109 protein-coding genes, 1 tRNA gene and 1 riboswitch (1 of these 111 cut by a window edge) are annotated in these 112,234 nt (G+C 64.8%); of the genes, 54 read left to right on the forward strand and 56 right to left on the reverse strand.

Going from position 1 to position 112,234, the window contains the following annotated elements; genetic code table 11:
* Positions 1–171 precede the first annotated feature (171 nt).
* The gene (locus tag FCS99_RS14370; protein WP_138513784.1) at positions 172–573 is read right to left on the reverse strand and encodes a hypothetical protein; all 402 of its coding nucleotides are present in this window, start codon (positions 571–573) and stop codon (positions 172–174) included.
* 240 nt (positions 574–813) lie between these two features.
* Between FCS99_RS14370 and FCS99_RS16340 the strand changes: the two genes are divergently transcribed.
* Positions 814–936 (forward strand): hypothetical protein, encoded by a 123-nt coding sequence (locus FCS99_RS16340; protein WP_267899625.1) that lies wholly within the window; start codon positions 814–816, stop codon positions 934–936.
* A gap of 390 nt (positions 937–1,326) precedes the next feature.
* Here the strand turns inward: FCS99_RS16340 and FCS99_RS14375 are convergent, their stop codons facing one another.
* Positions 1,327–2,154, reverse strand: a complete 828-nt coding sequence (locus FCS99_RS14375) for a hypothetical protein (RefSeq protein ID WP_138513786.1) — start codon at positions 2,152–2,154, stop codon at positions 1,327–1,329.
* A gap of 313 nt (positions 2,155–2,467) precedes the next feature.
* Between FCS99_RS14375 and FCS99_RS14380 the strand changes: the two genes are divergently transcribed.
* Complete coding sequence (locus FCS99_RS14380; protein WP_138513788.1) at positions 2,468–2,656, forward strand: hypothetical protein; 189 nt, start codon at positions 2,468–2,470, stop codon at positions 2,654–2,656.
* A gap of 44 nt (positions 2,657–2,700) precedes the next feature.
* Here FCS99_RS14380 and thiC read toward each other — a convergent pair whose 3' ends face one another.
* Positions 2,701–4,590: a phosphomethylpyrimidine synthase ThiC gene (gene thiC, locus FCS99_RS14385; protein ID WP_138513790.1), complete on the reverse strand. Its 1,890-nt coding sequence runs from the start codon at positions 4,588–4,590 to the stop codon at positions 2,701–2,703.
* Positions 4,591–4,656: 66 nt separating this feature from the next.
* A riboswitch (TPP riboswitch) is annotated at positions 4,657–4,760 on the reverse strand.
* A 113-nt stretch (positions 4,761–4,873) separates the two neighbouring features.
* Between thiC and FCS99_RS14390 the strand changes: the two genes are divergently transcribed.
* The 3 genes from FCS99_RS14390 to FCS99_RS14400 all read left to right on the forward strand — a co-directional run bounded on the left by FCS99_RS14390 (position 4,874) and on the right by FCS99_RS14400 (position 7,646).
* On the forward strand, positions 4,874–5,422 hold the full coding sequence (locus FCS99_RS14390) for a hypothetical protein (RefSeq protein ID WP_138513792.1): 549 nt from the start codon (positions 4,874–4,876) through the stop codon (positions 5,420–5,422).
* A 94-nt stretch (positions 5,423–5,516) separates the two neighbouring features.
* The gene (locus FCS99_RS14395; protein ID WP_138513794.1) at positions 5,517–5,882 is read left to right on the forward strand and encodes a hypothetical protein; all 366 of its coding nucleotides are present in this window, start codon (positions 5,517–5,519) and stop codon (positions 5,880–5,882) included.
* 27 nt (positions 5,883–5,909) lie between these two features.
* Positions 5,910–7,646 (forward strand): peptidoglycan-binding domain-containing protein, encoded by a 1,737-nt coding sequence (locus FCS99_RS14400; RefSeq protein ID WP_138513796.1) that lies wholly within the window; start codon positions 5,910–5,912, stop codon positions 7,644–7,646.
* Between the two features lie 77 nt (positions 7,647–7,723).
* Here the strand turns inward: FCS99_RS14400 and FCS99_RS14405 are convergent, their stop codons facing one another.
* Positions 7,724–8,251, reverse strand: a complete 528-nt coding sequence (locus FCS99_RS14405; protein ID WP_138513798.1) for a hypothetical protein — start codon at positions 8,249–8,251, stop codon at positions 7,724–7,726.
* Positions 8,252–8,386: 135 nt separating this feature from the next.
* On the reverse strand, positions 8,387–9,655 hold the full coding sequence (locus FCS99_RS14410) for a dipeptidase (RefSeq protein ID WP_138513800.1): 1,269 nt from the start codon (positions 9,653–9,655) through the stop codon (positions 8,387–8,389).
* Between the two features lie 220 nt (positions 9,656–9,875).
* Here FCS99_RS14410 and FCS99_RS14415 point away from each other — a divergent pair, with 220 nt between their 5' ends.
* From FCS99_RS14415 to FCS99_RS14425, 3 genes are all read left to right on the forward strand, one after another.
* Positions 9,876–10,985 carry an acyltransferase family protein gene (locus FCS99_RS14415; RefSeq protein WP_138513802.1) on the forward strand — a complete coding sequence of 370 codons (1,110 nt, stop codon included), beginning with the start codon at positions 9,876–9,878 and terminating at the stop codon, positions 10,983–10,985.
* A gap of 98 nt (positions 10,986–11,083) precedes the next feature.
* A complete protein-coding gene (locus tag FCS99_RS14420; RefSeq protein WP_138513804.1) occupies positions 11,084–11,548 on the forward strand; it encodes a hypothetical protein in 465 nt (154 codons plus the stop codon).
* Positions 11,545–12,075 (forward strand): hypothetical protein, encoded by a 531-nt coding sequence (locus FCS99_RS14425; protein ID WP_138513806.1) that lies wholly within the window; start codon positions 11,545–11,547, stop codon positions 12,073–12,075. Before FCS99_RS14420 ends, FCS99_RS14425 begins: the two co-directional genes overlap by 4 nt.
* On the opposite strand, the gene FCS99_RS14430 is transcribed toward FCS99_RS14425, so the two are convergent.
* The 3 genes from FCS99_RS14430 to FCS99_RS14440 all read right to left on the reverse strand — a co-directional run bounded on the left by FCS99_RS14430 (position 12,065) and on the right by FCS99_RS14440 (position 15,902).
* A complete protein-coding gene (locus FCS99_RS14430) occupies positions 12,065–13,354 on the reverse strand; it encodes an adenylosuccinate synthase (protein WP_138513808.1) in 1,290 nt (429 codons plus the stop codon). The two genes, FCS99_RS14425 and FCS99_RS14430, sit on opposite strands and share 11 nt — an antisense overlap.
* A gap of 155 nt (positions 13,355–13,509) precedes the next feature.
* Positions 13,510–15,042 carry a serine hydrolase domain-containing protein gene (locus FCS99_RS14435; RefSeq protein ID WP_138513810.1) on the reverse strand — a complete coding sequence of 511 codons (1,533 nt, stop codon included), beginning with the start codon at positions 15,040–15,042 and terminating at the stop codon, positions 13,510–13,512.
* A 92-nt stretch (positions 15,043–15,134) separates the two neighbouring features.
* Positions 15,135–15,902 carry an AraC family transcriptional regulator gene (locus FCS99_RS14440; protein ID WP_171036397.1) on the reverse strand — a complete coding sequence of 256 codons (768 nt, stop codon included), beginning with the start codon at positions 15,900–15,902 and terminating at the stop codon, positions 15,135–15,137.
* A 186-nt stretch (positions 15,903–16,088) separates the two neighbouring features.
* Here FCS99_RS14440 and FCS99_RS14445 point away from each other — a divergent pair, with 186 nt between their 5' ends.
* The gene (locus tag FCS99_RS14445; RefSeq protein WP_138513813.1) at positions 16,089–16,658 is read left to right on the forward strand and encodes a hypothetical protein; all 570 of its coding nucleotides are present in this window, start codon (positions 16,089–16,091) and stop codon (positions 16,656–16,658) included.
* Positions 16,659–16,732: 74 nt separating this feature from the next.
* On the opposite strand, the gene FCS99_RS14450 is transcribed toward FCS99_RS14445, so the two are convergent.
* Both FCS99_RS14450 and FCS99_RS14455 read right to left on the reverse strand, forming a co-directional pair.
* Positions 16,733–17,305 (reverse strand): acyloxyacyl hydrolase, encoded by a 573-nt coding sequence (locus tag FCS99_RS14450; RefSeq protein ID WP_138513815.1) that lies wholly within the window; start codon positions 17,303–17,305, stop codon positions 16,733–16,735.
* Positions 17,306–17,373: 68 nt separating this feature from the next.
* Complete coding sequence (locus FCS99_RS14455; protein WP_233352850.1) at positions 17,374–18,564, reverse strand: phosphoserine transaminase; 1,191 nt, start codon at positions 18,562–18,564, stop codon at positions 17,374–17,376.
* Between the two features lie 88 nt (positions 18,565–18,652).
* Here FCS99_RS14455 and FCS99_RS14460 point away from each other — a divergent pair, with 88 nt between their 5' ends.
* Positions 18,653–19,786, forward strand: a complete 1,134-nt coding sequence (locus FCS99_RS14460; protein WP_233352851.1) for an aminotransferase class V-fold PLP-dependent enzyme — start codon at positions 18,653–18,655, stop codon at positions 19,784–19,786.
* Positions 19,783–20,688, forward strand: coding sequence for a DMT family transporter (locus FCS99_RS14465; protein ID WP_233352852.1), 906 nt, complete (start codon positions 19,783–19,785; stop codon positions 20,686–20,688). The genes FCS99_RS14460 and FCS99_RS14465 overlap by 4 nt, the downstream gene beginning before the upstream one ends.
* Here the strand turns inward: FCS99_RS14465 and thiD are convergent.
* The 4 genes from thiD to FCS99_RS14485 all read right to left on the reverse strand — a co-directional run bounded on the left by thiD (position 20,685) and on the right by FCS99_RS14485 (position 24,412).
* Positions 20,685–21,494, reverse strand: a complete 810-nt coding sequence (thiD, locus tag FCS99_RS14470) for a bifunctional hydroxymethylpyrimidine kinase/phosphomethylpyrimidine kinase (RefSeq protein ID WP_138513817.1) — start codon at positions 21,492–21,494, stop codon at positions 20,685–20,687. The two genes, FCS99_RS14465 and thiD, sit on opposite strands and share 4 nt — an antisense overlap.
* A gap of 68 nt (positions 21,495–21,562) precedes the next feature.
* Positions 21,563–22,537: a tetratricopeptide repeat protein gene (locus FCS99_RS14475; RefSeq protein ID WP_138513819.1), complete on the reverse strand. Its 975-nt coding sequence runs from the start codon at positions 22,535–22,537 to the stop codon at positions 21,563–21,565.
* A 42-nt stretch (positions 22,538–22,579) separates the two neighbouring features.
* Complete coding sequence (locus FCS99_RS14480) at positions 22,580–23,425, reverse strand: hypothetical protein (protein ID WP_138513821.1); 846 nt, start codon at positions 23,423–23,425, stop codon at positions 22,580–22,582.
* Positions 23,426–23,521: 96 nt separating this feature from the next.
* A complete protein-coding gene (locus tag FCS99_RS14485) occupies positions 23,522–24,412 on the reverse strand; it encodes a LysR family transcriptional regulator (protein ID WP_138513823.1) in 891 nt (296 codons plus the stop codon).
* A 96-nt stretch (positions 24,413–24,508) separates the two neighbouring features.
* Here FCS99_RS14485 and FCS99_RS14490 point away from each other — a divergent pair, with 96 nt between their 5' ends.
* Complete coding sequence (locus tag FCS99_RS14490; protein ID WP_138513825.1) at positions 24,509–25,270, forward strand: DODA-type extradiol aromatic ring-opening family dioxygenase; 762 nt, start codon at positions 24,509–24,511, stop codon at positions 25,268–25,270.
* A 1-nt stretch (position 25,271) separates the two neighbouring features.
* Here the strand turns inward: FCS99_RS14490 and FCS99_RS14495 are convergent, their stop codons facing one another.
* The 12 genes from FCS99_RS14495 to FCS99_RS14540 all read right to left on the reverse strand — a co-directional run bounded on the left by FCS99_RS14495 (position 25,272) and on the right by FCS99_RS14540 (position 37,521).
* Entirely contained in the window at positions 25,272–26,387 is a 1,116-nt protein-coding gene (locus FCS99_RS14495) for a glutathione S-transferase family protein (protein ID WP_138513827.1), read from the reverse strand.
* A 91-nt stretch (positions 26,388–26,478) separates the two neighbouring features.
* Positions 26,479–27,315 carry a class I SAM-dependent methyltransferase gene (locus FCS99_RS14500; protein ID WP_138513829.1) on the reverse strand — a complete coding sequence of 279 codons (837 nt, stop codon included), beginning with the start codon at positions 27,313–27,315 and terminating at the stop codon, positions 26,479–26,481.
* Positions 27,316–27,398: 83 nt separating this feature from the next.
* On the reverse strand, positions 27,399–27,536 hold the full coding sequence (locus FCS99_RS16160; protein WP_171036398.1) for a hypothetical protein: 138 nt from the start codon (positions 27,534–27,536) through the stop codon (positions 27,399–27,401).
* Positions 27,537–27,770: 234 nt separating this feature from the next.
* Positions 27,771–27,905 (reverse strand): hypothetical protein, encoded by a 135-nt coding sequence (locus tag FCS99_RS16345; protein ID WP_267899626.1) that lies wholly within the window; start codon positions 27,903–27,905, stop codon positions 27,771–27,773.
* A gap of 789 nt (positions 27,906–28,694) precedes the next feature.
* Positions 28,695–30,899 (reverse strand): 3-hydroxyacyl-CoA dehydrogenase NAD-binding domain-containing protein, encoded by a 2,205-nt coding sequence (locus FCS99_RS14505; RefSeq protein ID WP_138513831.1) that lies wholly within the window; start codon positions 30,897–30,899, stop codon positions 28,695–28,697.
* Between the two features lie 223 nt (positions 30,900–31,122).
* Positions 31,123–32,328, reverse strand: coding sequence for an acetyl-CoA C-acetyltransferase (locus tag FCS99_RS14510; protein ID WP_138513833.1), 1,206 nt, complete (start codon positions 32,326–32,328; stop codon positions 31,123–31,125).
* A gap of 41 nt (positions 32,329–32,369) precedes the next feature.
* Positions 32,370–32,951, reverse strand: coding sequence for an endonuclease domain-containing protein (locus FCS99_RS14515; protein ID WP_138513835.1), 582 nt, complete (start codon positions 32,949–32,951; stop codon positions 32,370–32,372).
* Entirely contained in the window at positions 32,951–33,553 is a 603-nt protein-coding gene (locus tag FCS99_RS14520; protein ID WP_138513838.1) for an FMN-binding negative transcriptional regulator, read from the reverse strand. Before FCS99_RS14520 ends, FCS99_RS14515 begins: the two co-directional genes overlap by 1 nt.
* Positions 33,553–33,918: a hypothetical protein gene (locus tag FCS99_RS14525; protein ID WP_138513840.1), complete on the reverse strand. Its 366-nt coding sequence runs from the start codon at positions 33,916–33,918 to the stop codon at positions 33,553–33,555. The genes FCS99_RS14520 and FCS99_RS14525 overlap by 1 nt, the downstream gene beginning before the upstream one ends.
* Positions 33,919–33,920: 2 nt before the next feature.
* Positions 33,921–35,087 carry an acyl-CoA dehydrogenase family protein gene (locus tag FCS99_RS14530; protein ID WP_138513842.1) on the reverse strand — a complete coding sequence of 389 codons (1,167 nt, stop codon included), beginning with the start codon at positions 35,085–35,087 and terminating at the stop codon, positions 33,921–33,923.
* A 104-nt stretch (positions 35,088–35,191) separates the two neighbouring features.
* The gene (locus FCS99_RS14535) at positions 35,192–36,982 is read right to left on the reverse strand and encodes an acyl-CoA dehydrogenase C-terminal domain-containing protein (RefSeq protein WP_138513844.1); all 1,791 of its coding nucleotides are present in this window, start codon (positions 36,980–36,982) and stop codon (positions 35,192–35,194) included.
* A 53-nt stretch (positions 36,983–37,035) separates the two neighbouring features.
* A complete protein-coding gene (locus FCS99_RS14540; protein ID WP_138513846.1) occupies positions 37,036–37,521 on the reverse strand; it encodes a MerR family transcriptional regulator in 486 nt (161 codons plus the stop codon).
* A 121-nt stretch (positions 37,522–37,642) separates the two neighbouring features.
* On the opposite strand from FCS99_RS14540, the gene FCS99_RS14545 reads away from it, so the two are divergent.
* From FCS99_RS14545 to FCS99_RS14570, 6 genes are all read left to right on the forward strand, one after another.
* Positions 37,643–39,247 carry a hypothetical protein gene (locus tag FCS99_RS14545; protein WP_138513848.1) on the forward strand — a complete coding sequence of 535 codons (1,605 nt, stop codon included), beginning with the start codon at positions 37,643–37,645 and terminating at the stop codon, positions 39,245–39,247.
* A gap of 273 nt (positions 39,248–39,520) precedes the next feature.
* Complete coding sequence (locus FCS99_RS14550; RefSeq protein WP_138513850.1) at positions 39,521–42,679, forward strand: peptidoglycan-binding protein; 3,159 nt, start codon at positions 39,521–39,523, stop codon at positions 42,677–42,679.
* Between the two features lie 7 nt (positions 42,680–42,686).
* Positions 42,687–43,619 (forward strand): sulfite exporter TauE/SafE family protein, encoded by a 933-nt coding sequence (locus tag FCS99_RS14555; RefSeq protein WP_138513852.1) that lies wholly within the window; start codon positions 42,687–42,689, stop codon positions 43,617–43,619.
* Positions 43,619–44,431: a TIGR02186 family protein gene (locus FCS99_RS14560; RefSeq protein WP_138513854.1), complete on the forward strand. Its 813-nt coding sequence runs from the start codon at positions 43,619–43,621 to the stop codon at positions 44,429–44,431. Before FCS99_RS14555 ends, FCS99_RS14560 begins: the two co-directional genes overlap by 1 nt.
* Before the next feature lie 20 nt (positions 44,432–44,451).
* A complete protein-coding gene (locus FCS99_RS14565) occupies positions 44,452–44,721 on the forward strand; it encodes a hypothetical protein (RefSeq protein WP_138513856.1) in 270 nt (89 codons plus the stop codon).
* 49 nt (positions 44,722–44,770) lie between these two features.
* A complete protein-coding gene (locus FCS99_RS14570) occupies positions 44,771–45,235 on the forward strand; it encodes a DUF3429 domain-containing protein (RefSeq protein WP_171036399.1) in 465 nt (154 codons plus the stop codon).
* Here FCS99_RS14570 and pdeM read toward each other — a convergent pair.
* Both pdeM and FCS99_RS14580 read right to left on the reverse strand, forming a co-directional pair.
* Entirely contained in the window at positions 45,232–45,942 is a 711-nt protein-coding gene (gene pdeM / locus FCS99_RS14575; RefSeq protein ID WP_138513860.1) for a ligase-associated DNA damage response endonuclease PdeM, read from the reverse strand. The genes FCS99_RS14570 and pdeM overlap by 4 nt on opposite strands.
* Positions 45,935–48,418: a ligase-associated DNA damage response DEXH box helicase gene (locus FCS99_RS14580; protein WP_138513862.1), complete on the reverse strand. Its 2,484-nt coding sequence runs from the start codon at positions 48,416–48,418 to the stop codon at positions 45,935–45,937. Before FCS99_RS14580 ends, pdeM begins: the two co-directional genes overlap by 8 nt.
* A gap of 145 nt (positions 48,419–48,563) precedes the next feature.
* On the opposite strand from FCS99_RS14580, the gene FCS99_RS14585 reads away from it, so the two are divergent.
* From FCS99_RS14585 to FCS99_RS14635, 11 genes are all read left to right on the forward strand, one after another.
* Positions 48,564–49,520 (forward strand): hypothetical protein, encoded by a 957-nt coding sequence (locus FCS99_RS14585; RefSeq protein WP_138513864.1) that lies wholly within the window; start codon positions 48,564–48,566, stop codon positions 49,518–49,520.
* 34 nt (positions 49,521–49,554) lie between these two features.
* Positions 49,555–50,286 (forward strand): hypothetical protein, encoded by a 732-nt coding sequence (locus FCS99_RS14590; RefSeq protein ID WP_138513866.1) that lies wholly within the window; start codon positions 49,555–49,557, stop codon positions 50,284–50,286.
* A 64-nt stretch (positions 50,287–50,350) separates the two neighbouring features.
* Positions 50,351–51,181, forward strand: coding sequence for a mechanosensitive ion channel family protein (locus tag FCS99_RS14595; RefSeq protein WP_138513868.1), 831 nt, complete (start codon positions 50,351–50,353; stop codon positions 51,179–51,181).
* A gap of 65 nt (positions 51,182–51,246) precedes the next feature.
* Positions 51,247–51,570, forward strand: coding sequence for a DUF6460 domain-containing protein (locus FCS99_RS14600; protein ID WP_138513870.1), 324 nt, complete (start codon positions 51,247–51,249; stop codon positions 51,568–51,570).
* Positions 51,571–51,656: 86 nt separating this feature from the next.
* Positions 51,657–52,490 carry a response regulator gene (locus FCS99_RS14605; protein ID WP_138513872.1) on the forward strand — a complete coding sequence of 278 codons (834 nt, stop codon included), beginning with the start codon at positions 51,657–51,659 and terminating at the stop codon, positions 52,488–52,490.
* A 67-nt stretch (positions 52,491–52,557) separates the two neighbouring features.
* A complete protein-coding gene (locus tag FCS99_RS14610; RefSeq protein ID WP_138513874.1) occupies positions 52,558–53,064 on the forward strand; it encodes a PaaI family thioesterase in 507 nt (168 codons plus the stop codon).
* The gene (locus tag FCS99_RS14615; RefSeq protein WP_138513876.1) at positions 53,061–53,483 is read left to right on the forward strand and encodes a PaaI family thioesterase; all 423 of its coding nucleotides are present in this window, start codon (positions 53,061–53,063) and stop codon (positions 53,481–53,483) included. Before FCS99_RS14610 ends, FCS99_RS14615 begins: the two co-directional genes overlap by 4 nt.
* 150 nt (positions 53,484–53,633) lie before the next feature.
* Entirely contained in the window at positions 53,634–53,966 is a 333-nt protein-coding gene (locus tag FCS99_RS14620; RefSeq protein ID WP_138513878.1) for a UrcA family protein, read from the forward strand.
* Positions 53,967–54,066: 100 nt separating this feature from the next.
* The gene (locus FCS99_RS14625) at positions 54,067–54,429 is read left to right on the forward strand and encodes a thiol-disulfide oxidoreductase DCC family protein (protein ID WP_138513880.1); all 363 of its coding nucleotides are present in this window, start codon (positions 54,067–54,069) and stop codon (positions 54,427–54,429) included.
* A gap of 192 nt (positions 54,430–54,621) precedes the next feature.
* Positions 54,622–54,942, forward strand: coding sequence for a UrcA family protein (locus FCS99_RS14630; protein ID WP_138513882.1), 321 nt, complete (start codon positions 54,622–54,624; stop codon positions 54,940–54,942).
* A gap of 63 nt (positions 54,943–55,005) precedes the next feature.
* The gene (locus FCS99_RS14635) at positions 55,006–56,331 is read left to right on the forward strand and encodes an MATE family efflux transporter (RefSeq protein ID WP_138513884.1); all 1,326 of its coding nucleotides are present in this window, start codon (positions 55,006–55,008) and stop codon (positions 56,329–56,331) included.
* On the opposite strand, the gene FCS99_RS14640 is transcribed toward FCS99_RS14635, so the two are convergent.
* Positions 56,328–57,359, reverse strand: coding sequence for a quinone-dependent dihydroorotate dehydrogenase (locus FCS99_RS14640; RefSeq protein ID WP_138513886.1), 1,032 nt, complete (start codon positions 57,357–57,359; stop codon positions 56,328–56,330). The two genes, FCS99_RS14635 and FCS99_RS14640, sit on opposite strands and share 4 nt — an antisense overlap.
* 1 nt (position 57,360) lies before the next feature.
* Positions 57,361–57,717: a DUF952 domain-containing protein gene (locus tag FCS99_RS14645; RefSeq protein WP_138513888.1), complete on the reverse strand. Its 357-nt coding sequence runs from the start codon at positions 57,715–57,717 to the stop codon at positions 57,361–57,363.
* Positions 57,718–57,811: 94 nt separating this feature from the next.
* Here FCS99_RS14645 and FCS99_RS14650 point away from each other — a divergent pair, with 94 nt between their 5' ends.
* Complete coding sequence (locus FCS99_RS14650) at positions 57,812–58,435, forward strand: S24 family peptidase (protein WP_138513890.1); 624 nt, start codon at positions 57,812–57,814, stop codon at positions 58,433–58,435.
* A 72-nt stretch (positions 58,436–58,507) separates the two neighbouring features.
* Positions 58,508–59,896: a cytochrome P450 gene (locus FCS99_RS14655; protein WP_138513892.1), complete on the forward strand. Its 1,389-nt coding sequence runs from the start codon at positions 58,508–58,510 to the stop codon at positions 59,894–59,896.
* Positions 59,897–60,143: 247 nt separating this feature from the next.
* On the opposite strand, the gene FCS99_RS14660 is transcribed toward FCS99_RS14655, so the two are convergent.
* The 3 genes from FCS99_RS14660 to FCS99_RS14670 all read right to left on the reverse strand — a co-directional run bounded on the left by FCS99_RS14660 (position 60,144) and on the right by FCS99_RS14670 (position 62,527).
* A complete protein-coding gene (locus FCS99_RS14660) occupies positions 60,144–60,362 on the reverse strand; it encodes a helix-turn-helix transcriptional regulator (protein ID WP_138513894.1) in 219 nt (72 codons plus the stop codon).
* 3 nt (positions 60,363–60,365) lie between these two features.
* Positions 60,366–60,797, reverse strand: coding sequence for a hypothetical protein (locus FCS99_RS14665; protein WP_138513896.1), 432 nt, complete (start codon positions 60,795–60,797; stop codon positions 60,366–60,368).
* A 140-nt stretch (positions 60,798–60,937) separates the two neighbouring features.
* Positions 60,938–62,527 carry a lysine--tRNA ligase gene (locus FCS99_RS14670; protein WP_138513898.1) on the reverse strand — a complete coding sequence of 530 codons (1,590 nt, stop codon included), beginning with the start codon at positions 62,525–62,527 and terminating at the stop codon, positions 60,938–60,940.
* 555 nt (positions 62,528–63,082) lie between these two features.
* Between FCS99_RS14670 and FCS99_RS14675 the strand changes: the two genes are divergently transcribed.
* Both FCS99_RS14675 and FCS99_RS14680 read left to right on the forward strand, forming a co-directional pair.
* Positions 63,083–64,294, forward strand: a complete 1,212-nt coding sequence (locus FCS99_RS14675) for an RtcB family protein (protein ID WP_138513900.1) — start codon at positions 63,083–63,085, stop codon at positions 64,292–64,294.
* 39 nt (positions 64,295–64,333) lie between these two features.
* Positions 64,334–64,819, forward strand: coding sequence for a hypothetical protein (locus FCS99_RS14680; RefSeq protein ID WP_138513903.1), 486 nt, complete (start codon positions 64,334–64,336; stop codon positions 64,817–64,819).
* Here the strand turns inward: FCS99_RS14680 and FCS99_RS14685 are convergent.
* Positions 64,816–65,268, reverse strand: a complete 453-nt coding sequence (locus tag FCS99_RS14685; protein WP_138513905.1) for an ABA4-like family protein — start codon at positions 65,266–65,268, stop codon at positions 64,816–64,818. The genes FCS99_RS14680 and FCS99_RS14685 overlap by 4 nt on opposite strands.
* 108 nt (positions 65,269–65,376) lie before the next feature.
* Here FCS99_RS14685 and FCS99_RS14690 point away from each other — a divergent pair, with 108 nt between their 5' ends.
* Genes FCS99_RS14690 through FCS99_RS14710 form a run of 5 tightly spaced genes read left to right on the forward strand, consistent with a single transcriptional unit; the run spans position 65,377 to position 69,579 of the window.
* On the forward strand, positions 65,377–66,012 hold the full coding sequence (locus FCS99_RS14690) for a TetR/AcrR family transcriptional regulator (RefSeq protein ID WP_138513906.1): 636 nt from the start codon (positions 65,377–65,379) through the stop codon (positions 66,010–66,012).
* On the forward strand, positions 66,012–66,962 hold the full coding sequence (locus FCS99_RS14695) for an HlyD family secretion protein (RefSeq protein ID WP_138513908.1): 951 nt from the start codon (positions 66,012–66,014) through the stop codon (positions 66,960–66,962). Before FCS99_RS14690 ends, FCS99_RS14695 begins: the two co-directional genes overlap by 1 nt.
* A complete protein-coding gene (locus FCS99_RS14700; protein WP_138513910.1) occupies positions 66,959–67,885 on the forward strand; it encodes an ABC transporter ATP-binding protein in 927 nt (308 codons plus the stop codon). The genes FCS99_RS14695 and FCS99_RS14700 overlap by 4 nt, the downstream gene beginning before the upstream one ends.
* Positions 67,882–68,988, forward strand: coding sequence for an ABC transporter permease (locus tag FCS99_RS14705; protein WP_138513912.1), 1,107 nt, complete (start codon positions 67,882–67,884; stop codon positions 68,986–68,988). The genes FCS99_RS14700 and FCS99_RS14705 overlap by 4 nt, the downstream gene beginning before the upstream one ends.
* Positions 68,989–69,009: 21 nt before the next feature.
* Positions 69,010–69,579: a hypothetical protein gene (locus tag FCS99_RS14710; protein ID WP_138513914.1), complete on the forward strand. Its 570-nt coding sequence runs from the start codon at positions 69,010–69,012 to the stop codon at positions 69,577–69,579.
* On the opposite strand, the gene FCS99_RS14715 is transcribed toward FCS99_RS14710, so the two are convergent.
* From FCS99_RS14715 to FCS99_RS14730, 4 genes are all read right to left on the reverse strand, one after another.
* Entirely contained in the window at positions 69,576–69,773 is a 198-nt protein-coding gene (locus tag FCS99_RS14715; RefSeq protein WP_138513916.1) for a helix-turn-helix transcriptional regulator, read from the reverse strand. The two genes, FCS99_RS14710 and FCS99_RS14715, sit on opposite strands and share 4 nt — an antisense overlap.
* Positions 69,770–70,180 (reverse strand): hypothetical protein, encoded by a 411-nt coding sequence (locus tag FCS99_RS14720; RefSeq protein WP_138513918.1) that lies wholly within the window; start codon positions 70,178–70,180, stop codon positions 69,770–69,772. Before FCS99_RS14720 ends, FCS99_RS14715 begins: the two co-directional genes overlap by 4 nt.
* Complete coding sequence (locus FCS99_RS14725; RefSeq protein WP_138513920.1) at positions 70,177–70,443, reverse strand: hypothetical protein; 267 nt, start codon at positions 70,441–70,443, stop codon at positions 70,177–70,179. The genes FCS99_RS14720 and FCS99_RS14725 overlap by 4 nt, the downstream gene beginning before the upstream one ends.
* Positions 70,444–70,584: 141 nt before the next feature.
* Complete coding sequence (locus tag FCS99_RS14730) at positions 70,585–71,220, reverse strand: peroxiredoxin (RefSeq protein WP_138513922.1); 636 nt, start codon at positions 71,218–71,220, stop codon at positions 70,585–70,587.
* Positions 71,221–71,354: 134 nt separating this feature from the next.
* Here FCS99_RS14730 and FCS99_RS14735 point away from each other — a divergent pair, with 134 nt between their 5' ends.
* Positions 71,355–71,846 (forward strand): SixA phosphatase family protein, encoded by a 492-nt coding sequence (locus FCS99_RS14735; protein WP_138513924.1) that lies wholly within the window; start codon positions 71,355–71,357, stop codon positions 71,844–71,846.
* A 69-nt stretch (positions 71,847–71,915) separates the two neighbouring features.
* Positions 71,916–73,472, forward strand: a complete 1,557-nt coding sequence (locus tag FCS99_RS14740) for a glycosyltransferase (RefSeq protein ID WP_171036400.1) — start codon at positions 71,916–71,918, stop codon at positions 73,470–73,472.
* Positions 73,473–73,639: 167 nt separating this feature from the next.
* On the opposite strand, the gene FCS99_RS14745 is transcribed toward FCS99_RS14740, so the two are convergent.
* The 4 genes from FCS99_RS14745 to FCS99_RS14760 all read right to left on the reverse strand — a co-directional run bounded on the left by FCS99_RS14745 (position 73,640) and on the right by FCS99_RS14760 (position 78,974).
* The gene (locus FCS99_RS14745) at positions 73,640–75,604 is read right to left on the reverse strand and encodes an alpha/beta fold hydrolase (protein WP_138513928.1); all 1,965 of its coding nucleotides are present in this window, start codon (positions 75,602–75,604) and stop codon (positions 73,640–73,642) included.
* 108 nt (positions 75,605–75,712) lie between these two features.
* Complete coding sequence (locus FCS99_RS14750) at positions 75,713–77,749, reverse strand: hypothetical protein (RefSeq protein ID WP_138513930.1); 2,037 nt, start codon at positions 77,747–77,749, stop codon at positions 75,713–75,715.
* A 69-nt stretch (positions 77,750–77,818) separates the two neighbouring features.
* Positions 77,819–77,892, reverse strand: a tRNA-Gly gene (locus FCS99_RS14755).
* 68 nt (positions 77,893–77,960) lie between these two features.
* Positions 77,961–78,974 (reverse strand): 2'-deoxycytidine 5'-triphosphate deaminase, encoded by a 1,014-nt coding sequence (locus FCS99_RS14760; RefSeq protein ID WP_138513932.1) that lies wholly within the window; start codon positions 78,972–78,974, stop codon positions 77,961–77,963.
* A gap of 159 nt (positions 78,975–79,133) precedes the next feature.
* Between FCS99_RS14760 and apaG the strand changes: the two genes are divergently transcribed.
* Both apaG and FCS99_RS14770 read left to right on the forward strand, forming a co-directional pair.
* Positions 79,134–79,526 (forward strand): Co2+/Mg2+ efflux protein ApaG, encoded by a 393-nt coding sequence (gene apaG, locus FCS99_RS14765; protein ID WP_138513934.1) that lies wholly within the window; start codon positions 79,134–79,136, stop codon positions 79,524–79,526.
* Between the two features lie 38 nt (positions 79,527–79,564).
* Positions 79,565–81,019: a TrkH family potassium uptake protein gene (locus FCS99_RS14770; RefSeq protein ID WP_138513936.1), complete on the forward strand. Its 1,455-nt coding sequence runs from the start codon at positions 79,565–79,567 to the stop codon at positions 81,017–81,019.
* Positions 81,020–81,027: 8 nt separating this feature from the next.
* Here FCS99_RS14770 and FCS99_RS14775 read toward each other — a convergent pair whose 3' ends face one another.
* The 4 genes from FCS99_RS14775 to FCS99_RS14790 all read right to left on the reverse strand — a co-directional run bounded on the left by FCS99_RS14775 (position 81,028) and on the right by FCS99_RS14790 (position 85,306).
* Positions 81,028–82,185, reverse strand: a complete 1,158-nt coding sequence (locus FCS99_RS14775; protein ID WP_138513938.1) for a GGDEF domain-containing protein — start codon at positions 82,183–82,185, stop codon at positions 81,028–81,030.
* A 113-nt stretch (positions 82,186–82,298) separates the two neighbouring features.
* Positions 82,299–83,222: an Hsp33 family molecular chaperone gene (locus FCS99_RS14780; RefSeq protein ID WP_138513940.1), complete on the reverse strand. Its 924-nt coding sequence runs from the start codon at positions 83,220–83,222 to the stop codon at positions 82,299–82,301.
* 15 nt (positions 83,223–83,237) lie between these two features.
* Positions 83,238–84,422 carry an aspartate aminotransferase family protein gene (locus tag FCS99_RS14785; RefSeq protein WP_138513942.1) on the reverse strand — a complete coding sequence of 395 codons (1,185 nt, stop codon included), beginning with the start codon at positions 84,420–84,422 and terminating at the stop codon, positions 83,238–83,240.
* 71 nt (positions 84,423–84,493) lie between these two features.
* Complete coding sequence (locus FCS99_RS14790; RefSeq protein WP_138513944.1) at positions 84,494–85,306, reverse strand: ABC transporter permease; 813 nt, start codon at positions 85,304–85,306, stop codon at positions 84,494–84,496.
* A 204-nt stretch (positions 85,307–85,510) separates the two neighbouring features.
* Here FCS99_RS14790 and FCS99_RS14795 point away from each other — a divergent pair, with 204 nt between their 5' ends.
* Together FCS99_RS14795 and FCS99_RS14800 are read left to right on the forward strand one after the other, a co-directional pair.
* Positions 85,511–86,047 (forward strand): GcrA family cell cycle regulator, encoded by a 537-nt coding sequence (locus FCS99_RS14795; RefSeq protein WP_138513946.1) that lies wholly within the window; start codon positions 85,511–85,513, stop codon positions 86,045–86,047.
* Between the two features lie 159 nt (positions 86,048–86,206).
* On the forward strand, positions 86,207–86,596 hold the full coding sequence (locus FCS99_RS14800) for a TM2 domain-containing protein (RefSeq protein WP_138513948.1): 390 nt from the start codon (positions 86,207–86,209) through the stop codon (positions 86,594–86,596).
* A 4-nt stretch (positions 86,597–86,600) separates the two neighbouring features.
* Here FCS99_RS14800 and FCS99_RS14805 read toward each other — a convergent pair whose 3' ends face one another.
* Complete coding sequence (locus tag FCS99_RS14805; protein WP_138513950.1) at positions 86,601–87,629, reverse strand: glycoside hydrolase family 5 protein; 1,029 nt, start codon at positions 87,627–87,629, stop codon at positions 86,601–86,603.
* Positions 87,630–87,797: 168 nt separating this feature from the next.
* Here FCS99_RS14805 and FCS99_RS14810 point away from each other — a divergent pair, with 168 nt between their 5' ends.
* A complete protein-coding gene (locus FCS99_RS14810; protein WP_138513952.1) occupies positions 87,798–88,529 on the forward strand; it encodes a carbonic anhydrase in 732 nt (243 codons plus the stop codon).
* 87 nt (positions 88,530–88,616) lie between these two features.
* Here FCS99_RS14810 and FCS99_RS14815 read toward each other — a convergent pair whose 3' ends face one another.
* Positions 88,617–88,922 (reverse strand): hypothetical protein, encoded by a 306-nt coding sequence (locus FCS99_RS14815; RefSeq protein ID WP_138513954.1) that lies wholly within the window; start codon positions 88,920–88,922, stop codon positions 88,617–88,619.
* Positions 88,922–89,917 (reverse strand): sodium-dependent bicarbonate transport family permease, encoded by a 996-nt coding sequence (locus FCS99_RS14820; RefSeq protein WP_138513956.1) that lies wholly within the window; start codon positions 89,915–89,917, stop codon positions 88,922–88,924. Before FCS99_RS14820 ends, FCS99_RS14815 begins: the two co-directional genes overlap by 1 nt.
* Positions 89,918–90,121: 204 nt before the next feature.
* On the opposite strand from FCS99_RS14820, the gene FCS99_RS14825 reads away from it, so the two are divergent.
* Entirely contained in the window at positions 90,122–91,111 is a 990-nt protein-coding gene (locus FCS99_RS14825) for a hydrogen peroxide-inducible genes activator (protein WP_138513957.1), read from the forward strand.
* Here FCS99_RS14825 and phoB read toward each other — a convergent pair.
* The 6 genes from phoB to FCS99_RS14855 form a co-directional block, all read right to left on the reverse strand.
* Positions 91,087–91,776 (reverse strand): phosphate regulon transcriptional regulator PhoB, encoded by a 690-nt coding sequence (gene phoB, locus FCS99_RS14830; protein ID WP_138513959.1) that lies wholly within the window; start codon positions 91,774–91,776, stop codon positions 91,087–91,089. The two genes, FCS99_RS14825 and phoB, sit on opposite strands and share 25 nt — an antisense overlap.
* Positions 91,777–91,801: 25 nt before the next feature.
* Complete coding sequence (gene phoU / locus FCS99_RS14835; RefSeq protein WP_138513961.1) at positions 91,802–92,491, reverse strand: phosphate signaling complex protein PhoU; 690 nt, start codon at positions 92,489–92,491, stop codon at positions 91,802–91,804.
* Between the two features lie 29 nt (positions 92,492–92,520).
* Positions 92,521–93,333, reverse strand: coding sequence for a phosphate ABC transporter ATP-binding protein PstB (pstB, locus tag FCS99_RS14840; protein WP_233352854.1), 813 nt, complete (start codon positions 93,331–93,333; stop codon positions 92,521–92,523).
* A gap of 5 nt (positions 93,334–93,338) precedes the next feature.
* Positions 93,339–95,081 carry a phosphate ABC transporter permease PstA gene (gene pstA, locus FCS99_RS14845; protein ID WP_138513965.1) on the reverse strand — a complete coding sequence of 581 codons (1,743 nt, stop codon included), beginning with the start codon at positions 95,079–95,081 and terminating at the stop codon, positions 93,339–93,341.
* A complete protein-coding gene (gene pstC / locus FCS99_RS14850; RefSeq protein ID WP_138513967.1) occupies positions 95,074–96,774 on the reverse strand; it encodes a phosphate ABC transporter permease subunit PstC in 1,701 nt (566 codons plus the stop codon). Before pstC ends, pstA begins: the two co-directional genes overlap by 8 nt.
* 171 nt (positions 96,775–96,945) lie before the next feature.
* Positions 96,946–98,322: a sensor histidine kinase gene (locus FCS99_RS14855; protein ID WP_138513969.1), complete on the reverse strand. Its 1,377-nt coding sequence runs from the start codon at positions 98,320–98,322 to the stop codon at positions 96,946–96,948.
* 272 nt (positions 98,323–98,594) lie between these two features.
* Between FCS99_RS14855 and FCS99_RS14860 the strand changes: the two genes are divergently transcribed.
* The 8 genes from FCS99_RS14860 (at position 98,595) to FCS99_RS14895 (ending at position 112,082) form a co-directional block, all read left to right on the forward strand.
* On the forward strand, positions 98,595–99,995 hold the full coding sequence (locus FCS99_RS14860; RefSeq protein WP_138513971.1) for an efflux transporter outer membrane subunit: 1,401 nt from the start codon (positions 98,595–98,597) through the stop codon (positions 99,993–99,995).
* 2 nt (positions 99,996–99,997) lie between these two features.
* Entirely contained in the window at positions 99,998–101,275 is a 1,278-nt protein-coding gene (locus tag FCS99_RS14865; protein WP_138513973.1) for an efflux RND transporter periplasmic adaptor subunit, read from the forward strand.
* Between the two features lie 24 nt (positions 101,276–101,299).
* Positions 101,300–104,518 carry an efflux RND transporter permease subunit gene (locus FCS99_RS14870; protein ID WP_138513976.1) on the forward strand — a complete coding sequence of 1,073 codons (3,219 nt, stop codon included), beginning with the start codon at positions 101,300–101,302 and terminating at the stop codon, positions 104,516–104,518.
* 90 nt (positions 104,519–104,608) lie between these two features.
* Entirely contained in the window at positions 104,609–106,672 is a 2,064-nt protein-coding gene (locus FCS99_RS14875; protein ID WP_138513978.1) for a M13 family metallopeptidase, read from the forward strand.
* Between the two features lie 154 nt (positions 106,673–106,826).
* Positions 106,827–108,923, forward strand: coding sequence for a M13 family metallopeptidase (locus FCS99_RS14880; protein WP_138513980.1), 2,097 nt, complete (start codon positions 106,827–106,829; stop codon positions 108,921–108,923).
* A 177-nt stretch (positions 108,924–109,100) separates the two neighbouring features.
* Positions 109,101–110,225 carry a pentapeptide repeat-containing protein gene (locus tag FCS99_RS14885; protein ID WP_171036401.1) on the forward strand — a complete coding sequence of 375 codons (1,125 nt, stop codon included), beginning with the start codon at positions 109,101–109,103 and terminating at the stop codon, positions 110,223–110,225.
* A 193-nt stretch (positions 110,226–110,418) separates the two neighbouring features.
* Positions 110,419–111,396: a hypothetical protein gene (locus tag FCS99_RS14890; RefSeq protein WP_138513984.1), complete on the forward strand. Its 978-nt coding sequence runs from the start codon at positions 110,419–110,421 to the stop codon at positions 111,394–111,396.
* Positions 111,397–111,476: 80 nt separating this feature from the next.
* Complete coding sequence (locus FCS99_RS14895) at positions 111,477–112,082, forward strand: hypothetical protein (RefSeq protein WP_138513986.1); 606 nt, start codon at positions 111,477–111,479, stop codon at positions 112,080–112,082.
* Here the strand turns inward: FCS99_RS14895 and FCS99_RS14900 are convergent.
* A protein-coding gene (locus FCS99_RS14900) for an aminotransferase class V-fold PLP-dependent enzyme (RefSeq protein WP_233352855.1) crosses the window boundary here: on the reverse strand, positions 112,066–112,234 show its end. The gene runs 1,457 nt beyond the window's last position; the window shows 169 of its 1,626 coding nt (coding positions 1,458–1,626); its start codon lies off the right edge, out of view; it ends in the stop codon at positions 112,066–112,068. The two genes, FCS99_RS14895 and FCS99_RS14900, sit on opposite strands and share 17 nt — an antisense overlap.

Here is a 112,234-nt window from a genome sequence, read left to right on the forward strand (position 1 = left end):
CCAAACTCGTCAACGTCGCCGTCATGCGAAAGCTCATCGAGGCTGCAAACCTCGTCCTGAAACGCCAAACACCATGGCAATCAGAAATGCAAACGACATAGTTGCTTCTCCCCGGGGAGAAGGAGGTATGGAGCCTGTCATGAACGCTGCCGCTCCGCAGAGGCCAAAAGCCTACTGCAAGCGCTCGATCACCAAGTTCACACCCTGCCCGAAACCGGGACGCAGCCAGCAGACATGCGCACCGCGCTGTCCGACCGACCAGTCCGGCCAGCCCTCCCGGCAGCCAGAGCCATCCAACACGTCGTCTTCGCCCGACAGGGAGAGCTCAGGCTGGCCATTGATCAGCTCGATGTGCCAGCTGACCATCTCCCCCGCACCGCCGCAATCATAGGTGCCGGAGCCCATCCATTCCCCCTCCGTCAGGTCCTGGACCCCGTCCAAACGCAGCTCGCACGCCCCCTCCCCGAGCTCGATCCGCCAGATCTGGTCGGCCGGCAACAAGGGCGTGTCCTCGGCCAGGGTCGCCGGCGTGGCCGCAAAAGCGAGTGCAATGAGTGAAAGCGGAATGCGCATGATGTCCCCCGGTTTGTGTGGGAGGGAGGCTGCACGAAGGCGGATGAAGACGGGGTGAATGGGTGTCCCCGGTCGGGATGAAACCGGCGCGTCCGCTCCCCGGGCAAAGGTATGCGCGCAACCGGGCCCGCAAGAGCGATTGTCTCCTCTCCAGAAGCGCGCCGTATCCAAACCCCGCAATCAGGCGTATGACCGGGGCGTGCGCGTCCGCCGGATGCGCCTCGTGCGAAGGAGCACACCATGGCCAAAGGCCAGAAACGATCCAACAAGGAACACAAGAAACCCAAGGCGGCGAAAAAACCGGCCGTCGCCCCGGCTGCCGTCGGCAGCGTCGCCGGCGTCGTCGACCGCCTGCGCAAATAGCGCCAGCCCGTCTCTCCTGTCCGGGTTCACAAGCCCGGACAGGGCGGCCGGGAGGCGGTGGGGATGGGTGTGTCCGAGTTTTTCCGGTGCCCGGTTTTCCCTGTCGCATCAAACCCGTCATCCCCCGGCCGCAGCGAAGCGAAGGTCCGGGGGACCTCAGCCATCCTGCCGACCGGTGAGCCCAGCTCCCCCGGATGCCGGCTCAGCCGTCACCGTGGGATGACGGTGTGTGGTTTGGGCCGAAGGGCCGGAAGGGGTGAAAGCGCGCAGCGCTTTCAGGTCCTCATGAAGGTCACCCACTCCACCGCTTCGCGGTCTCCCTCGCCCATCAAGGGCGAGGACCTGTACGGCGCGGACTGGGTGAAATCGATGTGTGCCCCCGGCTTTCCCTCAATCATCAGCCCCATCATCCGCCAAAATCTCTTTGTCGATGTTTAGCTTAGCAATCAGCTTGTCAATCTCGGAAGCGCCAACAGGCCCGCTCACAATCAACCGAAATTTCGCCTTCTTCGACAGCATGCCGGAAATCAGCTCTCGCTCTTCGTCACCCAGCTTTGACTGAGACTGCTGAACCGGCCGCACAACCATCTCAGCATTGGATGCATCACTACCAAGCCGATCGTCTGCTGCTGCGCTCCGAACACTTGATGCCCTATTGGTCTCGAAAGATGCATCATCTGGATCGGCTTCGGCATCCCTCGACGTAGCGGCACCAAAATCTACTCCAATCCGCTTGAGGTCCTTCACGGTATCATCATACACACGTAAAAATTTTGCTGCGCCATCCTCGGTAAAGCCACTCTCAAACTTTAGCTGGCTCAGTGCATAGTTGTCTTCCGGACGCCCGTCGCCCCACTTCGATATATACGATCCAAGCACCGCCGGCTTGCTTGCAGACTCTTCGATAAGCGCTTCGCTCACGCCCGGTCGACGGTCCTCCAAAATTCGCCAACCTGAATCGCTGACTTTAATTCGGCGCTGCTTTCCAGACCCGCTTTCGTCAATAAGACCATAAGAAGCGAGAGCGGCAGCGACGCGCAAGGTGGAGCTGCTCGTCGGACGGAACCCCCAAGAATGAGCGGCGTCGGCAAGCAGCACCTCATGCCGTTTTGCGTCCGAAAACAACAAAGACACGTAGTCAATCGCCTTCGCAATACCTACATATGGAAACGCGGGGCTGCGCTCACGCTTTCCAAACGATTGAAAATCATCATTCATTTCCCACCTCCGAGCCGAGCACCGACGGGGGCACCCGAAAACTGCTTGGAAATTGTTAGCATTTGCTTGGGAAATTGACAAGGACCGCGAGCGCGCGTAACTTCTCGCCATCAGCTCAAGGAAGATCACTAATGTTGAGAATTATCTAGCCACGGCACGCGCGCTTACCCGTGCAAGTGGCCGGAACCAAAAGGGTCGTCCCTGAACCCGTCGCAAGGAAAGGACGACCCATGGTGAGCAGCAAGCTTGGCAGCTCCCCTCTTCTTTAGAGCGGAGCTGCCATTTTGTCAACGGAATCAGAAGGATTCTGAAAATGGCCAGTAAGAAGAAACTGACGCCGAAAGATGTCCTGGACATCAAACGCCGCTTGAAGCGCGGCGAACATCAGCATGATATTGCGGCCGCATACGGCCTCAATCAGGGGCGCATTTCGGAAATCAATACCGGCAAGCGCTTTGCGGATATTCCGCCGCCTGATGGTGATCAGCCCGGCTTGCTCTAGGCAAGCCGATAGCGGCGCGGCTACAGCCGCGCCGCATTCTTCTCCTAATCAATCGCCTCCCTAACCGACCCATCCTCACTCAAATAAATCTCCCCACCCTTCTCCCGGAACTCCGCCGCCTTCTCCGCCATCCCGGCCTCGGCTTGCGCCGATGCCGCCACATCATTCGGCGCCCGCGCACTCCCGAACGTGTCCCGGATCTCCTGAGTGATCTGCATCGAGCAGAACTTGGGCCCGCACATCGAACAGAAGTGGGCCACCTTGTGGGCCTCTTTCGGGAGGGTCTGGTCGTGGAAGTCGCGGGCGGTCTCGGGGTCAAGCGCCAAATTGAACTGGTCTTCCCAGCGGAACTCGAACCTTGCGCGTGACAGGGCGTCGTCGCGGATCTTGGCGGCGGGGTGGCCCTTGGCGAGGTCGCCGGCGTGGGCGGCGATCTTGTAGGTGACGACGCCGACCTTGACGTCATCGCGGTCGGGCAGGCCGAGATGTTCCTTGGGCGTGACATAGCAGAGCATGGCACAGCCGAACCAGCCGATCATGGCGGCGCCGATGCCGCTGGTGATGTGGTCATAGCCCGGCGCGATGTCCGTGGTGAGCGGGCCGAGCGTGTAGAAGGGGGCCTCGTGGCAGCACTCCAGCTGCTTGTCCATGTTCTCCTTGATCTTGTGCATGGCGACATGGCCGGGGCCTTCGATCATGACCTGGCAGCCCTTGTCCCAGGCGATTTTGGTCAGCTCGCCCAGGGTTTCCAGCTCGGCGAACTGGGCGCGGTCATTGGCGTCCGCGATGGAGCCGGGGCGCAGGCCGTCGCCCAGGGAGAAGCTCACATCATAGGCGCGCATGATGTCGCAGATTTCCTCGAAATGCGTGTAGAGGAAGCTCTCCTTGTGATGCGCCAGGCACCATTTGGCCATGATCGACCCGCCGCGCGAGACGATGCCCGTGACGCGGTCGGCGGTGAGCGGCACATAGGCCAGGCGCACGCCGGCATGGATGGTGAAATAGTCCACGCCCTGTTCGGCCTGCTCGATCAGCGTGTCGCGGAACACCTCCCAGGTCAGGTCCTCGGCGACGCCATTGACCTTCTCCAGCGCCTGGTAGATCGGCACGGTGCCGATCGGGACCGGGGAATTGCGCAGTATCCATTCGCGCGTGTTGTGGATATTCTTGCCGGTGGAGAGGTCCATCACCGTGTCGCCGCCCCAGCGGATCGCCCAGACCATTTTCTCCACCTCTTCCTCGACCGAGGAGGCGACGGCGGAATTGCCGATATTGGCATTGATCTTGGTCAGGAAATTGCGGCCGATGATCATCGGCTCGAGTTCCGGGTGGTTGATATTGGCCGGGATGATGGCGCGGCCGCGGGCGATCTCGTCGCGCACGAATTCCGGGGTGACATGTTCCGGGATGGAGGCGCCGAAGGACTGGCCGTCCGCAATGCGCTCGGCGGCGCCCTCGACGGCCACTTTGCGGCCCAGATTTTCCCGCTCGGCGACATAGACCATTTCCGGCGTGATGATGCCGGCCTTGGCGAATTCATACTGGGTGATCGGTTGGCCCTCGACGCCCTTGAGCGGCTTGTGCTGGGCCGGGAATTCGCGGGCGAGATATTTGCCGGTGGCGCCGCCATTATCGAGCGGGGAGAGCGGGCGGCCCTCATATTCCACCGTCTGGCGGTCCTGGTACCAGTCCAACCGGTGACGCGGCAGGCCGTGCTCGACATCCAGTTTGTGGTCGGGATCGCTGTAGGGACCGGACGTGTCATAGACGCGCACCGGCGGCTCGTTCGCCGTGGGGTGAAGATCGATCTCGCGATGCGGCACTTTCAGCGAGGGCGCCGTGGTCGGCGAGGTATAGACGCGGCGCGAGCCCGGCAGCGGCCCGGTGGTGACTTTCGGCGTCTCGAACTCGGATTGGGAGGTGGGCTTGTTCATGGCGGCGCGCCTTTCCTTTGCGAGGCGGGCGCCGGCGGCCAGATGAGTCCCGTCATCCTGCCCCTGGCAGGAAAAGTGCTCCATCCCGACGCCGGCATGACCCGGATCCGGTCCTAAGGGTGAAGTCTCAGCCCCGCCACAACATCAGCGGGACACCCCTTGGAACTGTTGGCGCGCAGCGTGGACGTCATGCACTGATTTGGCAAGCCGTTGCGGGCGGTGGCGATGTATTCATCGCGGGTTCAATGACAGGCTTCCAACCTGACACCCGGGAGGATTTCACATGTTGCTCAGTCTCTTTGCCAGCCTCGCCCTGATCCAGGCCGGGCCCGTGAAGCCGGTGATGGAGATCGACTTCACCGCTGCCAACGGCCATTGGGCGGAAGGTCAGGCGGGCGGTGTGTCCGGGTGCGAAGCGGGCGGGGCGGCGCGCAGGCTGGACATCCGCATCCTGACGGAACCACCGCATGAGCGCTCCGACAATATCGGTGAATTCACGGCCGATCTGGGCGACGGGACGGCTGTGTCCTTTGTCGTCAACGCGATCAATGTTCTGATGGACGAAGCGGGCGGCCAGGACATCCAGATCGGCGGCGGACAGGTCAATACGGTGGGCCGCTATATCGACGGGATCACCGACGGCCAGTTGCGCGGCCAGGCCGATCTGGACCTGCGCCTCGATGCGGACGGTCGCCTGCACCTGCTTGCGTTGCGCCAGGCGGAGGGGCGCGACCCCCGGTCCGCCGAAAACCTGGTTGTGGACGGCGCGCTGCCGGACGGGACAGAGCTGCGCGCCTTCGAGCGCTGCGGGAACTCGACCCAATCCCGCTGAGCGCCCGGCCGAGCCCCGATTTCGATTGCCTGCAATTCTGGCTTGTTGCAAACTTTCCGCTCGCCTGAGGCGATTATCGGGAGGAGGATCAATCATGTTGAAAAATGCTCTGGAAAGCGTGCGGGACGGGATCGAGGATCTGACGGAAGTGCGGGTCACCACCTTCACCGGGACGGCGGAACAGGTCCTGGGCGCGACGCGCAAGGAGGACGGGAGCTTCAAGTCGATGGACGAGATCCTGACCGATTTCGCCCCCGAGGGCGGCACGGTGCAGCTGGCCTGTATGAGCGTGCTGGATATCGACGGCGATGCCTTGTTTTTTCGCGCTGACGACGTCTCCGACGACCTGGTTACAGCGCATCAAGAGGCTGTCAGTGCGGGCATTGAGAGCCGTGCGGCGATTATCAGCCTGTTCCAGAACGTCATCAAATGGGGCGCGGACCAGGTCGCGGGCGATTAAGGCCGGCCCCCGGACCAGGACAGGGCCATGCCCACCCCGAAGAAAGACGAGACGGACCCGGAAATTGCCACCTATCGGCAGCCGGCGGACGGGCTGACACGGCTGGAAGCGCATCTGCATGGCCGCGAGGCCGGGCAGATCGCGCCGGCCCTGCCCCGTGATGCCGCCGAGACCCGCGGCGTGCCGGACACGCCGGCCCAGAAACGCTTTGCCGACGCCTTGGTCGAGCGCCTGCACCGGCTCGGCTATATCCGCTCGGGCGAGGCCGCCCATGTCCGGGCCCTGGCCGAGCAATCAGCGGGACGCGCGCTCAACAGCGATGCCTGCCGCGCCGCCGTCCACCTCTTCCAGCGCGAGGCCGGACTGGCCGTGGATGGCTGGCCGGGGCCGCAGACCTGGGATGCGCTGCAGGCCTATTTCGCCTTTGAAGGCGCCCGCGCCGAGCTGGGCCGCCGCCTGCGGCCGGGCGCGGATGACTGGCGGGCGAGACTGCGCGGCGCGCTGCTGCGGCTGGACATTCTCGGTCTCACCCATGAGGCGATCGGCGCGGCGCCGCTCTGGTCGGTCTCGCGGCTCAATCTGGATGCGTCCTGCCTGCCGCCGGCCGACACGCCCGCCTCCCGCGACACCACGCTCCGCACCCTGAACCAGGCACTGGAGGGTCCGCTCAGCCTCTTCAACTACAGCCTGGACCAGCTCGGCCTGCCCGGTGCGGGAGGCACGCGCCGGGAGCTGGTCGATCGGGTCCTGGCCTATGACAGCCTCGTCACGGCCCTGACCCGGCCGCTGGAGACCGCCCTGCCCGAACCGCGCATGGACCGGCCCGCGCAGGAGGATCCAGGCCAGATCCTGCACGGTTTCATCGCCCGCATCCTGCACGTGGAAATGTGGCTCAACGACTTCCTGCCCAGCCCCGGCGCCGCCCGCTCCGCCCTGCAGGACCACCAACAGCAATCGGACCTGGTGGCGGCGCTGACCGCCTTCCTCAGACAATTCCGCAAGGGCGAGACGCGCAAGCAGGCCAGCCGCGCCATCCTGACGGCCGGCGGGGAGGCCATCCGCCCGGACGTGATGGCCCGGCATTATGACTATCTCTTCCCCAACATCCTCTCCGCGGTGAGCTATCTGCTGAACCAGAGCGCCGGCCATGAACGGATCAATGAGGAATTGGCGCAGATCGCCGAGGAGGACCCGAAATTCGTCGAGACCATCCATGAGGAATCCCGCAGCCTGCGCTCCAAGCTCTGGGACGGCATCCGGCGGGTGATCGGCTGGGTCGGCGGTTTCATCAACCGTATCCGCAAACTGGTGCGCACCCTCGTGCAGCGCCTGGCCCGCATCGTCTTCGCCTTCTCGGTCGAGGCCATCAACATGGCCCGCGACGCCCTGCGCGTGATCGGGATGGGGATCACGCATTTCACCCAGCGCCAGGGCGGTGATGACCAGGGCGCGCTCAGCTATGTCCGGGACATGGATTTCGACTATCGCATCTGTCTCGACCCGGCCCAGTCCGGACGCGCCCGCCACTATGCCCGCTGGCTGACCCTGCGGGCGCGGGCCTTCAATCATACCGCCCAATTCCTGGCCGGTGTGGTGGGCGAGATCATCACCATTCTCAGGAATGGCGTGCTGACCGGCTGGATCGCGGTCGGCCTGGCCCTGCTGCGCCTGTCACGCCGGGCCCGGGAACTGGCCCGCTGGCTGGGCGAGGCCCGCGACCTGGCCGCCGAGGCCCGCTTCCAGCAGGAACGCGCAGCAGGCTGACCCCTCCACAAAAAAGACCGGGCCCCGAAAAGGGCCCGGCCAGCGTGGATCCGGCGAGGGAAAACCGGACTGGAGGACTAGCGCATCGCCATGCGGCGGCCATGACAGGCGTCGAACAGGGCGAGGAAAGCCTGCGCTTCCGGCCGTCCTTCGCGGGCAATCTCGGCGAGATAGGCCCGCGCGCGGATCGGGTCGGCCTCGCCGTCCTGTCCCGACAGGGCCAGACCGGCCAGCAGCCCGGCCCGCAGATTGCGGTCCTCGGCATAGAGACGTTCCAGCGCCTGATAGGCCCGCTGGCTCTGTCCCGGCCAGACACTCGAGGCCAGGGTCAGGTCCGCCAGCGTGTTGCGGCTGCCCGCATCATCCGCCTGGATCAGCGCGCCGGCCCAGTAGAAGGTCGCCACTTCCGGTGCGATATCGCGCTGGATGGCCATGGCATGAACATGCGGCGTGATCCCGTTGATGGCCGTGGCGACATACTGGGCGCGCTCCGCTTCATAACGGGCACAATCGCGGCTCTGGGCCGAGGCGGCCCCGATCAGTGCCGCGCCGAGCCCCCAGGCAATGGCAATCATGAAAAGAGCGGTCTTGGGCTTGCGAAACATGTCGCCTCTCCTCGTTCGATGAGGAGAATATGCGCGCCAGGCTTTAAACCGCTCTCAAGTCAGGCCCGCAATTTTGCCGCAAATTCAATTGGTTATATGCGAGGCAGAGCAAGATTCGATTAACCGTAAACCGGCCTAGTCGGTCACCGCCGCCGCTTCCGCCGCGCGCAGCACCCGCAACACATTGCCCGACCAGAGCATCTCGATCTCTTCCGGCGTGTAGCCCCGGGCGACCAGCTCGGCCGTCACAGCCGGGGTCTCGCTGGCATCTTCCCAGCCGCCGACACCGCCGCCGCCATCAAAATCTGACGCAATGCCGACATGCTCGATCCCGGCAACCTCGACGGCATGGTCGATATGGTCCGCCAGGATGGCGATATCGACATCGCCATGCTCGGCCCGCAACGCGGCCATCCCGTCCTGATAGGCCTGGATGATGTCCGGCGTGGCGGCCGCCCGGCCTTCCGGCGTGTGCAGGTTCAACTCGACCGCCAGGGCCCGTTGACCGTCCGTCACCGCCTGCGGCATCTCACCGATATAGCGGCGGAAGGCGACCATCTGGGCGACACCGCCATTGTCGCGGATCGCGCGCAGCTGCTCATCATCCAGATTGCGGGCATTGTCATAGACGCCACGGGCGCCCGAATGCGACGCCATGACCGGCGCGCGGGACAGTTCGATGGCTTCCAGCATGGTGGTCTTGCCGACATGGGAGACATCCACAACGATGCCATGATCATTCAGTGACGCGACCAGTTCGCGCCCCAGATCGCTCAGTCCCGGGTCTTCTTCGGGGTCACCGGCATCCGTATTCGGGTTGGATGAGCCCCCGAACTGGTTGTTCCCGAAATGCGTGATGGAGGCGTAGCGCACACCGCGCTCGGCCCACATGGGCACGTCCTCAACACTCTCGCCCAGCGGATAGGCGTTCTCCATGCCGATCAGCGCCACCAGGCGCCCGGACGCAGCGATCTCCTCGACCTCGTCCGCCGTGGTCGCCAGCGCGATCCGGTCGGGATAGGCCGCCAGCATGCGGCTGATCCCGGCATATTTCTCCTCGGCTGCCGCGCGGGCCGCCTCATAGCCCTCCGGCGTGGTCTCGCCCTGGCCGACATAGACGATGAAGAAGGCCGCATCGAGCCCGCCCTCGACCATTTTGGGCAGGTCGACCTGGGCATGGGTATGCTCGTCCGGATCCAGGGACGGTGTGCCATAGTCCGGCCCGATATCGACATGCGTGTCCAACGTCAGCGTCTCGAAGTGGAGAGCATGGGCGTCCAGTTCGGCCGGCGCACCGGCTTCCTCCACCCCGGCGCTTTCAACCGGGGCCTGCTCGGGGGCCGAACAGGCTGACAGCGCGAACAAAAGGGCCGCAGCGGAGACGGATGCGAGACGCTTGGACATAATTTCCCCCAGAAAAAGAAGCGCGGCCACTCTATCCGCAACACCTTGAGAAACAAGGCACTCACCCGTCCCGGAACGGTACGACCCCGTGGCTCTTTTCGGGAAAAGCTTGGCGGGACCTCAACACAAAAGGCGCGATCCTACGGATTTCATTAGGGTTTCATTAATCCCTGAAAGCCGCACGAAACTTGCGCCACTCCCCCTGATCCGAGGAGGGTGAATGATGACAGTGCGTGATTTCTGGCTGCGGGACGGGATGGGCCGTCTGGAAGACAAGTCCAATAATTTCACGGCCATGCGCATCCTGTTTGCGCTGATGGTGCTCTACGCCCATGCCCTCATCATTCCCCAGGGCCTGCCCTATGTCGGGGCCTGGCAGGTCACGGCGGACTTCCTGGTCAATTGCGCCCTGGACGGTTTCTTCATCCTGTCCGGCTACATGATCACCGCCTCGGCCATGAAATCGACCAGCCTCACCGGCTACGCCGCCTCGCGCATTTTCCGCATCTATCCCGGCCTGATCGCCTCGGTCATCGTCGTGATGGTGGCCACCATGTTTTTCACCAGCCTGCCGGCGGCGGAGTACTGGACCCATCGCGAGACCTGGCTCTTCCCGGTCAAACTCCTCACCCAGGCGGATCCGCTGGCCGGCCTGCCGGGTGCCTTTGAAGGCCTGCCGACCGCCTATCGGGCCAATGCGCCGCTGTGGACGATCCGGTTTGAACTCCTGGCCTATCTGGGTGTCGGCCTTCTGCTCGCCGCCGGCCTCTACAAGCACAAGCTCCTGGTCCTGTTCTGGGCCCTGGCCGCCTGTGCCGGTGGCGCGCTGGTCATCCAGTTCGGCTATTCCGGACCGGGCGATGACACGATCCAGACCCTGTCGCGCTTCGCCCCGGCCTTCATGATCGGCGCCGCCTTCCATGCCGGCCGCGCGCATCTGCGCCTGAGCCCGGCCCTCATCGTCCTGACGCTGGCGGCCGCCCTGGCCTCCTCCCACCTCGCCATCGGCGGCATCATGAAAGATGTCTTCCTGGCCGCCCTCTTCATCTGGATGGGCCACCGGCACATTCCCGGCCGCACCGGCGAAGCCGTGCGCAATGTCGAGGACATCTCCTACGGCATCTACATCCTGCACTGGCCGCTGGGCCAGATGCTGGCCGTGAGCCTGCCGACGATGAACACGACACTGCTGGCCCTGGCCATGTTCCTCGCCGTCCTGCCCGTCGCCTGGCTGATGCGGGTCCTCGTGGAAAGCCCGTCCCTGGTGCTGAAGTCGAAACTGTTTCCGCGCAAACGCGTTGACGTCACCAAGGCCGCGGTGCCCGCCTAGGTCGCATCAGGCGACTATCCACAACTCGCACATTGAACTGGCTTGGCAGGTCCACCCTGTCAGGCCAGTTTCCACATGGGGACAAGAGGGGGATCTTCATGACCGACGCTGCGGCCAAGCCGATTGATATCGATAATGAAACCTACGACCTGCTGAGCCGGGCACGCCAGAATGCCTATGTGGGCTTCTGGGTGGCCGCGTCCAATCTGCTCGTTGGCATGCTGACCTTCAACGGCATCGAGATATTCGGACCCGCCGCAACGGATTCAGCCCAGCGGCTGTTCGAACTGGTCTTCACCATCGTCTACGCCCTGACCGTGTTCGGTTTCGCCTTCTGGTCCTGGACCGGGTCGCGTATCGGCGCGCTTCTTGTCCTGGGCTTTATCGCCATGGAAATCCTCGGGACGGTCCTGGTCATTCTGTCCGGCCGGATGATCATTCCCTGGATGCTCGTCATCCTGACCATCTTTGCCGTCAACGGCTTCCTCGGCAGCCTCGCCTACCAGGCTGAACGCAAACGCCTCAAGGACCTGATCGCATCGGGCGAGGCGGTTGCGGCATGACCAAACGCGGAACCTATGTCGGCGTCGACATCATGAAGCCGGTCGCGCCAACGTCGGAAAAGCAGGCGGAACTGCAGGCTGAAGCGGAGGCCGATGCTTTCGCGGGTTTCGACCTGAATACGCTGGAAGGCGCTCGCAATGCCGTGCGCCCGGCCGCCGTGCTGCTAGGCCTCCAAGCCTTGTTCAGCCTGGTCTTTGCGGCCCTGTATGCGGGTCAGGATGTCACCCTGGCCCTCACTCACACCCTTGGGCTCGTACTGTTGGGCAGTCTGGCCGGCTTCGTCTTCGTCGGAAGCCGAATTGCCACAATCCTGGCGGCGCTTTGGGTGGCGCTCGAATGGCTCACCAAGGTGATCAATATCCTCAATGGCGAACTGGGCTATATCCTGTCCGGAACCATATATCTGGTTTTCCTGACCGGGGCTGTGGCATGGGCCGTGCCTGCGAGTTTTGCCTATGTCCGGCATGCGCGAAAGGCCAAGACGGAGCCCGCCGAGCCGAATACGCCGGACTCCCCTACCCCTTGAACGGGTCCTGCATCAGGATCACGTCCTCGCGTTCCGGCGAGGTGGAGACCAGGGCGATCGGGCATTCGATCAGTTCTTCCAGGCGGCGGACATATTTGACGGCTTCGGCCGGCAGGTCGGCCCAGGATCGGGCGCCTGCGGTGGAGCCTTCCCAGCCCTGCAGCTCTTCATAGACCGGTTTGACGCGCGCCTGGGCTTCCTTGCCGGCCGGCAGGTAGTCGAGGCGTTCACCGTCGAGGTCATAGGCCACGCAGACCTTGATCGTCTTGAACCCGTCCAGCACGTCCAGCTTGGTCAGGGCGACGCCGTGCACACCGCCGACCTGCAGGGTCTGGCGGGTGATGACAGCGTCGAACCAGCCGCAGCGGCGCTTGCGTCCGGTGACCACGCCGAATTCACGGCCGCGCTCGCCCAGGGACTGGCCGTCTTCGTCGAACAGCTCGGTCGGGAAGGGGCCTTCACCGACGCGGGTCATGTAAGCCTTGGCGATGCCCAGCACATAACCGACATCCTTGGGACCGACGCCGGTGCCGGCCGAGGCCTGGCCGGAGACGGTGTTGGACGAGGTCACGAAAGGATAGGTGCCGTGGTCCACGTCCAGCAGGGCGCCCTGGGCGCCTTCGAACAGGACTTTCTGGTCGGAATCGATGACGGATTTCAGCACGCGCCAGACCGGCGCGGCATAGGGCAGGATTTTCGGCGCGATCTCGAGCAGTTCGGCGACGAGCTGGTCCGCGGAATATTCCGGCTGGTTCATGCCGCGGCGCAGGGCGTTGTGGTGGTGCAGGATTTCGGCGACGCGGGCGCGCAGAGCCTTTTCGTCGGCCAGGTCGACCACGCGGACGGCGCGGCGTCCGACCTTGTCTTCATAGGCCGGACCGATACCGCGGCGGGTCGTGCCGATGGCCTCGCCGTCATCGCGGTTCTCGCGCATGGCGTCGAGTTCGCGATGGATCGGCAGGATCAGCGAGGCTGTCTCGGAAATCTTCACGACTTCCGGGGTGATGGCGACGCCCTGTTCGGCGATGCGGTCGACCTCGGCCACGAAGGCCCAGGGATCAACGACCACACCATTGCCGATCACGGAGAGCTTGCCGCGGACCACGCCGGAGGGCAGCAGGGAAAGCTTGTAGACATTCTCGCCGACGACGAGCGTATGGCCGGCATTGTGACCGCCCTGGAAGCGGGCCACCACATCGGCGCGGTGCGACAGCCAGTCAACCAGCTTGCCCTTGCCTTCATCGCCCCATTGAGCGCCGACGACTGTCACATTGGCCATTTCAGCCTCCCGTTTTGAGCCCCGGCCATCCGGCTGACACCCGGCCCGGCCCGACAATGGGCAGGGGCGGAAAGTCAGTCATCTGAGGATCAGGAATGGCCGGTCCGAACGGGCCGCAGGCTTAGAACAGATCGGGGGCGCTCACAAGAGACGGATCAGCGGTCCGCACCCCCCGTTCGCGCAAAGCGGATGCCCTCATATGTCAGGGCCTGCACCTGCCCGCTCGCATCGCGCTCGAATTCGATCGGATCGGGAACGGAACCGGGATTGTTCCAGCCGGCAAACAGGTCCGGACGCCCCGGCTCGAGAGTGAGGCGGTAATCGCCCAGGTGCGCCACCAATGCCCGGTCTTCCAGGCCCACCCGGAACGCCACCCCGTCGAGACCGGCGGAATAGACGCCCTCATAAGCAGCCAGCGCATCGGCCGGCGGGGTCCAGGCCCAGCCGTCCCAGCGGGCCTCCGCTCGGAATTCGTCCAGCGCCTCGCGGCGACGGTTGAGCAGCCAGTCGATCCGCGGCGGATATTGCTCGACCCGGATATCCGCCCAGCGCTCGGCATCCTCATGCTCGATCAGGAATTGCAGATACATGATCACCGTGCGGCTGGTCAGCCAGCCGGTCATGTTGTCGGAATTGGAGAAGCTGGCGATACCGACACCCAGATCCGGCGAGAAGGCCATCATGGTGCGCGCGCCGGTATAGCCCCCGCCATGGACATAGAGGGCATGGCCCTCGAAATCACAGACATTCCAGCCCAGCGCATAGCCCGAACAGGGCAGTTCGATCGCATTGCGGCCGTCTTCCTGGTGCGTGTCGACGAAAGAGGTCTGGGCGGTGGTGACCATGTCGGCGGTCAGGCCGGATCCGGCCGGGCCTTCACCGCGCAATTGCAGCTGCAGCCAGTGCGCCATGTCGGTCGTGGAGGTCACCATGCCGCCGGCGGATTGCATCATCCCGTCCGTCTTCGGCGGCACATCGGCCCAGCCGGTCTCCCCGCCGGTCCAGATATGGTTCCAGGACAGGGTATCGAGGCTGAAATCGGAGGTCCTTGCCGAGGTGTGGTCGAGCCCCAGCGGCTGGAAAATGTCCTCGGCCAGCCAGTCCTGCCAGGCCCGGCCGGTCGCGCTCTCCAGGATCGCGCCATAAATGTTGTAACCCAGATTGTCATAGTCGAAACCAGGCTCGCGAGCGGATCCGAAATTCGAGATCAGGACCGGATAGAGGTCCGGCTCCACCCGCATCGCATAGGCTTCCAGAAAGGTCAGGACATCGACACTGATCGGCACCTGGTGGGTGATCAGGTCGCGCAGCGTCCAGTCCGCTGCGTCCAGCCCGCCGGGCAGCTCCAGGCCGGGCCAGTGATCGGCGATCGTGCTGTCCAGGGACAGAATGCCCTGGGCATCCAGCCGCGCCGCCAGCAAGCCCATGAAGGCCTTGGTCTGCGAGGCGATATAGATCGGCGTGTCCGGCGTGAAAGGCGCGCCCGTCGCCGTATGGCGGATGCCATCGGTCCGGTTGAGGAGGACCTCGTCCGCCGTCACCACGACCACGCCATAGCCCGGATCGATACCCTCAAAACGGTCCAGCCAGGCGTCCAGAGACTGGACGGCACCTTGCGGGGTTTCCGCGTGCGCCAGAGGGGCGAGGCAGGTCAGGGCCAGGGCGGCGAGACAGGTTGTAACACGCATGGTCAACTCCGGTTGGACTTCAGTTGGCAACCTGTCTAGGCGAACCCCGCCAACCTGGCTTGAACGGATGTAACGCGGTGCAGGATCGTCCGTCAGGCGGCCTGCATCAGGCGTCGCAACCGGCTCGGGGCATGCCCGGTCTGGCGCTTGATCGCCCGGCACAGATGCGCCTGGTCGGCAAAGCCGGCCTCGGCCGCAACCCGGGCGAGACTGTCCCGCGCCCCCATCAATCCCAGCGCCCGGGAAACACGGCAGCGGGTCCGGTAAACGCTCGGCGGGATGGTGAAATGGCGGACGAATTCCCGCGAGGCCTGAACACGGTGCACGCCCGCCTCGACGGCCATCACCGCAAAATCCGCCTCATCCTCCGGATCGCCCAGGCGCTGCCGGATCGTCAGCAGCCAGTCGGGGACGGGTCCGCATGTCCGCTCGGCCGGGCCGGACAGGGCCAGAAGATCGGTGAGGATCGCACCGGCATCGGCCTCCGGCTCATCCAGCAGCCCGATCAGGTCGGACAGCGCCCGGTCCGGACGGCAGGACCGCCACGACCAGTCCTCACCGACCACAGCGGACAGATCGCTCGCCGGATCGATGTTCACCGACAGGATGACCGCGCCATCCCGGCCGTAATCATTGGCGTGATCCAGTCCGGCCGGCTTGATGCAGAGGCTGGGCAGGTCCGTCTCCACTTCCCGCCCGTCATGACGCTCGCGGATGGCGCCGGCCAGAAGGAAGGAAATCTGGTGATGGTCATGATTGTGGGTCGCCATCCCGCTGGCGGCACCATAGCCGGTCAGGCGCACATGCGTGCCCTGGTGCCGGATCAGCTCTGTCTGCCGGTATTTCATCAAATTGCGCATCCCATGCTTCTCATCGTCAGATGCCTGAGAGCCCATGATCGGATGATGAAAGCTTGGTCATTTGACCGCGAACCCCTGCGACGAACCGCCGGGAAAGTGCGATGAAGCGTCCCGGCTTCGCCTTGCCGCCCATTGCGCCCCATGCCAGCGTGATGAAACGCTGATGCTGTATCGGGAGGGATCGTGATGAAATTGACCAAGCTTGCCGCGATGGCGGCACTCTTCAGCCTCGCCGCCAGCCCGGCGCTCGCCCAAGCGGGCGCGCCGGCTTGCACGGCTGACGTCCATGATGATTTCGACTTCTGGGTCGGCGAATGGAATGTCTATGCCCCGGGAAATGAAGAGGGTTTGGGCCCCTATGTCGGCCATAACACGGTCGAGAAAATCCACGGTGGATGCCTGATCACCGAACATTGGGTCAACACGGCGGGCGCCGGCGGGGAAAGCATGAACATGTATGACCCGCTGATCGGCGCCTGGCGCCAGGTCTGGATGAGCAATGGCTGGTTCATCGACTATACCGGCGGTCTCGATGAGGACGGCGCCATGGTGCTGACCGGAAACTCCCATACCGCCCAGACCGGCGTGACATCCCCCATCCGCGGCACCTGGACCCTGCAGGATGACGGCACGGTCCGTCAGGTCTTCGAACAACCCGATGCGGAAGGTGAGTGGCAGATCGTCTTCACCGGCGTCTATGTCCGCGAGGAAAACGACCCGCGCGCCGAAGAAGCCGAGGCGGCCCGGGCGGGCTGACATTCCCCGGCGTTGAACAAAAATAGGCCCCGCAGATCACTGCGGGGCCTATTTTTTGATCCGGATGCGTCGGCCTACTGACCGAAGCGATAGCCGAAGCGGATGCCGACATTGTCGAGGGCCTGGTTGCGGCCCGAGGCCAGGATCTGGCCGTGAGAGATATGCTCGTAATAGGCACCGACCGACCAGGTCTCGGTCAGGTCATAGTCCAGGCCCAGGGCCGTGTGGAACAGGATTTCATTGCCCATCAGCGCCCGGGTCGTGGCCAGGCGGATACGGGTCGGATCGCCGGGAGGGGAATTCGGGTCAATGTCGACGACGCCGTCATTGTAGGACAGGCCTTCACGGATCTCGAGATTCCAGCCCTCGGCGAATTCCCAATTCCAGGCCAGACCGGCCGCCCCGAAATTCGTCAGGCCATTCGTGTTGAAGGAGCCGTACACATAGGGGCGCGGCGACCAGATGATGGCGAGGAAATCCGGCGACGGAAACAGGATGTCGGCGGTGATGTTGGGACCGTCTTCGACATGGTCGGACAGGTCATGCGCCGTGGCACCGAGACGGAATTCGAAGCCGCGATCATCATCGGCCATGGCCGTGGCCGACAGACAAGAGACAGCCAGAACGGCCAAACCGGTACGAAGCATGAGCATTTCCCCTCTACCCGCCCGGTCGGGCGGTCAGTTCAGATTCGTTATGAGCGATACCGCTTTGATCACATCGCGTCCAGCGCTTCGCGATAGGCCCAGTCAAGCCAGGGCCCCAGCGCGGCGATGTCATCCGCCTCGATCGTCGGACCGCACCAGATGCGGATCCCCGGTACGGAAGACCGGTGCATGTTGACGTCCAGGGCCGCATTCTCCCGCTCCAGCAGGGAACACAGCTTCTTGGTCAGCGCCCATTGCGCTTCGGTATCCATCGCCAGCACCGCCGGTTCGGTGAATTTGAACGCCACCGACAGGGGCGAGCGCACAGCTTCGTCCTCGCACAGATAGCTCGCCCAGTCGCAAGTCTGCGCCCAGGCATCGAGCGCCTCGAAATTGGCTTCGCGCCGCTTGATCAGGGCGTCCAGCCCGCCGATCCGGCTCGCCCATTTCAGTGCGGCGACATAGTCCTCGACCGCCATCAGGGAGGGTGTGTTGAGGGTGGAGCCCTCATAGATCGCCATATTGGCCTGATCGCCCTTGTGCAGCTGCAGGATGGCCGGGACCGGCCAATCCGGCTTGTAGCTGTTGAGGCGTTCGATGGCGCGCGGCCCCATCACCAGCATGCCGTGCTGGGCTTCGCCGCCCATGCATTTCTGCCAGGAGAAGGTCAGCACATCGATCTTGGACCAGTCGATATCCACGGCGAAGGCGCCGGAGGTCGCATCACACAGGGTCAGGCCCGCGCGGTCCGCATCGATCCAGTCATAATCGGGGATGCAGACACCGGCCGCCGTGCCGTTGAGCGTGAACACCGCATCGCGCTGGCCGTCATATTCCGACAGGTCCGGCAATTGACCGGCCGGGGTCTGGAAGATGCGCAGATCATCCAGCGGCAATTCCTCGCGGGCATCCGTCGCCCAGCGATTGCCGAACACATCCCAGGCGAACACATCGACGCCCCGCGGGCCCAGCAGGGACCACATCGCCGCTTCCATCGCGCCGGTGTCGGACCCCGGCATGACAGCAACGTGATAGCCTTCAGGCAGGCCGAGCAGGACATGGGTCCGCTCGATCGCTTCCTTGATGCGCGCCAGACCCGGTCCGCCACGGTGGGTGCGCGAGAGCGGCGCATCGGCGATCGCCTCCCAAGACCAGCCCGGATATTTCTTCACGGGACCGCAGGAGAAACGCGGATCCGACGGTCGCAGGACGGGTTTGGGATTATTCGTGTGGGTCGGGGCGGTCATCGTATCGTCCACGGCGGGTCTCCGGCAGGTGGCAGCAGGCAAGTCGGTACAGCGGTTTGCACGTTGACGCCCTGAGTGCGTCGGGGCAAGAGGCTGGGTCATGATCCCGAGCCAACGCGCCCTCTTCGACCTGCCACGCGACCGGGTCTATCTCAATGCCGCCTATATGGGCCCGATGCCCAAGGCTGCCGTTGAAGCCGGCGAGGCGAGCTATCGCGCCAAGGGCCAGCCGTGGCGCTATAACGTCCAGCAGGACTTCTTCGATACGCCCGACACGCTGCGCGCCCAGGCGGCCCGCCTGTTCGGCGCACCGGCGGATGATATCGCCCTGGTTCCGGCGGCCTCCTACGGTCTGGCCACGGCAGCGCGGAACCTGGCACCGCAAAAGCGCACCGAAATCCTGGTCCTGGACGAGCAATTCCCCTCCCATGTCTATGTCTGGCGCAAGCTGGCAAAAGAACATGGCTGCCGCGTCCGCACGGTGAAGCGCTCGGCCAACCAGTCCTGGAGCGAGGCCATGCTGGGCGCGATCGGTCCGGCCACCTCGATCGTCGCCTGCCCGCAAGTGCACTGGGCCGATGGGGGGCAGCTCGACCTGCCGGCCATCAATGAAGCCGCCCGGCGCCAGGGTGCGGCCCTGGTCCTGGACCTGACCCAGTCGCTGGGCGCCCTGCCCTTCGACCTCAAGGCCATCCAGCCCGACTTTGCGGTCGCAGCCGGATACAAATGGCTGCTGGGCCCCTATTCACTGGGATATCTCTATGTCGCCGACCATCATCAGGACGGCGAGGCGCTGGAAGAGAACTGGATCGTCCGCGATCGCGCCGAGGATTTTGCCCGCCTGGTCGACTATGCCGACGACTACGCGCCGGGCGCCAAGCGCTTCGACATGGGCGAACGCTCCGGCTTCCAGCTGGTGCCGGCGGCCTCGGCGGCCCTGGCACAGATCCTCGACTGGGGTGTCGACGCGCTGTGCGGGACCCTGAAAGCGCGCACCGCCGAGATCGCGGCCGCCACAGCGCCGCTCGGCCTGACTGATGATACGCCGGACCGGGCTCCGCACTATCTGGCCTTGACCCTGCCCGCTGGCAGCCCGCCCGATCTCGTGGCGCGCCTCGCCGCACGCGACATCAATGTCTCCCAGCGCGGCGACCGGCTGCGGGTGACGCCCCATCTCTACAATGATGCCGACGATATCGCGGCCTTCATTGATGGTCTGAAGGCGGTTTTGTGAGCCTCGCCCCCAGCCACCCGACCCTGCGCGACTGGGCTGCCCTGATCCTGCTCACCGTGCTGTGGGGGTCGGCCTTCGCCTTCATCAAGCACACTGTGGTGACCCTGCCGCCCGCCGCGCTGATCTTCGTGCGGATCGGCGGCGCTGCGATCCTGCTGACACTCTGGGCGCATCTGCGCGGCCGGCGTCTGCCCGGCCTGCGGGATCCGCGCTGGCTGTGGTTTGCCGGTCTGGGTTTTTTCGGGAACACGCTGCCCTTCTTCCTGGTCAGCTGGGGACAGCAGCATATCGACAGTGCCCTGGCCGGCATCCTGGTCGCGACCATGCCACTGGCCACCGTGGCCATGGCGCATGTCTTCGTGCCCGGCGAACGACTCAATTCGCGCCGGCTGGTCGGGATTGTGGTCGGTTTCGCCGGCGTAGTGTTGCTGCTGGGACCCGCTGCCCTGTCCCAACTGGGCGGACCGGATGCCTGGGCCCAGCTGGGCGTGGTGGGCGCGGCCATCTGCTATGGCATCAATGCGGTGCTGGCGCGCCTCATTCCCGCGACCCCGCCATCGGTTTCCAGCGCCGGCATGCTGATCTGCGGCGCCGTATTCGCCCTACCTTTCGGCGCCTTTGACCTGGTGCAGCATGCGGCAGAGGTCGAGCCCGAAGCCTGGGCCTCCGTGGTCTGGCTGGCCCTCGGCCCCACCGCCCTCGCCTCGGTCGTCCTGATGCAGGTGGCCGGCTCGGCAGGCCCGAACTTCCTCGCCATCGCCAATTATCTCACCCCGATCGCCGCCATGCTGACCGGGCTTTTGATCGGGGAGATGATCGGCTGGAACGCCGTGGCCGCCCTGGCCATCATCCTGCTGGGTGTCTGGCTGGCCCGGAAACGGCCGGGTGAGGCGGCCGGCTAGGGCCGCAACACCCACATATGGTCGATCGGGCCATGCCCCTCGCCGAAACCGGGCGCGCGCTTGATCGCCTCGTGGAGATAGTCCCCGGAGGTGCGTACCGCATCGGACAGGGCCTCGCCATTGGCCAGGCGCGCCGCAATGGCCGAGGCCAGCGTGCAGCCGGTTCCATGCGTGTGCCGGGTCTGGATGCGCGGGCGCTCCATGATTTCCATGCCGCGCGTGGAGACCAGGACATCGGTCACGACTTGTCCCTTGAGATGCCCGCCCTTGATCAGGGCCGCCTTGGCCCCGAGCTCCATCAGGGCTTCCGCCGCCGCGATCTGGTCGCCCAGATTTTCCACCGTTCCACCGGTCAGCCGCTCGGCTTCCGGAATATTGGGTGTGACCAGGCTTGCCAGCGGGACCAGCCGGTCCCGGATCAGCTCTTCCGTCTCGGCATCCACCAGACGGTCCCCGGAGGTCGCGATCATCACCGGGTCCAAAACCAGCGGAATGGGCGGGTCCTGGGCTTCCAGGAGGTCGGCGACCAGTTCCACGACCCCGGTCGTGGCGAGCATGCCGGTCTTGATGACATCGGCCCCGATATCCTCCAGCACCGCCTTGATCTGTCCGGCAATGATGGCGTCGGGCACCGGATGAATGGCGCTGACCCCTTTTGTGTTCTGGACCGTGATCGCGGTGATGGCCGTCGCCGCATAGCCACCCATGGCGGAAACCGCCTTGATATCAGCCTGCACGCCGGCCCCGCCGCCACTGTCTGAGCCGGCAATGATGAGGACGCGGCCGGCCGGTTCTGTTTCGCTCATGGGAAGTCCTGTCGGGTGACGAATGGGTTTCGCCTCCCTCTCGCACAGATGACCCGGTCGGGTGAAGCCTAGTTTTCCCGCAGCTCGCGCAGGCGGGCCCGTGCCCGGGCGGCCTCGGCATCACTGATCGCATGGGACGCGGCCTGGCTGTAGAGGTCCCGGGCTCCGGCATCATTGCCCTGTTCGGCACGCAATTCGGCCAGCGCGATCAGGGCGCGGAAATTCTCCGGCTCGAAGGCCAGCATCTGCTCATAGATCCCGGCGGCCCGCCCCAGATCACCCGCCGTGCTCAGGCAGGCGGCATGGGCAAACAGGCGCTCATCATCCCAGGGGCTTTCCTCGACAGCTGCCGCCTGGGCCGCACACTCCGCCGGAGGCGGGGTCTGGCTCGGCGCGGCGGAAGCCGGTGCCTGCGATGCCGGGGCGCTGGCCACGGGTGTCGAGGCCGGTGCGTCCGGTTCGGGTTGGGCCGTGTGGTCACTGGCCGACGCAGCCGGGCCCGCATCGGTCGCCATATGGTCCACCGGGGTGGCGTCGGCATCGGGCGTCGTCGAGTCCGCCTGCGCCGGTGCGCGATCCGCGAAATCGCCGCCGGGCGCCGTCCGGCTGATGACACCGGCATCGGGGGCCGCCGGTGACGGGCTCGCCGCAGCGGATGCGACAGGCGCGCTGTCCGCGACCAGGTTCATGCGAACAAGGACACCGCCGGAATAGACATCCGCGCGGGCGCCGGACCAGGCCCGCTGGGCGGTCAGCGTGACGACAAGGCCGGCATCGCCCTGTGGCGCGACCTGCAGCTGGGACACCAGATCCGTGCGGTAGGGCGCAATCGTGCGGGACCGCGCCGAAACGCCGGTAATCGCCAGCTCCACACCGGTCTGGGTGGTCACCATCGTGACCGCCTGCGGCTGTTCGTCGAAGCTGAGCCAGACAAGGCCTTCGCCCCCCTGCGTGCCATAAGAGACATCCCGCAGCTCCGCACCAGCGGAGGCCGCACAAAGGCTGGCCAGGACAAGACCGGAAAGAAGCGCTTTGATCTGCATCAGACCTGCCTCGTCCTGTTCGCGTAAAAACCGGGTTAAAGCCTAGCCGACCCCGGGCTCCCGGGCGGACACCATTGTGGCATTGCACGTGTCATAGCCGAAGGAGCCGATCAGGCTGCCATCGGCAAACCGGACCGTCTCGTAGACGTAACAGCCTTCACCGAAATCGGGATAGGTGCCGCGCACGAAGATGGGACTGCCCTCACCGTGCATGATGTCGACACTGTCCAGCTCGCGCAGTGAATTCACCGCCTCGCCCTCGTCCCGGGTCGCGCATTCCCAGGTCTGGGCCTGCCCGTCGACCAGCCGGATCGCGCTGTGCCCGCCCGGCAGGGTGTAGGCCACGGAGACATGACGGGCGCGGTCTCCCATCTCGTCCAGACAGGTGTCGATCGCGGGGAGATAGGCCATCAGATAGTTGGACCAGTTATCGTCGCGCGCCACTTCGCGGCCGCATCCGGACAGGGTCTCACCCCGATAGAAAACATCCGCGAAATAGGTGTGCCCGTCGCCGGGTGCGGCCTCGCAGGGGCCGGCCTGAAGCTCGACCGCGACGCGTTCACCGTCCGGTGTCGTGCCGTAAAAACGGCGGACGCCCTCGGCGAGATAGGGCATGGCGATATCCAGATCGACATAGTCGGCCTCGCCTTCGCCCTGACGCAGGCGCAGCGAAACCCGCGCCTGACCATCCTCTTCCAGGTAGGACATGTGGCCATCCCAGCCGCCATGGCTGGACAATTGATAGCCATAGGCCGTGACCTGACTCTCATCGCTCTGGCTGCGATCAAACGCGCCGGTGGCCAGTCCGCCGCCTGCCGGACCGGACGCGGTGGTGGCACAGGCCGTCATGCCAAGGCAGGCCAGGGCCAGTGTGAGAAACCGTTTCATGTGCATCCCCTCAGTGCGCATCGTGCGCGTGCTTTGCCGCGCCTGATAACAAGTTAGCACATGAATGGAGGATGAGCGCGCCCGATCTGGAGACCGTCAGATCACCCCGTCGAACCGCTCCGACAGATAGTCGACGAAGAGGCGGACCCGGTGGGTCATGTAGCGGTTGGACGGGAAAACCGCCCAGAGATGGCGCGTTTCCGGAATCCAGTCCGGCATGACTTCCACGACACGACCGGCGTCCAGCGCATCGCGGGCCGCCCAGCGTGGGGAGCAGGCAATGCCCAGTCCGGCTTCGGAGGCTGCCACCGCCGCCACGGCGCCGTTGAGCGTGATCCGTCCATTGATCCGGGCCTCGGCGACGACGCCGTCGCGCTCGAACTTCAGCAATTGCGGGGCCGGCTTGTTGCGGTCGACGATGCATTCATGCCGGCTGAGATCTGCCGGTTCCTCCGGCGTCCCGGCGCGGGCGATGTAGTCGGGGGCCGCCATGGTCACCATGTCGGCCCGCGCAAGCCGGCGGGCGATCAGGGCACTGTCGGCCAGATTGCCGATCCGCACGCCCAGGTCGAAGCCTTCATTGACCAGATCCACCATGCGGTCGGCAAAGGACAGGCGGACCTCCACCTGAGGCCAGGCCTTCATGAAATCCGCCACGATCGGCACCAGGGCCCGGGCGCCGAAATCCACCGGCGCGGCAATCCGCAGCGTGCCCGCAGGCGCCGACCGGGCCTCGGCGACGCCTTCAGCCAGAGCGTCGTATTCCGATAGCCAGGGCAGGACGCGTTCCAGCAGGGCCGAACCGGCATCGGTGAGACGGACCGAGCGGGTCGTCCGCTCGAAGAGACGGGCCTGAAGCCGCTGCTCCAAGGCCGTGATCTGTTTGGAGGCGGCCCCCGGCGTCATCGCTTCGCGTTCCGCCGCCTTGGTGAAACTGCCCAGCTCCGCCACCGAGCAGAACAGGCGCAGCGCATCAATCCGGTCCATTTATTCCTCACAAGAAATAGAAAGTCTCGAACCTGTATACTTATCTCCGCGCAGGAAAGACAGCACATTGTCGCTTGCAACGAATGAGACCCCGCCATGATTGCTCCGCTTTTCATCTCCCACGGCGCGCCGGATGTGCTGGTTACTCCGTCGGCGGCCCACAAGGCGCTGAGTGGACTGGTTCTGCCGGACAGGGTTCGGGCTGTCCTGATGGTTTCGGCGCATTGGGAAGCGGAGCCGGTCCGGGTCCAGACCATGGACCGGCCGGCAACGATCCATGATTTCCGGGGCTTCGGCACGGACCTGGAACGCGCCGTCTATCCCGCGCCGGGCGCGCCGGACATCGCCGAACTTGTTCTCTCAGCGCTGGCTGATGCCGGCATTCCGGCGGTCGCCGAACCGGTTCGCGGGCGCGATCATGGTGCCTGGATACCGATGGCGCTGGTGCGGCCGGAGGCGGACATTCCGGTGTTCCAGGTCAGCCTGCCCGACAGTGACGCGGCCGCCCTGGCCCTGGGCCGGGCCCTCGCCCCGCTGGCCGGTCAGGGTGTTCAGATCATCGGCTCAGGGTCCCTCACCCATTCCCTGCGTCTGGCCTTCAGCCTGGGCGAGTATGATCCGCCGCACCCGGCCGCGCTGGCCTTCCGGGATGCTCTGGTGCCCTTGATCGAAAGCGGAGACGCCGAGGCCCTGCTGGACTGGCCCTCTGCCCCGCATGCGGCGCTCAATCACCCGACCCCGGAGCATTTCCGGCCGCTGCTGGTGGCGATGGCCGCTGGTGGCGGACGGGCCGACTGCCTGCACCAATCCTGGAGCCGGGGCTCCCTGGCCATGGACATCTGGCGGTTTGCTGCCTGACCTATCCGCCGCGGCAAAGTTTGAAATTCGTCCGCGCGAGCCGGAAGGGTAGCTGGTAGCCGATCAGTTTTTGCGCCCCCATGCTGCGCAGCAATTCCTCGGCCGCCTCGCGATCTGCACCGGTCAGACTGTCCAGATAGTCCGTCACCCTTTGGAGCATCCAGAGCGGATAGGGAATGATCGCCCGGTCGGTCTCGACCACGCTGTCACCCCGTCCGATTTTTGCCTTGTGAAACCCGAGGATACGCGGAATTTCCTGATCATCCGGATGGCCCTCGCCCCAGGCGGTCAGCGCGTCAGCCGTATCCAGGAGGACCGGCAATTGCTGCGCAGCAAACATGCGCAGGATCGGCAGCACACCGGCGGGGATTTCATCGTCCGGCAGGAAGTCCCCGGTCAGGCCATGCTGCGGGGCATGACAGCGCTCGGTCCAGGCGGCGACGCGGGGGGCGAGGCGGCGCATGAGAGCGCCGGATTCCGGATCGCGCAGGAGGTGGGCGTAGAGCGGGCCGAGCAGACCGTAATCCGCGATGGAGGGGCGTGAGCCGAACAGGAAATCCTGCTCCGCCAGATGGGCGTCAAAGGCGGCCAGGAAGGCCTCATAGGCCTGCTCGATGGCCGCGTAACTGTCCGGATTCACACCCAGACCCTTGATACTGCCGGAAAAGAAGGCGACGGCCTTCTCGGCGGCGGTCCATTGCTCCTCGGGCGACAAGTGCGGATTCTGCATCGCGCCGAATTCACGGTGGGCGAAATCGCGATTGTAGATCCAGCGATAGTGCATGGCCGGGATCACCAACCATTCATCGCCGAAAAGCTCGAGAATAAGGGCGGCCAGTCTCTGCCGGACCGTGTCAGGATAGACCGAGGGCCCGGGCTCTGCCTGTTCAACATGATCGATGATCTCGGTCGTGTCCTGCAGCGTGATGCCGTCCGGCGTTCCGTCATGATGGATGACCACCGGAATAACCGACCAGCCGACCCGCGGCAGGATCACCTGCTTGTAGACCTCTCGCGTCGCCAATTCCTCGCGGAAGGGCACATTCTTCCAGCGCAGATAGCCGCGGACCTTGCCGGTATACAGGGATACCGGAGCGCCGATCAGGGTATAGCTCATCTCATCCTCCCGCTTGCCGGGGCAGAGTATCGGGATTTGGTCGCGAGCAAACCGGGAATTCAGTTTTCCTCAGACCCGTATCGGACGGAAGTCAGGCGGGGCCCGGCTTGCGGGCGCTGAATTCCAGCACCATGGGCGTGATCAGGAGACTGGCCGGATCCGCGGTCCGCCGCGCGATGAAATCGCGGAAGGGTTCGACATCGCCGGCGTCCAGGAAGCCCAGCTCGCTGAGCCGGTTGGGCGATTGCTCCAGCCAGGCCGTCGGCCAGGTCCACATCCATTCGCCGGGCCGGGTGGCGTGAATGACCGGACGCATGTCCTCGACCTGCCAGCCCAGATCCGCTGCCAGGCCGGGCAGGCGCCGGCCAATGTCCGGATCGCCGCCAAAATGCACCCAGCTCTCGCGCACCGCCTTGAGAAAGCGCTCGAAGACGGGCTCGGCCGGTTCGATGCGGAAACTGCGATAATCGACATATTCCTGCGCCAGGAACCGACCGCCCGGACGCAGGGCCCGGTTGATACCGGCCAGAACCGTGTCCACGCCCGGCACAAAGCACAGGCACCAGCGGGTCCAGGCGAGATCGCAGGACAGGCTCGCCCAGTCGATATCGGCGAGATCCGCCTCGACGCAGGAGATATTGTCCAGCCCGCGCTCGCGCGCGCCAGCCTTGAGGGCCGCCAGGAAATGGGCGGATTGATCAATGGCGATGACCCGGCCCTGCGGCCCGACCATGCGCGCCAAGTCGAAACTGGCATAGCCGGGACCGGCCCCGACATCCATCACGGTCATGCCCGGCCGGATACCGGCCCGGCGCCAGGCGGCCAAGGCCGTCTCTTGCCAGATCGCATGTTGCTGGCCGAGGCGCTGCACCTCGATATCATCGGTCCCGATGATGTAGTCATCGTCGTCCAGACGCGCCTGAGCCATGACGTCCCCTCGCTGTGTCGCGAGAGAGTAACGTCCGGCAGGCCCGGCGGACCAGCGTCAGAGTCATGAATTCGGGGACAGGCCTATTGGCGCGCGACCGGACCGATCGGCTTGGAGACCACACCGAGGTCCTGGGACATCCGGGCCTGGACATGGCGCGTGCTTTCGCCCGCATTGTCGTAGGCCTGCCAGGCAGACCAGCCCAGCGCCGCTGTCATCATGACAGCCAGACTCCAACAGATGAGCGCTACGGTGCGCACCTGTGAGGGCCATCGGCTTTGGATCTGGTTCATCGTCGTCTGCTCTAAGTCTGCTCTGCCTGCCCAAATGACAGATGGGCGCATATTCGCCAGAGAGAAGGTTAACGCAGCTCATATTTGATTAAACTTGTGTTTACCGTATGCATGCGCGCCCAGTTTGCCTTGAGATTCAACACACTCGCCGCGCGAATATTTTCAGGACATGCCGCGAAAAATCGCCTGAAACGCGAAAACGAGCGCGAGCGCGATCACTCCGGCAAGGGTGAAGCGGGCCAGCCGGGCGAGGCGCCAGGCCCATGGCCGGGCGATATCCCGCACCTCGTTCAGCATGTCCGCCCCCTGCTTGTCCGGCCGATAAGCCAGTGTGAAGGGGCACAGTGCGGACTGTCATCTCAGACTGGATAACATTGGTGTGAGGCGGTGGACACGCGGCGCAATACCCATGTGCCACAGCGCCTCACACGCCCGGCCAGTCGGCGCGCAAAGCTCGCGCATTTTAATGAATCGGTTTGCAACAGGGCCCAAAAGCACCAACCGCCCGTCCCATCTCCCCGGGGGGATCTGGAGGCGGGCGGCCGTGTTGCTTCCGGTAGCGGTTTTGAGACCGCCTCCTTCTGCGCACCCCGGTCCGGGGACCGAGGCCAGTGCAAACCCGGGTCTGCACTGTAATCGTCGCTTCCTCTTCCCCACCTCCAGGGAGGTGGTTCGGTCTCGCCAGAAGGTCTGACTGTCCGGTTCGGAACCCTTGCGGGTCCTTCCCTTGAGCCTGGCTTTCCGATCCCGCCCCTTGCGGCTTGGTCTCGTCCGGCCTGCCCGTCTCTGGTTCTGCCTCCCGGGGGAGCCAGCCCGTCCGGGCTTTCCTTCCGTCGCGCCCTGGGCCTGAGGCCCGCTTCGGTCGCTGTCGATGATTGAAGTAAAGCAGTCGGAAGCCGGGTCAGCAATGCACTGAACTTGCCGTTTCGTGGACAAGTTCGCGCCTTTGGTGGAAAACTTTCCGGATTCTGTGGATATCCTGGTGAAAACTTCCAACACCCTGATTTCCCGCCCGGAATAGCGACAAAGAAAAGCCGGCGCAAGCTGAATTGCGCCGGCTTTCCGGTTCAATGGCAGTCGGCTGACCTAGGCGGCTGCGGCCTGGGTGCCGAAGCGGCCGTAGAAGGTTTCACCCTTCGACGCCATCTCCTCGAGGAGACCCGGAACCGCGAACTGGTCGCCAAACTTGGCTTCGAGTTCCTTGGCCCGTGCGACGAAGGCCTTGGCCCCCACCGTGTCGATGAAGGAGAGCGTGCCGCCGGTATAGGGCGCGAAGCCCCAGCCGAGGATGGAGCCGACATCGGCCTCGCGCGGATCCTGGACAATGCCCTCCGCCATGCAGCGGGCGGCTTCCAGGGCCTGGGCATAGAGGATGCGATCCTTCACCTCGTCAGCGCTCGGCTGCTCGGCGGCGTAGGACCCGCCCGGTGCGAACTGTTCCAGTTCCGGCCATAGGCGTTTCGGCTGGCCCTTCTCGGCCGGGTAGTCGTAGAAGCCCTTGCCGTTCTTGCGGCCGAAGCGCTCATACTCTTCCACCATCTTGAACAGGATCGGCTCCGTGCCGTTCGGCTGATAGGCATCGCCCAGATCGGACTGGGTCTGCTTGATCAGCTTCACGCCGAGATCCAGGGCGACCTCGTCCTGCAGGGAGAGCGGGCCGACCGGCATGCCGGCCATCTTGGCGGCATTCTCGATCAGGGCCGGCTCAACGCCTTCGGCCAGCATTCTCAGACCCTCGCCCACAAAGCGCATGACGCAGCGATTGGCGTAGAAGCCGCGCGTGTCGGAGACAACGATCGGCGTCTTCTTGATCTTGGTGACGAAATCGATGGCACGCGACAGGGCGTAATCGCCGGTTTCGCCGCCCATGATGATCTCGACCAGATTCATCTTCTCGACCGGCGAGAAGAAGTGGATGCCGATGAAGTTCTTCGGACGGGCCGAAGCCTTGGCCAGGTCGGTGATCGGAATGGAGGAGGTGTTGGAGCCGAACACGGCGTCTTCGCCGATCTGCTCTTCCGCCATCTTGGTGATCTTGGCCTTCAGCTCGGAATTCTCGAACACGGCCTCGACAACCAGGTCGACATCCTTGATCAGGGTGTAGTCCGTGGTCGGCGTGATCAGCGCACCGAGGGCATCAGCCTTGTCCTGGCTCAGCTTGCCACGGGCAACGCCCTTGGCGAAGTGATCCGTGCAATGCTTCTTGCCCTTGTCGGCGCCTTCCTGGGTGGCGTCGATCAGCACGATCTCGATCCCCGCCTGGGCGGACACCGTGGCGATACCGGCCCCCATGAAGCCGGCCCCGATGATGGCGATCTTCTTGACCTCACCCTTGGATTGGCTGGCCGGACGGCGGCCGCCCTTGTCCAGGTCCTGCTTGGACAGGAAGAGCGAGCGGATCATGTTGCGGCTTTCCGGACGCAGGAGCAGCTTGGTGAAATAGCGGCTCTCGATGCGGATGGCCTGGTCCATCGTGACCTGGGCGCCTTCATAGACGCAGGACAGGATGTAGCGCTGGGCCGGGTAGTTGCCATAGGTGTTCTTGCGCAGCATCGGCGAGGCGGCCGAGAACATCTGGGCACCGGCGGGGTGGTAGGGACCACCGCCCGGGAATTTGAACTTGTCGCCATCCCAGGGCTGCTTGCCGCCCTTGGGGTCGTCCTTGACCAGCTGTTTGGCCGTCGCGACCAGGTCAGCCAGCGGCACGACCGCATCGGCAATGCCCAGACCCTGGGCCTTCTCCGCGTCCAGTTGCTGACCCTGGAGCAGGATCGGCGCAGCATTCATGACACCGACGAGACGCGGCAGGCGCTGGGTGCCGCCGCCGCCCGGCAGAACGCCGACCAGGGCTTCCGGCAGGCCCAGCTTGGCCTTGGGATTGTCCGACGGCATGACGCGGTAATGGCAGGCCAGGGCAATCTCGAACCCGCCGCCCAGGGCGAGACCGTTGATCGCCGCGGCGATCGGCTTGCCGCAGGTTTCCAGGGCGCGGAAGGTCTTGTTGAGACGGAAGCATTGCTCGAACAGCTTCGCCTTCATCTCGTCTTCCGGAAGCTTGGCCGCTTGGGAGGACGACCCGCCCAACTCGGACAGGTCGGCGCCGGCACAGAAGGCATCCTTGCCGGAGGTGATGACGACACCCTTGATGGCGTCATCATCGATCACCTTGGCCGTCAGCGCGTCGAAGTCATCCATGACTTCGGCAGAGATGACATTCATCGACTTGCCCGGGCTGTCAAAGGTGACCAGGGCAATGCCGTCATTGTCGATTTCGAGTGTGAAGTTTTTCATTTCTATCTCCCAGTCGCCGCCGAACTCGATGCGGCGCGACACGTTGAGAAGTCATCCTTCCCCTTGATGGGGAAGGTGCCCCGAAGGGGCGGAAGGGGTGGGGGCGAGGTCTTCGCCCAATGGCCTGCACCGGGATTCACCCCCTCCGCCCGGCATGCGCCGGGCACCTCCCCCATCAAGGCGGAGGATGGGTGTGTATCGTCGAAGCAGAGCGCCATCAGACCTAGACCCGCTCGATGATGGTCGCGGTGCCCATGCCGCCGCCGACGCAGAGCGTGGTCAGGGCAGTTTCCTTGCCCGAGCGTTCCAGCTCGTCGAGGACGGTGCCCAGGATCATCGCACCGGTTGCGCCCAGCGGGTGTCCCATGGCGATGGCGCCACCGTTCACATTCATGATGTCGTGGTCGATGTCATAGGCCTGCATCAGGCGCAGGACGACGGCCGCGAAGGCTTCGTTCAGCTCCCACAGATCAATGTCGGAGGCGGACATGCCGGCCTTCTTGAGAACCTTTTCCGTCACCGGAACCGGACCGGTCAGCATGATGGTCGGCTCGGACCCGATCGAGGCCATGGCGCGGATGCGGGCGCGGGGCTTGAGACCGGCTTTCTCGCCGGCTTCCTTGGAACCGACCAGGACCATGCCCGACCCGTCCACAATGCCGGAGGAATTGCCGCCCGTGTGGACCCAGTTGAGATATTCCACTTCCGGATAGCGCTGGGTGGCGACGGCTTCGAAGCCGACGAAATCGGAGAGATCCTTGAAGGCCGATTTCAGCGAGCCCAGGCCCTGCATGTCGGTGTCCGGACGCATGTGTTCGTCATGGTCCAGGATGTTGAGGCCCAGCTGGTCCTTCACCGGCACGATGGATTTGGCGAAGCGCTTTTCCTGCCAGGCCTTGGCGGCGCGCTTCTGGCTTTCCACGGCATAGCTGTCGACATCATCGCGCGAGAAACCGTACTTGGTCGCGATCAGGTCGGCAGAGACGCCCTGCGGCACGATGTAATGGTCGAAGGAGATTTCCGGGTCGGCGCCCATGGCCCCGCCATCGGAGCCCATCGGCACGCGCGACATGGCTTCCACACCGCCGCCAATGGCGAAATCGGCTTCACCGGACATGACTTTCGCGGCGGCCACGTTCACGGCTTCCAGACCGGAGGCGCAGAAACGGTTGAGCTGATAGCCCGCCGTCGTCTCGGCATAGTTCGCATTGATCACGGCGGAGCGGGAAATGTTCGCGCCCTGCTCACCCACCGGCGAGACCACGCCCATGATGACGTCGTCCACAAGCGAGGTGTCGAGATTGTTGCGGTCCCGGATCGCCTCGAGCTGCTGGGTGGCCAGCTGCAGCGCGGTGATCTCGTTGAGCGCTCCGTTCTTCTTTTTGCCGCGCGGGGTTCGCGTGGCGTCGTAAATATAGGCTTCGGTCATGTTGGGTTCCTTTCCCTTGACGGGCTGGTTTCCTTTATCGACTAAGACTTTCTGCCCCCGCTTGCGGGGGAAGCGGCCCGCCTGCGCGAAGGCGAAGGCGGGTCGAAGGGGGCGTCGCGCAGCGACGTGTCAGTCATTGAGTGCTGACACAATTCGTGCACGACATCTCCTATCCGGGTGAGGACGCCGTCCAGGTTCGTGTAGACGTCCACATTGAAGCAGCGAATGACCGTCCATCCGCGCTGTTCGAGATACGCCGTCCGACGGGCGTCATAGGCGCGCTCGGCCTCGCTACCGTGCGTATCGCCGTCGACTTCGATGATGAGTTTGAGGGCGACACACGCGAAATCGGCGATGAAGGGGCCGACCGGATGCTGGCGTCGAAAATGCTGCCCCTGCATCTGCCGTTTCCGCAATCGCGACCACAGGATCATCTCGGCATTTGTAAGCGATTGGCGCAGCTTTACCGACCGTCGGCGGGCCCGCCGACGGCCCCCTTCGGTTTCGCTGACGCTCAACCACTTCCCCCGCAAGCGGGGGCAGAAAACAATCCCCTCCGTCTCGCCCTCCGGGCGATCCACCTCCCCATGGAATGGGGAGGAAAATGGCTGCTGCGTCTCCATCAGCCTTCCTCCTCCTGGTCTTCCACCATGTGGAAGGCGACGGCGTGTTCGCCGCGTTCGTTGAGGGCGTGGGCGATGCGCAGGCGTTCCTCGATGGACTTGTTCTGGGAGAGCTTGGCCTTGCCTTCGAGGCGATGGATCTCGAATTCGAAACACTGGATGGCGGATTCCAGCTTGGCGCGGCGCTTCAGCTCGATATCGGTGATGCGCCATTCCGCCTCGAAATCGGCGATCTGGGAGGACAGGGCACGCTCGGCCTCGCTGCCTTCCAGCGGCACCAGCACGCCGAAGGCATGCACGGCGACATAATTCCAGGTCGGGACATTCTTGGCCGGGTCTTCATACCAGGTCGGCGAGACATAGGCGTGCGGGCCGGAGAAGACCGCGATGGCTTCCTTGCCGGCCTGGATCGCCTCGGCCATCGGATTGGCCATGGCGACATGCCCGATCAGGACCTGGCGCTCATCCGCCAGTTTGAGCGGGATGTGCGTGGCCGCCAGATCCGGCGCACCCGGCACCAGCATGAGCGCGAAATCATAGGTGCGCATCAGCGAGCGCATTTCGCTTTCATCATCCATGCGGAAGGCGGGGGGTATGTACATCAGTCCTCCGGGACCTCGCAGCGCCAGGCCACGGTTTCGAAGCCGGCGACGGTGTCGCCGAGTTTCAGCTGGCCGTCCTCGACGATCCAGACGGCGATATCGCCGCGCTCGCCCGCTTCGGTCTCGCCGCAGAGCGAGCCGATCCGGAACCCGCCCGTATGCGGATCGCGGATGGCATAGTCGATCGTGCAGGCCTCACCCTCGGCATTCTCATAGCCGGAATGTTGGATCGTGCGGCCGGAGGCACAACCCTCCTCGCCCCATTCCCCGGCCAGGCACTGGTCGAACTGCTCTTCCAGCGTGCCGTCGGCGCCATAGCCGATGCACTGGGTGAGCAGGAGGGATGAGGCGATGAGGGTCAGCATGGTCAAAGCGTCCTTGCGATCAGGAGTTTCATGATCTCGTTGGTCCCGCCATAGATCCGCTGGACGCGGCTGTCGGTCCACATTTTCGCGATCGGATATTCGCGCATGTAACCATAGCCGCCGTGCAGCTGCACGCATTCATCGATCACTTCATTCTGGGCTTCGGAGACCCAGTATTTCGCCATCGAGGCTGTGGCCGGATCGAGCTCGCCCTTCATCAGGCGTTCGGAGCAGTGGTGGACGAAGACTTCCGCCATGGTCGCCTTGGTCTTGCACTCGGCCAGTTTGAACTGGGTGTTCTGGAACTTCATGACCGGACGGCCGAAAGCTTCGCGTTCCTTGACGTATTTCACCGTCTCGAACAGGGCGCGCTTCATGGCGCCGACGCCCTGGACGGCGATCTGCAGGCGTTCCTGGGGCAATTGCTGCATCAGCTGGATGAAGCCCTGGCCCTCTTCCGCGCCGAGCAGCGCATCGGCGGGCACCCACATGTCCTCGAAGAAGAGCTCGGCCGTGTCTTGGGCCTTCATGCCGACCTTGTCCAGGAGGCGGCCGCGCTTGAAGCCTTCCACTTTTTCCGTCTCGACCAGGAAAAGGGAGACGCCGTCGAACCCCTTGGTCGGGTCGGTCTTGGCGACCACGATCACGAAATTGGCGGAACCGCCATTGGTGATGAAGGTCTTCTGGCCATTGATGCGATAGCCATTGCCGTCCTTGACGGCGGTCGTCTTCACGGCCTGCAGGTCGGAGCCGGTGCCCGGCTCGCTCATCGCGATGGCACCGATCAGCTCGCCGGAGATCATCCGTGGCAGGATCGACTTTTTCTGCTCCTCGGAGCCGTAATGGGTGACGTAGGGGGCGATGATGGAATTGTGCAGGCCGACGCCCCAGCCCGCCGCGCCAATCTCGGCTCCCGCGGTGTGGAAGACGTATTCATGGCCCCAATCGCCGCCGGCGCCGCCATATTCCTCGGGCACGGAGGGACACAGGATCCCGGCCTCACCGGCCTTGGTCCAGACCTCGCGGTCGACCATGCCGTTCTCTTCCCATTTTTCCGCGTTGGGCACGCATTCCTTCGCCATGAAGGCGCGGACACTGTCCTCGAACATCCGCACATCCTCGCGTTCGAGAAAGGCGGGCTTTGGTACGTTGAGCGGGTCCTGAAACATCAATCATCCTCCCCAGGATTTGACTGTCCTTGACGATATCGACCGTAAGAGAAAGGGCGGGCCGAGCTCTTCTCCGGCCCGGTCCCGCCCTGTCCTGATCGGCTTTAGAAGGCCTCTTCTTCGAGGGCCATCATGCTGTCGGCACCGGCCTCGACCTTGGCCAGGTGCATGCCGGCTTCCGGGACCCAGCGGTCCAGGAAATAGCGGCCGGTCTTGAGCTTGGTGGCGTAGACCGGATCGGTCTCGCCCTCGGCGATCTTGGCCGAGGCGACCTTGGCCATCTTGGCCCACATATAGGTCAGGCAGGTCAGGCCGAAGAGGTTGAGATAGTCGTGGCTGCCCGCGCCGGCATGGTCGAAATTGTTCAGCGCATTGTTCATCAGCCAGTCGGTCGCCTGCTTCAGCTTGGCCTTGGTGTCGGCGACGGCCTTGATGAAGGGCTGGGTCTCGTCATTGCCGCCCTCGGCGACAAAGGCGTCCAGCTCGGCAAAGAAGGTGGTGATCGGGCGCATGCCATTCATGGCCAGCTTGCGGCCGACCAGGTCGAGCGCCTGCACACCGTTCGTGCCTTCATAGATCAGGGTGATGCGGGCATCGCGCAGGAGCTGGGACGCACCCCACTCCTCGGTGAAGCCGGAACCGCCATGCACCTGCAGGCCGTTGGAGACCATGTCATAGCCCTTGCCGGTCAGGTAGGACTTCACGATCGGGGTCAGCAGCGCCATGTAGTCGCCGCCCTTCTCGCGCTGGGCCGGATCGTCGGACTTCTCTTCCAGATCGCCGTGCAGCGCGGTCCAAAGGGCAAAGCAGCGGGCCGCTTCGACGAAGGATTTCTGGTCCATCAGCATGCGCCGGACATCCGGGTGCACGATGATCGGATCGGCCGGGCCGTCCTGGTTCTTCGGACCGGTCAGGGAGCGGCCCTGGAGACGGTCTTTCGCGAAGGCCAGGGATTGCTGATAGGCGGCGTCAGCGAGGGCATAGCCCTGCAGGCCGACACCGAGACGGGCTTCATTCATCATGACGAACATGATCTTGAGGCCCTTGTTCTCCTCGCCGACGAGCCAGCCGGTGGCCTCGTCATAATCCATCACGCAAGTGGCATTGCCGTGGATACCCATCTTGTGTTCCAGGCCGCCGCACTTGAGCGAGTTGCGCTCGCCCGGATTGCCGTCGGCATCGGGAATGAATTTGGGCACGACGAAGAGGGAGATGCCCTTCACGCCTTCCGGGGCACCTTCGATGCGGGCCAGGACGAGGTGGACGATATTCTCCGCCATGTCGTGTTCGCCGGAGGAGATCCAGATCTTCTGGCCGGTGATCTTGTAGGACCCGTCCGCCTGCGGCACGGCCTTGGTGCGCAAGAGGCCCAGATCGGTACCGCAATGCGGCTCGGTCAGATTCATCGTCCCGCCCCACTGGCAGGAGATCATCTTGGGCAGGTAAAGCTCTTTTTGCTCGTCCGAACCGCCCGTGTGAAGGGCCGCCGCGGCGCCGAGCGTCAGGCCCGGATACATGCCGAAGGCCATGTTCGAGGCCGACACCATTTCATTGAAGGCCAGGTTCAGCACGTGCGGCAGGCCCTGACCGCCATAGGTCGGGTCGGAGGACAGTGCCGTCCAGCCGCCTTCGGACATCTGGTGGAAGGCATCCTTGAAGCCCGTCGGGGTCTTCACATTGCCGTCCTCGTCCCGGGTGCAGCCCTCCACATCGCCGACCTTGGAAAGCGGGGCGAGCACGCCTTCGCAGAATTTGGCGCCTTCCTCGAGGATGGCGTCAATCGTGTCCGCATCGGCATCGGCGAAGCCGGGCAGATTGGAATACTGGGTGATGTTGAGCACGTCGTGCAGCACAAAGCGCTGGTCACGAACCGGGGCGCGATACGAGGCGGTCATCTGGGTTTCTCCGGAATAGGCGGTGTGGTTCGGTCGGGGTTGCTAGGTCGGGTTCAGCCGGTGCTGGGCGCACCGGACCAGGGATCGAGACGGGCCTGGGCCAGCGCTTCGAACGCGCGGGCGCGGCGGCGGACATCATCGGACGGGGTACGGTCTTCCAGGCGCTCGCGCATCCAGGCGAGACCGGCCTGCAGCTCGGCAATGGCGCGCTCGACATCCTCGCGCTGCTGTTCCAGCACGATGATGCGCGCGGTGAAGCGCTCGATCGCCGGTTCCAGCCGCTCGCGGCCGCCGCGGTCGATCGCTTCCAGATCGAGGATTTCCTTGATTTCGTCGAGCGCGAAGCCGACGCGCTTTCCGCGCAGGATCAGTTCGATCCGGGCCCGGTCGGCGGCGGAATAGATCCGCGCCGCGCCCCGGCGGGTCGGCGTGATCATGCCTTTTTGCTCATAGAAGCGCAGCGTGCGCGGCGTCACATCGAACTCCTGGGCGAGCTCGCGGATGGTGAATTCGGAATCGGGAGCAACCGGCTTGATCATAAGTGAACTGTGTTCACACACTTACGCGAACGTCAACGTCAAAGATGCGGCAAGCAGGGATTTTCAGTGGCCATCGGCCTTTCCCCTTTCAATGCCGCAGCCGCCACGGCAAGCTGGCCGCATGTCTGAATTCGTCCCGTTCCCCGCCCGTTCTGCCGGCCTGTCTGCGCTGGCCCTGATCCTGCTCGCCCTGACGCCGGCCACTCAGGCCCAGGATCCCGATCCGGGCTTCTCCATCCTGGCCCCGCAAGCCGAGGAAGAGACTGACGAGACGGAGGACAATGCAAACGACACCGCCCCGGCCGCGACGCCGGACAGTCCGGCGGGGGCCTGGCTGGACCGGGCGCACTATCTGGAACGGCGCGGCGAACGCAGTGACGACGTGCTGCGCACCCGCTGGCAAATCGAGACCACCGCCCTGGACGGCAGGACGCTGGGCACGGAACAGCGCGAGATCGTGATCGGCGACGGCTATGTTGCGGAACCGGCCAGTGACGGTCGCACCGTGTTCGATTTCGCCCTGAACCGCATCCTGACCCGCATCGCCCTGCTGGACGGCCCGGCCGTGCGCAATGAACCCATCGTGGCCCATGTCCACCGCCAGGTCAGCACATTCACCTATTTCACCCAGGGCGGGGAGCTGGACGAAGTCACCGGCCCCGGCGGCAGCCAGTTCGAGCGCTTCTGGATCGAGGCCGCCATGGGCGTGCGCCTGTCCGAAGTCGACCTGCTGCAAAGCGAGAACGAGGACGGGCATATCGCCCTGCGCCGCTCCGAGATGGGCAGCGAGGTTTTCGGCTTTGATCCGGGCGAAGACGGCACCGCCGGGGCGGCCGCCCTGTTCCGCGCCTGGATGCGCCATGCGCTGCCGATTCATCCCGATGCGCTGACCGCCGTGCCCGGCGAAGGCGGCATCCCGACACGCTTCACCTTCCTGGTTTTCAGCCCGTCCAGCCCCGATGGCCGGCGCGAGACCTGGACCCAGTTGAGCCTCAATCCGGGCGAAGGCGCCTTTCCCTGGCCGGAAAACATCCCGCCAGCCCCCGCCGACGCCTATGAGGTCACCGATCCGGATATCACCCGCCTGCTGACCGCCGGCTTCGGGGCGCTGCAGGCACCGGTCGCTGCCGCCACGACGGATGCCACCCTGGTCGCTGCGTCCGAAGCCGCCCAGAGACGGGCCGACTATGCCGGCGCCTATCTGGCGCTTTACCAGATCGCCCAGCATGCCGGCCCCTGCCGTCCCGGATCCGACACGCCCGCCTGCAACCGGATGAGCCAGGTCACGGCCGCCGGCCTGGGCAATGCGGATTTCGAGAGCCTGATGAATGCGCTCTCCAACATGCAGTCGGCCCGGCTCGATGCGCTGTCCTATCTGCGCAGCCAGACCCACCGGACCGGATTTGCCGGCGCCGCCGTGAACATGCTGGCCGCCCAGTCAATTGCCGCCCAGCAGGCCGCCGAGCCCGACAGCCTGCCGGACCTGTCCCCGATGACCTATTTCGCGGCCAGTGCCGAGAATGATCCCTACGCCCCGCTCACCTACTGGCATGCCGGGCGCTATGCCGCAGCACAGGACGATATCGAAGCGGCCTGGATGCTGTTCGAGATCGCCCGCGGGTTGCCGGACGCACACCGTTTACCCCCCTTGGGCGAAGCCTCGGCAATGATCGAAAGATTGCAGGCGCTTGCCCCGGATTACTTCGGGCCGGCTGCAGCGGATTAACCGCGTTTGTCCACAGATTTAAGCCGGCATTAACCGAGTCAGAGCCTTGTGTTGACTCAGGAAATTCGTGCGCAACGCCTAGGCTGTGATTCGGTGTGGAAACACTACATCTTGGGCCCGCGCGCTTGGTTTACACAATATTAACCGCAGAATAGCGTTGAGCGGTTAAGTCGAGCGAGCGATTCGGATATGTCGTCCAGTGGGCCATGGAGCGTGAAAGGGATTGATCCCCGCGCCCGGGCGCGGGCTAAAACAGCAGCGCGCCGGGAAGGCGTGACTCTGGGCGAATGGATCAATCGCGTCATCCTGGAAGACTCCGATCCCGCCAAGGCCGAGTGGGATGATGCCCTGGAATCCTTCCCGGGTTTTGGCGGCAGCTCCCCGCTCAACGAGGAAGACGACCGGCTCCTGCGGGCCATGGTCAACCGCCTCACCGAGCGCGTCGAAAACACCGAACAACGCTCGGCCCGCACCCTGTCGGGCCTCGACAAGGCAATCAGCCAGCTCGCTGACAAGATCTCGCGCTCCAGTGAACGCCAGAACTCGGAATTGCAGGCCACCCAGTCCTCGCTCGACCGGGTCCGCAAATCCCATGAAGACCTGGCCGACCGGCTGCGCCGGATCGAGGCGGCCGGACCGGCCTCCTCCTCGCCGGAAGACAAGGCCGCCTTCGAAACCACGATCATGAAGCTGGCCCGACGGCTTTACGAACACGAGAACGAGACCGCGGCCCGCCTGCACGAGGTGGACGAGGATTCCCGCTCCGTCTCGGAGTCACTGGAAGCCCGTCTGGCCCGGCTGGAAGCCCGCGCGGACGACTATGCCGAGCTGGAGCGCAAGCGCCAGGACCGCACCACCGACACGCTGGGCCAGCTGAACGCGACCACCGAAGCCCTGAAGGCCCGGGTGGAGGGTGCCGAGCGCGTCACCAATGACGCCGCCCGCGCCCTGGAAGGCTCGGTCTCCCGGCTCGATGACCGGCTGCGCCATCTGGAAGCCCGCAATTCCAGCGACACGGTTGAACTGGAACGCCGCTTCGAGCGTCTCTCCGAGGATGTGGCCCGCGTCATCGCCGATACGCGCAGCCAGATGGCCAACGCGATGAGCAGCGCCACGGCGGAGCCGCGCATCGACCGGCTCGAGGATGCGCTGACCCGGGCCCTGTCCCGGATGGACGAGGCCGAGCGCCGCCAGGGCGACAGCATGTCCCGGCTGGGCCAGGAGATCACCAAGCTGGCCGGTGCCATCGACCGCCGCCTGACCGAGAGCGAACGCCGCTCCAGTGATGCGCTGCGCGAAGCCCAGAACGAGAGCAAGCTGGACCGTCGCCTGGATGAGGTCCGCGCCGAAAACCGCGATGCCATCCGCCGCATGGGAGAGGATGTCACGCGCCTGGGCCGTTCCCTCGCCGACCGGATCGACCTATCCGAAACCCATGCCAGCCAGGTCGTGGAGACTGCGACCGACCGGATGGCGCAAATGCTCGACAAGATCGAGTCCCGCCGTACCAGTGAAGAAGACCTGGAAGACCGGCTGCGCCAATCCGAAGAACGCACCGCCAAGCGGATCGAGGAGGCCTTGGGCGGTGTCCAGGAGCGCCTGTCCTCCGTGCGCGGCGAGACCGAGGAAGCCCTGTCTCCGGTACAGCGCGCCATGTCGGCCCTGGCCGACCGTCTGGAGGCGATCGAGGCCCGCCAGGCCCCCGCTCCTGCGGACACCCCGCCCGAACCGGAAAAAGCCCACGAGCCGGACGCCGAGCTCGAGCCGGAAGAAGATATCGACTTCGACACGCCCCTGTCGCCGCCGCCCCAGGCGGAAACGCCCTTGGGCGCGGATGATGACGACGATGATCCTTTCCTGGCCGAGGCCGCCCCGGCCCCGAGCAGCAAATCCCGCGCGGAAACGCCGGTCGCCGCCGAAAAACCGGCCCCGCATCCGGCCGCGCCGCAAGCCGCCGCCCAGGCTCCTGCAGCCTCGGCCACCATGGTGCTGCAGCCGGGTCCGGTCCATGACACGCCGGCTCCCGCCCCGCAGGCCCGTGATACCCGCCCGCAGACTCCATCCGGCCGGATGGGCGCCACGGCCGATTCCGATTTCCTGGCCGCCGCCCGTGAGCGCACCCGCCAGACCGGTGGCTCGCACAGCAAGGGCAAGCCGGCGAAACCGTCACGTCTGGGCCGCTCCCTGCTCTACGCCCTGCCCGTCTTTGCGCTGGCCATGCTGTCCGGCGCCGGCGCCCTGCTGGTCTGGGAAGCCTGGAGAGGCGATGCCGAACGCATCGCCGTGGAAGCCCAGGCCGAACGTGACTTCATCGCCCAGGTTGAAGCCGGCCTGTCGGAAAGCCCGGCCGCCGCGCCGGTTGAAGCCTCGCCGGCCGGCGCTGCCGAGCCCATGGCCGAAACCGGCTCCGAAACGCCGGCTGACACCGCGTCCGCCGAGCCGGCTGACACCACGACTGTTCCTGCCGCCGAAACATCCACCGCCGCAGCGCCACAAACCTCGGCCCCGTCCAATGTGATGGCCGACGCCTCCGGCAGCATGCTGCCGGCCAATACCGAGCCTGTGACCCCGGCACCCGCCCCCGCACCGTCCAGCGCTTCGGCCGCCGCTTCGGCCCGGTCCGGCCTGACGCTGGCCAGCGCCGCCTCGGACGGAAATCCGGTGGCCCGCTATCAGCTGGGCATGCAAACGCTGGAAAACGGCAATCCGGACAGCGCCGCCATCCTGCTGCGCCGCGCCGCCGAACAGGGCGTTCCGGCGGCCCAGTACCGCTATGCCAAACTGCTGGAAACCGGTGAAGGCGTGCCTCAGGACCTGGAAGCCGCACGCCGCTGGACCGAACGCGCCGCCAATGCCGGCCATCGCCGCGCCATGCACAATCTGGGCGTGATGTATTATTATGGAACCGGGACTGCGGAGAACATGGAGACCGCGGCCCGCTGGTTCCAGGAGGCCGCCTTGCTCGGCTTGCGCGACAGTCAGTTCAATCTGGCCCTGCTCTACGAGACCGGAGACGGTGTGCCGCAGAGCCTGCCCGACGCCTATGCCTGGTTCTCGATTGCCGCCAATGGCGCCGATGACCCGACCGCCCGCGAACGCGCCCTCGCCCTGGAAGGGGCGATGGAGCCGGAAGCGCTGAATGCGGCCCGTTCCACGGCCGCCGGCTTCACGCCGCGTCCGATCGACGCCGAGGCCAATGGCATCTACCAGGACCTGCCCTGGGAGCGGACTGCCACGACCGATATCGCCGCCGTCCGCCGGGCCCAGGGCTTCCTGTCCGTGCTGGGCTATTCGCCCGGCCCGATCGATGGCGAAATGGGCACGCGGACGCGTGAGGCCATCATGCAGTTCGAGGCCGATCTGGGCCTGCCCCGCACCGGACATGTCGACAGCGTTCTGATCGAGCGCCTCGAACGTGCCGCGGCGGGCTAGTCGGCCGGTGCAGATCTACCTCCCCATCGCGGAAATCTCGGTCAACATCTTCCTATTGCTCGGACTGGGCGGCGGGATCGGATTCCTGTCGGGCCTGTTCGGTGTCGGGGGCGGTTTCCTGATGACGCCGATACTGATGTTCATCGGCATCCCGCCGACCGTCGCCGTGTCGACACAGGCCCCCCAGATCGTCGCCTCCTCCTTCTCCGGAGCCCTGGCCCACTGGAAGCGCAAGACGCTGGACGTGAAGATGGGCGGCCTGCTGCTCAGCGGCGGTGTGGTCGGCTCCTTCTTCGGGGTACAGCTCTTCGCCTACCTGCGCAGCCTGGGCCAGATCGACCTCTTCATCAGCCTGTCCTATGTCGGCTTTCTTGGCGTGATTGGCGGACTGATGTTCCTGGAAAGCGTGCGCAGCATACTGCGCGCCCGCAGCGGCCAGCCGGCCACGGCGCCACGCCGCCGCCGGCGAAGCTGGGTCGAGCAATTGCCGGTGAAGATGCGCTTCCCAAGCTCGGGGCTCTACATCTCGATCTTCCCGCCCATCGCGATCGGTTTCCTGGTCGGTGTCCTGGCCGCGATCATGGGCGTGGGTGGCGGCTTCGTCATGGTTCCGGCGATGATCTACATCCTGCGCATGCCGACCAATGTCGTCGTCGGCACCTCGCTGTTCCAGATCCTGTTCGTGACCGCCCTGACCACCGTGCTGCAGGCCGGCCAGAACCAGACCGTGGACATTGTCCTGGCCATGCTGCTCATCACTGGCGGTGTCGTCGGCGCCCAGTTCGGCGCCCGGGCCGGCCGCCATATCAAGGCCGAGGAATTGCGGGCCCTGCTCGCCTTCATGGTGCTGGCCGTCTGCTTCAAGATCGGCCTCGATCTCGTCGTGACCCCGTCCGACCTTTTTGTCGTGACGCCGGTTGAACCGCAGGGAGGCCCCTGATGCTCGGCGCCCTTCTCCTCGCCCTGTCCCTGCAGGGACAGCAGACCATCATCCAGACCGAGGCCCCCAGCATCGTGGCGGCCCTGACGCATGAAACCGTGGAGATCCGCGAGGATTTCGTCGGCCAGGAACTGGTGCTCTACGGCGCCACGCGCGGCCTGACGATCCAGGACGAGATCGTCGTCGTCCTGCGCGGGCCGGAATATGATCTGCGCGTCATGCGCAAGGAGCGCAATTTCGGAATCTGGGTGAACTCCGATCCGCTCGTCTTCGCCGATGTGCCGTCCTACTACGCGATCGCCACCTCGCTGCCGCTGGAGAATATCGCCTCCGATGACGAGCTGGCGGAAAGCCGAATCGGCCTGCCCTCCCTGTTCGCCCGCCAGCCGGTCAACATGCCGCTGACATCAACGGCTCCGGACGAAACGCCGGGCTTCGAGACAGCCGCCCCGCCCGCACCAGCGGATCCGGACATCCTGCCCTATCTCCAGGCGATTGCCCGGGCCGGCGAGCGCCAGGCGCTCTATGCCGAGGCGCAACGGGGTGTGGAAGTGCTCGATGGCGGCCTGTTCCGGGCCACAATCTCGCTGCCCCCCCTGACCCCGGTCGGGGATTATGTCGCGGACGTCTACCTGTTCCGGGCCGGACGCGTCGTGGCCAGCCGGTCCGCTGCCCTGCGCGTTGAGAAGGCTGGCCTGGAGCGCTTCATCTTCGATTTCGCCCAGACCCTGCCCTGGCTCTACGGCCTGGTCTGCGTGATGCTCGCCGTGCTCGCCGGCTATATCGCGGACGTGCTCTTCAACCGCCGCTGATTTGGCGCTAAAATGCCCGCATGGGTTTCATCAAGGATATCTCCGACAGCGCGCTGAGCTGGTGGCGGGAAATCGGGTCCGGATCGCTGGACCGCAGCCGCAAGACGCGGCTGATGGAAATGCTGGAGGACAAGCGCTTCACCTGGCGGCGTCTGCAGACCCTGGCGGACGGGATCGGCGCCACGCCGGAGGAAACCCGCAAACTCCTGGTGCAATTGAAGGCCCGGCCGCAAGAGACCGATCCCGACAAATGGGGGCTGATTGCCCGCAATCCACGCCCCGGTGGCTAGCGCCGCATCACGGCTTTTCTTTCCCGGGCCCCGGCCTATGTCCGAGCTCATGAGCGAAACGAACCGCATCCCGACCCGCGCCCTTCTGGGCGGACTGGCCGGCTGGATTCCCTTCTGGGCGCCCGTGGCCCTGACCGTGCAGGCGAGCCTGACCGGCCGCAGCCCGGCACCGGAGCTGGCCCTTTACACCCTGTATGGCGCGCTGATCCTGTCCTTCCTGGGCGGGGTACGTTGGGGCCGGGCCCTGGCCTCGGACCGGCCGGACACGGCAGGCCCCTGGGTGCTTTCCCTGCTGCCGACCTGTTTCGGCCTCGCGGCAATCCTCGCGCATTGGGCCTTCGGTCCAGTCAGCGGGATTGCCCTGATCATCGCCGGTCTGATCGCCCAGCTGGCCTGGGACCGTCACGCCCTGCGGGTCGGGGACTTGCCGGCCTGGTACGGTCAATTGCGCCTGATCCTCAGCCTCGGAGCCATTCTGGCCGGACTGGTCTGCCTGGCGCTGCTCTTCGCCTAGTAGCGATCGGGCACGCAGGTGGCGGAGGCCACCGGCCAGACCCGATCCCGCCCCATGACCAGGGCGTCGGGCGTGCGACCGAAACAGCGCACAAATGCCTCGTCGCGCACATTCAGACCGCCCGTGAACGCCCCGAAGGCGGGCAGGACGAGACGCGAACCGTCCGTGGCGAAGCAGCGATTGCGCACGCTGCGCCCCTTGCGACGCACCTTGGCACAGGGGTGGAGATGGCCGGCCACTTCGCCCGGCGCAGGGCCCTCGGTGGGTTCATGCCGGAAGACCAGACCGGCCAGTTCGATCTCGTGCCGAACTTCGCCTCCGAATTGCGGCGGCGGGGCCGGATCATGATTGCCCTCGATCCAGATCCAGCGCTCCGCACGGCGGACCAGATCGGCCAGCCTGTCGGCATCCGCGCCATGCATGCGCTGATCCGCGCGCAGATCATGGAAACTGTCCCCCAGCGCCATCACGGTCTGCGGTGCGTGCCGGTCGATCGCCTCGCCCAGGCGGCGCAGCGTGGTGCGCGTGTCATAGGGCGGCAGCATCTGGCCCTTGGCGGCAAAGGAGGACCCCTTCTCAAAATGCAGGTCCGACACCACGAGCAGCCCCGCCTCCGGTACGACCAGCACCCCGTCGGGCTCGGCCAGGACCGGCGTGTCGAGCACGCGGAAACGGCATTCCGTCCGGGTGGGCCAGGTGTCAGTCAAGCCGCATGGCCTCCGCGATCAGATCCTCCGAGGACACATCCTCCAGGATGCTCTCATGGCCTTCGCCATAGACGGGTTCCTTGCCGATCTCCAGCATGACGGGCACGGCGAGCGGGGAGATGCGGTCGAGGTCAATATGCTCGATCTGGCCCCTGATCCGGGCCAGGGCGTCGCCGAGCCGGTGAATGTCCAGCAGGCCGCTGCCGGCATCCGCCCAGGCGGCCTTGAGCAGGACATGGTCCGGCTCGTGCTCGCGCAGGACATTGTAGATCAGGTCGGTCGACATGGTGACCTGGCGGCCGGTCTTCTCCTGACCGGGAAAACGGCGCTCGATCAGGCCGGCAATGACGGCGCAATTGCGGAAGGTCCGCATCATGAGCTGGCTCTCCGCCAGCCAGGCATCGAGATCATCGCCCATCATGTCCTCGTCGAACAGGGCGTCGAAATCCACACCCGACAAATCGCGCAGCCCCCAGACCGACAGCGCATACTCATTGGCAACAAAACCCATGGGCCGCATGCGCATGCGCTCCAGACGCCGGGTGAGCAGCATGCCCAGCGTCTGGTGTGCCAGCCGACCCTCGAACGGGTAGCAGACGAGATAGAAACGCGCCGAACGCGGAAAGGTCTCGACCAGCAATCCGTCCGAGCGCGGCAGGCGGGAGCGTTTCTGCTGGAGTTCCAGCCAGTCACGAACCTGGCCGGGCAGCTGGTGCCAGCTGTCCGGCGACTGGACCAGATCGCGGACCCGGGCCGCCAGATAGGTGGAGAGCGGAAACTTGCCGCCATTATAGGTGGGAATGCGCGGCTCGGTGTCGGAGGAGCGGGTCACGCGGACGGCCATCTCCTCGATCCCCTCAAAGCGCAGGACCTGTCCGGCGAACAGGAATGTGTCGCCCGGCACCAGCTGGTCGACGAACCATTCCTCGATCTGGCCGAGCCGGTGGCCGCCGCGACCGCGCGAGGACACGACCACATCCAGCATGGGCGATTCCACGATCGTGCCGACATTGAGCCGGTGACGCTGGGCGATCTGCGGGGTGCGCGCCACCCAGAGCCCGTCCCGGCGTTTGATCAGGCGGCGGAACCGGTCATAGGTCTGCAGCGCATAGCCGCCGGTCGCCGTGAAATCGAGCACCTTGTCGAAGGTCGCACGGTCCAGCGCGGCGTAGGGGGCGGCACTGCGGATCTCGGTGAACAAGGCGTCTGCCTCAAATCCCTCGCCGCAGCCGCGCCCCATGATGTGCTGGGCCAGCACGTCCAGGGCACCGGCCTTGAGCGGCTCACCATCCAAGGCATTGTCGGCCACGGCATCCCGGGCCGCCTGGCATTCCAGATGCTCGAACCGGTTGGTCGGCGCGAGCAGGGCACGGGAGGGGTTGTCGAGCTGGTGATTGGATCGGCCCAACCGCTGGATCAGTCGCGAGGAACCCTTCGGCGCGCCCATCTGGACGACGAGATCGACATCGCCCCAGTCGATGCCGAGGTCGAGCGTAGAGGTACACACCACCGCCTTGAGCTTGCCCGCCGCCATCGCGGCTTCCACCTTCCGCCGCTGTTCCGGGGCCAGTGAGCCATGGTGCAGGGCGATCGGCAGGTTCTCGTCATTGATATTCCAGAGTTCCTGGAAAGTCAGTTCGGCCTGGGAGCGTGTATTGACGAAGACCAGCGCCATTTTCGACGCCTTGATACGCGCATAGACGTCCGCCAGCGCATGCCGTCCGGAATGTCCGGCCCAGGGAATGCGGGTCTCCGGATCCAGGATATCCACCTGCGGCCGGGCCCCGGCGGCACCGCGGACAATGCGGGCGAAATGCGGTTCGCCATCGGCCGGCTGTGCCGTCAGCCAGCGGGCCAGTCCGCCTTCATCCGCGACGGTTGCGGACAGGCCCGCGCGGCGGGCGTCCGGCGCCCAGCGGGCAATGGCGGCCAGGCCCAGCGCCAAGAGGTCGCCGCGCTTCTGCGGTGCGATGGCGTGGATTTCATCAATCACGATGCGGCGCAGATCCCGGAAGAAGGCCTCGGCATTGGCCGTGGCACAGAACAGCGCGAGCTGTTCCGGCGTGGTCAGGAGAATGTCCGGCGGATGCGCCCGCTGGCGTTGGCGCTTGGACGGGGACGTATCCCCGGTCCGGGTCTCGATGCGCAGGTCCAGTCCCATTTCGCTGACCGGTGCCATCAGGTTCCGCGCGACGTCGACCGACAGGGCCTTGAGCGGGGAAATGTAGAGTGTGTGCAGGGCGTGCGGCCGGTCCCGGCTTGGCCGATCCCCCACACGGTCCGACAGCTCGATCAGGCTGGGAAGGAAACCGCCCAGCGTCTTGCCGCCCCCCGTGGGCGCGATCAGGAGGGCATCCTCGCCCGCCCGCGCCGCCTCGATCATCTCGACCTGGTGCGGGCGTACCGACCAGCCCCGGCTGGCGAACCAGTCGGCGAAACGGGCCGGCAAGGGCGAAAGCGACTGCGTGTCGGGCATACGGCAAGACTAGTGCGCGGACACGGCCGGGGCGAGAGGGCGGATGGGATTGGCGGGGGACAAATGCACGGAGCGTCCCCCTGCCATCACCGCCCCGTTTTCGCCATGCTTGCCGGCGAAACTTTGTAGCGTGAGGGACGTGGGAATGACTGGGACCGCCATCGAACGGTACAAGGCGCTGGATCGCGCCTTTGTGGAACGCGCCGGACGCGGCATGAAGCTTTATGCCCAGTTTTCGGCGCTCGCCAGCCTGTCCACCGACACCGATGCAGCTCTGCAAGCCGAACGGGCCTTCGCCATCCGGGACCAGCTGAATGAAGGCCTGGGCGCTTGGCGCTCGCCGGCCAAGTCCATGCGTCTGGTCTTTGCCGCCGCCCTGGCCGCCAGCGGCCGGACTTCCGAACACTTCTTTGCCGCCCGTGCTGCGCTGGCCGAACGTCGCAAGGCGCGGGGCGGCCGGCATCTCATGCATGGCGGGGCCTGCGCGGCTCTGGCACTGGTCTCTTCCGGCGGACAAGGCCATCAGGCCGACAGTTTCTACGACATCCTGGAAGCGATCGCGGCCCCCTGGTGGCGGCGCGATGCCGGCCGGGAGGAAGTCGTCGCCGCGATCTTCGCCGGCCTGGGCGAAACCCCGGATGATGCGCTGCGCTATCTCAGCTCGGCCCGCCAATCCCTGCGTGAGGCCGGGATTCCCAAGGCGGCTGCGGAAGCCGCCGCCTGCGAGATCGCCTTCCAGAAATACGATCCGGAAGCCATCGGCCCGGCCTGGGAGTCCCTGACCAAGGGATTGCGCAAGCATGGCGCCCTGCGCAGCGGGATCGGCAAGACCGGGCTGGCCGTTGCGGCTGCGCACGGCAATGGGCCGGACATCGGCAAGGCGCTGGTCCAGACCTATCAGGCGCTCAAGGCCGACAAGTCCCTGCGCCTGTCCAGTGATGTGGCGGCCAAGCTGGCCTTGCGCCTGACCCTGGCAGACCGCGGCGATGTCGCACCGATTGCCGCCGCGCGCGACCTTGCCGCCATTCTGGCCGCCCAGACCGCCATGATCGTGGCGGCCACATCGGCCACAGTTGCGGCCACGACAGTCGCAACGACATGAGGTAGAAACGGACCAATTGGCATGGGGGGATTATTTGCCATTCAGCTCATTGAACTCGGAGCATATCGTTGAAACCCTGGAACGGCTGGCCGCGCGCGTGCGCGAACGCTTTCCCGAGGCCAGCCTGAACAATGTCATTCTCGAGCTCATCGAGCTGGGCAAGCGCGACCGGCGCCGGAGCGAACGGCTCGCACGTCCCTATTTCTTCCTGCGAAGCGGTACGATTCTCGCCGTCCTTCTGGCCATCACCGCCCTCGTCCTGGTCGGCCGGGGCCTGTTCAACTGGGTCGATGTCGATGGCACCCAGGCCGATATCTACACCGTGTTCGAAGGCGTCGAGGCCGGTCTGAACATTGTCATCCTGACCGCGGTGGCGATCTTCACCCTGACCCGGGTGGAGGAAAGGCTGAAACGCTCCCTGGCGCTGGATGATCTGCACGAATTGCGTTCCATCGCGCACGTGATCGACATGCACCAGCTGACCAAGGATCCGATTGCCCTTCTGCGCCTGGGCCCCCGCACGACGGCCTCACCCCACCGCGAGATGAGCGATTTCGAACTGACCCGCTATCTCGACTATTGCGCCGAGGCTCTGAGCATGGCCGGCAAGATCGCCGCTCTGTATGCCCAAAGCTCGCGCGACCCGGTCGTCATCGCCTCGGTCAATGATATCGAGAGCCTGACGGCGAACATGTCCGCCAAGATCTGGCAGAAAATCACCATTGTCCGCGATACCAATGAAGGCGTGCCCGCCCCCGCGACATAAGCATTCCCCAATCCGGGGAAGGGTGCTAGTAGCGGGTTGAAACGCTTGCAGAGGGGCATGTGCGATGAATCTCGAGGAATTCCTCAATCCGGAAACCATGGCCGTTCTGGCCGAGCGGGGCATTGCCGCCGGGACCAATCTGATCCTGGCTGCCTTGTTCCTGATCGTCGGCCTCATCGTGGCCGGCTGGGCCCGCGGCGCCGTCCGGAAAATGGCCGCCAGTTCGGAGCGCCTCGACGACACGCTGGGCAATTTCTTTGCCTCCATCGTCTATTACGCCGTCATCGCCATCGTGATCATTGCCGTCCTCGGCAAGTTCGGCGTCGAGACGACCAGCATGGTGGCGGCCCTCGGTGCCATCACCCTGGCCATCGGCTTTGCCCTGCAGGGCACGCTGTCGAACATTGCCGCCGGCGTGATGATCATCGCCTTCCGCCCCTATGCACTCGGTGACTGGGTGGAAGTGGCCGGCGTGTCCGGTTCGGTGAAGGATGTGAACCTGTTCACCACGGTCCTCGCCACCGGCGACAACAAGAAGATCATCATTCCCAACGGCCAGGCCTGGGGCGATGTGATCACCAATTACAGCGCCAACCCGACCCGCCGCGTCGATTTCACCTTCTCGATCGATTACGGCGACGATATCGACAAGGCGATGGCGGTCATCAAGGACACGCTGATGGCCGATGAACGCGTGCACCGCGATCCGGACATCTTCCTGGCCGTGACGGCCCATGGCGAGTCGTCTGTGGACCTGGCGGCCCGCGTCTGGGTGAATACCGGAGACTATTGGGGCGTCCATTTCGACGGCCTCAAGAACGTCAAGGAAGCCTTCGACAAGAACGATATTTCCATTCCCTACCCGCATCGCGTCAACATCGCGAAAAAGGCATAGCGCATCAGACCGCAATCGGGGCGTCACCGCCCCGATTGCGCCTTATTTGGAGGTAGAGTGAAGCCATGACCGAACCGAGCGTGAATTCTTCGACCTCCGGCAATGAGCGCCGCACTTTCGTGCAGCGCCTCGTCAGCTTCTCCACCAAGGACATTGTCCGCCTGGTCCTGCTGTGCGTGCTGGCGGGCTTCCTGCTGGCCGCGCTGAACGTCAATCCGCGGGATCTGTGGATCGACTTCTTCGGCACGCTGGCGGAAAGCTGGACCCGCTTTGCCGACTTCATCATCGACAGTGCCGGCTGGGCCGTGGAGTACTTCCTGCTGGGAGCGGTTCTCGTGATCCCGATCTGGATTGTCTTCCGGATCATCCGGGCCACGGGACGCTCTTAGGCCGGAGCTGGCAAAAACGCTTTGAACATCTCGCGTTAACCACCGGCCTTTGGAAGATATCAACAGATTTGACCTAAACCGTCCCAATGATCGAACGGGCGGAAAGCTTTCCGGGCGTAACCAACGCCCTTGTCCAGGCGGATGCCTGGTCGCCGAACCGTGCGCCGCTTCTGCTCCAATCCAATCCGTTCATGCGCTCCATCCTGGTCTCGCTGCTGCGCGATGCCGGCCGCAATGATGTCCATGTGGCCCGCTGCGCCGACAGCGCCGTGGAGATGATGAGTGAACGACTGCCCGGCGTTCTCGTTTCCGACTGGAATGATGCCAGCACGCCGGCGGAAGACCGGCTGCGCCTGATCCGCCGCATTCGCGACATGAATGATGCCGTCCTGCGCGAAATGCCGGTCATCATGATTTCCCAGCCGCGCCCGCGCCAGGAAATCGAGCGCGCCCGGGATGCCGGCGTCAGTGAATTCATCATCACGCCGGTCGCCCCGAACACGATCCAGCACCGGCTGACCTCCGTGCGGGAAAAACCGCGCGACTTCATCCAGTCGCCACGCTTTACCGGCCCTGACCGCCGGCGCCGCAAGCGCCACGCCGCCGGTCCCAGTTACAAGCGGATGGCGGATGTGGAAGCGGGGCTCACGACCCCGATGCAGGCCGCCCGCGCTGCGGCCGTTTCGCTCGTCCAGGAAATGCAATTGACCGGCGACCCGCTGGCCATTCGCGTCGCCCGCTCCCTGCAGCGCTTCATCGCGCACATCAAGGCCTACACACTGGTCGAGGAAGAAGTCGCGACCATGCACCGCGCCGCGATTTCCCAATTGTCGCGCATGGCCGAGGACGGCAATCCGCTGCGTGAACCGGTCGTGACCGGTCTGGAACAGGTCGTCGAGAAGCGGATGCGCCGCGGTTAAAACCGTTTGGCCGTCTGCCGGGGCATGACCTATCAAGGTCGGGTCTGCTCGCAATACGGCCCGCCTCATGGACCCTGACTCCCCCGACGATCCCGCTGAATTCCAGAAGCGTCTGGATGCGCTCGCCCCGCTGATTGTCGACGGCGCACCCTATGCCGTCTCGCTCGGCTTCAAGATCGCGGAGATAACCCGGGACCGGGCCGTGATGACCACGCCCTATTCGGAAGACCTGGTGGGCGATCCGGAAACCGGCACGCTGCATGGCGGCGTGATCACGGCCCTGCTGGACCATTGCTGCGGCATCGCTGCCTTCGGGGGGCTGGGCGCCCGGCACACGCCGGCGACGCTGGACCTGCGGATCGATTACATGCGACCGGCCAAGCCCGGCTGTGACATCACCGCGGAAGCGCACTGCCTGAAATCCCATGGCCTGGTCGCCTTCGTGCGCGCCACCGCGCATGACGGTGATCCGGATGATCCGGTCGCCATCGCCCAGGCGGCCTTCATGATCTCGGGCGCCTCCAAGGCGGCCCACAAGCGCGCCTATGAAGCCTTCAAGGACGCCAAGTCATGAGCCAGGCCCTTCTCGACACGCTGCTTGCCACGCCCTTTGTCTCGCGCATCGGGGTCCGGATCGAGCAGAAGGGCACGGAGCTCACCGGCGTGCTGCCCTTTACCGACAAACTGGTCGGCAATCCGCTGATCCCGGCCCTGCATGGCGGGGCGGTGGGGGCCTTCATGGAAGTGGTGGCCTCGGCCTCGCTCCTGGTCAGCCAGCCCATGGCGCGCCTGCCGCGGCCGATCGATGTCGCCATCGACTATCTGCGTCCGGCCCGGGCCCAGGATGTCTATGCCCGTGCCATCGTCGCCCGCTCCGGCCGCCGCGTGGCCAATGTGCGGGTGGAGGCATGGCAGGGCCGGACCGAAGCCCCGGTCGCGACCCTGCATGGTCACTTCCTGATCACGCCGCAGGGCGCGGACGAAGAGAGCTGACGGCCCCGTTACCGATCCGCAAGTTTGTGACCTGTGGCTGACGTCGAATTCGTCCGGTTGCCATGCTGGGGTTATCTGCTCCCTGACAGTCTGGCTCCTGCGGTGAGGGACGCATGGTGTGTTCCTGCCGTTCATGAACAGGAGCCCCCCATGATGAAGACCCTGATGGCCGCGACCGTGTCCCTGGCCTGTCTCGCCCCCGCCGCCCTGGCCGCTGATCCCAACCGGCAGGTTGAAACCGTTCGCTTCAACGCGACGGACCTCCACAATCCGAACGCTGTGGCCGAGATCCGGGCCGAGCTCCGCGACGCCGCCGACCGGCTGTGCCAGCAACGCGCCCTGCGGGGTCTGGACCGCGTCCGCGCCGAACGCATGTGCACCGAGCTCATCCTCGAAGAAGCCGATTTCCGCCTCGACCAGCGCATTGCCGAGGTCTCGACGCAGGGGCCCCGCATGGCCTTCACCCTGGTCCGGCCGCAATAGTGAGCCGCGCCGCCGGCGAGCCGTGCCGGGGCTGACTCGGCTCGCACCGCGACGGGATGCCTCATCCCGTCAGCCCGGCCGTCGTCCTAGTCTTCAAGGCATGGACACCAACGGCCCCCTCATCGCCTATTACGACGCGCTCTGCCCGATCTGCCGCATGGAGATGAACCGCTATGCGCGCCATGGCGACCACATCATCCGCCTGCACGATTGCAATGGTGATCTGCCCGACGATGTCGACCGCGAGGCGGCCCTGGCGGCGCTCCACGTGCGCCTGCCGGATGGTCGCGTGGAGACGGGCTGGAAAGCCTTCATCGCGATCTGGGAGCGAGTGCCGGGATGGCGCTGGCTGGCCCTCCTGACCCGCCCCGCCCCCATACGCATTCCCCTGGATGTCCTGTATCGCTGGCTTGCACCCTACCGTCCGCGGCAGAAATGCCGCGACGGCGTCTGCGACGTCTGAGCCGGGAAATGTCCTGAAATCAGTTGGTTGTGCGGGTGTGCCAAGAGCGTGCCAGCGACCCCATACATATTTGTATTATCGCAGTGCACCATTTTTTGCTGCAGCGCACTGGAAATTCCCACCAAGCATTGTCAGTCTTATGTCCAACGGCCATGCAAGGACGCATCGCCGAACAGATTTAGGAGTTTCGACATGCGCACTTTTGCTCTCGCCGCCCTTGTTGCCCTCGCCTCCGCTCCGGTCGCCCTGGCCGAGCAGCCGTCCGAAAGCGTTGCCATCGAACTGGCCGCCTATGACCTGAACAGCCCGGCCGGCCTCGCCGCCCTGGAAGCCCAGATCGAAGAAGCCGCCACCGATGTCTGCCGCGACCGTGTCATGAGCGACCTGCTGCGCTCCTACACGCTGCGCCAGTGCGTGCGCGAAACCACGGCACACGCCATGAACCAGCTGGACGTCGCCCGCGGCGTCGTGCCGGCCGAGGCCGCCTCGCAGCAGATCGCCCTGAACAACTAGGTCTGCCCGGCGAAAATACACGCCAACCTTGCCCGGCCCTTGCGGCCGGGCTAGGTGCGCGGGATGTCCACTGCCCCGCTCACCCGAACCGATGTCATCAAACGCGCCTGGCCCCTGGTTTTCGCCAATGCGGCCGTCCCGCTCGCGGGTGTCGCGGATACATTCGTTCTCGGCCTTTCCGGTGATACCGCCGACCTCGGCGGCGTGGCACTGGGAAGCGCCGTCTTCTCCGTCTTCTATTGGAGCTTCTACTTCCTGCGCATGGGCACGACCGGGCTGACCGCCCAGGCCGATGGCGCCGGAGAGACCGCAGAAGCCCAACGCATCCTGCTTCGCGCCTTGGCCATTGCCAGCCTGCTCGGCGTCGCCGTGTGGGCGCTGCGGGACGTGATCGCCTGGGCCGGCTTTGCCATCCTGCAAGGCACAGAGACCGTCGAATCCAAGGGCGCCGACTATCTTCTCGCCCGCGCCTGGGGCGCCCCGGCTGCCCTGGCGACCTTCGCCCTGTCCGGCTGGCTGATCGGACTGGGGCGCAATGCCGCCACGCTGGCCATCTATATCCTGTTCAGTGCCGTCAATATCGGCCTCGATCTCTGGTTCGTCCTGGGTCTGGGCTACGGGCCCGGCGGGGTCGGGGCTGCCACGGCGATCGCAGAGTGGGCGGGCCTGGCCGCAGCGCTGGGCCTCGCCGGCCTCGCCCTTCGCCACCAGAAAGGCTGGGCCAAGGGCGTTCTGGACCGCAGCCGCCTGCTGGCACCGAAAGCCCTGTCCGAGCTGTTCCAGGTCAATCTCAACCTGATGATCCGCACCTGGTGCCTGGTGATCGGCTTCACCTGGTTTGCCAATGCCGGCGCCCGCCAGGGCACGGCGCCACTCGCCGGCAATCATGTCCTGCTGCAGGTGATCTCGCTGTGGGCCTTCGTGCTGGATGCGTTCGCCTTTGTCGCCGAGACCGAGGCCGGCCGCGCCTTCGGACGCAAATCCCTGACCGAATTGCGCCGCGCCGTACGCCTGACCGGGGAGCCCATGTTCGCGGCCGGCGCCATTTTCGCCGGGCTGACCTATCTGTTCGGCGCGGATGTCCTGAGCGCCGTCATTGATGACGAGGCCGCCCTGCAGGCCGCGATCACCTATCTGCCCTGGTGCGCCGTGGTGCCCTTCATGGGCGCAGCCGCCTGGCTGCTGGACGGGATTTTCATCGGCACGACCAGCGGCAAGATCCTGCGCAATGCCGGAATTGCAGCCGTGGCCGTCTATCTGGCCGCGGACGCCCTGCTGTCGCCGGCCTTCGGCAATCACGGTGTCTGGGCGGCTTTCGTATTGTTCTACATCGCCCGGGCTGCGGCCCTGGGTGTGGCCTATCCGGCCCTGGAGCGCCGGTTGCGCTAGCCGGTGCCGACCGCGTCGCTGACGCACATAAACCCGTCGGATTTGAGCCGCTCGACCAGTCCGTCCTTGATCTCCCGGATCAGACCCGGCCCGTGATAGACCAGCGCCGTGTAGAGCTGCAGCGCATTCGCGCCCGCGCGGATCTTGGCATAGGCCGTATCCGCACTGTCGATCCCGCCCACGCCGATAATGGCCAGATCCGGTCCGGCCGCACGGCGGAATTCCCGGACCAGCTCGGTCGAGCGCTCGAAAATCGGCGGACCGGACAAACCGCCCGCCTCACCCATTTTCGCACTCTGAAGCGTATCCGGACGCGTGATGGACGTGTTCGAGACGATCACGCCGTCCAGCGCATGGCGACGCACGGCATCGACCATGTCGGCGGCTTCGCTGTCCTCGATATCCGGCGCGACCTTGAGGAAGACCGGAGCGGCATCCCGCACTGCCGCGACCCGAGCGAGCAGATCGTCCAGCGCGCCGGATTCCTGCAGCGTGCGCAGGCCCGGCGTATTGGGCGAGGACACATTGACCGTGAAGAAGCCGGCCAGACCCTTCAGGGCGTCCAGACAGGCGACATAGTCGGCAATCCGGTCTTCGCTATCCAGATTGGCACCGAGATTGACGCCGACGAGCCCGGGCTGCGCGGCACGCGCCTCCAGCTTGCCCCGGAACCGGTCGAGCCCCTTATTGGGAAAGCCCATCCGGTTGATCACAGCCTCGTCTTCCTCCAACCGGAAGATCCGCGGCCGCGGCTTGCCGTCCTGGGCGCGCGGTGTCACCGCGCCGCATTCGACAAAGCCGAACCCCATCGCCAGAAGCGCATCGGGCGCATCGGCATTCTTGTCGAACCCGGCGGCCAGGCCGAGCGGATTGCTCAGATCGATACCGGCCAGCTTCGTCGCCAGAACAGGATCATCGGACTTCCGGTCTTTCGGGCCGAGCCCGGCCGTCAGCCCCAGGAGGGAAAGCTTGTGCGCCTGTTCCGGGTCGAATCCCCGCAGAAGGACGGTGGCCAGATCGTGCAGCATGTCAGTCGCGCTCCAGGTCGGAGGGCAGGACCCAGTCCCCGTCCTCATTGCGCCGGACATGGCGCAGGCCGCGCACCGCGCTGGCCGGGATCTCGCCATAGACATGGGGGAATTTCTCCCCGCCCCGCGAGACCTCCCATTTCACCGTATCCCCCAGCGCCTCAAGATCGATCTCGACGAGGAGAAGCCGCTCATGCTCGTTATAGTGCTTGACCAGCGTGCCCTCGACCTGCGCCGCGGCGGACAGGTGGATGAAGCCATCGGCCACATCATGCGGGTCTCCGGCGAACCGGCCCTCCATCATGGCAGCGGCCCAGCGTTCCGGATTGGCGAGTCGAAAGGCTTTTGTCGGGGTCATGGTCTTGGGGTTATCCCCGGTCGCGATGACAGGCAAGTGCGCCAAACGCACGCGGACCGTTTTCCTACAACCTCCGCTCGCTTATGATGGCGTCATGTTCACACACGAGCAAATCTGGCGCGGCATTGATCGCCTTGCGGCCCATGCCCAGACCAGCCCCTCCGGATTGGCCCGGCGGGCCGGTCTGGATTCCACGACGTTCAACCCGTCCAAGCGCGCCTCCCGCGACGGAAGCAAGCCGCGATGGCCTTCCACGGAAAGCCTGGCGAAAGCCCTGAGCGCCGCGCATATGGATCTGGCCGGCTTTGTCGGCCTGATGACCGGCGTGCCCGTCATGACCGGTGTGCAGGCGCGCAGTCTGAGCGAGGATTCACCGGCTGCCTTCGATGCGGGCGGCCGCCCGTCCGGGGAAAGCTGGACGCGGATCGCCTTTCCCGGCCCGGGCGCGGAAAGCGCCTACGCCCTGACCGTGGAGGATGACAGCATGCGCCCGGTCTATCGCCGCGGCGACCGGCTGATCGTGGCGCCGGACAGTCCGTTGCGCCCCGGTGACCGTGTCCTGGTCAAGCATCGCGAGACCGGGCTGGAGGCCTTTGAACTGGGTGAGCATGGCGTGAAGCAGGTGGTCCTGCAGCCGATCCGCGCCGACCGGCCCACCCAGAAGATCGCGCTCAGCGAGATCGACTGGATCGCCCGCATCCTCTGGGCCAGCCAATAGCGTTCCACCGCGACCATTCGCGCATGGCCAGGCCGTCCCATCGGCCTAGTCTTGTCCCGGCAAGGAGTTGCCATGCCCGAGGCTTTTGAACCGCCCCGCCCGCCCTATGCCAAATATTCCGCGCTCGGCAAGCTGCGCCTGTCGGACTATCTGACCTATTTCAAGGCAATGCGGCGCAATCCGCTGGAGGTCTGGGGCGAGCACCATTTCTCCATCCGCATGGCGCCCTTCCGCTTTCTGGGACGCTCCAACCTGCTGCTCTCCGACCCGGAGGGCATCCATCACTGCTTTGTCACGCGGGCGGACAATTTCACGATGAACCCGCTGCGCCAGGCGGTGCTGAAACCCTTCCTGCGCGACGGCCTGCTGACGGCGGAAGGCGAGACCTGGAAAAAGGCCCGCAAGGCCGTCTCCCCGGTCTTCACGCCGCGCGAGGTCAATGCCTTTGCCCCGCTGATCCGGCAGGTCTGCGAGGACACCACGGACCGGCTCGCGCAGAAGGACGGCCAGACCGAACCCATGGCCCAATTCATGGTCGATCTGACCCTGGATGTGTTGATGGAGACGCTCTTCTCCGGCGATGAGGCGCTGGACAAGGCCGAGTTCACACAAGGCATCCACGTCCTGCTGGAGCTGAGCGGTGTGCCGCACCCGTTCGACCTCATCCATCTGCCCGGCTGGATCCCGCGCATCGGCCAGGCCAAGGCCCGCCGCGTAATCGAGGATCTGCGCCGCCAGGTGACCCGGGTCGCTGTGGCGCGCCGCGCCCGGCCATCCCCGGAAGAGGAAGGCCGCGCCGCCGACTTCCTCGACCTTTTGCTGGGCGCCGGCCTCGATGATGAGGCGGTAACGGACAATCTCCTCACCTTCCTGGCCGCCGGTCATGAGACCACGGCGCGCAGCCTGGCCTGGACGCTTTATCTCCTCTCGCGGGATGAAGAGACGCGCCAAAAGCTGGAAGCGGAGATCGATGCGGCCCCGCTGGACGAAACCGATCCGGCCGACTGGACCCGTCTCCTGCCCTGGACCGAGGCCGTGCTGAAGGAAAGCCTCCGGCTCTACCCCTCCGCCCCGATCCTCGCCCGGACCTCGAAGGAATGGGATCTGGTCTGCGGCGTGCCGGTGCCGGGCGGAACGGATGTCGTGGTCGCCACCTGGCTGCTGCACCGCCAGCGCGATATCTGGGACCAGCCCAATGCCTTCCTGCCGGACCGCTTCCTGGGCGAGGCCGCCAAGGACATCCCCCGTGATGCCTATCTGCCCTTCGGCATCGGCCCCCGCGTCTGCATCGGCGCCCGCTTCGCCATGATGGAAATGGTGATCGTCATGGCCTGCCTCCTGCGCAAACTGCGCTTCGACTATGCCGAGGACAGGGATCCGCTCCCGGTGCTGAAGATCACCCTGCAGCCGGATACGGCGGTGGCGATGCGGGTGACAGAACGAAGGTCTTTGCCCTCTTAAACTCCGTCATTCCCCGGGATGCCCGCTTTCAGTTCCGTTGGGATGACGAAATAGATGCTGATCCACTTGTCATCCCGGTCGGTCGCCCCGCGAAAGCGGGGCATAGAACCGGGACCCATCGTGCCACGAGGCAAAGTGGGTCCCTGATCTGCGCCCCGATCAAGTCGGGGGCATCCGTCAGGGATGACAAATAGTGGTGATCGGGACTTTCAGCCCCCCTCTCCCCGGAAGGCGAGAGGGGGTGGGGTTACACCTCCGGATACTGGAACACCTCTTCCAGACCCACCTTGAAGACCCGGGCGATCTTGAAGGCGACTTCCAGGGAGGGCGAGTATTTGCCCTGTTCGATGGCGATCACGGTCTGGCGGGTCACGCCGATCGCCTTGGCGAGATCCGCCTGGCTCATTTCATCGGCGTGGAAGCGCAGGGTGCGGATCTCATTAGTGATGAGGGTCGGTTTGGCCATGGCTCAGACCCCCCGGCGATAGTCGACCAGTTTGGACACCGCCTTGACGATCTCACCAGCCACCAGACCGCCCAGGATCAGATTGGCGACCAGGTAGTAGGGTTGGGCCGTCATCGCCGACCCCATCGCCAGCAGGGCAAACAGGGCCAGGACAAAACCGCCGCGCTGGTCGCCGCGCATCTCGATCAGCTTGTCACGCTCATCCGACGTGTCATCGGCTTCCGACGGAGCGGCAATCGCGATGGCGATGTGGACGACGATCGAGGCGGCAACCACACCCAGAACGGTGACGATCATCTTGATATTGGTGACGGCCAGCGCGGCTTCCGGCGACATCCCGCCCATAACGTCGATGATGGACGTGGTGAAATACCAGCCGTAGACGCCGATCATGATGACCAGCATGGCCAGATTGCTCTTCTCGTGAAAACTCATGTCAAAAACTCCAGTCTCTGTGTCTGGTATTTTTTACACACACTGATGTCTGGAATGCAAGACATTGTGTATGATTTCTTTGACATTTACGCAGAAAGAAAAGGCCCGCCGAGCGGGCCTTTTCAAATTCCCTTTTCCGATCAGCCCTTTACCAGCTCACCCGCCAGCGCCTTTTCGATCAGCGCGATGGTCTGCGGGACGCCGTAAATGGCGACGAAAGAGCCGAAGCGCGGGCCCTGGGACTGGCCGAGCAGGGTTTCATAGAGCGCCTGGAACCAGTCGCGCAGGTTTTCGAATTCCTGCGTCTTGCCGGCGGCGAACACCTCGTCCTGGATCATGGCCCCATCCCGCGTGTCGGCCGGCATGGCCTTGAGACGGGCCAGCAGGTCTTCCATGGCGGCGCGCTCCATCTCGGTGGGGGCGCGGAAGGATTTGGTCGGTTCGACGAAGTCCTGGAAATACTGGACGGCAAAGCCGGCCAGCGCGTCCAGCAGCGGATGGGTCTCCGGCGTCGCGCCTTCGACATAGCGGCCGATAAAGCCCCACATCACATCGGTGGAGTGGGCGGAGGCGGCCGAGGCCAGGTTCAGCAGGAGCGCAAAGGAAATCGGCGAGGCATCCTGCGGCGGGTGACCGTCATGAATGTGCCAGGCCGGGTTTTCCAGCTGCTTGTCCGGCGTCTGGCCGTGATAGGCGGCCAGGTGCTGCATGTACTCGTCCACCGCTTTCGGGATGACGTCGAAATACAAGCGCTTGGCCGTCTTCGGCTTGACGAAGTTGTAATAGGCCAGCGATTGCTGGGGCGCGTATTTCAGCCAGTCCTCGACCGAGAGCCCGTTGCCCTTGGACTTGGAGATCTTCTCGCCCTTCTGGTCGAGGAAGAGCTCGTAGACGAATTGCGTCGGCGGCTCGGCGCCCAGGATGCGGCAGATGCGCGAATAGATCGGCGCATTGGTCTGGTGGTCCTTGCCGAACATCTCGAAATCGACGCCCAGGGCGGCCCAGCGCATGCCGAAGTCCGGCTTCCACTGCAGCTTCACATGGCCGCCGGTCACCGGCAGCGTCGTCTCCTCGCCATCCTCGTCATCGAAGGTGACCGTGCCGGCCTCGGCGTCGACGGCCTTCATCGGGACATAGAGGACCCGGCCCGTCTTCGGCGAGATCGGCAAGAAGGGCGAATAGGTCGCCTGGCGTTCCGCCCCCAGCGTCGGCAGCATGACATCCATGATGGCGTCATACTTCTGGGCCGCCTTCAGCAGCATCGCGTCATAGGCGCCGGACTTGTAGAGCTCGGTCGCGGACTTGAACTCATAGGTGAAGCCGAAACTGTCCAGGAAGCCCTTGAGACGGCCATTCATGTGGTCGCCATAGGAGCTCGCCGTGCCGAACGGGTCCGGCACTTCGGTCAGCGGTTTTTGCAGGTGCTCGGCCAGCATGTCCTGCTGCGGGAGATTGTCCGGAACCTTGCGCATCCCGTCCATGTCGTCGGAGACGCAGATCAGCTTGGGCTCATAGGTGCCGCCGGTCAGCGCATCGAAGGCGCGCAGCACCATGGTGGTACGCACGACTTCACCGAATGTCCCCATGTGCGGGAGGCCCGACGGGCCATAGCCGGTCTCGAACACGACCGGCCCCGATTTTCGGCCCATCTTGTCCAGACGCTTTTTCAGCAGGCGCGCTTGTTCAAACGGCCAGGCTTTCGCGTTTTGGGCAAGATCGGCGACAGACATCGGGATCACTTTCTTTTAGGGAGAGACAGAAGCCGTGCGAGGTAGAGGGGAAGCCGCACAGCGTCAAGCGTGACGCGGCGCAGGGCCGGCTTGCAACCACGCGCGAGACACCCGCTCTTGTTGCATAAAGACAACAGACCTCTGAATAGCCGTATGCGCCGTTCCGATTTCGCTTGAACCTGTCAGCCAGCACCGTCATAAGCCGCATCCCGATCAACCACCCGCCCGCAACGGGCGCGCAGACAGAGACGAGCATGAACCAGGTTCAGCGTACATATCGCCTCGACGGCACGACCTATTGGTCGTTCGCCCGCATGCGCGCGCAGGGATCGCAGATCACCCGGTAGACTGTCCGACACAGTCCCGGTGACCCGCCCTCCCGAGCGCCGCTCGAGGAGGGCTTTTTTGTTCCGGCTGGCCGCCCTTCCCCCAAATGGCCGCCTGGAACAGCCCCGGGAGGATGCGCGCCCCCAACGCGCATCCTCCCCATGGGGCATCGCCCAATCAGAACAGACACGAAAGAGAAAGGTCCCGCCGGCAAGCGGGGAGAGAGTCATGCGTACCGCATTTGAAGCCATCGAAACCGACACCGGCCTGATCAAGGCCTGGACCAAGGGCGTTCCCGTCGAGGACAGCGCCGTGGACCAGTTGCGCAATGTCGCCGGCCTGCCCTTCGTGCACAGCCATGTCGCGGCCATGCCCGACGTCCATTTCGGGCGGGGCGCGACCGTGGGTTCGGTGATCCCGACCAAGGGCGCGATCATTCCGGCGGCGGTCGGCGTGGATATCGGCTGCGGCATGATGGCGGTGCGGACGAGCCTGACGGCGCGGCACTTGCCGGACAGCCTGAAGGCCAGCCGTGATGCCATCGAGCGGACCATCCCGGTCGGCAATGGCAAGGGCGGGGATCACCGCACCAAGCCTTCGAGCGTGGACACGCATCTGGAGGCCTCCGGCCTGATGGAGCGGCTCGCCGTGATCAAGGCCAAGCACAAGAAGATCGGCACCCACAAGGTGGACGGCCAGCTCGGCACGCTGGGCGGCGGCAACCATTTCATCGAGCTCTGCCTCGACGAAGAGGATCGTGTCTGGGTGATGCTGCACTCCGGCTCCCGGGGCACCGGCAACATGATCGGCACCTATTTCATCGAGCGGGCCCGTGAAGAGCTCGCCCGCCGGGTGCTGGACTTCCATGTGCCGGACAAGGACCTCGCCTTCTTCATCGAGGGCGAGCCCCTGTTCGACGACTATGTCGAGGCCGTGGGCTGGGCCCAGGATTATGCCCGTGAGAACCGGGAAGTGATGATGGCGCGCGTCCTCGGCGCGCTCCGCACCACGCTGGGCCGGTTCAAGACCGACAAGGCCGCGGTGAACTGCCACCATAATTACGTGGCGCAGGAACACCATTTCGGGGCCAATGTCTGGCTCACCCGGAAGGGCGCCGTCTCGGCCCGCGAGGGCGAGCTGGGGATCATTCCCGGCTCCATGGGCGCGCGCTCCTTCATCGTGCGCGGCAAGGGCGTGGCCGACAGCTTCTGCTCCTGCTCGCACGGGGCGGGTCGGACCATGTCCCGGGCCAAGGCCAAGCAGAGCTTCACCCTCGCCGATCACCGCAAGGCGACACAGGGGGTGGAATGCCGGAAGGATGCCGGCGTCATCGATGAAACGCCGATGGCCTACAAGGACATCGACGCGGTGATGGCGGCGCAGAGTGACCTGGTGGACGTGGTCCACACGCTCAAACAGGTCGTGTGTGTGAAAGGGTAGGGCCGCAAGGCCCTGCCCGCTTTCCCGCGGGAGGATGTGATGCGCGAAGACATGTTCAAGGTGATCGTCGAACGCCCCCGCCGGGGCTGGCGCACCCGCAAACTCTCCCGCGGCAAGCTCAACCGCGCCGGCGACAATCTGGCCAAGAAGCAGGGCCTGAAACGCCAGCGCATGGAAAATGGCACCAGCACCAAACATCTCAACGAGAATCTCGCCCCGCTGAAACGCTATCTCGGCCAGCAGGTCGGACGGCCCTGGAACAAGGTCCGGGCCGAAATCGGGGCGCATCTGGACCCGGGTCACACGGTGAAGCAGCACGTGCTGGAGCACCTGGACGATTTCGTCCTGCGCCCGTCGATTGGCCGCGACGGCGAATGGGTCTGGCCCTATCTCTGGACCTGGGGCGATGGCCAACCCGCACCCGGCAAGCTCTATGTCCACCCGGTCGACGGATTGCTGAAACGCTGGAAACTCAAAAAAGGTGAAAGCCCGCGCCGCGACGGCAAGCTGCCCAAGCGGCGTTAGACCGGCTGCTCGTCCAGCGACCAGCCGCCCTTGCCACTGAGCTTGCGCGTGAGGAGATAGATCGCCAGCCCCAGCGGCCCGAACATGAGAGTGAAGACCAGGGCGGGCAGGACAATCCATTTCGACAATCCGGCCCGCAGCGCATCCCGGGCAATCCAGGCGCCGACAAACAGGTCGAAGACGAGGAAGTGCGTCCAGCCCGTCAGCACGCCGACCGGATGGGAAAACAGCGCCATCACGGCCGCCAGCGAGGCCATGCCCGCCTCGTCATGCGCCTGCCCGAACAGCACGCCCGCGCTGAGAAAACTCAGATAGATCGCCGCCAGGATGAGCGGAAAGAGCGCCGTGTGCACCACGCGTCGGGTCCACACCCAGCCCGGCGCAAAGGCCAGCAACAGCCAGGCCGGCGCGATCAGGATGTGAAGGGCAGTGTAATAGGTCTCGAACATGGTCATCTCCCTGCACCCTGACTACGCCGTTTCGGCGGCCACCTCCCAGAAGTTTATGGATCCGGATTCCGCCTTGTTACTGACTGACCGGTCAGTTATAACGCGCTCATGCCCCAGACCGCTCGCAAACGCCGCCCCGAAGCCCGACCCGACGAAATCCTGGATGCCGCCCTCGCCGTGTTCGGTGAACAGGGCTTTGCCCAGGCCCGCGTCGAAGACATCGCGAAGCGCGCCGGCCTCTCCAAGGGCGCGGTCTATCTCTACTTCCCGTCCAAGGATGCCATGCTGAATGCGCTGGTCGAGCAATCGGCCGGAAAGCTGGCCCGGGCGGCCGAACAACTCGTCGCCATCGGCGCGCCCGGCGATCCGGAAACGGCCCTGCGCAGCCTGATCCGCATGCTGCTGACCGCCATGTCCGATCCGGACATTTCCGCGGCGCCGCGCCTGGTCCTGACTGAGGCCGGCCGCTCGCCGGAGATTGCCGCCCACTACCGCAGCCAGGTGCTGGACATTGCCCGGCGCGCCATGGGGCGCCTGCTGGAGGCCGGGGTCGCGTCCGGTCATTTCCGGCCGGTCGACCGGGATGCCCTGATGCGCGTCATGGGCGGTCCCTGCATCGCGCACATGGTGCTGACGACGATCTTCGACCTGCCGCCCAAGGACATCACCGACCCGGCCGAGATGGCCGATGCCCTGTGCGACCTGATCCTGTTCGGCCTGGTCCCGCGTGAGGAGGCCGCTTGATGCGCCATCCCATCCTGATCCCGCTCATCTTGGGGACCGCATTGGCCCTGTCATCCTGCAATGGGGAAGCGGACCAAAGCCTGCACGGCTATGCCGAGGGCGACTTCATCGCCCTCGCTCCGGACACAGCCGGACGCATCACTCAAACGCATGCCGCCGAGGGTGCGCCTGTCCAGCAGGGGGATTTGCTCTTCCGCCTGGATGACCGCCAGGAAACCGCTGCCGTGCAAGCCGCCCAAGCGCGTTTGGAAGCGGCCACGGCCCGCTTCGACGATGCGGCTGCCGGCGCCCGGGCCCCGGAGATTGCCGCCGCGCACGATCAGCTGATCCAGGCCCAGGCCGCCGCCCGCGATACCGGCGAAGCCCTGGAGCGCACGCAGGACCTCTTCACCCAGGGCCATGTCAGCCAGGCCCGTCTCGACCAGGCGGAAACCGCCGACCAGGCTGCCCGGGCCCGCGTGGCGGAAATGCGCCAGCGCCTTAGCCTGGTCCAATTGCCCGCGCGCGAGAATGCGCTGCGCGCACTGCAGGCCGACATCCAGGCGGCCCAGGCTGAACGGGACCGACTGGCGGACCTGCAGGCCCGGCGCGCCGTCCATGCGCCCGCCAATGGGCACATCCATCGGCAGATCCGCTTCACCGGTGAAATGGCGGGACCGGCACAACCGGTCTATGAGCTTTTGCCGGACGGGGCGGTTCATGCCCTGCTCTTCATCCCGGAACCCCGCCTGGCCGCCCTGCCTGTGGGCACCCGGCTGAGCGTGACCTGCGATTCCTGCGAGCCCGGCCTTACCGCCCGGATTTCCACCCTCGCCGACGCGGCCGAATTCACCCCGCCGGTGATCTATTCGGACAATGAACGCTCACGCCTGGTCTGGCGCGCCGAGGCCCTGTTCGACGGCACGCCGCCGCCACCGGGCACCCCGCTCCGCTTCGAGCCGCAACCATGAGCGAAGCGCTCGCCATTGATGTGCAGGGCCTGACCAAACGCTTTGGCGACAAGACCGTCGTTGACGACTTCTCCATGCAGGTGCCGCGCGGCAAGATTTACGGCTTCCTGGGTCCGAACGGATCGGGCAAGACGACCACGATCCGGATGATGTGCGGCCTTTTGAAACCCGATGCCGGTGGCGGCACGGCGCTGGGCCATGACATCATCCGCGAGAGCCGCGAGATCAAATCGCGCGTCGGCTACATGACGCAGAAATTCTCGCTCTACGGCGATCTGACCGTCCGCGAAAACCTGACTTTCATGGCGCGCCTGCATGCGCTGAAAAACACGACATCCGTGGTCGAGGCCGCGCTGGAGGAATACGCCCTCGCCCCGCGTGCCAACCAGCTGGCGGACACGCTGTCGGGCGGTTGGAAACAGCGCCTCGCCCTCGCCGCCGCGTCGATGCACGATCCCGGCCTACTCCTGCTGGACGAACCGACGGCCGGGGTCGACCCCAAGGCGCGCCGGGACTTCTGGGACCGGATCCGGGTGCTGGCGCGCAAAGGCGTCACCGTGCTGGTCTCCACCCACTACATGGATGAGGCGGTCCAGTGCGACAACATTGCCTTCATCGCCTATGGGCGGAAGCTGATCGACGCGCCCTCCGCCGACATTCCCGAACGGGTCGGCCTCATCACCTGGCGCATCGAAGGCAAGGGCCTGCAGCCCATCTATGATGCCCTGCACGGCGCGGATGGTGTCGACCAGATCGCCCGTTTCGGCTCCGCCCTGCATGTCTCCGGACGCGATGCCGAGCGGCTGGAGCGCGCCATTGCACCGTATCGCGGACAGGACGGCCTGATCGTGGAGAAGGCCAAGACCGGGCTGGAAGAAGCCTTCATCTGGCTGATGACCGGGTCGGAGGACAATTTCCAGTGACCAGCCTGTCCCGGATTCTCGCCATCATGGGCAAGGAGTTCATCCAGATGCTCCGCGACCGGCTGACCTTCGGCATGATGGTCGGCATTCCGGTCATGCAGCTCCTTCTGTTCGGCTATGCGATCAATACAGACCCTCGGAATCTGCCAACCCTGGTTGAGATGGGCGATAACGGCCCGGCCAGCCGCGCCATCACCCAGGCGATGGAGACCTCAGAGTATTTCGACCTGATCGGCCTCACCACCTCCGCCGAAGAGACCGAGAGCGCGCTGCAGAGCGGGGACGTCCTCTTCGTGGTGACCATTCCCCCCAATTTCGAACGTGATCTTCTGCGCGGGGACCGGCCGCAAATCCTGCTGGACGCGGACGCCTCCGACCCGGTCGCGGCCGGGACCGGAGCCGGCGCCTTCCCGACCCTGGTTCAGGAGGCGCTTGCCCCCTTGCTGGGCGAGATGAGTCCGCCGGTGCAGACCGTCATCCACCGCCGTTACAATCCGGCGGGACGTACCGCGCTCAATATCGTGCCGGGCCTGCTGGGTGTCATCCTGACCATGACGATGGCGATGATGACCTCCATGGCGCTCACCCGGGAAGCCGAGCGCGGCACTCTGGAGACGCTGTTGGCCACCCCGACGAGACCGCATGAGGTGATGATCGGCAAGATCACGCCCTATGTCTTTGTCGGCTCGATCCAGGTGGCGATCCTGCTGGCCGGCGCGCGCCTCCTGTTCGGTGTGCCCTTCCTGGGCTCCCCGTTCGCCTTCCTGGCAGCGGTCTCGCTCTTCATCCTGGTCAATCTCTCGTTGGGCTTTTTGTTTTCGACCGTGGCGCGCAGCCAGATGCAAGCCATGCAGATGACCTTCTTCATCTTCCTGCCCTCCATCCTCCTGTCCGGCTTCATGTTCCCCTTTGCCGGCATGCCCGCCTGGGCCCAGACACTGGGCCAGGCCCTGCCCACCACGCATTTCATCCACGCCGTGCGCTCGATCATGCTCAAGGGGGCGGGTTTCCGGGACGTGATCCACGACATCTGGCCGCTGGCCGTCATCTTCGCCGTGATCGCGACGCTGGCCATGCTGAGATACCGACGGACGCTGGACTAATGCCGGGTTGACGGATGATCCATGGCATCCGAGCTTCACGGTCTGATTGTTGTCCGGATTTCCATGCGTCGATCCATCGCCTTAGCTCTGACCGTCCTGATGGACACCCTGCTCGGGGTCATCTTCGTCGCAGCCTATTTTCTTTGTGCCTTCGCTTTGATCCACCGGGGCGTCGACATCCTGATGTCGCTCGTCATCATGCTGGTGGTGATCAGCCTGGTGGGCTGGGCGCTGGACCATTTCCTGAAACTTCGCAGGCGGACGCGCTGGCTGGCACGTGCCATGTTGGGCCTGCCTGAATTCGACGACGTCCGACCAAAGGGCTTGCAGGACCTGCCAACGGATGACGGCATTCGCCGAAAGGCCGCTCTGACCGCCTGGGCTGTTGCCATCATCCTGTTTGCGGGCCTGTTCTGGTCGCTGGCATCATTTGGCAGCGTCCTGCTCGGACTGGGCGTCTTTGGCCTTTTCGTCGCAGGGGCCGTCTGGTTGTTGATCCATGGCGGGTTCAACCTGATCTTTGATGCGGTCGAGGATCGTGTGGCCGAGGACGAGACCCTGCGCCGGGACGGCCCCGACCGGAACGCCTAACCCTCCCCGTCATCAAAGATCGTCTCGATCGGCTGGCCGAACAGGCGGGCAATCTTGAAGGCGAGCGGCAGGGAGGGGTCATACTTGCCCGTTTCCAGCGCATTGATGGTCTGGCGCGACACGTCGAGATGATCGGCCAGCGCCTGCTGGCTCCAACCGTGCTCGCCGCGCAACTCCTTCAGCCGGTTCTTCATCGCATCTGCACCTGCTGGACCATGGATGCGATGCTGTGCACCACGGCGGCGATGGGCAGGAGCATGGTCATGTTGAGCGGCTCCATCACGCCATAGATCTCGGCGACCCCGAAAATGGCACTGGCCAGCAACATGCCGAGCGTGGCGATCGCGGCAGCCCGGATCTGCAGGCGTGCCAGCATCTCGTCGATCGAGCGCACATAGCGCACGACTTCATAGCCATAGACCAGGAGCGGCAGACAGGTCAGACCGACCAGAGGCCAGGCCGAGAGCGCGTCCCAGCCATTGCGCGAGGGATCCAGCGTCTTGTCGATCGCCACGAGGATCGCCGTGAAAGCGATCATCGAGACGAAGGTCCGCCAGGCGTAACGCCGGCTGACCGAAGCCCGTTTTTCGGTCGCACTCATGCCGGGTCATCTCCCTTGCCACCGAACAGAAGCGTGGCAATGCGGGCCAGCGCCATCAGCCCCAGAATGAAGACGGTCAGACCGGCCATCTTCATCTGCGGTGACAGGACCGCGACAGCGTCGCGGATCACGTCGAGCCAGGGGCCGACCATGCCAACCAGGAAGATTGACGGCAGAAAGACCGCGGCGAACAGGGCCAGGGAGACCAGGCTCGGCGCCTCTCCGGCACCGCCCATTTCATTGTACCAATCCCGAAACGTCATCGGACACTCCTTTTGTAAAGCGTCCTTGTCATATGAAGTAAAGGGCGCTTGTCGTCAAGGGTGCTTTACAAACACGGGCCGGGAAAAGGCGCCCGAGAATCCCGCGGGCGCCTTCAAACCGTGCCGGATCTGACGATCCGCCTATTTGTTCGGCTGTTTCGTCACCCGCAGATAGGGTTTGATCTTGTTGTAGCCGGCCGGGAAGAGCTTGTCGGCTTCCTCGTCGGAGATGGACGGCACGACGATCACGTCCTGGCCGTCTTCCCAGTTCACCGGCGTGGCGACCTTGTAGCCATCGGTCAGCTGCAGACTGTCCAGCAGGCGCAGGACTTCATTGAAGTTCCGGCCGGCGCTGGGCGGATAGGTGAAGGTGGCGCGGATCTTCTTGTTCGGGTCGATCACATAGACCGAACGCACGGTCAGCTTGGGGTCCGCGTTCGGGTGGATCATCGAGTAGAGTTCGGAGACCTTGCGCTCCGTGTCGGCGATGATGGGGAAGTTCATCGCGACATTCTGGGTTTCCTCGATGTCCTTGATCCAGCCCTTGTGATCCTCGACGCTGTCCACGGACAGGGCGATCGCCTTGGCGTTGCGCTTGGCGAACTCGTCCTTGAGCTTGGCGGTAAAGCCCAGCTCGGTCGTGCAGACGGGGGTGTAGTCAGCCGGGTGGGAGAAGAAGATCACCCAGTTATCGCCGATCCATTCGTGAAAATTGATCGGTCCTTCACTGGTCTCGATGTCGAAATTCGGGGCTGTATCGCCCAGCAGAAGACCCATGCGTCTCTCCTCGGTTCAAATGGGGGCCAAAACATTCTACGAGTAGGTGAGCGTCGCGCCGGGGGATTGCAACCCTTTGCCTGTGCGGCACACCGTCCCGACTGTCCTGTCCACAGCAGTGAGCCCGTTTGCCCATGCCGACCACGCTGATCCTGATGCGCCATGCCAAGGCTGTTGACCGCCTGGAAGCCGAAGACGACTTCCAGCGGGGACTGACGGCGCGGGGACGCGAGGACAGTGCCGCCGCTGCGGATGCGCTGCAGGAGGAAGGCCTGAAAGTGGACCTGGCCCTGGTCTCTCCGTCCTGGCGGACGAAACAGACCTTCGACCAGCTCGTCCCGCTGATCGGCACGCCGGCCGTGGACGACCCGATGGCGCTCTATCACGCCTCCACGGACATGCTGGAACGCGCCGTGAAAGCGGTGCTGGGCCCGGACCAGACCCTGCTTCTGGTCGGTCACAATCCGGGCATTGGCGGCTTTGCGCACAAACTGGCCCAGCGCTGTGGCGCGAGCGACCATCTGCCCCTGGGCTATCCCACCGCGACGGCCTGTGTGTTCGAACTGGACGGCGCCGGTTTCGACCAGCCGCGCTTCCGTTTCATCTACAACCCCAAAGGCGCATAAGGCTCCGGACTCGCCTTTTGCGTGCATTCATGCTGTTCTTCGCCCTGCCGTGGAACAGGATGAATGCGGATGGACGGTTTCTCGCCCGCCACAACGCCCGAAGAGACCGCCGCTGCCGCCGGGGCGGCGCAGCGGCCCCGCCTGTCCCTTGTTCATCATCTATGGGCCGAGGACGCCGCCCGGGGGCTCGCCCGCCGGAGACCGGATTACAGCGCCCAGCTCAATCCGGTTCCCCTGACCGTCATCCTGTTTGCAGCACTTGTCCCTGTCGGCATTCTGGCGGCCGGTGTGGGCGGGCCGGTCAGCCTGGCGCTTCTGGGCCTGCTCGCCCTGCCCTGCCTGGCCGCCCAAACGCTCTTGCGACTGGCTGCGGCGGCCTGCCCGCTTCGATGGGCGCCGCGCCGCCCTCTGGGCGACAGCGCCCTGCCGCGGGCCAGCCTCGTCATCGCCCTCTACCGCGAGGCTGCAATCCTGCCCCGCCTGCTTCAGGCACTGGACCAGATCGACTACCCGCGCGACCGGCTGGAAATCCTGCTGGCGCTGGAATGCGATGATACCGAGACCCGCACCGCCCTCGCCCGCCAGGTCCTGCCACGCCACATCAGAACCGTACTGGTTCCACCCGGCGAACCGCGTACCAAACCGCGCGCGCTCAATCATGCCCTGCGCCATTGCACGGGCGAGATTCTGGCCATTTTCGATGCCGAGGACCGGCCGCATCCGGGCCAGTTGCGGGCCGCCGCGGAGAGCTTCGCCGCCGGCGCGCTCGGCCTGGCCTGCGTGCAGGCGCCGCTCAACTGGTTCAACGGGACGGAGACCTGGATCACGCGGCAATTCACGCTGGAATACGCCGCCCACTTCCATGCCCTCCTCCCCCTGTATCGCCGTCTGCGCTGGCCGATCCCGCTGGGAGGGACCAGCAATTACTTCCGGACCCGCCATTTGCGAACGGCCGGGGCCTGGGATGCCTGGAATGTCACCGAGGATGCGGATCTGGGCCTGCGCCTGCAGGCCTGCGGCTTTCATTGCGATGTGATCGAACCAATGACGCTGGAGGAAGCCCCGCTGCACCTGTCCGCCTGGATGCCCCAGCGCACACGTTGGCTGAAAGGCTATCTGCAGACACTGGCCGTGCACTGGAAACAGGTCCGCTGTCCGCGTGACCGGGTCGCCCTGGCCCTCACCCTGGGCGGAACCCTCCTCTCCGCGCTGAGCTGTGCACCGGGCCTGGTCGTCGGTCTTGTCGCCCTGGTCGGCCTGTCGCAGAGCGAGCCCGCCGCGGCGCTGCTGCTGGGCTGTCTGGGCCTGGGCTATACGGCCAGCGCCGTATGTGCCCTGGTCGCAACGCGTCGCGCGGGCCGGCCCTCCCACCCCTTCGCCCTCTTCACCCAGCCGCTCTATGACGCGCTGAAATTCTGGCCTGCAGTGCGGGCCCTGTATCAGCTCGTCCGCACCCCCTATCTTTGGGAGAAGACCGAACACGGTGTCTCGGCCCATTGTGGAGACGGACCATCTATCTCTCGCTCCCCGCCACCCTTGCCGGGCTTGGCGCCGTCATCGCCCTTTTCCTCTTCGCCCGCTGGCGAGCCGGACAGCCGGCCCGCCCGGAGCGCGGCCCCCGCCTGATCCCCTGGACGCTGATCGCCATCATCGCCGCCGGGCTCGGCCTCTTCCTGGTCGTGCATCTGGTGGAATTCACCGGTTATCAGCCGGGCAATGCCCGCCGCTTCTGACGCGCACGAAAAAGGGCGGCTGCCTGCGCAACCGCCCCTGTTTCGTTCGCTTGCCGCCGATTACTGGACCGGCAGGTGCTCCAGCAGGAAATTCCCGCTTTCCCGCAGCAGGGTCTCGCGATCGCTCTGCCGGTCGAGATAGTGATTGGCGCCGTCCATCAGCACGAAGCGGACATTGGGCTGGCCTTCCATCACCCGGCGCAGCCCCTCGAACTGGTCCAGCGGCACGGTGGTATCGGCATTCCCGTGCAGGACCAGGAGCGGCATGGTCAGGCTGGCCGTCTGCGCCGTCGGCGTGATGCTGGCCTGATAGGCATCATCGGAGAACCGGCTACCCATGTATTGCTCCCAATAGCGCACGCCGATCTCGTTATAGCCACTGGCCAGCATGCCGAAGGGATTGGTCACGCCCGCGAAGCTGATGACACAGGCGACATCCCCGGTATCACGGATCGCAGCCATCAGCGCGGCATAGCCGCCATAGCTGCCACCCATGACGCAATAGGGCTGCTGCCGGGCGATGCCGGCCTCGCGCAGATAATCGGCCCCGTCCGTGATGTCGTCGATCATACGGGTGCCGAACCCGCCATGGCCGGCTTCGATATAATCGCGGCCGCGGCCCGTGGAGCCCCGGAAGTTCGGCTGCAGGACGGCATAGCCCAGACTGGCGTAATAGCTCGTGCGCCAGTGGAAAGTCCCGACATCGCGCGCTTGCGGTCCGCCATGCGGCTGGATGATGAGCGGCAGCGGGTCATCGCCTTCGGCCCAGCCCGGCGGCGTGGTCAGCCAGGCGCCGATCTCCAGACCATCAGAGGCTTCATAGCGCAGATAGCGCCGGGACCCGACGATCTGGCCCTCGGCCAGCTGCATTTCCGTGTCCAGCAGACCCAAGCCGCCCGTGGTCAGGTCCAAGAGATAGAAATTCGCCGGCTGGCCCACATCCTGGGCCTCGATGACAATCTTGGAAAAGTTCTGGGCCCAGCTGACGAAGACAAAACTGTCTTCGGTCAGGATGTCCCGGAGCTGTCCCTGGAGCGCATTCAGATTGCGCTCGATGAACAATTGGCGCGGCAGGTCATCCACCCAGCCAAAGCCCACCACTTCCTGGGAGAAACGGTCGAAGATCGGTGCGGTCTCCGTCAGATCCTGACCGTCGACCTCGAACGGCGTGGCCTCGCCGGTTTCCACATCCACGCGGCGCAGCCCGGTCTCCGGGAAATCGATCACGAGGGCCGACTGGTCACCGGTCATGCCGTAGACATAGGGGCGCTCGGCCGGATAGTCGCCGGAGATGATGGCGTCGCGATCACGGCGGTCGGCGCTGACCACCTCCCAGTCTCCCGATCCACTGTCATAGCGCACTTCGAAGACTGGCTCGCCTTCCGCATCGAGCACATAATGGATGACGGAGGCCTGGGACGTCGCCAGCACGTCATCGACGCGACCATTGTCCAGGTCCACCGAATAGGCCACCGTCTCGAAGGAGCGGCGGTTGCGGCTGATCCGGGACGGAATGTCATTGCCGCCATCGGGCACGCGGGACAATTCCATCGCCACGCGATCCGGATCATTCGTCAGCGAGGAAATGATCCGGTCATTATTGACGATATTGCCATAACCACCGAGCAGGACGGCGGCCTCGCCACTCTCCAGATGGTAGGAAACAGCCCGGCTGACCGTGAACTCCTCAAGCCCATTGATCGTGCCGACCTCTTCGAACGTCTGGATCCAGAAGACCAGATAGGTGTTGGACGGGAAGTAGAGACCGGTGATCCGGGACTCGCCCTGTTGCGGGATCACGCTCTGCTCGCCGGTCTCCAGATTGTAGAGGCAGATCTCGCGCAGGCCGCGCGGGCTGCACCCGGTGGCCAGCATGGACCCGTCCGGCGACACGGCCGCATCCCAGATGCGCGGCAGCGCGGAATAGGTATCGATATCGCCCTGCGCGAACGCCGTCGCCGAAAGGCTCGCGGGCGCAAGAAGGGCCGCAGCTGCCATCGAAATGGCACCGAAAAATGAACGCATGAACTCCCCCAGAAGTCGCTAAACCAGTCTGTCGGCGAGCTTAGCCGCTACACCCGGCCCCGCAACCCGGCGATGCGGCGCCCGGTGTCAGCACGCGACCAGGTGGGTTCAGCCTGGCTCAGGATAGTCCGGCTCGATCACCACGGGCTGGGGCGGCGGCATCGGCGGGGCCGCCGGCAAGGGGTCCAAGGGAACGGGCTCGGGCACTGGAAATGGAACCGGGACTGGCATGGGGGCCGGGCCAGCGCTCAAAGGACCGGCACTGCCGCCAGGCAGTGGCCCCGACGGGGCCGGGCTGGCGAAACCGGTCTGCGCCTCGAAAGCTGCCCGCTGCGGATGCCCGGGCGGATAGAGCGCCTCCACAAGCCGGCCGATCCAGACCGGAGCCGGGTTCACACAAGAGGCCACCAGCGGGGCGTTGCCGCCACAGGCCGCCTGGCAGCGGGCCTGTCTTTGCGCGATCGCCGCCTCCGACCGGCACTGCATCATTTGCGGGGCCTCACCGGTGCGCCAGTAACTCGTCTGGAGCTGGGCCCAGACCGAGGGGTATTCCAGCGCCTCGCGCTGTTCGCGCAGCCCGGCCTGCTGCGTTTCCAATGCCGCCTCATCCGGCCAGCCGGCCCAACCCTGCGGGGCGGTGTCGACGCGGCGGGCCAGGCGCAGCTGGAGTGCCAGACTGCGCAATTCGGCATCTATCGCGGCCCGCCGGCGCGCCCGGTCCACCTCATCCAGCCGTGCCACATGATCGACCGCGACCGGCGACTGCGCCAGGATATAGCGACCATAATCCCCCAGCATCGCACACTCGGCCTGGCAGACCCGGATGGAATGGGCCGGATCGGCCGGTCTTTGCGGCAAGGTCTGCACCCATTCGTGCCAGGCCGTGCACGTCTCCATGAACCGCGTCATGGGCGGCGCCAGACGGGCCTGCAGGTCCGGATCGAAACTCTGGACGGCCCCGACCCGGCTCAGGCCGAAACAAACAGCACGCGCGGCATCGCTGTCCGGCCCTGGCGGGGCCATCACGGCCACCGCATCGGTGTCTGGGGCAGGTTCCGGTTCGGGCCCACAATCCGGCGCCCACCCTTCGCGCATTTGTCGGCCACTTCGCGCAATCAGGGTCCGCAGATCCTCGATCGCGGCATGATCCAGACGGTCAGGATTATTGCCCTGGGCAGGGTCCGCCAAAAACAGGTGCAGGACTTCGGCCGGTGGCGTGTCGGTTCCGCAGCTTGCGGCGCAGCCGGCCAGCCGGTCACCGGTCTCGCGCGCCTCGGCGGCAATCGTGCGCAGAAGGGCCGCCTCCACCGCCAGGGCATGGGTGCGGGTGAGGGCCTGGTCGACCTCCCGGCGTTCGCGATAGGCGTCCCGTTCCAGCGCATCCACTTCGGCCTGGCGCCGCTCCATCTCCGCCTGGCCCAGTGCCACCATGCGCCGGGCGATGATGGAGAGGGCATTGAGCCGGGCCCCGCTATCGCTTGCGATATTGTCGATATTGCCCAGCTCCGACTGCAGGATCGCCAATTGCTGGTCAAACGTGCTGGCCGACGCCCCGGTCTGACCGGTCAGTCCTTGGGACAGGCTGGCCATGTCGCCGGCCAGCTCATTGAGCGCATAGGCGAAGTTGAGCACCTCGCCGCCCTGACCGGACTCAATCAGCGCCCGGATATCCTCGTAGACAAAGACCGTGCTGGTGATATGGCCGGCCACATCGACCAGAAAGCGCTGGTAAAGCAGAAGTTCGGCCGATCCCCGGAACCGGTCCTCAGCCCGGACCGCCTCGCCCTGCAGGGAGGCCAGATGACGGACTTCCAGCTGATGCAGATGGTCCAGGACATCGGCCAACTGGCTGAGCGACATGTCCAGTTGGTCCGCAGCGGTGATGGCTGTCACCAGTCCGGCACAATCCGGCTCTGCACACTCCAGCGGACACTCGGCCGCCTGGCTGCGCAGCCGCGCCAGAGACGAGCGGTAGTCCCGCAAATCCCCCAGTGTGACATAGCGAAAGAAGCGCTCATGCGCCTCCGCTTCGGAGGCCAGCCGCGCCTGCTCGTCCGCGGATGGCTGTGCCCGGGCATCGCCGCCCGCCAAGCTTCCCAGCATCCACGCACACAGGATGATCCCGAGAGTTCGCAACCCGTCCATGCCTGTCCTCCCCCCAGCAGATTAGGCAGGGCGGTTTCGTCAGGCAAACAAAACGGAAATACGGAGCGATGGAGCGGGTGAAGGGAATCGAACCCTCGTCGTAAGCTTGGGAAGCTTCTGCTCTACCATTGAGCTACACCCGCGCACGCCTCAGGACGTTATACGCAAGTCGCGCCGCCGGGGAAGCGTCCTCTTGCAGGACGGGCTCCGGTCAGATGAAGAACTTGGACAGTTTCAGGCCCTGTTTCTGGTAATTCGACGAGACCTGGCCGTAGGCGCGGCCAGGCGCTTCCGCCATGGGCTCATACACCAGCCGGGCGATGGCCTGTCCGTGTTCCAGAAGGAAGGGCACATCATGACCCCGCACTTCCAGCACGGCCCGCGAGCCCGTACCGCCGGCCTCATCCGTGCCGAAACCGGGATCGAAGAAGCCCGCATAATGCGCCCGGAACTCGCCGATCTCCGTGGCAATCGGTGCCATTTCCGCCGCCTCGTCGAAACCGATCGTGACGGCCTCGCGAGAGGCCAGGATGTAGAACTCGCCCGGATCCAGGATCAGGCGGCGATCCGGCGCATAAAGCGGCTCCCAGAAGCGTGAGGCCGGGTGCATGCCGATCTTTGACAGGTCCACCAGACCGGCATGACGACGGGCCCGATAGCCGACAATCCCGTCCTCGAATCCCGACAAGTCCACGCTGACCGTCACATCCCGCAGCGGCGTGTGTGCGCCCTGGCGGAAGCGGACCTGGGAGAGGCGGTCGCCCTCATGGACCAGGACGGAGAAGGTGCACGGGCTGATCTCGGCATAGAGCGGACCGTCATAGCCTTCCGGGGCCCGGTCGAAGACCTCGCCCTGGTCGGTGATCACCCGCGTGAAGACATCGATCCGTCCGGTCGAGCTTTTCGGATTCATCATCGCCGTGACACCGGCGGGCAGGCTGAGCCTTTCCTGCAGCGGCGCCAGATAGACGCAGCCGGTTTCCAGCACAGCGCCCTTTTCCAGATCGACGGTGTGCATTTTCAGGTCGCTGTCGAGACATTCCGCGACGGTCCGGCCCCGGCCCGGCAGAAAGCTGGCCCGCAGGCGATAGGCCTGCCGGCCCAGGCGCAGATCGATGCTGGCCGGCTGGATCTGACCGTCGGCCGGAGGCTGGTCGGCGGCAATCACACCGGTGTCGAACAAGGTGGTCAGCCGGGTATCGGGAAGAATGCCGTTCGCGCTCATATCGGGACGTTCAGACTGTTGAGAGGACCCGAGATGTCCCCCATCTGCCCGGCCCTGTCCAGCCATGCTGACCGTGGGGGTTGAGCCGAAGGGGTGGCGGGAGGATGATAGCGCTCAATTCAGGGGCCGGTGCGCCGGTCTTTTGCGGGCGGGAAACCCATGTATCAGCACGAAGACAGTGGCGTGAAAATCTCCGTGACGCCGGACTATCTGGAAGATGAGTCCGAGCCGGAAAACAGCCATTATGTCTGGGCCTACACGATCGAGATCGAGAATACGGGCGATCATGCGGTGCAGTTGATCGCACGGAAATGGGTCATCACCGATGCCATGGGCCGGACCGAGCATGTCCAGGGCCTGGGCGTGATCGGCGAACAGCCGGTGATCGAACCGGGCGAGCGTTTCCGCTACACTTCCGGCGCCCCGCTGACGACCCCGTCGGGCTTCATGCAGGGCAGTTATGAAATGCAGCGTCAGGACGGGCTCAGCTTTGCCGCGGAAATTCCGGGCTTTTCACTCGACCGGCCGGGCGACCGCGCCCAGCTGCACTGATCCGGTGACGGCGTGAACCGGCGCGGCGGGGGACATCCTTGACCACATCCCTGCGACAAGTCCTCTTCATGGTGGGCATGATGGTGGCCGTGCTGGCCGCCCTGATGCTGGCCCCCGCCATGCTGGACGCCGCTCATGGCGATCATGACAGCGCCACCGCCTTCTTCCTGTCCTCCATCCTGGGCATGTTCCTCGGCGCGGCCCTGGCCCTAGTCAATCGCGGCCCCGTCGACTCGATCACGCCCCGAACGGCCTTCGTCCTGACCGTCGGCGCCTGGTTTGCGCTAGCCCTGTGCGCGGCCCTGCCCATGCGCCTGTCGGGCGAGGAGATGAGCTGGACCGATGCGATCTTCGAATCCATTTCCGGCCTGACCACGACCGGCGCAACGGTCATCACCGGACTGGATGACCGTCCGGAGGGCCTGCTGCTCTGGCGGGCCATCCTGCAGTGGATCGGCGGGATCGGGATCATTGTGACGGCCATGGCCTTCTGGCCCATGCTGGGCGTGGGCGGCATGCAGCTCTTCCAGCTGGAAAGCGGCGACAAGTCGGACAAGGTCCTGCCCAAGGCGACCCAGATCGCCGCCGGTATTTCCCTGGTCTATCTGGTGCTCACGCTGATCTGCTTCTTCGCCTTCCTGGCTGTGGGCATGGACTGGCTGCATGCGCTTTGTCACGCCATGTCGACCCTTTCGACCGGGGGCTTCTCGGCCTCGGACAATTCCATGGGCAATTACGTCCATCTGGGCGCCGACATGATCACGACCGTCTTCATGATCCTCGCCTCCCTGCCTTTCGCCCTCTTCGTCCTGGCCGGACGCGGCAAGCCCGGCGCGCTGTTCAAGGACGCCCAGGTCCGCGGTTTCCTGCTTGTGGTTGTGGTGTGCACAACCCTCATCGCCCTGGTGATCTGGTCGGTCGGGGCGCATGAGGAAGGCGGTGCCATCCGCCAGGCCAGCTTCAATGTCGTCTCGATCATGACCGGCACCGGATTCGCCACCGCCGATTACGGCGCCTGGGGCCCCGTCTCCGAAGCGGCCTTCTTCATCTTCATGTTCATCGGCGGCTGCGCCGGCTCGACGACCTGCTCGGTGAAGATCTTCCGCTACCAGATCGCCGGCACGGCCATGCGCCGCTACCTGGCCAAGCTGATGCGGCCCAATGCGGTCATCCCGATGCGGTATAATGGCCGCATCGTGGAAGAGAGCGCCCTGCACTCCGTCCTGGGCTTTTTCTTCGTCTTCTTTGCCGTTTACGCGATCTCGGCGGCCCTGCTCTCGGCGATGGGTCTGGACACGATCACCGCCCTGTCCGGTGCCGCCACAACCCTGGCCAATGTCGGCCCCGGACTGGGACCGGTCATCGGTCCGACCGGCACGTTTGAACCCCTGTCCGATCCGGTCAAATGGGTGATGACCTTCAACATGTTCATCGGCCGGCTGGAAGTGCTGGCCGTGCTGGTCTTCCTCAGCCCGCGCTTCTGGCGCAGCTAGTCCGGCCCTCAGGCGGCCGCGGCCATGACGACGCGGTTCCGGCCTTCGCCCTTGGCTTGGTAGAGCGCCTTGTCAGCCGCGGCAAACAGGCGCGTGAAGCAGGGATGCCGGTCCGGCAAGGGCGCCAGGCCCGCTGACACCGTGACCTTGATTTGACGGCCATCGAGCTCGAACGGGTTTTCTTCGACAGCCTTGCGCACCCGATCCGCGATCCGGTTGAAGCCTTCGCCGTTCATGTCGTGAAGGACAGCGACGAACTCCTCGCCACCCAGCCGGGCCACAAAATCCGACTTGCGCAGGGCCTGTTTCAGGGTTTGCGCGACATGCCGCAGGACGGCGTCGCCGACATCATGTCCATACGTGTCATTGACCTGTTTGAAATGATCGATGTCGAAAACGGCCAGCGCGGCCGTGTCCTCTGCAATTTCACCATGCTGGACTCCCGAGTTCACCTGGCGCTCGAACGCGCGCCGGTTCGGCAGCCCTGTCAGATGGTCGGTCAGCGCGGCTTGCCGCAGAACGGACGCGGTCTGGCCTGACGACAGGAGCGCGCAACCGAAGATCAGGGTTGTCTCCACACCGATCATCGACAGCAGGCCGAAGGAAACGAACTGGCTCGGCTCCAGAATGCCCGGCATGGCCGGGTCAAAGATCATGACTCCGATGCTGATCGCCGAAAGGCTGAAGGCAAAATAGTAGATCGTGTAACGCAGCAAGCGCACGCTGGCCTGTCCGTCACGCCGGCCGATGATCGAAAGATAGGGCAGCATCAACAAATTACTGCCGATCACGGCTGTCGCGAAAACCCCGAACCGGACGGCCGCATGGTCAACGACCCAAGTGAAAAAGGGAAAGCCGACCAGGATCAATGTTGCGATCGCGCCCGCAATCCAGCGCGGCAATCGTTGACCGGAAAACCGCGCCACGCCTTCGAGCAGAATGAGAAATCCGCCGGCGGACAGGATGTCACCGACCACAATTCCCAGAATGTCCGGCAAATTTTCCCGGAAGCAGATCATCGCCTGCCCCAATCCGTGGACAGCCGTGCCGACCAGCCAGAAGCCCGGGGCTTCCTTGTTCCGGTGAATGGCCATGTTCACAAGATGAATGAACATGCCGGCCAGAATGACCGGCAAAAGCGCCAAGATCAGCGTTTGTGAGTCCATCGTTCGATACCATCAGCCCAAATCCCCGCAAAGAGATACATGAACTGGTGTTACCAGAGCCTTGAAGTTGCATATGCATACCTTGGTGCATTGCAACAAAAAGCCAGCTCAACTTACTGCGACGCAGCAGAATCCACATCATCCGGCAAGAAGCGCCAATCTTTATTACAGTATTCGCAGGTCATGACGATGGTGCCATCGACCTCCATTTCCGCCCGGTCCTCCGGCGGGAAGGAGGCAATGATCCGGAGCAGGCGCTCTTCCTCGCAGGAACACCGGCGCTGCACCGTCTTGGGTTCCAGCAGGCGCACGCCGTCTTCGTTGTAGAGCCGATAAAGCAGGCCGCCGGCTGACAGATCCGGGTCGAGAAGTTCGGAGTCTTCCACGGTGTCGAACAGGGCGCGGGCATGGTCCCAGTCGCCCTCGGCCGATCCGCGGGTTTCGTCGCCGGCCACCGATTGCAGCAGCAATCCACCGCCCCGCCAGACCCTGTCCTCGCCCTCTTTCCAGCTTTCGCCGACAGCAATGCGCAGCCGCGTCGGCGTCTGCTCGGACTGTGCGAAATAGGTTTCCGCCGCAGCAGACAGATTGGGCCCGTCCAGTCCGACCACGCCCTGGTACTGGTCCTTGTCGGGCCCGTAATCGATGGTCATGGCGAAGGCGCCCTTGCCCAGGAGACGGCCCATCATCTCCTCAGCCGGCGGCGTGTCCGCCAGCACGGCCTCCACGGCTTCGCGGTCGATCTTGGCAAAGCCGCGCACGCCTTCACCGGTAACGTATTCCGCCACGATGAAGCTGATCGGGCCGGACCCGTTGGCCTGGACGATCAGGCGGCCATCGAATTTCAGGGAATCCCCGACCAGGGCCGCAATGATCACCGCTTCGCCCAGCAGGCGGGCGACCGGCACCGGATAGGCGTGGGCCGCGAGGATCTGGTCCAGCGTACCGCCCAGGCGGCAGGTCCGACCGCGCACGGTCCGACCCTCCACCTGGTAGGCGGCAACAATATTGTCCTCTTCACCCAGCGGATCACTCACGCCTGATACTCCGGTCTAGCTTTTCTGCAGCTCGCCGAGGGCTTCATCGAGAATGCCCACAGCCTCGCTGGCGTCGTCCTTGGTGATGATGAGCGGCGGGGCCATGCGCGAGACATTGTCGCCGGCCGCACCGACCAGAAGATTGCGCTCGCGCGCCAAGGCGCCGAGCTTTTTCGGGTCATAGCCGTCTTTCAGCTTGATGCCGACGAGCAGGCCCTTGCCGCGCACTTCGACAATCTTGTCGGCGTGACGGTCCATCAGGCCGTGCAATTGCTGGCGCAGGAAGTTCGAGACTTCCACGACATGATCCATGAAACCGTCCGAGGTCAGCTCGTCGAACACGACATTGCCGACCGCCATGGCCAGCGGGCCGCCACCATAGGTGGATCCATGCGTGCCGACGACCATGCCTTCGGCCGCGGCTTCCGTGGCCAGGCAGGCGCCCATCGGGAAGCCGCCGCCAATGCCCTTGGCGGCTGCCATGATATCCGGCTCGGCGCCTTCGACCCATTGGTGGGCGAACAGCTTGCCGGTCCGGCCGGCACCCGACTGGACTTCGTCATAGATCAGCATCAGGCCGTTTTCATCGCACAGCTGGCGCAGGCCGCGCAGGAAGCTGTCTTCCGGTGCACGGACACCGCCCTCACCCTGGACCGGCTCGACGCAGATCGCCGCGGTCTCTTCGGTGATGGCGTTCTTGACCGCGTCCAGATCGCCGAACTCGACCTGGTCAAAGCCTTCCATGGCCGGGCCGAAGCCTTCCAGGTATTTCGGATTGCCGCCGGCATTGATCGCGCCATAGGTCCGGCCGTGGAAGGCGCCGGTGAAGGTGATGATGCGATAGCGCTGCGGATTGCCGTTCACGAACTGGTAGCGGCGCGCCGTCTTCAGCGCGCATTCCATCGCCTCGGCACCAGAATTGGTGAAGAAGACCCGGTCCGCGAAAGTCGCGTCGGTCAGCTTCTTGGCCAGTTCAACGCCCTTGGGAACCTTGAACATGTTGGACAGGTGCCACAGCTTGCCCGCCTGCTCGGTCAGGGCAGCCACGGCCTTGGGATGCGCATGCCCCAGACAGTTCACGGCGATGCCCGAGATGAAATCCAGATAGGCCGCGCCGTCTTCGGTATACAGGCGGGCTCCCTTGCCATGATCGAAAACGAGATCCGGCGGGGAATAGGTGTCCATCATCGGAGCGGGCATGCGGGGTTCCTCCAAACAGGTGCGGCGCCTGCACATGCAGGCGCTCTTTCCTCTCGTCTAGGCCTGTCAGCTCAGCTCTTCAAGCGCCAGCCTGCACGCAGAAGCAGGTAGCAGGCCGCCCCCAGAACCAGGTTGATCACGGCCACCAGGATGACACCGATGGTCAGGTTTCCGTCCGCATGCCCGATGAAGCCGTAGCGGAACCCGTCAATCATGTAGAAGAAGGGGTTGAAATGGCTGATCGTGGAGATCGGTTCAGGCAGAGCCTCGACCGAGTAGAAGGTGCCCGACAGGAAGGTCAGCGGCGTGATCACGAAGGTCGTCACCGCCGCCATATGGTCGAATTTTTCCGCCCACAGCCCGCCGATCACACCGACCATGCCCAGCATGGCGGCGGCGGAAATCCCGAAATACAGGACCGCCCACCAATGATCCGGCCAGATATTCATGAAGGGGATCAGGGTCAGTGCCGTCACCACGGCGACCATGAGCCCGCGTGTCATCGCCCCGGCAATGAAACCGATGCTCAGCTCGACGGCGGACAGGGGCGGCATCAGGAAGTCGACCGAATTGCCCTGCACCTTCGACACGAGGATGGAGGAGCCGGAATTGGCGAAGGCATTGTTCAGCAGTCCCATCAGGATGAGGCCCGGTGCCAGGAATTCGATGAAGGGCGTACCGGCCACATCGCCCCGTCGCGAGCCGATCGCGACTGCAAAAACCGTCATGTAAAGCAGCGTCGTTGCCACCGGTGCAGCGACTGTTTGCATGCCGACCTTGAGGAATCGCCGGACTTCCTTCTTGTACAAGGTCCATAAACCCAAGCCATTGATAAGGCCGAATTTTTTAGGCTCGTTTACGGAAGTTAAGTGAGCATTACTCATATCGAATTACCCTTAATTTCCCAGTAACCATCGCCGTTAACGATTAGGGCTGCAAGCGAGGTTTCCACAGGAATGGTCACCACCCAATCTTGTGGTATCGGTTCGCGTGGGTACAATATCTAGTGTAATTAAACATGAACTGACATATGCGTCTTTTACCGACATTCAAGGTGAAGAGCGCATCCCAACCGGGAGATGAGTGCGATGGCCTGGACTGATGAACGCGTTGAAGAGCTCAAAAAGCTTTGGTCTGAAGGGCTGAGCGCCAGCCAGATCGCCAAACAGTTGGGTGGTGTGACTCGCAATGCCGTGATTGGCAAGGTCCACCGTCTGGGTTTGTCAGGCCGTGCGACCCCGTCGCGTCCGGCCCGCCGCACGGTGAAACCGTCCCGTCCGCGCACCACGACAACCGCCACGGCGCCTGCAGCCCGTCCGGCCGCGCGCCCTGCCCCGTCCGCCTCTCCGGCGGCACCGGCCCCGGCTCCGGTGGAACCCGCCGTCCTGCCCTCCGGTGAATTCGCCACCGTGCTGACGCTTCGCGACAGCATGTGCAAATGGCCGATCGGCGACCCGGCCCAGGCCGAGTTCCGCTTCTGCGGCCGCAAGACCGCCGGCGGCAATGCCTATTGCGAGGCGCACTCCTCCATGGCTTACCAGCCGAGCGCCAAGCGCCGCCGCCGCACCTCGGACGCCGGTGCCGCACTGGACGCAATCGCCGCGACGCGCCGGTACAATTTCTAGAATTGCGCTGTAGCGTACGGGCCCTCCCTCACCCCGAAGGCCCGAGAGTAGCGGCCGCTCCCACCCCGGAGCGGCCGTTTTCTATGCGCACGCGCCTGACTTGTTGATTGACACACCGCCATCTCGCGCCAACCTGTGCCCATCTCACAGGGGGACGACATGAATTCAAAAACCTACACGATGGAACTGGCCAACATCATCAATGGCCTTCCGGAAGCCAATCGCGCATCCTTCATCACGGCCTTCCAGGCCTCGGAAAAGAACCCGCTTCTGATCTTCGGGTTCGGCATTTTCCTCGGTGGTCTCGGCATTGACCGCATGCTCGTCGGCGATGTCGTCGCCGGCATTCTCAAACTGATCACTTTCGGCGGTCTCGGCCTCTGGCAGATCATTGACTGGTTCCTGATCGGTGGCCGGACCCGCGACAAGAACATCGCCCTGGCACGCTCCATGGCGGCCTCCTTCAACCATGCCCCGGCAGCGCCGGCCGCAGCCGCGGCGACGGCCGCTCCGGCGGCCCCGGTCACGCCCGAGACCAAGGAAGACTAGGCGCTCAATCGGATCCCGGGATCAGCGCGTCGCGCATTGCCGGGATCCACGCCTCCTGGGCCGGGTCATAGCTGCGAAGCGTGCTGGCAAAACCCCAATGGCACCAGGACAGGCCGCTCATCTCGGCCGCATCGCGCACCGCGCTGACCCAGCGAGCCCGCAAATGTTCCGGCACGCCGGCATAAACGCCGAACTCACCCAGCAGAACGGGGACATTGCGGGCGGACATCTGGGCGGCAATCGCCTCGAAATCCTCGGCCAGGGCCAGTTCGTCACGCGGCCCGCCCCAGCTGATCCCGGTCTCGGTCCGGTTCGACCAGGGCGCGCCCTGATGCGTGAAATCGAAGGGCGCATAATAGTGAACCGTCATCATCACCCGCGGATCGGACGGCAGCGGCCCCGCCTGCTCCAGCCCGTCAATATTGTTCCAGCGCGCCGAGGTCAGGATCACCCAGCGTTCCGGTGACACAGCCCGGATCACGGGCAGGAGGCGCGCATTGATCCGGTCGACTTCGGCCGCGGACACGCGATCCGTCGGCTCGTTGAGGATCTCGAAGACCAGCCCGTCCGCCGGTACGTCCGCATAATGCGTCGCCAGCTGGCGCCAGATCGCTTCCAGAACCGGCAATTGACCCAGCGGATCCGCCATCATCGCCTCGAAATGATGCACGTCCAGCACCACGGCGAGCCCGCGCGACCGGGCATGGGCGATGATCGCATCGACGCGCGCCAGCATGTCCGGATCGATCCGGTGATCCGCCCCCGACACATGGGCCGACCATCTTACCGGCAGGCGGATGGCGTCGAACCCGGCCGCGGCAATAGCATCGATATGGCCAAACCGGATCGTATAACCCCACTCGCCCTCGAAATTCGCTTCCAGGGCGCCGGACAGATTCATGCAGCGTGACAGGGGTGGCCGGTCGACGCTCATGGACTGGCGCGCCGGTTCCGGGACGGCCTGGCCTGTCGAAGGCCCGCAGGCCGACACCAGGACAAGCCCTGTCAGCAAGATCTGGGAAAGGGACCGCATGGAAGGCCTCCGGCTGGATCACCCGATATGACGCAGTTCGCCCCCTGAGGTCCAGCGCAGGCGATCCGGCAATTCTATAGCTTAAAGCTATCGTCATGGCGCTTTTATTCAATTGGATACAAATGCCCGGACACCCCACATCGGCGTCGGCCAAAGAGAGGAGTTGCCATGAAATACGTACTTGCCGGCTTGTTGGGCGCAGCAGGAACCCTGGGAGCCGCCCAAGCCGACGAATGGGGTTATACGGGCGCCGGTGCGCCGGAGAACTGGGGCCAGCTTTCGCCGGAGTTCGCGGTGTGCAGCACCGGCACCCAGCAAAGCCCGATCGACCTGACCGGCGCCTTCGAAAGCGACGGTGTGGCGCCCGAACTCAGCTTCGGTGTGGTCAGCGGCCTGGAGGCCGAGCGCAATGCCCATGGCGTGACCTATCATGTGCCGTCCGGCGCGGCGCACATCACCCTGCACGGGCAGAGCTATGACCTGCTGCAATTCCACTTCCACGCCGCCTCGGAACATCATGTGGACGGCGAGTCCTTCCCGCTGGAAGTCCATTTCGTGACCGCCAATGGCGGTGACCTCGCCGTTGTCGGCGTGCTCTTTGAGACCGGTGAGGCGCATGACACGGTGGATACGCTCTGGTCCGCCATCGGCGAACCCGGCGACCGCGAGCCCCTGGAGACCCGCATCGACCTCACCAGCATGCTTCCGGGCGAGGACAGTGCCTGGCGCTATGAAGGCTCGCTGACCACCCCGCCCTGTTCGGAAGTCGTTTCCTGGACCGTTTTCACAACGCCCCTGACGGTGTCTGAAGCGCAAGTGGAGGCCTTCATCAGCGCGGTTGGCGAAAATGCCCGTCCGCCGCAACCGCTGCATCGCCGTTACGTCCTGCTGGACGACTGACCCTGACCGCCTGGATTTGTACCCCTGGCATAAAGGGCGCGCGAGTTTCGCGCGCCCTTCTTTTTTCCGGCCGCCCGACTGTCGGGCCTAGCCCTGGCGGGCCGCAACCGGCCAGGCGATGATGTCACCGTGCAGATGATCCAGGGTGTCATGGAGCTCCGGGCTGATCCGGTCTGCCAGGCCGCGCTCCAGTGTCATCACGACCAGGACACGGCGGCCGGACGGGGCGATCTGACCGGTCCGGTTCCAGCGCCCCTCCGGCGTGCGGCCGGACTGGCCCGGCAAGACCAGCCAGCGCTCGACGCCGAGGCGCTCCAGCAATTCCTCCAGGCGTCCGGCCTGGACCGCATCGATTTCCATTTCGAACCGCACATGGGCGTCAGACTGTGTCATCACGCAGCTCCCAGAACCAGTTGTGCCAGAGTGAAGTAAAGCGGGATCCCGAGCAGGAGATTGAACGGAAAAGTGATTCCCAGCGACAGGGTCAGCGACATGGCCGGCTTGGCATCGGGCAAGGCCAGACGCATGGCGGCCGGAACCGCAATATAGGAGGCCGAGGCGGCCAGCGTCATCAACAGGGCCCCATTCCCCGGCGTGAGACCGATTAGGGCCCCATTCCCCGGCGTGAGACCGATTAGGGCCGCGACGCCCAGAGCGACACCGGCCGAGAGCAGGGGCATGTAGAGACCGTGAAGCACGACGCCCGGCTTCATGCGGCGGCCATGCTCGACCAGGCCGCGCCCGGCGATCAGACCCATGTCCAGAAGGAAGAGGCAAAGCACACCGCGGAAGGCATCCACGAAGAGGGGCGAGACCGCCGTCATGCCGGCATCGCCGGACACCCATCCGATGACGAAAGCGCCGAGCAGGAGCACGATCGACCCGTTGGTCAACGGTTCCACGAGTTTGAGACCACCCGTCCGCCCGGCCGCGCCGGCCAGCAGCAGGCCTGTGAGAATGGCGGGCGCTTCCATCGCTGCGGCGACCGCGACCATGGCCCCGTCTCCAGGCAGGTCGAGCAGGCGCGCGGCATCCGTGGCCGCAATGAAGGTGACGATCGAGATCGAGCCGTAATGCGCCGCGATGGCGGCCATGTCGACGCGTGGCAGGGCGGTTGTGACCCGCAGCAGGCCGAAGCTCAGCACCGGCAGACTGGCCGACAGCACGATACCCGCCAGAAGGACCGGGACGATATCGCCCAGGCTGGCGCGCGCCATTTCCGCACCGCCCTTGAAGCCGATCGCCATGATCAGGAAGAGCGACAAACCCTTGGCAAAGGCCTCGGGAAATTTCAGGTCTGACCGGATGAAGGCCGCGGCCAGACCCAGAATGAAGAAAAGAACGGGGGGCGAGGCAAAGGTCGCCAGGGCGATGGATCCGAATTCCAAAACACGAGCCTCCAGGCATGAAGCGTCCGGCGGCTGTTGCGCGAGGGGGGCGAGGCAACAACCGCCGGACGGAACCCTGCCGGTCGACACTGAAAGGACCGGGATCAGGCCGGAACGGCAGAGCAGGACGGCCACGCTCTAGACCCCGCCCTCAATAAAGAACAATATATCTGAATTACCGTTGGATTAGCCTGAGGCTATGGAATGCGCCCCACTTTCCGGCAATTGGAATACCTCGTCGCCGTCGACGAGACCGGCCGTTTCTCGGCCGCCGCCCAGAGCCTGCATGTCAGCCAGCCCAGCCTGTCAGCGCAGATCGCCGAAGCGGAATCCCATCTGGGGTTCAAAGTCTTCGAACGCGGTCGCCACGGTGCCATCGCGACACCGCTCGGACGGGAATTGCTGGAACGCGCCCGTGCCGTCCTGACCTCGATGTCGGATATCAAGCGCCTGGCTCAATACGGCCAGGACGGTCTGATCGGACAGGTTCGCCTTGGCGTACTGCCGACGATCGGCCCCTATCTCCTGCCCCGCTGCACGGCGCAGCTGCACGCGCGCTATCCCCGGCTGCGCCTGTCCATTCGCGAGGAATCCTCGGTCGATCTCAACCAGACCCTGACAGAGGGCCGTATGGACATCGTGATTTCGGTTCCCGAAGACCATCCCGGCTGTGCCAGTGCGCCCCTCTTCCATGAGCGCCTCTGGGCGGCCTTTCCGCCGGACGACCCGCTCGCGCAGAAGTCCGGACCGGTCACGCTGGAGGAATTGTCGGGCCGCGCCTTCCTCACCCTGGGCCTGGGCCACCGCCTCAACCGCCTCGTCGCCGACCTGGCCGAACGGGCTGACGGCCATCTGCCGGCCGATTACGAGGGGACCAGTCTGGACGCGATCCGCCACATGTCGGCCCTCGGGGCCGGCATCGCCGTACTGCCGGAACTCTATGTCCGTTGCGAGGCGGAACGGGACAACAGCCTGGTCTTCCGCCTGATCGACGACCCCGGCGCGCAGCGCGATATCGCCCTGATCTGGCGGCACAACTCCCCGCTGGCCTCGGGCTTCCAGGCGATCGCCGATATTCTGGAAACCGCCGCCGCGCATGTTCTCGACGTCGCAAATCCGGACGCAGACCCGGGAGCCGGCAGGAAAAAGGGGCGCCCGGCGCCCCTCAATCAAGCATTCACATCGAAGGCATAGCCCGCCGACCGGACCGTGCGGATCGGGTCGCGCTCTTCCTTGTTGTTGAGCGCCTTGCGCAGGCGGCCGACATGGACGTCGACCGTGCGGGCCTCGACATAGACGTCCGAGCCCCAGACGGCATCCAGCAATTGTTCGCGCGAGAAGACGCGGCCGGGATGCTGCATGAGATAGTCCAGCAGGCGGAACTCGGTCGGGCCGAGATGGATTTCCCGGTCGGCCCGCTTCACCCGGTGGGCCACGCGATCCATCGTGATGTCGCCGGCATTGATGATGTCCTCGGCCAGGCCCGGACGGATGCGGCGCAACACGGCACGGATACGGGCGAAGAGTTCGGTCATGGAGAAGGGTTTGACGACATAGTCATCGGCGCCGGTATCCAGTCCGCGAACCCGGTCGGTTTCCTCACCGCGCGCGGTCAGCATGATGATCGGCACATTGGCGGTTTCCTGGCGGCCGCGCAGGCGGCGGCAGACCTCGATGCCGGAGACCTTCGGCAGCATCCAGTCACACAGGACCAGGTCCGGTGTGGTTTCCTCGGCCTGGATCAGGGCCTCCTCGCCATCACGGGCGACCGCGACGGCATAGCCTTCCTTCTCGAGATTGTACTGCAGCAGGGTGGCCAGGGCGTCTTCGTCTTCGACCACGAGTACTTGAGGCTTCATCCTTGTCTCTCCACGATCAAGGTCTTCAGGATGCCGGAGGGGTGTCCGCTTCGAGCGGCGCGGCGGTCACCATGAAGTGCAGCGCTTCCGCGATATTCGTCGCGTGGTCGCCGATACGTTCAAGGTTCTTGGCGACGAAGAGAATGTGCACGCCCGGCTCCACCAGGCTGCTGTCCTCACCCATCGAAATCAGCATTTCGCGGACCAGCGCATTATAGCGCTCATCCACCTCGTCATCGGCCCGCCAGACGCGGATGGCCGGCTCCACCTCGAAGGAGGAGAGCGCATCCAGGACGACGTGCAATTGCTGGATGACGATGGCGCCGAGCCGTTCCACCCGGTCCATCAGGCCGAGGGCCGGATAGGCGGACAGATCCTTGGCGCGGTAGGCGATATTCTTGGCCAGATCCCCGATCCGCTCCAGGTCGGTGGAGATTTTCAGGGCTGAGATCGTCATGCGCAGATCGGTTGCCATCGGTTGGCGCAGGGCGAAGAGGCGCAGCACGCGCTTCTCGATATCGACCTGCATGGCGTTGACCTGTTTCTCGCGCTGGCGCACCTCGCCGGCCACGCCGGCATCGCGCCGCGCGATCGCATTGATCGCTGTGGTCAGCTGGGTTTCCACCAGCCCGCCCATGCGGGCGAGTTCGTCATTGAGCTGGTCCAGCTCTTCGCCGTAGGCGGTGACAATGTGTGCAGTCTTGGACAGCGCCATGGCGCTACCTCCTCAATTGGGCCCCGGCCCTAGCCGAAGCGCCCGGTGATGTAGTCCTGCGTCCGCGGGTCGCGCGGATTGGTGAAAATGTCTTCCGTGGTGCCGTATTCGACGAGATTGCCCATGTGGAAGAAGGCGGTCTGCTGGGAGACCCGGGCCGCCTGCTGCATGGAGTGCGTCACGATGATGATGCAGTAGTTTTCCCGCAGCTCGTCGATCAGCTCCTCGATCTTCGCCGTGGCGATCGGGTCGAGCGCCGAACAGGGCTCGTCCATCAGGATGACTTCCGGATTGACCGCAATGGCGCGGGCGATGACCAGGCGCTGCTGCTGGCCGCCGGACAGGCTGGTCCCCGGATGGTTCAGGCGATCGGCCACCTCATCCCACAGACCCGCCTTGCGCAGCGAGTCCTCGACAATCGCGTCCAGCTCGTCCTTGGACAGGGCGAGGCCATGGATGCGCGGCCCGTAGGCGACATTGTCATAGATCGACTTGGGAAACGGGTTCGGCTTCTGGAACACCATGCCGACATTGGCGCGCAGCACGACCGGATCGACGGATTTGTCGTTCACTTCCAGGCCGTCAATCTTGAGCGACCCGGTCACCCGGGCGCCCTCGATCGTGTCATTCATGCGGTTGAGACAGCGCAGGAAGGTCGACTTGCCGCAGCCCGACGGGCCGATGAAGGCGGTCACGGACCGGTCCGGCACGTCGATGGAGACATGGTTCAGCGCCTGTTTGCCGCTATAGCTGACGCAAACATCACGGGCCTGGACCTTGACCGGCTGCTCGGCCTCGCCGGCTCCGGCGATCGAGTCCGAATGGGATTGATTATCGGGCATGGGGATTACCATCTCCGCTCGAAACGGCGGCGCAGATAGATCGCCAGGGCATTGAACCCGATCATCAGCACCAGAAGAACTAGGATTGCGGCCGACGTGCTGTGCACGAAGGCACGTTCGGGAGAACTCGACCAGAGGAAGATCTGGATCGGCATCACGGTCGCCGGTTCGGTCAGGCCCTCAAGGCCCAGGGTCGGCGCGTCGGCTATGAAAGCCACCATGCCGATCATCAGCAGCGGCGCGGTCTCGCCCATGGCCTGGGCCAGGCCGATGATCGACCCGGTCAGAATGCCCGGCGCGGCCAGCGGCAGCACATGGTGGAACACGGTTTGCGTCTTGGAGGCCCCGACAGCCAGGGCCGCCTGACGGATCGAGACCGGCACGGCCTTCAGGGCAGCCCGCGTCGCGATGATCAGGGTTGGCAGGGTCATCAGGGACAGGACCAGACCACCCACCAGCGGTGTCGATCGGGGCAGTCCGAACGCATTGATGAAGACCGCCAGACCCAGCAGGCCGAACACGATGGACGGGACGGCGGCCAGATTGTTGATATTGACCTCGATCAGATCGGTGAAGCGGTTCTTCGGCGCATACTCTTCCAGATACACCGCCGTGCACACACCGACCGGGACCGACAGGATGATGGTGATCAGCATCGTCAGGATCGAGCCGTAGAGCGCGCCCTTCACCCCGGCCAGTTCCGGCTCCCGACTGTCGGCATTGGCAAACAGATAGGGATTGAGGCCGGATTCCACGAAGCCGCGACGAACCAGAGCCCGCGTCCACACGATCAGCTGGTCGGACACCCGGCGCCGTGATTCCGGCGTGTCGATCACATAGATCGACCAGTCGGAGACATCGCTCATGGCGCCCCCGCCCAGCATGGCTTCGGCCCGGGCCGAACGCCCGTCCGCCGACAGGGCCGTGACCCGCAGCGCCGTCTCGCCGGTCTCCACCAGAATGCTGGGCAGGCTGTCGGACATCTCCACCCAGCCATTTTCCAGAGCTGCCTGGCTGCGCACGGCCGCGGCCTCCACCATCAGGTCTTCCGCGTCATAGAGCGCATCCTCGCGGTCTTCACCGCTCAGATTGCCGGCCCGTTCCCGGGCCGTGGCGGCGCGCCGTTCCAGATTGTCCGCAGCCTGGTTGAGCAGGCCTGAGACAGTATCGCGCAGGTCCGCGAAGGCTTCCGATTCAGCCGTGACCTCAAAATCCCGGCCGGCCTCGCTCACAGCCATCGTGCCGACCGGCTCCAGCGTCCGGTCCGCGACCAGGCGGCCCTTGAGATAGAGATTGAGATCATCCGCGATCGGCATGCGGAATTCATGGGTCTCGCCCACCAGGCCGGGATCGGCCAGGACGGTCTCCATCAGGCGCGTCGAATTCAGCGGCGTGTAGAGGCTGAACAGGGCGCGCAATTCGCGGCGGTCCCGCACCTCGGGGAATTGTTCGCGGACCGCGTCCTGCAGAACGCGGCCATAGCTGCCGCGACGCAGGGAGTCCTCGGAGCCATCGCCCTCCGGATCCACCAGATCGCCGGACAGCTGCACCGGCAGAACCAGCTGGTTCACCGTGAAGGCCGGCAGGGCCTGCATCGTGATCGATCCGACCAGAAGAAGCAGGATGGCCACCGCAATGCCCACCGCCGACAGGCCGGCGACACGGAACCGCATCTCGGCCCGGTACCGCTTCGGCAGGCGCTCGCTCACCGTCTGGCGGAGCTTCGGGAGATCAGCGCTATCAGTCATATTTTTCCCGATATCTCTGCACGACGCGCAGGGCGACGACATTCATGATCAGCGTGATGACGAACAGGACCAGACCCAGCGCGAAGGCGGACAGGGTCTTGGGACTGTCGAATTCCTGGTCACCGGTCAGCAGCATGACGATCTGCACGGTGATGGTGGTGACCGATTCCAGCGGGTTGGCCGTCAGATTGGCACTCTGGCCCGCGGCCATCACCACGATCATCGTCTCACCCACGGCCCGGGACACGCCCAGCAGGATGGCGCCGACAATCCCCGGCAGGGCCGCCGGCAGGACGACATGGGAAATCGTCTCCGACCGGGTCGCGCCCATCGCATAGGATCCGTCGCGGAGGGCTTGCGGCACGGAATTGATGACGTCATCGGACAGGGAGGAGATGAAGGGAATGATCATGATCCCCATCACCAGGCCCGCCGACAGGGCGCTCTGTGTGGCGACATCATCAAAGCCCAGCCAGGTGAACAGGCCCCGGATCGCCGGTGCGACGACCAGAAGCGCGAAGAAGCCGTAGACCACGGTCGGAATGCCCGCGAGGATTTCCAGCAAGGGTTTCGCCGTCGCGCGGAAGCGCGGCCCGGCATATTCGGACAGATAGATGGCGGACAGAAGGCCGATCGGAATCGCCACCACCATCGCAATCAGCGTGATCAGCCCGGTGCCGGCGAACAGGGGCACGGCCCCGAAAGCGCCGGACTGGCCGACCTGGTCGGCACGCAGCGCGATCTGCGGCGACCATTGCAGGCCGAACAGGAATTCCGACACCGGCACGGATGAGAAGAAGCGCAGGCTCTCGAACAGGAGCGAGAAGACGATGCCCACCGTCGTCAGGATGGCGATCACGGAGGACAGGAACAGCAGGGCCGTGACCAGGCTCTCGACATGATTGCGCGCGCGGAAGGCGGGCTCCACCTGGCTCCGCGTCCGTGCCAGACCGGCCAGGGCCACGACCAGCGCCATGCCGCCGATCAGGAACCGCAACTGGTTCTGGTGCCGGGTGGCGATGCTGGCGGCGGCCACCAGTTCGCGGCTCTCCCGGCTGGGCAGCTCACCGCGCGCAATGTTCAGTGTATCGGCCAGAAAGAGCTGGCGCTGCTCGCGCGGCGCCTGGGACACTTCAAACCCGGCCAGCGCCCGGACCGGTGCCCCTTCTGCACGGGCCTCGGCAGCGACGCGGGCGATCAGCTCGCCTTCGCGCTCCAGGACAGCTTCATCGGCCGCGGTCACGGCATTGAGAGCATCGAGGCGCTCGGCCTCCAGCCGATCCATCAGCTCGGGATCGCGATCCTCCCCGGTGGCGTTGCGCAGGCGCTGGATATCCGCCGATATGGCTTCGGCGCGACCGCGCAACTGCACGGCTTCCGTGCGCAGGCTTTCATAGGCTCCGTCCGCCTCGATCGCATCATTCAGCTGGACGTTGAGACTGGACGCTTCCCGGCGCAGCTCGGCATAGGTGAGGTTCTCCACCACCTTGTCCGCGAACATGCCGTGCGCCAACAGAAGCAGTAGGGCCGGAAGGCCGGTCCAGATCGCGACGTAGTAGCCATGATAATTGGGCAGGGAGTGCAAACGGACCGTATTGCCTTCAACCGCCTGGATAGCACGGGCGCGGCCGGCATAGAATCCGCCCGCCAGCATGACGAGAATGGCCAGGGCGATCAGCGCGGTGACAGACATGCGTCCAATGTGTCCTTCAAGCGGGCTGCCGGTCGGGCAGCATCCGGTTTCGACCCTTGGTACAGGGCATCGCGGCCCCCGTTTATGACAAACCGACTACAGTTTTGTGACAACGTCGGCCCTGTCTGCAGGGCCACAAGATATTTCGGGTTATCCCGTTGTTTCTTCCGCTTATTTCGAAACATCAACCCGGGCGGGCAGAAACACGGAAAACACGGATCCCTCGCCTGGGGCGCTCTCAACGGTGAAACCGCCACGATGGCGATTCACAATGTGCTTCACGATGGCCAGACCCAGGCCCGTTCCCTCTTTCGGCCCGCTTTTCTGCCCGTCCACACGGAAGAAGCGCTCCGACAGACGCGGCAGGTTGCGGCGCTCGATCCCCTTGCCGCTGTCCATCACGCGCAGCGACACATAGCGCTCGCCCGATTCGGACGACGGGGCCGCCAGGGTCAGCCGGCTGGCATTCACGCCCAGCTTCATGGCCGGCCGTTCCACCTCATCCCGCAGCTGGGCGGGTAAGACCTGAAGGCTCAACGCGGAGCCTTCCGGCGAATATTTGATCGCGTTCTCGACCAGATTCATGACGACTTCCATCAACTGGTCGCGATCGCCGATGGCCAGTGCCGCGTCCGGCATGTCCACACGCAGATCGATCGATTTTTCTTCCAGCTGCGGCCGCAGAAAGGCGGTGACATCCTCGACCAGGCTGACCAGATCCGCCTCACCCGATGGCGGGACGTGCTCATCCATCTCGACCCGCGACAGGGAGAGGAGATCATTGATCAGCCGCTGCATCCGCTCGGTCTGATCGAACATGATCGACAAGAAGCGTTCCTGCGCGTCCGGATCATCCTTGGCATGCCCGCGCAGCGTTTCGATGAAGCCGGCCAGGGAGGCCAGGGGTGTGCGCAATTCATGACTGGCATTGGCCAGGAAATCGGCCCGCATCCGGTCCGCGCGCTTGATCGAGGTCTCGTCGGACAAGACCAGCATGGCCTGCCAGCCCAGGGCTTCCCCCGCTGGTTGGCGAAGCGGCGCCACATGGGCCCGGACATGGCTTTCTACCGGCGCCATCAGGGAATACTCGACCGGATCCACACTCTGCCCCCGAAGGGCCTGGCTGACCGCTTCCAGCACGAGAGGCTGACGCAGGACCGCCGAGAGATGCCCGGTCGCCGAACCCAGGCCCAGGAATTCCCGGGCGGCCGGATTGGCCATCTCGATCCGGCCGCCGGGCCCGATCAGCAGGACGGGAATCGGCAGGCTGTCGAGCATGCGCTGCGCATTGGCGGTCGGCGTTTCTGCCGGAGCGTCCGTCGCGGTCGCCGCCACGCGTTGAACCGGATTCAGCGTCGTCGACACTGTCAGATAATAGAAGATGGACAGCGCCGCGATCGTGGCGATGGCGACGACGGTTTCCAGGAAACCCAGCTCGCCGAACATCCAGAACAGGACAAGGACGAAACTGCCGATACCCGCCACGGCCGCGGTGTCACGGCGCCGGATGCGGATGGAGGGCTGGTCGTGCGGATTGTCGGGTTTCATGCCGCGGAGCCTGCATCCAATCGCCGCTCTCGCGGCATCTAACAAAAATATAAGTGCCCATTGGGCGTTTGGCGCTTTATCGCATACCCGCAACACGCCGCGAAGCCAACGCGACATTGAGGGGGACGCGCACAGAGCGCATCTCGAAAATCGAGAGAGTTTTCATGCCATTCGATAGGGTTTTAGTGTTTTTCGATAAATTTCTGTTGACTTTCGAGATGCCCCGCCTAGGATGGTCCCATCATCGAAACCGTGACGTGCGGGGACAACGCATGCGTAAAAGTCTGTTAGTTGCAGCCACAGCCCTGGTGGCCACCTCTTGTGCAAGCCTGCCGGCCTACGACGCCGGCGAGAGCCTGCCGGTGACACCGGATTCGTGGACATCTGCGCCGGCCATGACAGGGCCGTATGAAGCGCGTGATTGGGTCGAAAGCCTGGGCGATGCCCAGCTGACCGGCCTGATTGACGAAGCCTTCCAATCCAATCCGAGTCTCAACCAGTCCTTTGCCCGCTATCGCGCGGCCCGGGCCGCGGCACGCGCTTCAGGCGCCAACCGTCTGCCCTCGCTCAGTGGGGGTCTGGAATACACGCGAAGCGAGCCGAATGTCGGCTCCGGCAGCGACAGTTTCTCCCTGGGGCTTTCCGCCTCCTGGGAAGCCGATGTCTGGGGCCGTGTTGCGGATGGCGCCAATGCCAGTGCCCGTGACGCTCAGGCCGCCGCTGAAGATGTGCGGGCTTCGCAGCTCTCCATCGCCGGCCTGGTCGCCAAGCAATGGTACGCCCTCACCGAGGCTCACCAGCAAACCGAACTGGCCGAGCGTGATGTCGCTACGCGCGAATCCTCGTTGTCGCTCACCGAGCGCCGTTTCGCGCGGGGCCTGGTACGCAGTTCCGACGTTCGGACGGCCCGAAGTGCCCTGGCGTCATCAGAGGCTGCACTCGCCTCCCGCCGCCGCTCTGAAGCCGCGGCCGCCCGGGCCCTGGAAACCCTGCTGGGCCGCTATCCGGCTGCCCAACTGGTTTCCGACGGGGATTTCCCGGAGCTGGATCCGCTGGCCGCCATCGGCTCGCCGGAAGACCTGCTGGCCCGCCGTCCCGATATCCGCGCCGCCGAGCGCCGCCTGGAAGCGGCCGGTCTGCGGGCGGATGCGGCGCGCAAGGCGCTCTATCCCAGCCTGTCGCTGAGCGGCGGGTCCGGCACGGGCGGCCCCAGCGCCGAGGACATGCTGGACCTGGACACGATGGTGTCCAGCCTAACTGCCTCCCTCGTCGGCCCGATCTTCAATGGCGGATCCCTGCGCGCCCAGCGCGACCAGGCCGAAGCCAATGCCGAAGCCCAGCTTCACGCCTATGTCTCGACGGTGCTGACCGCCTGGCAGGAAGCGGAGAATGCGCTTCATGCTGACGAAATCCTGGAAATGCGCGTGGACAGCCTGCGCCAGGCTTTCGAGGAAGCGGCCGAGGCCGAGCAACTCGTGATCCGGCAGTATGCCAGCGGCGTAGCAACGATATTCGATCTGCTTAACGCCCAATCCCGGCGCATCAGCGCTGAAAGCCAGTACATCTCGGCGCGTCGTGACCGTGCGACCAACCGCGTCGATCTCTATCTCGCCATCGCCGGCGATTTCTCCGCGGCCCAGTCCGCAGACCCGGCCGCCCTGACAGGAGAATAGTTATGGGTAAGCTCATCGGACGTTTCATCATCATCGGCGGCGTTGTCGCGATCGTCGGCGGTGTCATCTTCATGCTCGCCATGGGCCAGCCGCAGCCGCAACGCGCCAATTCGGCTCCGCGACCGGTCGCGGTCTTCGTGGACGAAGCCCAGCGTCATGCCGTGGCCCTCACCGTGAACTCGCAGGGCGAGGCCCGGCCGCGCACCCAGATCAATCTGGTGCCGCAAGTGGCCGGCCGGATCACCTATGTGAACCCCGACTTCATCGAGGGCGGTTTCTTCGAAGCCGGCGAAACCCTGATCCAGATCGATGACGCCGATTATCGGCTCGCCGTGACCCGGGCCTCCGCCCAAGTGGCCCAGGCCCAACAGGCCCTGGCCCGCGAACAGGCGGAATCCGACCTGGCGGCGAGCGAATGGGAAGAACTGGGTGAAGGCGAAGCCTCGGCCCTGACCCTGCGCGAACCGCAACTCGCCGAAGCCCGCGCCCAGCTGGCCGCGGCCGAAGCGGCCCTGCAATCGGCCCGTCTGGACCTGCAACGCACCCGGATTTCCGCGCCTTTCGAAGGCCGGGTCCGCACCAAGAATGCCGATCTGGGCCAGTATGTCGCGCCAGGTACCAATCTGGGTGAGGTCTTCTCGACCGACACCGTGATGATCCGCCTGCCGCTGACCGACCATGACCTGTCCCTGCTGGGCATCCCGGTCGCCTACAATGCCGCCCTGTCGGAAGACGGCGGTGTGCCGGTGACCCTGTCGGCGACGATCGCCGGCCAGCACCAGGAATGGGAAGGCCGCATCACCCGCACGGACAGCGCCATCGATCCGCAGACCCGCGTCCTGTACGCCATTGCCGAGGTCGAGGATCCGTACGGCGCCGCCGCCCAGGGCGGTTCGCCCTTGGCCATCGGCCTGTTCGTGGAAGCGGAGATCCGCGGCCGCGAAATCGACGGCGCCTACATCATTCCGCGCAATGCCCTGCGCGGCGAAGGCAGCGTCTATGTCGTCGAGGAAGGCGGCACCCTGTCCGTGCGCTCGGTCGAGATCATCGACTCCAATCCGGACCGGGTCGTTCTGTCCGGCGGCGTGCGCGGCGGTGAACTGGTCGTCGTGTCCCCGATCCGGGGCGCCAGCAATGGCATGCGCGTCCAGACCTATGATGATGACGGCGAGATGATGGCCCAGTTCTCGGCCACCTATGACGAGGACCCGGACGCCACGGCATCCGCCGAAAATGATGAAGCCAATGCTGACGGTGATGCCGTCACGAGCGCCGGCTAGGCCGGGCGCGAGGAGGACACGTCCATGACCGATCCGAACCAAACTCACGATGAGGCCCCGCGGGGCGGCATCATTGGCTGGTGGGCCCGAAATTCGGTGGCCGCCAACCTGTTGATGATCGTCGCCGTGCTCGGCGGCATCCTGGGCTACCAGGCCCTGAACCGGGAAGTCTTCCCGTCCGCCTCCTTCAATGGCGCGACCGTTTCCGTGGCCTGGCCCGGCGCGTCGCCGCAGGAGATCGAGGAACAGATTGTTGTCCGGATCGAGGAAGCCCTGGCGGACATGGACGGGATCGAGACGATCACCTCCACGGCCCGCGAAGGCGCCGGCTTCGTCAACATTGAAGGCAAGCGCAATGTCGACATCGGCCAGTTCATCGACAATGTGAAACTGGAAGTCGACTCCGTGAACAATCTGCCGCCGTCGGCCTATCGCCCGGTGGTGTCGCAATGGCGCAACCAGGACCAGGTCGTCGGCTTCGCGGTCTACGGTGATATCGACCGTCGCGAATTGCAGGCCATCGGCCGTGAAGTGCGCGATGAAGTCGCCCAGTTGCCGGGTGCATCCATCGTCAATCTCTGGGCCAGCCGGAACGAAGAGGTCTCCATCGAGATCTCCGAGGAAAACCTGCGCCGCTACAATCTGACCTTCGACGAAGTGGTCCGCGCCGTGCGCGCCTCCTCGCTGAACGCGTCGGCCGGTTCGGTTCGCACCGATCTGGGCGAATTCGGCCTGACCGCCCGCCAGCTGGCGGACTCGGCCGCCGAGTTCGAGGAAATCATCATTCGCCAGACCAGTGATGGCGGCACGCTGCGCATCAATGACGTGGCCACGGTCACCGACGGCTTTGTCGATTCCAATCTGGAAGCGACCTATAATGCCGAGACCATGGTCCTGGTCGTGGTCGAGCAGGCCCCCAATCTGGACGTGGTCGATACGGCCCAGGCCGTGCGTGACTATATCGATCGCAAATCCGCCGAACTGCCCGAAGGCGTCCAGATGTCCGTCTGGTGGGACAATTCGGAAATGTATACCGGCCGGATGGAGACCATCCGCAACTCGGCCCTGGTGGGCGGCGTTCTGGTCCTGATCGTGCTCTTCCTCTTCCTGCGCCCCATGGTGGCGATCTGGGTGACGGTCGGCATTTTCATCGCCTTTGGCGGCGCCTTCCTGATCCTGCCCATGATGGGCGTGACCCTGAACATGCTGTCCCTGTTCGCCTTCCTCCTGGTGATCGGTATCGTCGTCGATGACGCGATCGTTGTCGGGGAGAATATCCACGACAGGGTGGAGCGAGGAGAGCCCGGCCTGACCGCGTCCATCGTCGGCACGCAAATGGTCGCCAAGCCGGTCATCTTCGCGGTCATCACCACGATCATGATGTTCTCGCCCTGGATGCTGCTGTCCGGTCCGGAAGTTCAGTTTACCCGTCAGATCTCCCTGGTCGTGATCGCGGCGCTGGCCTTCTCGCTGATCGAATCCCTGCTGATCCTGCCGGCGCACCTGTCGCACATGAAACCGCAGAGCAATTCCGGCTTCTTCGGCCCGCTGATTGCGGTCCAGCGTGCGATTGCCGCCTCGCTGATCTTCGTGGCGCGGTCCCTGTACCGCCCGGTCGTCAAGGTCGCGATCCGAAATCGCTATGCGACCTTCATCGCCTTCCTGGGCGTGTTCCTGATCTCGATTGCCATGATGAGCCTGAACTATGTCGGCTCGGTCTTCATGCCGCAGATCGAGAACGAGACGATCCAGGCCAATATCCAGCTGGCCGAGGGCACGCCCTGGAACCGGACCGAACAGGTCCGCCAGCAGCTGGACGAAGCCCAGATCGCCACGCAGGAGCACTACGCGGAGCTCTATCCCGATGCCGGCGACATGCTGATCTCGCGCTCGACCCTGGCCACGGATGGCCGGATCCGCGCCTGGATCGTGCTGCCGGAGCCGGATGAGCGCCCGGGCAATCTGCCCACGCGGGAAGTCGCCCAGACCATTCGCGATTTCCTGGGTCCGATCCCGGACGCGATGGAGGTCCGCCTCGACTCCACCATCAATGATGGCGGTTCGCGGATGACCTTCGCCCTGTCCCACCAGGACCTGGACACGCTGCGGGCTGCGGCCGACCAGCTGAAGACGCAACTGCGCAGCTATGACACGCTGTACGACGTCGTGGACTCCCTGGAGACCTCGACCGAGGAGCTGCAATTCGCCCTGCGTCCCAACGCCCAGACCCTGGGTCTCAACCTGCAGGACGTGACCCGTCAGGTCCGCCAGTCCTTCTACGGTGAGGAAGCCCAGCGCCTGCCGCGTGACGGCCAGGATGTCCGGGTGATGGTCCGCATGGATGAAGCCAGCCGTCGCTCGCTCGACACGCTGCGTGAAATCCGCATCCGCACCAGTGACGGCCGTGAGGTCCCGCTGCATGCCGTGGCCGAGGCGCACTTCGCACCGGGCCTGAACCGGATCAATCGCCGCAATGGCATGCGCACCGTGACCGTGTCGGCGGAACTGTCCGACCCGACCGCCCGCGGTGACATCACCCAGAGCCTGAACGAGGACTTCTTCCCGAACTTCGACAACCAGTTCCCGGGTCTGTCGCGGGACGAGATCGGCCAGGCCGAGGGCGAACGCCAGTTCATGTCGGAGGTACTGCGCCTCCTGCTGCTGGCCCTGGTGTCCATGTACTTCCTGCTGGCCGTGGCCTTTAAGTCCTACTTCCAGCCGCTGGCCATCATGGTCGCCATCCCGTTCGCGCTGACAGGGGCCATTTTCGGTCACTTCCTGTTCGACATGCCGATCGCCCTCTTCTCCTATTTCGGGGTCGGGGCGGCCGCCGGGGTCGTCATCAATGACAACCTCGTCCTGCTGGACTTCGTGAACCGGCTGCGCGCCAATGGCGTGGGGGCCTTCCAGGCCCTGGTCGATGCGGGTGTGCAACGCTTCCGCCCGATCCTGCTGACCTCGGTCACCACCTTCCTCGGCATCTTCCCGATGATGGCGGAAACCTCGACCCAGGCAGAATTCCTCAAGCCGATGGTCGTGGCCCTGGGCTTCGCGGTGATCTTTGCCCTCGGGCTGACCCTGGTCCTGGTGCCGGCCATGTACGCCATCGGCGTCGACATTGCCCGCTTCTTCCGGATGGTCTGGACCGGCCAGAAGCAGCCGGCGATGGGTGAACACTATGTCGACACGGACTTCGCCCATGGCGAACTGCCGGGTCACCTGACGGAAAACCCCGCAGAATAGCGGCCGTCAAATCGACAACTCTCACGCCCCGCGTTGCATTCAGCGCGGGGCGTCTTATTTTCACGCATCACATGATTGGGGATATCTAAGATGAAGAAGCTCTTGTTGAGCAGTGTGGCCCTGGCCATCGTCGCCGCCTGCAGCCCGACCGGGACGACGGACGGTGAGGCCGAGAACGCCGCTGTCGAAATGGCCGGAACGCCGGAACTGGGCGCCTGGGGTTTCGACCTCGCCGGCATGAATACCGAGATCGCACCGGGCGATGACTTCAACCAGTATGCCAACGGCACCTGGCTGGAAACGGAGGAAATGCCGTCCGACCTGTCGCGCTATGGCATGTTCACCGTGCTTCATCTGGAAGCCGAGGAACAGGTGAAGGAGATCATCACGGACCTGGGCGCCGTTGACGCGGCCGACGGCACGGTGGAGCAGCAGGTCGGCGACCTCTACGGCTCCTGGATGGACACCGAGACGATCGAGCAGCGCGGCCTGGCCCCGGCGCAGCCCTTCCTGGACGAGATCGCAGCCGCGGAAAGCCACGCCGACATCAGCGCGCTCTTCGCCACCATCCACCACCAATCCCCCTTCGGCGTCGGCATCATTCCCGACCCGGCCGACACGACCCGCTACACGGTCTTCGTCGGGCAGGACGGCCTCGGCCTGCCGGACCGTGACTACTATCTCGAAGAGGACAATCAGCGGTATCGCGACGCCTACCACGCCTATATCGAGGAAATCTTCGACCTCGCCGGCATCGAGGGCGGTGCGGAAAAAGCCGACGCCATCATCGCGCTGGAAACCGCGATCGCCCAGGTCCACTGGACCCAGGCCGACAGCCGCGACATCCAGAAGATCTACAATCCGATGCCGCTCGACCAGCTGGCCGCACTGGCACCGCAGTTCGACTTCGTGTCCGGCATGGAACAACTGGGTCTGGACGGGGTCGCCACCTATCTGGTCGCCCAGCCGAGTGCGATCGAGGGCGCCGGCATCATCTTCGCCGAGACCCCCGTCGAGGTCTGGCAGGACTACATGACCTTCCATTTCCTCTCGAACAATGCGGCGCGTCTGCCGGAAGCCTTCGACACGGCCAGCTTCAACATGTTCGGCCGCACCATGCGCGGCACCGAAGAACAGCGTCCGCGCGATCGCCGCGGTGCCAATCTGGTCGGTGGCCAGCTGGGTGAAGCGGTCGGTCAGGTCTATGTGGAACGCCATTTCCCGCCCTCCTCCAAGGCCGCCATGGAAGGCCTGGTCGAAAACCTGATCGTCGCCTTCCGCGGCCGTTTGGAAAACCTGGCCTGGATGGATGACGAGACCCGCGCCGAAGCGCTGTCAAAGCTCTCCACCTTCGAGCCGCGCATCGGTTATCCGGATGAGTGGCGCGACTACTCCGCCCTGGAAATCCGGGCGGATGACCTGTTCGGCAACATGGTTCGCCTGCGCGAGTTCAACTGGAATGACCAGGTCGAGGACCTGACCGGTCCGGTGGACCGGGGCGAATGGCCCTACCCGCCGCAAACCGTCAACGCGTCCTACAACCCGCTGATGAACCAGATCACCTTCCCGGCCGGCATCCTGCAGCCGCCCTTCTTCGACCCCTACGCGGATCCGGCGGTGAATTATGGCGGTATCGGTGCCGTGATCGGCCACGAAATCGGCCACGGCTTTGACGACCAGGGCCGCCGTTTCGACGAGAACGGGGCTATCCGTGACTGGTGGACGCCGGAAACCAACGCGGCCTTCGAGGAACGCGCCGAGCGCCTGGAATTGCAGTACAATTCCTACTCCCCGGTCGAAGGCCGTTTCGTGAATGGTGATCTCACCATGGGCGAGAATATCGGCGACCTCGGCGGTCTGCAGATGGCCTATACGGCCTATCGCCAATACCTCGACAATTGCTGTGGCGGCGAAGCCCCGGTGATTGACGGCCTGACGGGCGACCAGCGCTTCTTCCTGGCCTGGGCCCAGGTCTGGCGCGGCCTGATCCGTGAAGACCAGCTGATCAACCAGCTCGCCACCGACCCGCACAGTCCGGCGCAATACCGGATCAACGGCGTCGTGCGCAATCTGGACGCCTGGTACGAGGCCTTCGGCGTGACCGAAGAGAATGACCTCTACCTGCCGCCGGAAGAGCGTGTCTCCATCTGGTAAGCCATTGCAGCCAACACAAACAGAAAAGGCCCGGTTCCGACCGGGCCTTTTTTGTGACTGGCGTGTCAAACGTGACAGTTCGGTCATTTGCGCGCGGAGAAACACGCCCTACTCTCTTGTCCGAAAGAATTCCGGAAAGTGATGGGGGTACATCATGAAGAAGTTCCTGCTGGGCACGGCTGCCCTGGCCCTGCTGACAGCCTGTCAGCCCGCCGAAGAGGCCACCGAAACCGAAACGCCGGCGGCCACCAGCGAGGCTCCGGCCTCCCAGGAGACCGCGACCGCGTCCGAAACCACGCCGGAACTCGGCGAATGGGGTGTCGAGACGCAATACATCTCCGACACGGTGGATCCTGGCGACGACTTCTTCCGCTATGTGAATGAAGGCTGGCTGGATACGACGGAGATCCCGGACGGCTTCTCCAATTTCGGCTCCTTCAGCGAACTCTATCTGCGCTCCGAGGAACGCATTGAAGGCATCATCATGGAGGCTGCGGCCGCCAATGCCGAGGACGGAACCGTCGAACAGCAGGTCGGCAACCTCTATGCCAGCTACATGAATACCGAGCGGCTGGAGGAACTCGGCCTGGATCCGGCCCGCCCGGGCCTGGAGCGCATTGCCGCCGCCAGCACGCACGATGATATTGCCGCCCTGATGGGCGCACCGGGGACGCAATCCCTGTTCGGCGCCTGGGTCGGCCGCGATCCCGGCAATCCCCAGCGCTACATCGTCTCGATGAGCCAGGGCGGGCTGGGCCTGCCGGACCGCAACTATTATCTCGATGACACGGAGCGCTTCGAGACCTATCGCGCCGCCTATCTCGACTACATCGCCGACGTGTTCGACATGATCGGTGTCGAGGGCGGTGCCGAGAAGGCCCAGGCCATTCTCGACCTGGAAACGGCGATTGCGGAAATCCACTGGACGCGGGCGGAAAGCCGCGACCGGGTGGCCACCTACAATCTGATGGGTGCCGATGATGTCGCCGCCTATGCTGACGGCTTCCCCTGGGAGACCTTCTGGACCGCGCTCGACTTCGCCGACCAGGACGAGTTCGTCGTGCGCCAGAACACGGCCATCCAGTCCCTCGCCCAGCTCTTCTCGGAAATCCCGGTCGAGACCTGGCAGGACTATCTCGCCTTCCACTGGATGGAGAGCCACCGCGACGAGTTGACACCGGAATTCTACGAACGGTCCTTCGACTTCTACGGCCGCACGCTGAACGGCACCGAGACCCCGCGCCCGCGGGACCGCCGGGCGATCCAGTTCGTCAACGGAAACATGGGTCAGGCCATCGGCCAGATCTATGTCGAGCACTACTTCCCGCCCGAATACAAGGAACAGATGGAAGAGCTCGTCGGCTATCTGCGCGCCGCCCTGCGCGAGCGGATCGAGACGCTGGAATGGATGGATGACGAGACCCGCGCCGAGGCCTTCGACAAGCTGGAGAAATTCCTGCCGAAGATCGGCTATCCGGACGTCTGGCCGGACTATTCCGACATCGAGATCCGTCCCGATGACCTTTGGGGCAATAATGAGCGTGTGAATGCCTGGTTCCGCCAGGACAGCCGCGACCGCCTGCGCGGACCGATCCGCGACTGGGAATGGTTCATGTCACCGCAAACGGTGAATGCCTATTATTCCTCGACTTCCAACGAGATCGTCTTCCCGGCGGCCATCCTGCAGGGGCCCTTCTTCGATCCCTTCGCGGATCCGGCCGTCAATTTCGGCGGTATCGGCGCGGTGATCGGCCACGAAATGGGCCACGGTTTCGATGACCAGGGCAGCCAGTCCGACGGCGATGGCGTGCTGCGCAACTGGTGGACCGATTTCTCCCGGGAGCAGTTCGACCAGCGCACGGACCAGATCGTCGCCCAGTACGAGCAGTTCTCGCCGGTGGAAGGCATGAACGTCGATGGCCGCCTGACCCTGGGTGAAAATATCGGTGATATCGGCGGTGTCTCCATGGCCTATCGCGCCCTGCAGATGTACGCCGAGGACCATGGCCTGGCGGACGAGCTCGACGGCTATTCGGCCGATCAGCGCTTCTTCCTGGCCTGGGGCCAGGTCTGGCGCCGCCTCTACACGGAGGACGCCCTGGTCTCCCGTCTGACCACTGACTCGCACAGCCCGTCGCAATACCGGGTCAATGGCGTGGTCCGGAACATGGACGTCTGGTATGAGGCCTTCGGTGTCACCGAGGACGACGACCTCTACCTGCCGCCGGAAGAGCGGGTCTCCATCTGGTAGGACACCGCATAAGATATGACCTTCGAAACGGGCCCGAACAGCAGTTCGGGCCCGTTTTCTTTCAGGGACTTTTACCTCGCCGCGGCAGTTTCGATACGCCCGTGCGACCGCCCGGGTATCAGGGTCAACTATCCGGGGCCGGGTCACCGTTCGGCGGTGCACCGACATCTTATTTCCATGCCGAAGACGAAACAGGTTCTGGTCGATCACGAGCGTTATGTTCGACGCTTGGACGGCGGCTGCAAGGCGCAGTTCCGCTTCGCCAATCTGCCGGGGATGGACCTGCAACGCCGGCAATTGAAAGAAATCGAATTCCTGGGCTGCAATCTGCGCGGCTCACGCATGGCCCTGTCGAACTTCAGCTATTCATCCTTCTACGGCAGCGACCTGTCGCATTGCGATTTGCGCGGCTCTCATCTGGTCCGGGCGGACATGCGCGGCAGTGCCCTCGCGGGGGCCAAGCTGGGCTTCGCCAATCTTGATGGTGCCGACTTCCGCAAGGCCTCCCTCCTGCGACTGGATGATGCCACCGGGCTGATCAACTGGCAGTCGGAAGCCCATCCGGGGGCAGAACCTGTCTCGGTCGATTTCTCTGACAGTTCACTGCGGGGCGCCAAGCTCAGCGATGCCAAGCTGCAAGGCGCCATTTTTGACGGGGCCTTGCTTGAAGGAGCCGATCTTCAGGGAGCCAATCTCACCGGCGCCAGCTTCCGCAATGCCATTCTGCAAGACACAAACCTGGACGGCGCCCAACTGAGCGAGGGCGCGCTCGCCGAAGCCCTCCTGCCACCGGACTGCGAAGCCCGCGCCCGGAAGGCGGACAGGCTGAAGGCTCTGGCAGACAGCCGCGCCTGGGCGGAAACCCGGGGCCAGTCCGGAGCCAAGGCTGTCCTGGATGGAGCCGACTTGCGGGTCATGGGCGACGCCCTGAAGAAGGCGCGACTGCCCGGAGCCTCCCTGAAACAGGTCTGTGCCGTGGGTGTCGACTTTTCCGGGTGCTCCCTGGTCGCTGCCGATTTCACCGGCGCGGATCTGCGCTTCGCCAAATTCATCGGCGCCGATCTGCGGGGCTGCAACTTCACCCGTGCGCAGCTGACGCAGGCCAGTTTCGCCGGGGCCAACCTTCTGCCGCTGCAAGGGGCCGGTGAGCGGCTCTACCAACCGCGCTTCAGCGGCGCCCGGCTCGACAATCTCGATCTGGAGCAGGCCCAGCTGGACCCTGAACTCCTCGATACGCTGGAAGACCAAATCTGCGTCTGCGCCTCAACGGAGATGTCCCCGCTCTCGGCGTCCCAGGGCTGAAGCCGAAGGCAGCCCCCTCCCGACCAGTCGAGCAACCCACTGACGCGAATAGGCGTTTCAATTTTCGCCTCATGGGTGAAACTTGGAATTTATGGTTAATAATCCTTAACGCGTTGATGGGCTTGCGCTAGCATCCGGTGTCTTCACGGGACGGTTTCAGACAGGTCGCGTGCTGTAGCGAGGGGGAGAATACATGTTTCGCAAGTCCGTATTGTGCGGTTCGGCACTGACGCTGATCACCGCTTCTGCTGCCCTGGCGGGTGATGCCGAGTGGTTCCCGCCGGATCCGCCCAATTCCGCCATGGCTGGCGAATGCTATGCCCGCGTGCGCATCGCGCCGGAGTATGATGTCTACACCGAACAGGTGACGACCCAGGACTCCTATGAGCGCTATGACGTCCTGCCGCCGAGCCTGCGGCCGGAAGTCCGCGAATATGTCTCGCGCGAAGCCGGTGTGCGCTACATCGTTCACGAGCCGGTCTACGAGACCGTGACGGAAACCGTCCAGGTTCGCCCGTCCTATGTGGAATATGTGGTGGAACCGGCGGTGCACGAGACCGTCACCGAAACCATCATGGTGCGCGAGCCGCGCATGGTCTGGCGCCGGGGTTATACGCCGGGCGCCCAGATGACCCGCTTCGACAGCGAGACCGGCGAAGTCTGGTGTCTGGTCGAGGAAGAGGGTGAATACCAGACCGTCACCCGCAATATCGTCGTTTCGCCGGCCGAGATCCGCGAGATCAGCCATCCGGCCGAATACGACACGATCACCCGCGACGTGCTGGTCCAGGAAGCCCGCGTCGAGGAAGTGCCGATCGACGAGCTGCGCGACACCTATCAGATCCAGGTTCTCGACCGTCACGCCTCGGTCGACAGCCGCGTGATCCCGATGGAGACAGAAACCGTCACCCGCTATTCCATGCGCACGGAAGAGCGCTGGGAATGGCGTCTGGTGGATTGCGAGGACATCGATCTGCCGGGCTACAACCCGCCCGCCCAGGCCGACATTCCGCCGGTGGCCCAGAATCAGCACCAGCCAAACTCCGCACCGGTGGCCCAGGGCCGGACCTATCTGTACGGCACGGACATGCCGGCCGAGCAGACCTATTCCGAAGAAGTGCCGGTCGCCCAGGCCAGCTATTCCACCCGGACGCGCCGCCGCGCGCAGTAGCGCACTGGACGCACAGGACTGAAACGCCAAGATGAACGGCGCGGGCTCCGGCCCGCGCCGTTTGTCATGGGAGATCGATCTTGGCCGTGCAGGATTACATGGTGGGTTATGGCAGCCTGTTGAGCACCTATAGCCGCACCACCTATTCCGGCATCACCACGGACGCCCTGCCCGTCATCGCGGAGGGCTGGAAGCGTGGCTGGACCGTGCGCTATGGCGATGAACGGGCCACCTATGCCGGGGTCCGCCCGGTGCGTCACGCCCATCTCCATGCTGCCCTGGTCCCGACCGAGATCACCGACGCACTGCGCCATCGCGAGCGCGGCTATGTCTTCACCCAGATCGATCCGGCCAGTGTCCATCATGCTGACGGACGCGGAACGCCGCTGCCAGAGGGGCGCTACTGGATCGTGGTCAATCGCGAACAGGTCAGCGCCGATCCGCACCACCCGATTCCGCAATCCTATGTCGACACCTGTCTGGTCGGCTGTCTGGAAACCGGCGGCGAAGCCCGGGCGCGGGCCTTCATCCGCACCACCGAATTGTGGGATGCGCCCTGGATCGACGACCGGGCGGAAGAAACCCCGCTCTATCCCCGCCTGACCCCGCCCACACCGGAGCAGCGCGACCAAATCGATGCCCTGCTCGCCGCAGAGGGCATCCTCAAATTCAGGACATCACGCTGACCGTGTCGACCAGGGCCCGGGCCTCCGCCAGGGCCTGACGCCGCAAGCGTTTCAGCGCCACATCATCCAACGGCCGTCGCGGGGTTGCCGGACGGGTCAGCAGGGTTTCGGGGAAGACACCGGTCGCGATGCGGTCCTGATCGTGTGACCAT

It is taken from the genome of Maricaulis alexandrii, assembly GCF_005871165.1.
In the GTDB taxonomy this organism is placed as follows: Bacteria; Pseudomonadota; Alphaproteobacteria; order Caulobacterales; family Maricaulaceae; genus Maricaulis; species Maricaulis alexandrii.

Excerpts from the sequence above, each read along its gene's own strand:
- FCS99_RS14815 (WP_138513954.1), bottom strand. The coding sequence starts at position 88,922 with ATGACACAGTCTGACGCCCATGTGCGGTTCGAAATGGAAATCGATGCG.
- FCS99_RS14475 (WP_138513819.1), bottom strand. The coding sequence starts at position 22,537 with ATGCAGATCAAAGCGCTTCTTTCCGGTCTTGTCCTGGCCAGCCTTTGT.
- FCS99_RS14660 (WP_138513894.1), bottom strand. The coding sequence starts at position 60,362 with ATGGCCAAACCGACCCTCATCACTAATGAGATCCGCACCCTGCGCTTC.
- FCS99_RS14530 (WP_138513842.1), bottom strand. The coding sequence starts at position 35,087 with ATGTTTCAGGACCCGCTCAACGTACCAAAGCCCGCCTTTCTCGAACGC.
- FCS99_RS14710 (WP_138513914.1), top strand. The coding sequence starts at position 69,010 with ATGGCATCCGAGCTTCACGGTCTGATTGTTGTCCGGATTTCCATGCGT.
- FCS99_RS14395 (WP_138513794.1), top strand. The coding sequence starts at position 5,517 with ATGTTGAAAAATGCTCTGGAAAGCGTGCGGGACGGGATCGAGGATCTG.
- FCS99_RS16160 (WP_171036398.1), bottom strand. The coding sequence starts at position 27,536 with ATGATGACAGCGGCGCTGGGCTGGTCTGCCTGGCAGGCCTACGACAAT.
- FCS99_RS14700 (WP_138513910.1), top strand. The coding sequence starts at position 66,959 with ATGAGCGAAGCGCTCGCCATTGATGTGCAGGGCCTGACCAAACGCTTT.
- FCS99_RS14645 (WP_138513888.1), bottom strand. The coding sequence starts at position 57,717 with ATGACCCCGACAAAAGCCTTTCGACTCGCCAATCCGGAACGCTGGGCC.
- FCS99_RS14870 (WP_138513976.1), top strand. The coding sequence starts at position 101,300 with ATGACCGATCCGAACCAAACTCACGATGAGGCCCCGCGGGGCGGCATC.
- FCS99_RS16345 (WP_267899626.1), bottom strand. The coding sequence starts at position 27,905 with ATGCTGAACGAGGTGCGGGATATCGCCCGGCCATGGGCCTGGCGCCTC.
- FCS99_RS14855 (WP_138513969.1), bottom strand. The coding sequence starts at position 98,322 with ATGAAACCCGACAATCCGCACGACCAGCCCTCCATCCGCATCCGGCGC.
- FCS99_RS14525 (WP_138513840.1), bottom strand. The coding sequence starts at position 33,918 with ATGCTGACCCTCATCGCCTCATCCCTCCTGCTCACCCAGTGCATCGGC.
- FCS99_RS14785 (WP_138513942.1), bottom strand. The coding sequence starts at position 84,422 with ATGCCCGCTCCGATGATGGACACCTATTCCCCGCCGGATCTCGTTTTC.
- FCS99_RS14585 (WP_138513864.1), top strand. The coding sequence starts at position 48,564 with ATGACTGGGACCGCCATCGAACGGTACAAGGCGCTGGATCGCGCCTTT.
- FCS99_RS14695 (WP_138513908.1), top strand. The coding sequence starts at position 66,012 with ATGCGCCATCCCATCCTGATCCCGCTCATCTTGGGGACCGCATTGGCC.
- FCS99_RS14600 (WP_138513870.1), top strand. The coding sequence starts at position 51,247 with ATGACCGAACCGAGCGTGAATTCTTCGACCTCCGGCAATGAGCGCCGC.
- FCS99_RS16340 (WP_267899625.1), top strand. The coding sequence starts at position 814 with ATGGCCAAAGGCCAGAAACGATCCAACAAGGAACACAAGAAACCCAAG.
- FCS99_RS14885 (WP_171036401.1), top strand. The coding sequence starts at position 109,101 with ATGCCGAAGACGAAACAGGTTCTGGTCGATCACGAGCGTTATGTTCGA.
- FCS99_RS14380 (WP_138513788.1), top strand. The coding sequence starts at position 2,468 with ATGGCCAGTAAGAAGAAACTGACGCCGAAAGATGTCCTGGACATCAAA.
- FCS99_RS14635 (WP_138513884.1), top strand. The coding sequence starts at position 55,006 with ATGTCCACTGCCCCGCTCACCCGAACCGATGTCATCAAACGCGCCTGG.
- FCS99_RS14805 (WP_138513950.1), bottom strand. The coding sequence starts at position 87,629 with ATGCGGTCCCTTTCCCAGATCTTGCTGACAGGGCTTGTCCTGGTGTCG.
- FCS99_RS14405 (WP_138513798.1), bottom strand. The coding sequence starts at position 8,251 with ATGTTTCGCAAGCCCAAGACCGCTCTTTTCATGATTGCCATTGCCTGG.
- apaG (WP_138513934.1), top strand. The coding sequence starts at position 79,134 with ATGTATCAGCACGAAGACAGTGGCGTGAAAATCTCCGTGACGCCGGAC.
- FCS99_RS14690 (WP_138513906.1), top strand. The coding sequence starts at position 65,377 with ATGCCCCAGACCGCTCGCAAACGCCGCCCCGAAGCCCGACCCGACGAA.
- FCS99_RS14595 (WP_138513868.1), top strand. The coding sequence starts at position 50,351 with ATGAATCTCGAGGAATTCCTCAATCCGGAAACCATGGCCGTTCTGGCC.
- FCS99_RS14390 (WP_138513792.1), top strand. The coding sequence starts at position 4,874 with ATGTTGCTCAGTCTCTTTGCCAGCCTCGCCCTGATCCAGGCCGGGCCC.
- FCS99_RS14725 (WP_138513920.1), bottom strand. The coding sequence starts at position 70,443 with ATGACGTTTCGGGATTGGTACAATGAAATGGGCGGTGCCGGAGAGGCG.
- FCS99_RS14505 (WP_138513831.1), bottom strand. The coding sequence starts at position 30,899 with ATGAAAAACTTCACACTCGAAATCGACAATGACGGCATTGCCCTGGTC.
- FCS99_RS14735 (WP_138513924.1), top strand. The coding sequence starts at position 71,355 with ATGCCGACCACGCTGATCCTGATGCGCCATGCCAAGGCTGTTGACCGC.
- pstC (WP_138513967.1), bottom strand. The coding sequence starts at position 96,774 with ATGTCTGTCACCGCGCTGATCGCCCTGGCCATTCTCGTCATGCTGGCG.
- FCS99_RS14445 (WP_138513813.1), top strand. The coding sequence starts at position 16,089 with ATGAAATTGACCAAGCTTGCCGCGATGGCGGCACTCTTCAGCCTCGCC.
- phoU (WP_138513961.1), bottom strand. The coding sequence starts at position 92,491 with ATGGCGCTGTCCAAGACTGCACACATTGTCACCGCCTACGGCGAAGAG.
- FCS99_RS14560 (WP_138513854.1), top strand. The coding sequence starts at position 43,619 with ATGCTCGGCGCCCTTCTCCTCGCCCTGTCCCTGCAGGGACAGCAGACC.
- FCS99_RS14680 (WP_138513903.1), top strand. The coding sequence starts at position 64,334 with ATGCGCGAAGACATGTTCAAGGTGATCGTCGAACGCCCCCGCCGGGGC.
- FCS99_RS14865 (WP_138513973.1), top strand. The coding sequence starts at position 99,998 with ATGGGTAAGCTCATCGGACGTTTCATCATCATCGGCGGCGTTGTCGCG.
- FCS99_RS14675 (WP_138513900.1), top strand. The coding sequence starts at position 63,083 with ATGCGTACCGCATTTGAAGCCATCGAAACCGACACCGGCCTGATCAAG.
- FCS99_RS14825 (WP_138513957.1), top strand. The coding sequence starts at position 90,122 with ATGCGCCCCACTTTCCGGCAATTGGAATACCTCGTCGCCGTCGACGAG.
- FCS99_RS14615 (WP_138513876.1), top strand. The coding sequence starts at position 53,061 with ATGAGCCAGGCCCTTCTCGACACGCTGCTTGCCACGCCCTTTGTCTCG.
- FCS99_RS14795 (WP_138513946.1), top strand. The coding sequence starts at position 85,511 with ATGGCCTGGACTGATGAACGCGTTGAAGAGCTCAAAAAGCTTTGGTCT.
- FCS99_RS14520 (WP_138513838.1), bottom strand. The coding sequence starts at position 33,553 with ATGTACATACCCCCCGCCTTCCGCATGGATGATGAAAGCGAAATGCGC.
- FCS99_RS14480 (WP_138513821.1), bottom strand. The coding sequence starts at position 23,425 with ATGAAACGGTTTCTCACACTGGCCCTGGCCTGCCTTGGCATGACGGCC.
- FCS99_RS14760 (WP_138513932.1), bottom strand. The coding sequence starts at position 78,974 with ATGAGCGCGAACGGCATTCTTCCCGATACCCGGCTGACCACCTTGTTC.
- FCS99_RS14410 (WP_138513800.1), bottom strand. The coding sequence starts at position 9,655 with ATGTCCAAGCGTCTCGCATCCGTCTCCGCTGCGGCCCTTTTGTTCGCG.
- FCS99_RS14415 (WP_138513802.1), top strand. The coding sequence starts at position 9,876 with ATGATGACAGTGCGTGATTTCTGGCTGCGGGACGGGATGGGCCGTCTG.
- FCS99_RS14440 (WP_171036397.1), bottom strand. The coding sequence starts at position 15,902 with ATGCGCAATTTGATGAAATACCGGCAGACAGAGCTGATCCGGCACCAG.
- FCS99_RS14715 (WP_138513916.1), bottom strand. The coding sequence starts at position 69,773 with ATGAAGAACCGGCTGAAGGAGTTGCGCGGCGAGCACGGTTGGAGCCAG.
- FCS99_RS14460 (WP_233352851.1), top strand. The coding sequence starts at position 18,653 with ATGATCCCGAGCCAACGCGCCCTCTTCGACCTGCCACGCGACCGGGTC.
- FCS99_RS14640 (WP_138513886.1), bottom strand. The coding sequence starts at position 57,359 with ATGCTGCACGATCTGGCCACCGTCCTTCTGCGGGGATTCGACCCGGAA.
- FCS99_RS14670 (WP_138513898.1), bottom strand. The coding sequence starts at position 62,527 with ATGTCTGTCGCCGATCTTGCCCAAAACGCGAAAGCCTGGCCGTTTGAA.
- FCS99_RS14890 (WP_138513984.1), top strand. The coding sequence starts at position 110,419 with ATGTTTCGCAAGTCCGTATTGTGCGGTTCGGCACTGACGCTGATCACC.
- FCS99_RS14435 (WP_138513810.1), bottom strand. The coding sequence starts at position 15,042 with ATGCGTGTTACAACCTGTCTCGCCGCCCTGGCCCTGACCTGCCTCGCC.
- pstB (WP_233352854.1), bottom strand. The coding sequence starts at position 93,333 with ATGCCCGATAATCAATCCCATTCGGACTCGATCGCCGGAGCCGGCGAG.
- FCS99_RS14430 (WP_138513808.1), bottom strand. The coding sequence starts at position 13,354 with ATGGCCAATGTGACAGTCGTCGGCGCTCAATGGGGCGATGAAGGCAAG.
- thiD (WP_138513817.1), bottom strand. The coding sequence starts at position 21,494 with ATGAGCGAAACAGAACCGGCCGGCCGCGTCCTCATCATTGCCGGCTCA.
- FCS99_RS14450 (WP_138513815.1), bottom strand. The coding sequence starts at position 17,305 with ATGCTTCGTACCGGTTTGGCCGTTCTGGCTGTCTCTTGTCTGTCGGCC.
- FCS99_RS14545 (WP_138513848.1), top strand. The coding sequence starts at position 37,643 with ATGTCTGAATTCGTCCCGTTCCCCGCCCGTTCTGCCGGCCTGTCTGCG.
- FCS99_RS14745 (WP_138513928.1), bottom strand. The coding sequence starts at position 75,604 with ATGCGTTCATTTTTCGGTGCCATTTCGATGGCAGCTGCGGCCCTTCTT.
- FCS99_RS14685 (WP_138513905.1), bottom strand. The coding sequence starts at position 65,268 with ATGTTCGAGACCTATTACACTGCCCTTCACATCCTGATCGCGCCGGCC.
- FCS99_RS14570 (WP_171036399.1), top strand. The coding sequence starts at position 44,771 with ATGAGCGAAACGAACCGCATCCCGACCCGCGCCCTTCTGGGCGGACTG.
- FCS99_RS14400 (WP_138513796.1), top strand. The coding sequence starts at position 5,910 with ATGCCCACCCCGAAGAAAGACGAGACGGACCCGGAAATTGCCACCTAT.
- FCS99_RS14610 (WP_138513874.1), top strand. The coding sequence starts at position 52,558 with ATGGACCCTGACTCCCCCGACGATCCCGCTGAATTCCAGAAGCGTCTG.
- FCS99_RS14875 (WP_138513978.1), top strand. The coding sequence starts at position 104,609 with ATGAAGAAGCTCTTGTTGAGCAGTGTGGCCCTGGCCATCGTCGCCGCC.
- pstA (WP_138513965.1), bottom strand. The coding sequence starts at position 95,081 with ATGACTGATAGCGCTGATCTCCCGAAGCTCCGCCAGACGGTGAGCGAG.
- FCS99_RS14565 (WP_138513856.1), top strand. The coding sequence starts at position 44,452 with ATGGGTTTCATCAAGGATATCTCCGACAGCGCGCTGAGCTGGTGGCGG.
- FCS99_RS14495 (WP_138513827.1), bottom strand. The coding sequence starts at position 26,387 with ATGAGCTATACCCTGATCGGCGCTCCGGTATCCCTGTATACCGGCAAG.
- FCS99_RS14625 (WP_138513880.1), top strand. The coding sequence starts at position 54,067 with ATGGACACCAACGGCCCCCTCATCGCCTATTACGACGCGCTCTGCCCG.
- phoB (WP_138513959.1), bottom strand. The coding sequence starts at position 91,776 with ATGAAGCCTCAAGTACTCGTGGTCGAAGACGAAGACGCCCTGGCCACC.
- FCS99_RS14500 (WP_138513829.1), bottom strand. The coding sequence starts at position 27,315 with ATGGCTCAGGCGCGTCTGGACGACGATGACTACATCATCGGGACCGAT.
- FCS99_RS14540 (WP_138513846.1), bottom strand. The coding sequence starts at position 37,521 with ATGATCAAGCCGGTTGCTCCCGATTCCGAATTCACCATCCGCGAGCTC.
- FCS99_RS14740 (WP_171036400.1), top strand. The coding sequence starts at position 71,916 with ATGGACGGTTTCTCGCCCGCCACAACGCCCGAAGAGACCGCCGCTGCC.
- FCS99_RS14665 (WP_138513896.1), bottom strand. The coding sequence starts at position 60,797 with ATGAGTTTTCACGAGAAGAGCAATCTGGCCATGCTGGTCATCATGATC.
- FCS99_RS14370 (WP_138513784.1), bottom strand. The coding sequence starts at position 573 with ATGCGCATTCCGCTTTCACTCATTGCACTCGCTTTTGCGGCCACGCCG.
- FCS99_RS14720 (WP_138513918.1), bottom strand. The coding sequence starts at position 70,180 with ATGAGTGCGACCGAAAAACGGGCTTCGGTCAGCCGGCGTTACGCCTGG.
- FCS99_RS14485 (WP_138513823.1), bottom strand. The coding sequence starts at position 24,412 with ATGGACCGGATTGATGCGCTGCGCCTGTTCTGCTCGGTGGCGGAGCTG.
- FCS99_RS14880 (WP_138513980.1), top strand. The coding sequence starts at position 106,827 with ATGAAGAAGTTCCTGCTGGGCACGGCTGCCCTGGCCCTGCTGACAGCC.
- FCS99_RS14655 (WP_138513892.1), top strand. The coding sequence starts at position 58,508 with ATGCCCGAGGCTTTTGAACCGCCCCGCCCGCCCTATGCCAAATATTCC.
- FCS99_RS14425 (WP_138513806.1), top strand. The coding sequence starts at position 11,545 with ATGACCAAACGCGGAACCTATGTCGGCGTCGACATCATGAAGCCGGTC.
- FCS99_RS14650 (WP_138513890.1), top strand. The coding sequence starts at position 57,812 with ATGTTCACACACGAGCAAATCTGGCGCGGCATTGATCGCCTTGCGGCC.
- FCS99_RS14490 (WP_138513825.1), top strand. The coding sequence starts at position 24,509 with ATGATTGCTCCGCTTTTCATCTCCCACGGCGCGCCGGATGTGCTGGTT.
- FCS99_RS14580 (WP_138513862.1), bottom strand. The coding sequence starts at position 48,418 with ATGCCCGACACGCAGTCGCTTTCGCCCTTGCCGGCCCGTTTCGCCGAC.
- FCS99_RS14630 (WP_138513882.1), top strand. The coding sequence starts at position 54,622 with ATGCGCACTTTTGCTCTCGCCGCCCTTGTTGCCCTCGCCTCCGCTCCG.
- FCS99_RS14620 (WP_138513878.1), top strand. The coding sequence starts at position 53,634 with ATGATGAAGACCCTGATGGCCGCGACCGTGTCCCTGGCCTGTCTCGCC.
- FCS99_RS14535 (WP_138513844.1), bottom strand. The coding sequence starts at position 36,982 with ATGACCGCCTCGTATCGCGCCCCGGTTCGTGACCAGCGCTTTGTGCTG.
- FCS99_RS14800 (WP_138513948.1), top strand. The coding sequence starts at position 86,207 with ATGAATTCAAAAACCTACACGATGGAACTGGCCAACATCATCAATGGC.
- thiC (WP_138513790.1), bottom strand. The coding sequence starts at position 4,590 with ATGAACAAGCCCACCTCCCAATCCGAGTTCGAGACGCCGAAAGTCACC.
- FCS99_RS14750 (WP_138513930.1), bottom strand. The coding sequence starts at position 77,749 with ATGGACGGGTTGCGAACTCTCGGGATCATCCTGTGTGCGTGGATGCTG.
- FCS99_RS14790 (WP_138513944.1), bottom strand. The coding sequence starts at position 85,306 with ATGAGTAATGCTCACTTAACTTCCGTAAACGAGCCTAAAAAATTCGGC.
- FCS99_RS14375 (WP_138513786.1), bottom strand. The coding sequence starts at position 2,154 with ATGAATGATGATTTTCAATCGTTTGGAAAGCGTGAGCGCAGCCCCGCG.
- FCS99_RS14730 (WP_138513922.1), bottom strand. The coding sequence starts at position 71,220 with ATGGGTCTTCTGCTGGGCGATACAGCCCCGAATTTCGACATCGAGACC.
- FCS99_RS14605 (WP_138513872.1), top strand. The coding sequence starts at position 51,657 with ATGATCGAACGGGCGGAAAGCTTTCCGGGCGTAACCAACGCCCTTGTC.
- FCS99_RS14810 (WP_138513952.1), top strand. The coding sequence starts at position 87,798 with ATGAAATACGTACTTGCCGGCTTGTTGGGCGCAGCAGGAACCCTGGGA.
- FCS99_RS14420 (WP_138513804.1), top strand. The coding sequence starts at position 11,084 with ATGACCGACGCTGCGGCCAAGCCGATTGATATCGATAATGAAACCTAC.
- FCS99_RS14860 (WP_138513971.1), top strand. The coding sequence starts at position 98,595 with ATGCGTAAAAGTCTGTTAGTTGCAGCCACAGCCCTGGTGGCCACCTCT.
- FCS99_RS14775 (WP_138513938.1), bottom strand. The coding sequence starts at position 82,185 with ATGGACTCACAAACGCTGATCTTGGCGCTTTTGCCGGTCATTCTGGCC.
- FCS99_RS14515 (WP_138513835.1), bottom strand. The coding sequence starts at position 32,951 with ATGGAGACGCAGCAGCCATTTTCCTCCCCATTCCATGGGGAGGTGGAT.
- FCS99_RS14510 (WP_138513833.1), bottom strand. The coding sequence starts at position 32,328 with ATGACCGAAGCCTATATTTACGACGCCACGCGAACCCCGCGCGGCAAA.